Annotated in this window: 110 protein-coding genes and 5 tRNA genes (1 of these 115 cut by a window edge); 56 read left to right on the top strand and 59 right to left on the bottom strand. The window is 41.8% G+C overall.

Features of this window, described 5'->3' with window-relative positions; all coding sequences use genetic code 11:
* The 5 genes from B5X60_RS00770 to B5X60_RS00750 form a co-directional block, all read left to right on the top strand.
* Positions 1-309: the 3' portion of an RNA polymerase sigma factor gene (locus B5X60_RS00770; protein ID WP_079700664.1), read on the top strand. It extends 243 nt beyond the left edge of the window; the window shows 309 of its 552 coding nt (coding positions 244-552); its start codon lies off the left edge, out of view; its stop codon occupies positions 307-309.
* 30 nt (positions 310-339) lie between these two features.
* The gene (locus B5X60_RS00765) at positions 340-963 is read left to right on the top strand and encodes a hypothetical protein (RefSeq protein ID WP_079700663.1); all 624 of its coding nucleotides are present in this window, start codon (positions 340-342) and stop codon (positions 961-963) included.
* Complete coding sequence (locus tag B5X60_RS00760; protein ID WP_079700662.1) at positions 960-1,397, top strand: hypothetical protein; 438 nt, start codon at positions 960-962, stop codon at positions 1,395-1,397. Before B5X60_RS00765 ends, B5X60_RS00760 begins: the two co-directional genes overlap by 4 nt.
* A gap of 55 nt (positions 1,398-1,452) precedes the next feature.
* Positions 1,453-2,637: an aspartate aminotransferase family protein gene (locus tag B5X60_RS00755; protein ID WP_079700661.1), complete on the top strand. Its 1,185-nt coding sequence runs from the start codon at positions 1,453-1,455 to the stop codon at positions 2,635-2,637.
* A 130-nt stretch (positions 2,638-2,767) separates the two neighbouring features.
* Positions 2,768-4,033, top strand: a complete 1,266-nt coding sequence (locus B5X60_RS00750; protein WP_079700660.1) for a DEAD/DEAH box helicase — start codon at positions 2,768-2,770, stop codon at positions 4,031-4,033.
* Positions 4,034-4,080: 47 nt separating this feature from the next.
* On the opposite strand, the gene B5X60_RS00745 is transcribed toward B5X60_RS00750, so the two are convergent.
* Positions 4,081-4,743 carry an SGNH/GDSL hydrolase family protein gene (locus B5X60_RS00745; protein ID WP_079700659.1) on the bottom strand — a complete coding sequence of 221 codons (663 nt, stop codon included), beginning with the start codon at positions 4,741-4,743 and terminating at the stop codon, positions 4,081-4,083.
* 324 nt (positions 4,744-5,067) lie between these two features.
* Here B5X60_RS00745 and B5X60_RS00740 point away from each other — a divergent pair, with 324 nt between their 5' ends.
* Positions 5,068-7,353 carry a glycosyltransferase family 4 protein gene (locus tag B5X60_RS00740; protein ID WP_079700658.1) on the top strand — a complete coding sequence of 762 codons (2,286 nt, stop codon included), beginning with the start codon at positions 5,068-5,070 and terminating at the stop codon, positions 7,351-7,353.
* Entirely contained in the window at positions 7,353-8,363 is a 1,011-nt protein-coding gene (locus B5X60_RS00735) for a glycosyltransferase family 4 protein (RefSeq protein WP_079700657.1), read from the top strand. The genes B5X60_RS00740 and B5X60_RS00735 overlap by 1 nt, the downstream gene beginning before the upstream one ends.
* Here the strand turns inward: B5X60_RS00735 and B5X60_RS00730 are convergent.
* Both B5X60_RS00730 and B5X60_RS00725 read right to left on the bottom strand, forming a co-directional pair.
* Positions 8,334-9,821: a glycoside hydrolase family 130 protein gene (locus B5X60_RS00730; protein ID WP_079700656.1), complete on the bottom strand. Its 1,488-nt coding sequence runs from the start codon at positions 9,819-9,821 to the stop codon at positions 8,334-8,336. The two genes, B5X60_RS00735 and B5X60_RS00730, sit on opposite strands and share 30 nt — an antisense overlap.
* 40 nt (positions 9,822-9,861) lie before the next feature.
* On the bottom strand, positions 9,862-10,782 hold the full coding sequence (locus tag B5X60_RS00725; RefSeq protein ID WP_079700655.1) for a DUF58 domain-containing protein: 921 nt from the start codon (positions 10,780-10,782) through the stop codon (positions 9,862-9,864).
* A 205-nt stretch (positions 10,783-10,987) separates the two neighbouring features.
* Here B5X60_RS00725 and B5X60_RS00720 point away from each other — a divergent pair, with 205 nt between their 5' ends.
* A complete protein-coding gene (locus B5X60_RS00720) occupies positions 10,988-13,135 on the top strand; it encodes a S9 family peptidase (protein ID WP_245803434.1) in 2,148 nt (715 codons plus the stop codon).
* A 126-nt stretch (positions 13,136-13,261) separates the two neighbouring features.
* Here the strand turns inward: B5X60_RS00720 and trxA are convergent, their stop codons facing one another.
* Both trxA and dnaE read right to left on the bottom strand, forming a co-directional pair.
* The gene (gene trxA, locus B5X60_RS00715) at positions 13,262-13,582 is read right to left on the bottom strand and encodes a thioredoxin (RefSeq protein WP_079700654.1); all 321 of its coding nucleotides are present in this window, start codon (positions 13,580-13,582) and stop codon (positions 13,262-13,264) included.
* 76 nt (positions 13,583-13,658) lie between these two features.
* Complete coding sequence (dnaE, locus tag B5X60_RS00710) at positions 13,659-17,291, bottom strand: DNA polymerase III subunit alpha (protein WP_079700653.1); 3,633 nt, start codon at positions 17,289-17,291, stop codon at positions 13,659-13,661.
* Positions 17,292-17,537: 246 nt separating this feature from the next.
* Between dnaE and B5X60_RS00705 the strand changes: the two genes are divergently transcribed.
* From B5X60_RS00705 to B5X60_RS00685, 5 genes are all read left to right on the top strand, one after another.
* A complete protein-coding gene (locus B5X60_RS00705) occupies positions 17,538-18,224 on the top strand; it encodes a hypothetical protein (protein ID WP_245803433.1) in 687 nt (228 codons plus the stop codon).
* 301 nt (positions 18,225-18,525) lie between these two features.
* Positions 18,526-19,464, top strand: coding sequence for a malate dehydrogenase (gene mdh, locus B5X60_RS00700; RefSeq protein WP_079700651.1), 939 nt, complete (start codon positions 18,526-18,528; stop codon positions 19,462-19,464).
* Positions 19,465-19,523: 59 nt separating this feature from the next.
* The gene (locus B5X60_RS00695; RefSeq protein WP_079700650.1) at positions 19,524-19,961 is read left to right on the top strand and encodes a retropepsin-like aspartic protease; all 438 of its coding nucleotides are present in this window, start codon (positions 19,524-19,526) and stop codon (positions 19,959-19,961) included.
* 44 nt (positions 19,962-20,005) lie between these two features.
* Positions 20,006-20,905, top strand: coding sequence for a hypothetical protein (locus B5X60_RS00690; RefSeq protein WP_079700649.1), 900 nt, complete (start codon positions 20,006-20,008; stop codon positions 20,903-20,905).
* Between the two features lie 14 nt (positions 20,906-20,919).
* Positions 20,920-21,804 (top strand): hypothetical protein, encoded by an 885-nt coding sequence (locus B5X60_RS00685; RefSeq protein ID WP_079700648.1) that lies wholly within the window; start codon positions 20,920-20,922, stop codon positions 21,802-21,804.
* Between the two features lie 26 nt (positions 21,805-21,830).
* Here B5X60_RS00685 and gyrB read toward each other — a convergent pair whose 3' ends face one another.
* The gene (gene gyrB / locus B5X60_RS00680; RefSeq protein WP_079700647.1) at positions 21,831-23,789 is read right to left on the bottom strand and encodes a DNA topoisomerase (ATP-hydrolyzing) subunit B; all 1,959 of its coding nucleotides are present in this window, start codon (positions 23,787-23,789) and stop codon (positions 21,831-21,833) included.
* A 163-nt stretch (positions 23,790-23,952) separates the two neighbouring features.
* Between gyrB and B5X60_RS00675 the strand changes: the two genes are divergently transcribed.
* Both B5X60_RS00675 and B5X60_RS00670 read left to right on the top strand, forming a co-directional pair.
* Complete coding sequence (locus B5X60_RS00675) at positions 23,953-24,543, top strand: OmpH family outer membrane protein (RefSeq protein ID WP_079700646.1); 591 nt, start codon at positions 23,953-23,955, stop codon at positions 24,541-24,543.
* 84 nt (positions 24,544-24,627) lie between these two features.
* Positions 24,628-25,107, top strand: a complete 480-nt coding sequence (locus B5X60_RS00670; protein WP_079700645.1) for a nucleoside deaminase — start codon at positions 24,628-24,630, stop codon at positions 25,105-25,107.
* Between the two features lie 299 nt (positions 25,108-25,406).
* Here B5X60_RS00670 and B5X60_RS00665 read toward each other — a convergent pair whose 3' ends face one another.
* On the bottom strand, positions 25,407-25,799 hold the full coding sequence (locus tag B5X60_RS00665; protein ID WP_079700644.1) for an RNA-binding S4 domain-containing protein: 393 nt from the start codon (positions 25,797-25,799) through the stop codon (positions 25,407-25,409).
* A gap of 68 nt (positions 25,800-25,867) precedes the next feature.
* On the opposite strand from B5X60_RS00665, the gene B5X60_RS00660 reads away from it, so the two are divergent.
* The 6 genes from B5X60_RS00660 to miaA all read left to right on the top strand — a co-directional run bounded on the left by B5X60_RS00660 (position 25,868) and on the right by miaA (position 31,585).
* The gene (locus B5X60_RS00660; RefSeq protein ID WP_079700643.1) at positions 25,868-26,686 is read left to right on the top strand and encodes a 2,3,4,5-tetrahydropyridine-2,6-dicarboxylate N-succinyltransferase; all 819 of its coding nucleotides are present in this window, start codon (positions 25,868-25,870) and stop codon (positions 26,684-26,686) included.
* Positions 26,687-26,753: 67 nt separating this feature from the next.
* Positions 26,754-27,863, top strand: coding sequence for a glycosyltransferase family 4 protein (locus B5X60_RS00655; RefSeq protein ID WP_079700642.1), 1,110 nt, complete (start codon positions 26,754-26,756; stop codon positions 27,861-27,863).
* On the top strand, positions 27,856-28,422 hold the full coding sequence (locus B5X60_RS00650; protein ID WP_079700641.1) for an L-threonylcarbamoyladenylate synthase: 567 nt from the start codon (positions 27,856-27,858) through the stop codon (positions 28,420-28,422). Before B5X60_RS00655 ends, B5X60_RS00650 begins: the two co-directional genes overlap by 8 nt.
* 86 nt (positions 28,423-28,508) lie before the next feature.
* Complete coding sequence (locus B5X60_RS00645; RefSeq protein ID WP_079700640.1) at positions 28,509-29,921, top strand: CCA tRNA nucleotidyltransferase; 1,413 nt, start codon at positions 28,509-28,511, stop codon at positions 29,919-29,921.
* 66 nt (positions 29,922-29,987) lie between these two features.
* On the top strand, positions 29,988-30,635 hold the full coding sequence (locus B5X60_RS00640; protein WP_079700639.1) for an IS1096 element passenger TnpR family protein: 648 nt from the start codon (positions 29,988-29,990) through the stop codon (positions 30,633-30,635).
* Positions 30,636-30,652: 17 nt separating this feature from the next.
* Complete coding sequence (gene miaA / locus B5X60_RS00635; protein ID WP_079700638.1) at positions 30,653-31,585, top strand: tRNA (adenosine(37)-N6)-dimethylallyltransferase MiaA; 933 nt, start codon at positions 30,653-30,655, stop codon at positions 31,583-31,585.
* On the opposite strand, the gene B5X60_RS00630 is transcribed toward miaA, so the two are convergent.
* The 19 genes from B5X60_RS00630 to rpsU form a co-directional block, all read right to left on the bottom strand.
* Positions 31,530-32,228: an ion channel gene (locus B5X60_RS00630; protein ID WP_079700637.1), complete on the bottom strand. Its 699-nt coding sequence runs from the start codon at positions 32,226-32,228 to the stop codon at positions 31,530-31,532. The genes miaA and B5X60_RS00630 overlap by 56 nt on opposite strands.
* A gap of 1 nt (position 32,229) precedes the next feature.
* Complete coding sequence (locus B5X60_RS00625; RefSeq protein ID WP_079700636.1) at positions 32,230-32,544, bottom strand: DUF3467 domain-containing protein; 315 nt, start codon at positions 32,542-32,544, stop codon at positions 32,230-32,232.
* Between the two features lie 184 nt (positions 32,545-32,728).
* Entirely contained in the window at positions 32,729-37,018 is a 4,290-nt protein-coding gene (gene rpoC, locus B5X60_RS00620; protein ID WP_079700635.1) for a DNA-directed RNA polymerase subunit beta', read from the bottom strand.
* Between the two features lie 93 nt (positions 37,019-37,111).
* A complete protein-coding gene (gene rpoB / locus B5X60_RS00615; RefSeq protein ID WP_079700634.1) occupies positions 37,112-40,921 on the bottom strand; it encodes a DNA-directed RNA polymerase subunit beta in 3,810 nt (1,269 codons plus the stop codon).
* 147 nt (positions 40,922-41,068) lie between these two features.
* On the bottom strand, positions 41,069-41,449 hold the full coding sequence (rplL, locus tag B5X60_RS00610; protein ID WP_079700633.1) for a 50S ribosomal protein L7/L12: 381 nt from the start codon (positions 41,447-41,449) through the stop codon (positions 41,069-41,071).
* A 59-nt stretch (positions 41,450-41,508) separates the two neighbouring features.
* Entirely contained in the window at positions 41,509-42,027 is a 519-nt protein-coding gene (gene rplJ / locus B5X60_RS00605; RefSeq protein WP_079700632.1) for a 50S ribosomal protein L10, read from the bottom strand.
* Positions 42,028-42,029: 2 nt separating this feature from the next.
* Entirely contained in the window at positions 42,030-42,728 is a 699-nt protein-coding gene (gene rplA / locus B5X60_RS00600; protein WP_079700631.1) for a 50S ribosomal protein L1, read from the bottom strand.
* Positions 42,729-42,749: 21 nt separating this feature from the next.
* Positions 42,750-43,193, bottom strand: coding sequence for a 50S ribosomal protein L11 (gene rplK / locus B5X60_RS00595; RefSeq protein WP_079700630.1), 444 nt, complete (start codon positions 43,191-43,193; stop codon positions 42,750-42,752).
* Positions 43,194-43,310: 117 nt separating this feature from the next.
* A complete protein-coding gene (gene nusG / locus B5X60_RS00590) occupies positions 43,311-43,853 on the bottom strand; it encodes a transcription termination/antitermination protein NusG (RefSeq protein ID WP_079700629.1) in 543 nt (180 codons plus the stop codon).
* Positions 43,854-43,863: 10 nt separating this feature from the next.
* The gene (gene secE / locus B5X60_RS00585) at positions 43,864-44,058 is read right to left on the bottom strand and encodes a preprotein translocase subunit SecE (RefSeq protein WP_079700628.1); all 195 of its coding nucleotides are present in this window, start codon (positions 44,056-44,058) and stop codon (positions 43,864-43,866) included.
* Positions 44,059-44,075: 17 nt separating this feature from the next.
* Positions 44,076-44,146: transfer RNA gene (locus B5X60_RS00580), tRNA-Trp, on the bottom strand.
* 111 nt (positions 44,147-44,257) lie between these two features.
* On the bottom strand, positions 44,258-45,445 hold the full coding sequence (tuf, locus tag B5X60_RS00575) for an elongation factor Tu (protein WP_079700627.1): 1,188 nt from the start codon (positions 45,443-45,445) through the stop codon (positions 44,258-44,260).
* Between the two features lie 62 nt (positions 45,446-45,507).
* A tRNA-Thr gene (locus B5X60_RS00570) sits at positions 45,508-45,579 on the bottom strand.
* An 83-nt stretch (positions 45,580-45,662) separates the two neighbouring features.
* Positions 45,663-45,735, bottom strand: a tRNA-Gly gene (locus B5X60_RS00565).
* A gap of 79 nt (positions 45,736-45,814) precedes the next feature.
* Positions 45,815-45,895: transfer RNA gene (locus B5X60_RS00560), tRNA-Tyr, on the bottom strand.
* 10 nt (positions 45,896-45,905) lie between these two features.
* Positions 45,906-45,978: transfer RNA gene (locus tag B5X60_RS00555), tRNA-Thr, on the bottom strand.
* A 230-nt stretch (positions 45,979-46,208) separates the two neighbouring features.
* A complete protein-coding gene (gene hpf / locus B5X60_RS00550) occupies positions 46,209-46,550 on the bottom strand; it encodes a ribosome hibernation-promoting factor, HPF/YfiA family (protein WP_079700626.1) in 342 nt (113 codons plus the stop codon).
* 86 nt (positions 46,551-46,636) lie between these two features.
* A complete protein-coding gene (locus B5X60_RS00545; RefSeq protein ID WP_079700625.1) occupies positions 46,637-47,518 on the bottom strand; it encodes a tyrosine-type recombinase/integrase in 882 nt (293 codons plus the stop codon).
* Between the two features lie 71 nt (positions 47,519-47,589).
* On the bottom strand, positions 47,590-47,781 hold the full coding sequence (gene rpsU / locus B5X60_RS00540) for a 30S ribosomal protein S21 (RefSeq protein WP_079700624.1): 192 nt from the start codon (positions 47,779-47,781) through the stop codon (positions 47,590-47,592).
* Positions 47,782-47,914: 133 nt separating this feature from the next.
* On the opposite strand from rpsU, the gene B5X60_RS00535 reads away from it, so the two are divergent.
* Both B5X60_RS00535 and B5X60_RS00530 read left to right on the top strand, forming a co-directional pair.
* Positions 47,915-48,109 (top strand): hypothetical protein, encoded by a 195-nt coding sequence (locus tag B5X60_RS00535; protein ID WP_079700623.1) that lies wholly within the window; start codon positions 47,915-47,917, stop codon positions 48,107-48,109.
* Position 48,110: 1 nt separating this feature from the next.
* Positions 48,111-48,371 (top strand): hypothetical protein, encoded by a 261-nt coding sequence (locus tag B5X60_RS00530; protein ID WP_079700622.1) that lies wholly within the window; start codon positions 48,111-48,113, stop codon positions 48,369-48,371.
* Between the two features lie 4 nt (positions 48,372-48,375).
* On the opposite strand, the gene B5X60_RS00525 is transcribed toward B5X60_RS00530, so the two are convergent.
* The gene (locus B5X60_RS00525) at positions 48,376-50,205 is read right to left on the bottom strand and encodes an ATP-binding protein (protein WP_079700621.1); all 1,830 of its coding nucleotides are present in this window, start codon (positions 50,203-50,205) and stop codon (positions 48,376-48,378) included.
* Positions 50,206-50,249: 44 nt separating this feature from the next.
* Complete coding sequence (locus B5X60_RS00520) at positions 50,250-50,579, bottom strand: hypothetical protein (RefSeq protein WP_079700620.1); 330 nt, start codon at positions 50,577-50,579, stop codon at positions 50,250-50,252.
* 158 nt (positions 50,580-50,737) lie between these two features.
* On the opposite strand from B5X60_RS00520, the gene B5X60_RS00515 reads away from it, so the two are divergent.
* Positions 50,738-51,706, top strand: coding sequence for a formylglycine-generating enzyme family protein (locus B5X60_RS00515; RefSeq protein ID WP_079700619.1), 969 nt, complete (start codon positions 50,738-50,740; stop codon positions 51,704-51,706).
* Between the two features lie 11 nt (positions 51,707-51,717).
* A complete protein-coding gene (locus tag B5X60_RS00510; RefSeq protein ID WP_079700618.1) occupies positions 51,718-53,052 on the top strand; it encodes a Gfo/Idh/MocA family protein in 1,335 nt (444 codons plus the stop codon).
* Positions 53,053-53,115: 63 nt separating this feature from the next.
* On the opposite strand, the gene B5X60_RS00505 is transcribed toward B5X60_RS00510, so the two are convergent.
* The 6 genes from B5X60_RS00505 to B5X60_RS00480 all read right to left on the bottom strand — a co-directional run bounded on the left by B5X60_RS00505 (position 53,116) and on the right by B5X60_RS00480 (position 58,138).
* Entirely contained in the window at positions 53,116-53,838 is a 723-nt protein-coding gene (locus B5X60_RS00505) for a methyltransferase family protein (RefSeq protein WP_079700617.1), read from the bottom strand.
* 1 nt (position 53,839) lies between these two features.
* The gene (gene cmoA, locus B5X60_RS00500; RefSeq protein WP_079700616.1) at positions 53,840-54,580 is read right to left on the bottom strand and encodes a carboxy-S-adenosyl-L-methionine synthase CmoA; all 741 of its coding nucleotides are present in this window, start codon (positions 54,578-54,580) and stop codon (positions 53,840-53,842) included.
* Positions 54,581-54,717: 137 nt separating this feature from the next.
* Positions 54,718-55,314 (bottom strand): hypothetical protein, encoded by a 597-nt coding sequence (locus B5X60_RS00495; protein WP_221406178.1) that lies wholly within the window; start codon positions 55,312-55,314, stop codon positions 54,718-54,720.
* 59 nt (positions 55,315-55,373) lie between these two features.
* The gene (locus tag B5X60_RS00490) at positions 55,374-56,546 is read right to left on the bottom strand and encodes an acyl-CoA dehydrogenase (protein ID WP_317043724.1); all 1,173 of its coding nucleotides are present in this window, start codon (positions 56,544-56,546) and stop codon (positions 55,374-55,376) included.
* Between the two features lie 153 nt (positions 56,547-56,699).
* A complete protein-coding gene (locus B5X60_RS00485) occupies positions 56,700-57,227 on the bottom strand; it encodes an adenine phosphoribosyltransferase (RefSeq protein ID WP_079700615.1) in 528 nt (175 codons plus the stop codon).
* Positions 57,224-58,138: a ComEA family DNA-binding protein gene (locus B5X60_RS00480; RefSeq protein ID WP_079700614.1), complete on the bottom strand. Its 915-nt coding sequence runs from the start codon at positions 58,136-58,138 to the stop codon at positions 57,224-57,226. The genes B5X60_RS00485 and B5X60_RS00480 overlap by 4 nt, the downstream gene beginning before the upstream one ends.
* A gap of 150 nt (positions 58,139-58,288) precedes the next feature.
* Between B5X60_RS00480 and B5X60_RS00475 the strand changes: the two genes are divergently transcribed.
* The gene (locus B5X60_RS00475) at positions 58,289-60,040 is read left to right on the top strand and encodes a lysophospholipid acyltransferase family protein (protein WP_079700613.1); all 1,752 of its coding nucleotides are present in this window, start codon (positions 58,289-58,291) and stop codon (positions 60,038-60,040) included.
* A gap of 321 nt (positions 60,041-60,361) precedes the next feature.
* Complete coding sequence (locus B5X60_RS00470; RefSeq protein WP_245803432.1) at positions 60,362-61,567, top strand: hypothetical protein; 1,206 nt, start codon at positions 60,362-60,364, stop codon at positions 61,565-61,567.
* Between the two features lie 56 nt (positions 61,568-61,623).
* On the opposite strand, the gene B5X60_RS00465 is transcribed toward B5X60_RS00470, so the two are convergent.
* From B5X60_RS00465 to rpsT, 10 genes are all read right to left on the bottom strand, one after another.
* Positions 61,624-62,973, bottom strand: coding sequence for a hypothetical protein (locus B5X60_RS00465; RefSeq protein ID WP_079700612.1), 1,350 nt, complete (start codon positions 62,971-62,973; stop codon positions 61,624-61,626).
* A gap of 96 nt (positions 62,974-63,069) precedes the next feature.
* Positions 63,070-65,859: a TonB-dependent receptor gene (locus B5X60_RS00460; protein WP_170878350.1), complete on the bottom strand. Its 2,790-nt coding sequence runs from the start codon at positions 65,857-65,859 to the stop codon at positions 63,070-63,072.
* A gap of 167 nt (positions 65,860-66,026) precedes the next feature.
* Positions 66,027-66,533, bottom strand: coding sequence for an Mpo1 family 2-hydroxy fatty acid dioxygenase (locus B5X60_RS00455; protein WP_079700610.1), 507 nt, complete (start codon positions 66,531-66,533; stop codon positions 66,027-66,029).
* Between the two features lie 91 nt (positions 66,534-66,624).
* Positions 66,625-68,187, bottom strand: coding sequence for a ribonuclease Y (gene rny / locus B5X60_RS00450; RefSeq protein WP_079700609.1), 1,563 nt, complete (start codon positions 68,185-68,187; stop codon positions 66,625-66,627).
* 207 nt (positions 68,188-68,394) lie between these two features.
* Entirely contained in the window at positions 68,395-68,685 is a 291-nt protein-coding gene (locus B5X60_RS00445; protein WP_079700608.1) for a cell division protein ZapA, read from the bottom strand.
* 21 nt (positions 68,686-68,706) lie between these two features.
* Positions 68,707-69,015, bottom strand: coding sequence for a hypothetical protein (locus tag B5X60_RS00440; protein WP_079700607.1), 309 nt, complete (start codon positions 69,013-69,015; stop codon positions 68,707-68,709).
* Positions 69,016-69,131: 116 nt separating this feature from the next.
* Positions 69,132-71,531: a phenylalanine--tRNA ligase subunit beta gene (gene pheT, locus B5X60_RS00435; protein WP_079700606.1), complete on the bottom strand. Its 2,400-nt coding sequence runs from the start codon at positions 71,529-71,531 to the stop codon at positions 69,132-69,134.
* A 116-nt stretch (positions 71,532-71,647) separates the two neighbouring features.
* Complete coding sequence (locus B5X60_RS00430; protein ID WP_079700605.1) at positions 71,648-72,490, bottom strand: endonuclease/exonuclease/phosphatase family protein; 843 nt, start codon at positions 72,488-72,490, stop codon at positions 71,648-71,650.
* A gap of 7 nt (positions 72,491-72,497) precedes the next feature.
* Positions 72,498-73,199, bottom strand: coding sequence for a RadC family protein (gene radC / locus B5X60_RS00425; protein WP_079700604.1), 702 nt, complete (start codon positions 73,197-73,199; stop codon positions 72,498-72,500).
* Between the two features lie 87 nt (positions 73,200-73,286).
* Positions 73,287-73,541: a 30S ribosomal protein S20 gene (gene rpsT / locus B5X60_RS00420; protein WP_079700603.1), complete on the bottom strand. Its 255-nt coding sequence runs from the start codon at positions 73,539-73,541 to the stop codon at positions 73,287-73,289.
* 206 nt (positions 73,542-73,747) lie between these two features.
* Here rpsT and B5X60_RS00415 point away from each other — a divergent pair, with 206 nt between their 5' ends.
* Positions 73,748-74,710, top strand: a complete 963-nt coding sequence (locus B5X60_RS00415; RefSeq protein WP_079700602.1) for a zinc dependent phospholipase C family protein — start codon at positions 73,748-73,750, stop codon at positions 74,708-74,710.
* Here the strand turns inward: B5X60_RS00415 and B5X60_RS00410 are convergent.
* The 7 genes from B5X60_RS00410 to B5X60_RS00380 all read right to left on the bottom strand — a co-directional run bounded on the left by B5X60_RS00410 (position 74,707) and on the right by B5X60_RS00380 (position 81,372).
* Positions 74,707-75,363: a VTT domain-containing protein gene (locus B5X60_RS00410; protein WP_079700601.1), complete on the bottom strand. Its 657-nt coding sequence runs from the start codon at positions 75,361-75,363 to the stop codon at positions 74,707-74,709. The genes B5X60_RS00415 and B5X60_RS00410 overlap by 4 nt on opposite strands.
* 35 nt (positions 75,364-75,398) lie before the next feature.
* Positions 75,399-76,052 (bottom strand): DedA family protein, encoded by a 654-nt coding sequence (locus B5X60_RS00405; RefSeq protein WP_079700600.1) that lies wholly within the window; start codon positions 76,050-76,052, stop codon positions 75,399-75,401.
* Between the two features lie 82 nt (positions 76,053-76,134).
* Complete coding sequence (locus B5X60_RS00400) at positions 76,135-76,839, bottom strand: DUF4397 domain-containing protein (RefSeq protein WP_079700599.1); 705 nt, start codon at positions 76,837-76,839, stop codon at positions 76,135-76,137.
* A 124-nt stretch (positions 76,840-76,963) separates the two neighbouring features.
* Positions 76,964-78,088: a DNA polymerase III subunit beta gene (gene dnaN, locus B5X60_RS00395; RefSeq protein ID WP_079700598.1), complete on the bottom strand. Its 1,125-nt coding sequence runs from the start codon at positions 78,086-78,088 to the stop codon at positions 76,964-76,966.
* A 113-nt stretch (positions 78,089-78,201) separates the two neighbouring features.
* Complete coding sequence (gene gldG, locus B5X60_RS00390) at positions 78,202-79,887, bottom strand: gliding motility-associated ABC transporter substrate-binding protein GldG (RefSeq protein WP_079700597.1); 1,686 nt, start codon at positions 79,885-79,887, stop codon at positions 78,202-78,204.
* Positions 79,881-80,609, bottom strand: coding sequence for a gliding motility-associated ABC transporter permease subunit GldF (gene gldF / locus B5X60_RS00385; RefSeq protein WP_079700596.1), 729 nt, complete (start codon positions 80,607-80,609; stop codon positions 79,881-79,883). Before gldF ends, gldG begins: the two co-directional genes overlap by 7 nt.
* 13 nt (positions 80,610-80,622) lie before the next feature.
* Complete coding sequence (locus B5X60_RS00380) at positions 80,623-81,372, bottom strand: ATP-binding cassette domain-containing protein (protein ID WP_079700595.1); 750 nt, start codon at positions 81,370-81,372, stop codon at positions 80,623-80,625.
* 105 nt (positions 81,373-81,477) lie between these two features.
* Between B5X60_RS00380 and B5X60_RS00375 the strand changes: the two genes are divergently transcribed.
* The 6 genes from B5X60_RS00375 (at position 81,478) to B5X60_RS00350 (ending at position 88,574) form a co-directional block, all read left to right on the top strand.
* Complete coding sequence (locus tag B5X60_RS00375; RefSeq protein WP_079700594.1) at positions 81,478-82,938, top strand: glycine--tRNA ligase; 1,461 nt, start codon at positions 81,478-81,480, stop codon at positions 82,936-82,938.
* Between the two features lie 189 nt (positions 82,939-83,127).
* The gene (locus tag B5X60_RS00370; RefSeq protein ID WP_079700593.1) at positions 83,128-84,129 is read left to right on the top strand and encodes an NAD-dependent epimerase/dehydratase family protein; all 1,002 of its coding nucleotides are present in this window, start codon (positions 83,128-83,130) and stop codon (positions 84,127-84,129) included.
* 150 nt (positions 84,130-84,279) lie between these two features.
* Positions 84,280-85,095, top strand: coding sequence for a murein L,D-transpeptidase catalytic domain family protein (locus B5X60_RS00365; protein ID WP_079700592.1), 816 nt, complete (start codon positions 84,280-84,282; stop codon positions 85,093-85,095).
* Positions 85,096-85,175: 80 nt separating this feature from the next.
* Positions 85,176-86,771, top strand: coding sequence for an ArnT family glycosyltransferase (locus tag B5X60_RS00360; protein WP_079700591.1), 1,596 nt, complete (start codon positions 85,176-85,178; stop codon positions 86,769-86,771).
* The gene (locus B5X60_RS00355) at positions 86,768-87,724 is read left to right on the top strand and encodes a glycosyltransferase family 2 protein (protein WP_079700590.1); all 957 of its coding nucleotides are present in this window, start codon (positions 86,768-86,770) and stop codon (positions 87,722-87,724) included. Before B5X60_RS00360 ends, B5X60_RS00355 begins: the two co-directional genes overlap by 4 nt.
* On the top strand, positions 87,693-88,574 hold the full coding sequence (locus B5X60_RS00350) for a lysylphosphatidylglycerol synthase transmembrane domain-containing protein (protein ID WP_079700589.1): 882 nt from the start codon (positions 87,693-87,695) through the stop codon (positions 88,572-88,574). Before B5X60_RS00355 ends, B5X60_RS00350 begins: the two co-directional genes overlap by 32 nt.
* Positions 88,575-88,600: 26 nt before the next feature.
* Here B5X60_RS00350 and B5X60_RS00345 read toward each other — a convergent pair whose 3' ends face one another.
* Positions 88,601-89,554, bottom strand: coding sequence for an NAD-dependent epimerase/dehydratase family protein (locus B5X60_RS00345; protein ID WP_079700588.1), 954 nt, complete (start codon positions 89,552-89,554; stop codon positions 88,601-88,603).
* 123 nt (positions 89,555-89,677) lie between these two features.
* On the opposite strand from B5X60_RS00345, the gene B5X60_RS00340 reads away from it, so the two are divergent.
* The 3 genes from B5X60_RS00340 to B5X60_RS00330 are packed head-to-tail and all read left to right on the top strand — an operon-like array spanning position 89,678 to position 92,638.
* Complete coding sequence (locus tag B5X60_RS00340; RefSeq protein ID WP_079700587.1) at positions 89,678-91,453, top strand: aromatic amino acid hydroxylase; 1,776 nt, start codon at positions 89,678-89,680, stop codon at positions 91,451-91,453.
* Between the two features lie 3 nt (positions 91,454-91,456).
* Positions 91,457-92,161, top strand: a complete 705-nt coding sequence (locus B5X60_RS00335; protein WP_079700586.1) for an SDR family oxidoreductase — start codon at positions 91,457-91,459, stop codon at positions 92,159-92,161.
* 3 nt (positions 92,162-92,164) lie between these two features.
* Positions 92,165-92,638 (top strand): hypothetical protein, encoded by a 474-nt coding sequence (locus tag B5X60_RS00330; RefSeq protein ID WP_079700585.1) that lies wholly within the window; start codon positions 92,165-92,167, stop codon positions 92,636-92,638.
* A gap of 123 nt (positions 92,639-92,761) precedes the next feature.
* Here B5X60_RS00330 and B5X60_RS00325 read toward each other — a convergent pair whose 3' ends face one another.
* Positions 92,762-93,097 (bottom strand): single-stranded DNA-binding protein, encoded by a 336-nt coding sequence (locus tag B5X60_RS00325; RefSeq protein WP_079700584.1) that lies wholly within the window; start codon positions 93,095-93,097, stop codon positions 92,762-92,764.
* A gap of 770 nt (positions 93,098-93,867) precedes the next feature.
* On the opposite strand from B5X60_RS00325, the gene B5X60_RS00315 reads away from it, so the two are divergent.
* From B5X60_RS00315 to B5X60_RS00305, 3 genes are all read left to right on the top strand, one after another.
* Positions 93,868-94,311, top strand: coding sequence for a GNAT family N-acetyltransferase (locus B5X60_RS00315; protein ID WP_079700582.1), 444 nt, complete (start codon positions 93,868-93,870; stop codon positions 94,309-94,311).
* 65 nt (positions 94,312-94,376) lie between these two features.
* Entirely contained in the window at positions 94,377-94,865 is a 489-nt protein-coding gene (locus B5X60_RS00310) for a class I SAM-dependent methyltransferase (protein WP_221406177.1), read from the top strand.
* Positions 94,866-94,904: 39 nt separating this feature from the next.
* Positions 94,905-95,246 carry a zinc ribbon domain-containing protein YjdM gene (locus B5X60_RS00305; RefSeq protein WP_079700580.1) on the top strand — a complete coding sequence of 114 codons (342 nt, stop codon included), beginning with the start codon at positions 94,905-94,907 and terminating at the stop codon, positions 95,244-95,246.
* 178 nt (positions 95,247-95,424) lie between these two features.
* Here the strand turns inward: B5X60_RS00305 and katG are convergent, their stop codons facing one another.
* A complete protein-coding gene (katG, locus tag B5X60_RS00300) occupies positions 95,425-97,653 on the bottom strand; it encodes a catalase/peroxidase HPI (RefSeq protein ID WP_079700579.1) in 2,229 nt (742 codons plus the stop codon).
* Positions 97,654-97,842: 189 nt separating this feature from the next.
* Here katG and B5X60_RS00295 point away from each other — a divergent pair, with 189 nt between their 5' ends.
* The 5 genes from B5X60_RS00295 to B5X60_RS00275 all read left to right on the top strand — a co-directional run bounded on the left by B5X60_RS00295 (position 97,843) and on the right by B5X60_RS00275 (position 100,691).
* Positions 97,843-98,214 (top strand): VOC family protein, encoded by a 372-nt coding sequence (locus B5X60_RS00295; RefSeq protein WP_079700578.1) that lies wholly within the window; start codon positions 97,843-97,845, stop codon positions 98,212-98,214.
* Positions 98,211-98,507, top strand: coding sequence for an RNA polymerase alpha subunit C-terminal domain-containing protein (locus tag B5X60_RS00290; protein WP_079700577.1), 297 nt, complete (start codon positions 98,211-98,213; stop codon positions 98,505-98,507). Before B5X60_RS00295 ends, B5X60_RS00290 begins: the two co-directional genes overlap by 4 nt.
* Positions 98,508-98,612: 105 nt before the next feature.
* Positions 98,613-99,305, top strand: coding sequence for a hypothetical protein (locus B5X60_RS00285; RefSeq protein WP_221406176.1), 693 nt, complete (start codon positions 98,613-98,615; stop codon positions 99,303-99,305).
* A gap of 18 nt (positions 99,306-99,323) precedes the next feature.
* A complete protein-coding gene (locus B5X60_RS00280) occupies positions 99,324-100,139 on the top strand; it encodes a helix-turn-helix transcriptional regulator (protein ID WP_079700575.1) in 816 nt (271 codons plus the stop codon).
* Positions 100,140-100,214: 75 nt separating this feature from the next.
* Complete coding sequence (locus tag B5X60_RS00275; RefSeq protein ID WP_079700574.1) at positions 100,215-100,691, top strand: DUF6265 family protein; 477 nt, start codon at positions 100,215-100,217, stop codon at positions 100,689-100,691.
* A 42-nt stretch (positions 100,692-100,733) separates the two neighbouring features.
* Here the strand turns inward: B5X60_RS00275 and B5X60_RS00270 are convergent, their stop codons facing one another.
* Together B5X60_RS00270 and B5X60_RS00265 are read right to left on the bottom strand one after the other, a co-directional pair.
* Entirely contained in the window at positions 100,734-101,528 is a 795-nt protein-coding gene (locus tag B5X60_RS00270) for a hypothetical protein (protein ID WP_079700573.1), read from the bottom strand.
* Positions 101,529-101,722: 194 nt separating this feature from the next.
* A complete protein-coding gene (locus tag B5X60_RS00265) occupies positions 101,723-102,208 on the bottom strand; it encodes a CHRD domain-containing protein (protein ID WP_079700572.1) in 486 nt (161 codons plus the stop codon).
* A gap of 354 nt (positions 102,209-102,562) precedes the next feature.
* Here B5X60_RS00265 and B5X60_RS00260 point away from each other — a divergent pair, with 354 nt between their 5' ends.
* On the top strand, positions 102,563-103,648 hold the full coding sequence (locus B5X60_RS00260) for a PAS domain-containing sensor histidine kinase (protein ID WP_079700571.1): 1,086 nt from the start codon (positions 102,563-102,565) through the stop codon (positions 103,646-103,648).
* Between the two features lie 39 nt (positions 103,649-103,687).
* Here the strand turns inward: B5X60_RS00260 and B5X60_RS00255 are convergent, their stop codons facing one another.
* On the bottom strand, positions 103,688-104,146 hold the full coding sequence (locus tag B5X60_RS00255; protein WP_079700570.1) for a YciI family protein: 459 nt from the start codon (positions 104,144-104,146) through the stop codon (positions 103,688-103,690).
* 232 nt (positions 104,147-104,378) lie between these two features.
* Here B5X60_RS00255 and B5X60_RS00250 point away from each other — a divergent pair, with 232 nt between their 5' ends.
* Genes B5X60_RS00250 through B5X60_RS00210 form a run of 9 tightly spaced genes read left to right on the top strand, consistent with a single transcriptional unit; the run spans position 104,379 to position 111,291 of the window.
* Positions 104,379-105,494, top strand: a complete 1,116-nt coding sequence (locus B5X60_RS00250) for an XdhC family protein (RefSeq protein WP_079700569.1) — start codon at positions 104,379-104,381, stop codon at positions 105,492-105,494.
* Positions 105,495-105,497: 3 nt separating this feature from the next.
* On the top strand, positions 105,498-106,109 hold the full coding sequence (locus B5X60_RS00245; protein ID WP_079700568.1) for a nucleotidyltransferase family protein: 612 nt from the start codon (positions 105,498-105,500) through the stop codon (positions 106,107-106,109).
* 13 nt (positions 106,110-106,122) lie between these two features.
* Positions 106,123-107,103 carry a GTP 3',8-cyclase MoaA gene (gene moaA, locus B5X60_RS00240; RefSeq protein WP_079700567.1) on the top strand — a complete coding sequence of 327 codons (981 nt, stop codon included), beginning with the start codon at positions 106,123-106,125 and terminating at the stop codon, positions 107,101-107,103.
* An 8-nt stretch (positions 107,104-107,111) separates the two neighbouring features.
* A complete protein-coding gene (locus B5X60_RS00235; protein ID WP_079700566.1) occupies positions 107,112-108,317 on the top strand; it encodes a molybdopterin molybdotransferase MoeA in 1,206 nt (401 codons plus the stop codon).
* Entirely contained in the window at positions 108,310-109,041 is a 732-nt protein-coding gene (locus tag B5X60_RS00230; protein ID WP_079700565.1) for a sulfite exporter TauE/SafE family protein, read from the top strand. Before B5X60_RS00235 ends, B5X60_RS00230 begins: the two co-directional genes overlap by 8 nt.
* Positions 109,042-109,275, top strand: a complete 234-nt coding sequence (locus B5X60_RS00225; protein ID WP_079700564.1) for a MoaD/ThiS family protein — start codon at positions 109,042-109,044, stop codon at positions 109,273-109,275.
* Between the two features lie 2 nt (positions 109,276-109,277).
* Positions 109,278-110,381 carry a HesA/MoeB/ThiF family protein gene (moeB, locus tag B5X60_RS00220; RefSeq protein ID WP_079700563.1) on the top strand — a complete coding sequence of 368 codons (1,104 nt, stop codon included), beginning with the start codon at positions 109,278-109,280 and terminating at the stop codon, positions 110,379-110,381.
* A gap of 1 nt (position 110,382) precedes the next feature.
* Complete coding sequence (locus B5X60_RS00215; protein WP_079700562.1) at positions 110,383-110,826, top strand: molybdenum cofactor biosynthesis protein MoaE; 444 nt, start codon at positions 110,383-110,385, stop codon at positions 110,824-110,826.
* 6 nt (positions 110,827-110,832) lie between these two features.
* Positions 110,833-111,291, top strand: a complete 459-nt coding sequence (locus tag B5X60_RS00210) for a DUF1801 domain-containing protein (RefSeq protein WP_079700561.1) — start codon at positions 110,833-110,835, stop codon at positions 111,289-111,291.
* A gap of 317 nt (positions 111,292-111,608) precedes the next feature.
* Here the strand turns inward: B5X60_RS00210 and B5X60_RS00205 are convergent, their stop codons facing one another.
* Together B5X60_RS00205 and B5X60_RS00200 are read right to left on the bottom strand one after the other, a co-directional pair.
* The gene (locus B5X60_RS00205; protein WP_079700560.1) at positions 111,609-112,514 is read right to left on the bottom strand and encodes a Gfo/Idh/MocA family protein; all 906 of its coding nucleotides are present in this window, start codon (positions 112,512-112,514) and stop codon (positions 111,609-111,611) included.
* A gap of 41 nt (positions 112,515-112,555) precedes the next feature.
* The gene (locus B5X60_RS00200) at positions 112,556-113,611 is read right to left on the bottom strand and encodes a glycosyl hydrolase family 18 protein (protein WP_079700559.1); all 1,056 of its coding nucleotides are present in this window, start codon (positions 113,609-113,611) and stop codon (positions 112,556-112,558) included.
* A 431-nt stretch (positions 113,612-114,042) separates the two neighbouring features.
* On the opposite strand from B5X60_RS00200, the gene B5X60_RS00195 reads away from it, so the two are divergent.
* Positions 114,043-114,861 carry an N-acetylmuramoyl-L-alanine amidase family protein gene (locus tag B5X60_RS00195; protein ID WP_079700558.1) on the top strand — a complete coding sequence of 273 codons (819 nt, stop codon included), beginning with the start codon at positions 114,043-114,045 and terminating at the stop codon, positions 114,859-114,861.
* The last annotated feature ends 482 nt before the right edge of the window (positions 114,862-115,343 follow it).

Here is a 115,343-nt window from a genome sequence, read left to right as displayed (position 1 = left end):
GAAAGCATAACTTTCTTAAATCGTAAGAAACAGAAAAACAACATATCCCTGGATGAAACCGCCGGATATGAACTGGCGCAGGCGTTGGTTGATAGTCCATACTTCGATGGAGACAAGGCCCAACTGAAGCTTCAGAAGGCTCTGTTGACGTTGCCAGAGAAACAAAGACTGGTTTTCAATATGAAATATTACGACGATCTGAAGTATGAGGAAATTTCCGAAATATTGGGTACGACAGTTGGAGGCCTCAAAGCTTCTTTTCACATCGCTGTTAAGAAAATTGAAGATTATTTATTGAATACTGATTAAACCTTTTTATACACAGAGTATCAAAGGAATATGGAATTAAATGAAAGAGATATAGATTGGCAGAAAGATGCGCCAACTCTTGTTGCGATAGGAAAAGCGATTCCTTTCACTTTACCTGCCCAGTATTTTGAAGAACTTACTCATACTATTAATGCCAGGGTACTAATTGATTGCCAGAGCTTTAATCAAAATGGATTTAGAATACCACATAACTATTTCGAGGAGAGCAGAAGTCAAATTGAGGAACGTATTTCAGTTGGTAACATTAAAGCTCTTGCTCCCACCCATGGATTTACAATGCCTGAAGGATACTTTACTGAACTTTCCGACAGGATTAATGCACGGGTTCAAGAATCTTCAAAAAGAGATATCCCAATCCGCAAATTATATACATCGTGGTTCAGCTACGCTGCGGCTGCATGTGTAACCGTAATGATTGCGACTGGAATTTATTTCAGTTCTAATACCGAGAATTTCAACGAACAACTTTCCGAAGTTCCCGATCAGGAAATTATTAATTATTTACAAGCTCACAGTACAGCGGGTGATACACCGTTTATTATAGAGCATCTTAATCCGGAAGAACTTGATCAGGTTACTCCGGACGTTTCAGCTGACGATTTAGAGCTGTATATTGAAAGTACAACATTATGAAAAGATTAGTAAGGTATGGTTTGTGGGTTTTTGTAATGGGTTTTACATTTACGTTACCAACATTCGCACAAAAAAAGTGGGGGCGATCTGAACAGATTGAATCAATTAAGGTTGCTTTCATTACAAGTAAGCTCGACTTAACAACAGAAGAAGCTCAGAAATTTTGGCCGGTTTACAATAATTATACTACAGAATTTTTGGAGTTGCTTAAAAAACGAAGGGAAGCTAGATATAACAAAAATAGCGACCCGAATGAAACCATTAGTGCCGATATTCTTTATGAGAGTAAAATGCTTGAATTAAAGAAAAAATATAGAAAACTGTATGCAAAAGCGATTCCACCGCAAAAAATTCTTGCATTATACCGGGCTGAAAGTGAATTCCGCGAACACCTTTATAAACAGTTAAATAATAGAAGGAAAGCGGTGGACTAAGTTATAACCTCTTGTCGCCTATGCGTGCTTAGAGAAAGTTTCCCTAATTTCGCACATGCTTACCACTCGTCAGCTTTTCCTTCTAAATACAGCTCAAACATCATCGTTTCCGAGGTCACTCGAAGTTGTGCGCGCCGAGGGTATTTATCTCTATGACTGCTCTGGAAAGCAATATATAGACCTTGTTTCTGGTTTCGCTGTCAGTAACACAGGACATCGCCATCCAAAAGTCGTCGGCGCCATAAAAGATCAGGTTGATAAGTATATGCATTTGACAGTCTATGGAGAGTATATCCAATCTCCACAGGTTAGATTTGCCGAAAAACTAGCTTCTGTCCTTCCCCCTTCACTACAATCAGTTTATTTCGTTAATTCAGGCACCGAAGCCACTGAAGGTGCAATGAAGCTTGCCAAGCGTTATACAGGCAGGGCAAAAATAGTTGCCTGTAAAAACTCTTACCACGGAAGCAGCCAGGGTGCATTGAGTATCATGGGTAATGAGTACTATAAGCAAGCTTACCGTCCGCTTCTTCCCGCAATTGACTTCATTGAATTCAACAAACTCCCAGACCTTGATCTTATTACAGAACAAACAGCTGCCGTAGTAATCGAAACTATCCAGGGAGAGGCCGGCGTGAGAGTACCTAGCCCGGAGTACATGCTGCAGCTCAGGGAAAAATGTTTAAACACCGGTGCCTTATTGATATTGGACGAAATTCAGACTGGTTTTGGGCGAACCGGAACATTATTCGGTTTTCAACAATTCGGCATTGTTCCCGATATTTTACTCATTGCAAAAGGGATGGGTGGCGGGATGCCGATCGGCGCATTTGTTTCCTCTCATGAGATAATGGGGGTGTTAAAAGAAAATCCTATTCTTGGACATATTACAACATTTGGAGGCCATCCCGTTAGTTGTGCAGCCGGACTTGCGAATCTTCAGGTGATTATCGATGAAAATTTATTAGACGGCGTTCCTGCTAAAGAGAAATTGTTCCGAAAATTGCTGCGTCATCCTAGAATAACAGAAGTTCGTGGTAAAGGATTAATGCTCAGCGTTCAACTTGAAACTTTCGATCAGATTGAGACCATCAGCAAGCGCTGCCAGGAAAAAGGCGTTATCATTGATTGGTTTCTGCATTGCGATACGGCATTACGCATAGCTCCACCGCTAATAATTTCCGAAACTGAAATAATTGAAGCTTGCAGAGTGATTATCGAGGTGATTGAAACCCTTTAGGACGGTAAAGTCAACTTTGGGTTAAAATGGAGTGCTGGAAGGCTTGTCGCCAGACACATCTCACATTAAACGCGTACCTTTGCGCCAAAATAAAGTGCTGCCAATTTAAACAGCATATTAAACCCAATTCATGTCATTCGAAAATTTAAATTTAATAGAGCCAATATTAAGAGCTCTAAAAACTGAAGGTTATACAAATCCAACCCCTATACAGGAACAATCGATTCCCATTATATTAGACCGCAAAGACTTGCTTGGATGTGCACAAACAGGTACCGGTAAAACGGCAGCGTTTGCAATCCCAATACTTCAGATTCTTGAAGGAGGAAAAATCTACGACAAAAGTCCGAGAGCAATAAAATGCCTCATTCTGACTCCTACGCGTGAACTGGCTATTCAAATTGGTGAAAGCTTCACGGCATATGGCCGACATACCGGCATGAAACATACTGTTATTTTTGGGGGAGTTTCGCAGGGATCACAAGTCTCTGCTTTGAAATCAGGTGTTGATATACTCATAGCAACTCCTGGAAGATTGTTAGACCTAATTAATCAAAAGTTTGTTCATCTGCATTACCTTAAAATATTTGTATTGGATGAAGCTGACCGGATGCTAGACATGGGTTTTATAAATGATGTAAAAAAGATCATTACAAAGATCCCACAGAAGCGCCAAACGCTCTTCTTCTCAGCAACGATGCCACCTGAGATTCAGAAGCTTGCTAATACAATTCTTGTGTCCCCTGAAAAGGTAGAAGTTACGCCTGTATCAAGTACTGCGGATACCATTGATCAATCAATATATTTTGTTGAAAAAGGAGACAAGAAAAAGTTGCTAATTCACCTTCTCAATGATAAAACAATTAAATCAGCACTTATCTTCACAAGAACTAAGCATGGTGCTGATAAAATTGTAAAAGACCTTGTTAAGGCAGGGATTAAAACAGAAGCAATTCACGGAAACAAAAGTCAGAATGCCAGACAAAAGGCATTGTCAAACTTCAAAACGGGTCAATTAAAAGCATTAATTGCGACCGATATTGCTGCTCGAGGTATTGATATCGAAGAGCTTTCGCACGTGATTAACTATGAATTACCGAATGTTCCTGAAACCTATGTCCACCGCATAGGAAGGACAGGTCGTGCAGGATCCAGCGGTATCGCCCTTTCATTTTGCGACGACGAGGAAATGGAGTATCTCAAAGATATTGAAAAATTAATTGCTCGCTCTATTCCGGTAGTTGAAGAGCAACCTTATCACATGAAAGGGGCAGCTTACCTTTTATCGCAATCAACCAAGAAAAAAGGCAGTTCGAAAAATAAAAAACCTGAACGATCAGATAACACGTCCGGAGCAAAGGGAGCACCAAAACGGTATTTTGGGAAAAGACGATAATTCTAAATGCTGATCTGAGTGATTAATTGAACGCCGTTGGAATCACCTCACTTTTGGACAGAAGTTATGGCTTTCATCATCAGATCGGCAACTAATTTATTACCGCCAGGGTTTAAATGAACTCGATCAGTGGTTAAGATTCCAGATTCTTTGTTCATCGGGTTATTAGCGAGGTTGTAGGCCAAAAATTCCTTTCGAAGATCTACCAGCGGGCAATTATATTGTTTAGATAGATCTCTGATTATTTGACTGTAACGGTTCAAATCGCCATCCTGTGCATTACTAAAATCGGTCCGCTCTCCAATTACAGCCGGAGTGCATAATATAACTTTAATGCCTGCTGATTGCATTTTTTTAATCAAAGCAGAATAAAAACCAGTAAACTTATCCGGATCAGTACCTGTCTGGCTCGTCTGTTTGTGCCACACATCATTAACACCCACATAAATCACGGTCATATCAGGCTTTTTATCTAGCACATCGGATTCAAGCCGAAGGTAAAGATCATAAACTTTGTTCCCTCCTATCCCAGCGCCAATCAACTCGTATCCCTTCAATGCCTCCTGCATCATTGTGATGTAGCCGCCAGGTCGCACTCCAGCCTGAGTGATAGAATCACCAAAAAAAACCACCTTCATGGGTTTCTGAATTTTCATCCCCGTAAGGAGCAAGATTACGACAGTATAAACAACCAAGCGGAGAGACTTCATTTTTGTTTCAATTAGGTAGAAATACGCTTTTTATCACATTAAGTATTAAATCTAACACAAATACTCAACAAAATAATACAAAAGCTGTTGGAATAATTAAACAAAGTGACTCTTGGAAAAACGACGGGTTGCCTTATACAGTATTCTTCTAACTTTTAGTCAAAAGAATGCAAGGTTTAGTAACAAAAATGAGCTAAGGGCTTAATCTGGGTATAATGGAATGCCTTTTGCATACAATAAAATAAATTAATTAAAAAATGGCTTGTGCGAGTGGTAGTTTATTTGCTGCTCACCATAAGCAATTAAAATAAGGAATCAATATATATGAAAATCGCATATCTTTCTTCTTACACGCCAAGGGAATGTGGAATTGCAACATTTAATTACAATCTCATTCGAGCAATAAACGCCGATAATAAGGATGGATCACTCAATGGATTTGTGGTGGCAATGAATGACTCAGACGATCTGGAGGAATATGCTTATCCAGCCGAAGTTAAGTTTACGATACGCCAGGAGCATCAAAAAGACTATATAAAGGCTGCAGAATTTATCAATAACAGTGATGTCGATGCATGTGTGATCGAGCATGAATTTGGCATTTATGGCGGAGAAAGCGGCGTTTATCTCCTTCCGCTGATCAGTCGCTTGAATAAACCTTTGATAACTGTCTTGCACACAGTACTGAGAGAGCCGAGTTTCATGCAGCAAATCATCATTCGTGAGATTGCAAAGCAGTCATCGAAGATCGTAGTAATGAGCCATAAGGCGGTGGATTTCTTGAGAAATATTTACTACATTTCTGAAGACAAGATCCAGCGCATTGAGCATGGCGTGCCAGATCTAGAGCCAGTAGAGAATAACCCTGTTAAGAAACTACCTTCATTTAAAAATAAAAAGGTGCTGTTTACATTCGGTTTAATCAGCCGGAATAAGGGCCTTGAAACAGTTATAAAAGCACTCCCAGCAATAGTTGAGAAACATCCGGATGTGATGTATGTGGTTCTGGGAAATACTCATCCTGGAGTCAGAAAGAACTCCGGCGAAGAGTACCGGGATAGCTTAAAAAAACTTGCTAAAAGCCTAAATGTCGAAGAACATCTAACATTTATTAATCAGTTTGTTTCTGAGGAGGAGTTGCACCACTATCTCACCGCATGCGATATTTATGTTACGCCATATTTAAACGAAGCGCAGATAACTAGTGGAACATTATCTTATGCTGTCGGCGCCGGAGCTGCGGTTTTATCTACTCCATACTGGCATGCGCAGGAATTACTGCAAAACGGACGTGGACGGTTGTTTGATTTCAAGGACTTCGAGAACTTGTCTGAATCTGTTAACGATTTACTCGATCACCCGGAAAAGCTCGCAAAATTGAAAGAAACCGCATATAATTATGGGTTAAATCTGAGATGGCCGGCAATTGGGAGAGAGTATACGGCACTTTTAAAAGACTCATCAGCTTTAACTGTCCTAAAAACGAAAAGCAGACATATTATCGATTCGGAAATAATTCCAGAGTTTAATCTGACGCACGTAAAACGATTGACTGATGATACAGGCATCGTGCAACATGCTAAATATGGTATTCCCAATCTTAAGGAAGGTTATTGCCTTGATGATAATGCCAGAGCACTAATAATGGCGCTAATGGCCTACGAACAAAACAAAAGCAAAGAAGCCCTCGACCTGCTTCCTATCTATCTCAGTTATATTCAGTACATGCAGATGGATGATGGGAATTTCAGAAACTTCTTAAGTTTCCGCAGAGAATATTTGGATGAAGTTGGTTCGGAAGATTCCTTTGGTCGAACGATTTGGGCTTTGGGTTACCTTATAAATTCCGCGCCAAATAATTCGTATAGAGAATTCGCAGAAGAACTATTTCAGAGATCTATCCCGCATTTCAAGGATCTTCAACATTTGAGAGGATTGGCAAACACCATTATTGGACTTTCTTATTATCTACAGGCACATCCATACGATGAAGGTCTGATTCTTCAACTAAAAGAGTTAACCCAACCACTAGTTGACGTTTATGAAAACAACAAGGCGGATAACTGGCATTGGTTTGAAGACAAATTAAGTTATGACAATGCAATTTTACCTCTTGCACTGCTTCATTCGTCTCAAATAACCGGAAATGAGCGGGTAATGGAAATTGCCTATGAGTCGATCGAATTCCTGGATAGTCTCACCTTAAGCAAGGGCTACTTAAGTCCTGTTGGAAGTGATGGATGGTATTATCGGAATGGCAGTATGGCAATTTTCGATCAACAAGCCATCGAAAGCATGGCTATGGTGCTAATGTACTTCAAGGCTTATGATGTTAGCGGCGAAAAGCAATTTTTGAGCAAGATGTATTTATGCTATCAATGGTTCTTAGGAGAGAATACATTGCGCCTTCCTCTTTATGATCATGAAACGAAGGGATGTTGCGATGGACTTCAACCTGGGGGACTGAACAGAAACCAGGGGGCTGAAAGTACTCTCGCCTATTTCATTTCGCACTTACTTGTTTTAAAAGGGCTTGAATTAGAATCATTTCAAGGTGATGATCAGAAATTAAAAATCATTACAAAAGGAGCTGACTCCGAAGCGGCTTAATGAAAGTTGGGATATTGTCGCCCGTAGCCTGGCGCACTCCTCCCCGTCATTACGGGCCATGGGAGCAAATGGCTTCTAACGTTACAGAAGGCTTAGTAGCTTCCGGTGTTGACGTGACGTTGTTCGCCACGGGTGATTCGCTAACGGCCGGAAAACTTGATTCGGTAATTTCTTCAGGCTACGAAGAGGACAAAACCCTTGATGCAAAGGTGGTCGAGTGTTTGCATATCAGCAATCTTATGGAAAAAGCGTCGGAATTTGACGTCATACATAACCATTATGATTTTCTGCCCTTAAGCTATTCAAAACTTATCAGCACCCCGATTATCACAACCATACATGGTTTTTCTTCTCCTAAAATAATTCCTGTTTACAAAAAATACAATGATTCGTCTTCTTTCGTGTCAATAAGTAATTCGGATCGTTCCCCAGACCTGAAATATCTCGCAACCGTCTATAATGGAATACGGACCGCTGATTTCACGTTCAATGAAGTTGCTGACGACTATCTTATATTTTTTGGGCGGATACATCCAGACAAAGGAACCTTAGAGGCTATTCAGATAGCCAGAAAATCTAAGCAAAAACTCCTGATTGCTGGTATAGTGCAGGATGTAAACTATTTTAAGGAGAAAATAGAGCCTGAGCTTGACGAACAAATTCTTTTTATTGGCCATGCCGGACCAACAGAGCGGAATAAGTTATTAGGAAAGGCTAAAGCACTCCTTCACCCAATAAACTTTGATGAACCATTTGGCTTGAGTGTTGCTGAATCCATGTACTGCGGAACACCGGTAATTGCCTTTAACAGAGGATCCATGCCCGAACTTATCAATAACGGAAAAACCGGTTGCCTTGTCACCGATGTTGAAAGCGCATCAGAAGCCGTGGGCACTCTAAATTTAATTGACCGCAACCAGTGTCACCAATGGGCAAAGTCCAATTTCTCCAGCGAAAAAATGGTTTCCGACTACCTTGTTTTATATAAACAGATCATACAAGGACGATGATTTGCTTTTAAGCTTATCAAGTAAGGAATTTATATCGACGGTGGCGAATGAAGAGCAATAATCTGATAGTCCATAAGGGATGATTAGTTTATCATTATGAATTATTGAGCCACAGGAATAAAGCACATTGGGAACATACCCTTCCCGTTCATCTTTGTTGGGAACAATAAGTGGTTCCGTCAATCGTCCAATTTCCACCGAAGGATCATCCAGCTTCAATAAACTTGCACCCAGACAATAGCGCCGCATAGGACCTACACCATGGGTTATAATAAGCCAGCCATCTTCAGTTTCTATTGGTGACCCGCAATTACCGATCTGTATATATTCCCAGGATGCATGGGGTTGCTGAAGAAGTTCGGGCTTCTCCCAAACCTGGATTTTGTCAGAGTACATGATGTAGTTGTTCCAACCATCAATTCTGGACATCATAGCGTACTTTCCATTGATTTTACGAGGAAATAAGGCCAGATTTTTGTTTTGGGCGCCCGCACCATAAAGTGGGCAGATCTTAAAATCATAAAAATCAGTGGTCTGAAGTAATTTCGGCATGATCATCTGGCCGTCGTACGCGGTATACGTAGCGTAATAAATTATGGACCCGTCATCTTTGATAAACTTCACAAACCTGGCATCTTCAATTCCCTTTTTCTCAAATTCCGATATTGGAAAAATTACCCTGTCAGAAATGTCCGTATCCTTGGAAAAGCTGATATCATGATAGGAGTCGGACAGCCATAGAACTTTGTCGTAATCCAATTTTGCTTCTTCACTAGTTTGTTGATTTTTGAGGTCGAGGATTACGTTGCGAAGCTCCTGATATTCGAATTTATCACCTAGTTTCTCTTTAACATTCTCAAGTGCGACCTTATCAATATTATTATCAACGGCTTTCCCGAAAAACAACTTTTTAACGTATACTGCATTCCTGACAATTTCAGCTTCGTCGATATAATTTCCCGCCGGGAGGACGGTAAGATCGCCATTTTTTTCAACTAGAGCTCTCCGGAATACGATTGATGAAATATGCCCCTCCCCAACGGCCCGAAAGCTAATAATCATTCGTTTCTGACCTTCAACTAATTCGGTCTGATCCGGATCCTCTACAATTGAGGGATTGAAAAATGCCGCAGACTCGATCGAATACTCATGAGTAAAATACGATCCAATAAGCAATTTCCTGAATTGATCTAATTCCGCAAAATTCACTCCAACTTCACCTATCAGCCTCTTAACTTTATCACAATGCCTGTTTAGTATTTTAGTTATGTTGCGATGGCGCTTGGAATATTCCTGGAGGAGAGGCGATATTATTTTAAATACGTCCTGATCCGATAACGCCATAACCCTTGTAATCAATTCCTTTGCACGCTCGTCCTGACTGAAAAAAAATCTCGCTATAACGCGTTTGGGATCTGGATAAACTTTGATAGGACTGCGGTCAACTGATAATCTCATAATATAATTTCGGCTTAAATTTTCCTTATCTCATCAGATACTATGCCATCTTCGCGCGCTTGATAAGATAGGCGTGTAAAATCTGGTAAAACCCGGCGTGTATGTCTGCATCAATCAGATCAATCTTATACTGGGCACACTTGAGTTTCAGCTCTTTGTGGTGGGCACTTATTGCATCTAAATATGCTTCCTTAACATTCCCAGGATGAACTTTTAATTCTTCACCACTTTCGAGATCAATAAAATGGAAAGGACGATTTTCGAAATTGAAATCCAACTCCATCTTATGATCCAAAACATTAAAAATTACCACCTCATGTTTGTTGTGCTTGAGGTGCTGCAATGCAGAAAATATTTCGGCAAGATCACTGCTCTCGCCGCCTTCAAGCATGTCACTGAAAATTATCACCAGCGAACGCTTATGAATTTGCTCAGCAATTTCGTGAAGCGCGGGTGCTACTGCGGTTCCATCCCCTCGCCTATCTCGCTTCATTAATTTTTCAAGTTCCGCAAAAAGATATTTCTGATGAATCGTCGTCGACTTTGCCGGGGTTGAAAGTTCCAATGAATCAGAAAAGCAGCTTAACCCAAAAGCATCTCGCTGTTTCTTAAATAAATACATTAAAGATGCCGCGGAATAAACAGAGAACAATAGTTTGTTAAAATCCTTTTCAGGGTAATACATTGAAGAAGAAACGTCCAAAACAATCTGGCACCTCAAATTAGTTTCCTCTTCAAACCTTTTTACAAAAAGCTTATCTGTGCGACCATAAAGTTTCCAGTCTATATTTTTTATGGAATCTCCAGTATTGTATAAGCGGTGTTCGGCAAATTCTACGGAAAAACCATGAAAAGGGCTTTTATGAAGACCGGTTATAAAACCTTCAACAACCTGTTGAGATAGCAATTCAAGATTGCCAAAATCCTGCAAGTCTTTGTAATTGGTCAGATTGGGTTCCATTCTCTAAAATTAGGATATAATAATTTATGTTTAATGAGATGATTTCACCTATTTAATTATTTTTTAAGATTCTAATTGTTAACCAATATCCTATTCGCAAGGGAATAGTTTTTAAAAAAAGATTTATACCTTCGGGAATTATGGATCGTTATAACCAGACGACTAATCCATTAACTAATCGATTTATTTACGTCCAATCCATCATATGATGATTAACAGATCTACTGCTGCATTATTATCAGGTTTTCTTATCTTTTCACTAACTGCGAACGCGCAACAAAAGGTATTAAGCTTTCAGGAAGTTTTCACAAGTCCTGTTAAAGAAGTAATTGTTCCTTTGCCCACCTACACCGGCTGGGCTGATAATACACATTACATCGAGTACAGGCTTGAAGGGCAACAGAATAAACCTTACACAGTGGATGTGAAAACTGGCGAAGCAGTCCCTTCAGCGCCAGCACAAGTCAGTGCTGCTTCAGTTTACATCAAAAATAAAGATGTTTTCTTTAAGGATGCGGCAGGGTCGGAAAAACAGCTTACCAGGGACACTGCACTGGAGAAAAATCCGACCCTATCTCCTGATAACAAACAAGTGGCATTCACGAGAAATAACGACCTTTTTTCCATTGACGTTCTTTCCGGAACAGAGACAAGATATACAAATGACGGTTCGAATGTTATCTATAATGGCTGGGCATCATGGGTTTACTATGAAGAGATCCTGGGTCGTCCTACACGTTACAAAGCATTTTGGTGGAGCCCTGACAGCAAAAAACTAGCGTTCATGCGTTTTGACGACACCTATGTGCCAGTTTATCCAATTTATAATTCTGCTGGTCAGCATGGTTTTCTTGAAAATACCCGCTATCCAAAAGCCGGGGATAAAAATCCAGAGGTAAAAGTTGGTATTGTCAACACAGGTGCGAAAGGAATTGTGTGGGCGGATTTCAATCCAAAAAACGACCAATATTTCGGAACCCCTTTTTGGATGGCCGACAGTAAAACACTTTGGGTGCAATGGATGAACCGGGATCAAAATGATTTGATTGTTTATAGCGTAGACCCAAATGCAGGTTCGAAAAGTGTCATCTACCAGGAGAAACAAAACACTTGGATAGATTGGCTCGATGGGATGTATTTCCTAAAGAATGGGACGGGAGTTATTTTAAAAAGTGATAAAAGTGGCTGGGGCCATTATTACTATTATGATCTGAAGGGTAATCTCAAAAAACAATTGACTTCCGGCTCCTGGAGAGTTGGTGATTTATTACTAGTTGACGAAAAGAACCAGGAAATATTCTTTACAGCACGCCAGGAGAGTTCTACGCGCTACGATCTTTATTCCGTTGGTTTGAAAGGATCTGATGAGCCGAAAAGACTTACATTCGGAAATTATGATCATCAAATAAAATTATCACCCGACGGAAAATACTTCATCACAACCTATTCGAACCTTTCCAGTCCTGCTAAATCTGCTTTAGTAAACAATAAAGGTGAAATAGTTCGTGAACTAGCTAGTGCTCAAGGAGCAGCGTTTAGTACCTACAATCTTCCAAAAACGGAGTTAAGCTATTACAAAACACGCGATGGGCTCGAATTACCAATGACGGTTACGCTGCCCCTCAATTTTGATCCCTCAAAAAAATATCCTGTATGGATAAGTGTGTATGGGGGCCCGGATGCTGGGACGGTATACGACAGATGGAAGAACCCACTCGGACTAAACTACTGGTGGGCTAAAGAAGGTGTTATTCAGGTTGCAATTGATAACCGAAGTTCTGGGCATTTAGGGAAAGTTGGGATGGATTTCATCTACAAAAAGATGGGCAAATATGAGATAGAAGATTATATGGATGCTGCTCTAACCCTGAAAGCTAAACCTTATGTTGACGGTTCAAAAATAGGCATTACGGGTGGGAGCTTTGGTGGCTATATTACGGCTATGGCTCTGACTTATGGGGCAGACGTGTTCACACACGGGATAGCTAATTATTCGGTAACCGACTGGGCTTTGTACGACACCCACTACACTGAGCGATTTATGGGTACACCACAAAACAACAAAGAAGGTTATAAAATAACTTCACCGATAACCTATGCAGATAAACTAAAAGGCACATTAAGGATAGTGCACGGGACAATGGACGATAATGTTCACATGCAAAACAGTATTCAATTAGTAAATAAGTTGCAAGATTTAAATAAACACTTTGAATTCATGGTTTATCCAGGAGAAAGACACGGATGGGGTGGTTTAAAAGCAAGACACAGCAACCAGGAGACCGTAAGATTTTTGTACTCCCATTTATTACAAAAGCCTGTGCCTATTGAATTTTTGGAATACTGGAAATAGCTTCTTTAGCAATTACGGATCTGCATCTTTTGAACAAGTAAGTTACCTAGTAATTGATCAAAAAAAATTGATCAAAAAAAACTCCCTTTGTAATCACAAAGGGAGTTTTTTATTATATAAAAAAGCTTAAGCTAATTGCTTCATCAATTTTTCTGCGAGAACAGACTTCGGAACTGCTCCGATCTGCTTGTCCACAATTTCACCACCTTTAAAGTATAGTAATGCCGGGATGTTGCGAATTCCAAATTTCATAGAAATTTCTGGATTATTGTCAACGTTTACTTTACCGATAACTGCCTTACCTTCATATTCTTTCGCTAATTCCTCAACGACTGGACCGACCATACGACATGGACCACACCATTCAGCCCAAAAATCAATTAAAACTGGTTTGTCAGATTTAAGAACTAACTCGTCGAAGTTTGCATCTGTTATTTCTAATGCCATGATACTTTTTTTTACTGTTTATAATCAAATATACTATTCAATATTCCTGCCACAAATTCACTCTGTTAATGTGACACTAATTCAACTTATACCGTACCCCTACCAGTTTTGAAATTTCTTCAAGAAATTCATTACTCGGGCTAATTTTTAACGTTTTTGAAGGCATTTCCAGAGTAGTTTCCTCATCATAGTCCATGATCATGAATTTAAGCTGACAATTCCTGACCGGATTTTGCTCTGAGTTTACCTTTACAATCTCCTCTATCTTTTCCATAAAGCCCTGAGAAACTTCAGTCAAGGGCAATTGAATCGTCAGACATTTTGACATTTTATCTCTGAGCTCTGAAAGAAGCACAATACTATTAACCTTAAACTCCCAATTGTCTTTCTGTTTAAACCGTTCAGTAACCAAGCCCCTAACTTGTATAAAATAACCCTCATTTAAGTATTGCTTCATTTTCACATAGTCTTCGCCAAAAAGGACCACTTCGAAAGTATCCCCGTAGTCTTCTAGCATGAACGACCCAAACGGTTTACCTGTTTTGGTTGTGCGATGACTACTTGCAGAAACGAGTCCACCAATGATCAAATCACGATTGCTAATCTTCTTAAATTCCTCCTGATCTTCTGGTAACACCTCTGCCCCCTTCATCCGGTTAATCAGACTAAGATGCTTAACTTGATGCGAGCAGAAGTTATCAAGTTCAAATTTGTAATTGTCCAATGGATGACCCGTGAGATATATACCAATTGATTCCTTCTCGTATTTAAGCTTTTCAATCAACCCCCATTCGTCGCATTCAGGTAATACCGGCTCGGTTATCTGTGCATCTGAAGTTCCACCAAAAAGGGACGCCTGGGATGAATTCAGATTGTTCTGAAAATCATTTGTATATTTTACAAGCCTCTCAATTCCATTATATAAACTTGAATCCGGTTTATAAAAAAATTGTGAGCGTTTGAAACCAAAGCAATCAAATGCTCCACCATAAACAAGGTTTTCATAAACTTTTTTACTTACTGCCCGCGGATTGGTACGTCTGGAAAAATCATAAATGCTTTGATATAATCCATTAGCAATGCGTTCTTCAACAATGCTTTCTACTGCCTTTTCACCAACTCCTTTCATTCCCGACATCCCAAACCGCACTTCTCCTTTTTTGTTGACGGTAAATGTGAGTTCAGATTCATTAATGTCTGGCCCAAGAACCGGAATTCCCATTCGCCGGCATTCCTCCATAAAGAAGGATATTTTTTCAATGTTATTCTGATTGTTTAAAACAGCTGCCATGTATTCGGCAGGATAATTCGCTTTCAGGAAAGCGGTTTGGTAGGCTACAAACGCATAACAAGTTGAATGGGATTTATTAAATGCGTACTGCGCGAAAGCTTCCCAATCGGTCCAAACCTTCTCGGCGATTTTAGTATCATGGTTATTTGCTTTGCAACCATCCATGAACTGCGCCTTCATTTTATTCAGCACTTCTATTTGTTTTTTACCCATCGCCTTCCTTAACACGTCAGCGTCTCCCTTACTGAATCCAGCAAGCTTTTGAGATAAAAGCATTACCTGCTCCTGGTAAACTGTAATGCCGTATGTTTCTTCAAGATGCTCCTGCATGTCCTGCAGATCGTATGAAACATCTTCGCGGCCATGCTTACGGGATATAAATTTGGGGATATATTCCATCGGACCCGGCCTGTAAAGCGCATTCATCGCAATCAAATCTTCGAACTTATCAGGCTTCAGCTCCCGGAGATACATTTGCATTCCATCACTTTCAAATTGGAATGTACCATTTGTATCTCCGCGCTGGTAAAGCTCGAAAGTCTTGGCATCCTCAAGCGAAATATAATCGATGTCAATATCTACATTGTGGTTTTGCTTAATCAGACGGAGAGCATCTTTAATAATGGTCAACGTTTTTAATCCAAGAAAGTCCATCTTGATTACGCCTGCATCTTCAATAACACGTCCATCAAACTGTGTTACGAGGAGATCGGATTCCTTAGATGTAGCTACAGGAATGATATCAGTTAAATCGTACGGAGCTATAATTATTCCGGCGGCGTGTACACCAACATTCCTCACTGATCCTTCAAGTACTAAAGCCTCTTTTAACACCTTGGCTTGTGTTGTTTTCCCTTCTTCGAGAATGTTACGGAGGGTTTTTATGTTTTCGAAGTCCTCCGGATTCTGCTCTTTTTTGACTACATCGATCGGGGCCGTCATGACCTGCACCAAACTTGTCCCTGGTCGATCTGGTACAAGCTTTGCAAGCATGTTAGACTCAGCAAGCGGCAAATCAAGAACCCTGGCAACATCCTTAATACTGGATTTTGCCGCCATCGAACCGTATGTGATGATTTGAGCAACCTGATTTTTCCCGTATTTGTCCACAACATAATCGATAACCTTTTGCCGCCCGGCATCATCAAAATCCGTATCAATATCGGGCATTGATTTACGGTCAGGATTCAGGAAGCGCTCGAACAGTAAGTTATACTTAATCGGGTCAATGTTTGTGATCCCGATACAATAAGCGACGACAGATCCTGCTGCCGACCCTCTTCCCGGACCGATAAAGACTCCGAGGTCGCGGCCGGCTTTGATAAAATCTGCAACAATCAGGAAATATCCAGCAAAGCCCATAGTTCGTACCGTAAAAAGTTCGAAATTAAGCCTCTCTTCAACTTCCGGAGTAATGTCGCGGTAACGCTCCTTGGCCCCTGTAAATGTCATGTGCTTCAGGTATTCCCATTGATTCATATTCTCTGCCTCAGGACCTGTATGAATCTTAAACTCCTCCGGTATTGGAAAATTTGGAAGCATTATATCCCTCTTCAATTGAAGATGCTCCACCTTATCAACAATTTCGTTGGTATTGTCAAGTGATTCAGGGAGATCATGAAAAAGCCGGCCCATTTCTTCCTGGCTTTTGAAAAAAAACTGATCGTTAGGAAATCCAAATCGAAAACCTTTGCCTCCTTCCTCATCTGTAGCGATTGGAGTACTTTGCATGTCTCCCGTATTCACGCATAATAAGATATCATGAGCATTGGCATCTTGCTGATCCACGTAATGAGAATCATTAGAACATATAACTTTTACATTATATTTCTTCGCAAACCTTAACAGAACTTCATTTACGATCAGTTGTTCTGGAATATCATGACGTTGAAGTTCTATGTAATAATCTTCGCCAAAAAGATCAAGCCACCATTTGAATTCGGTTTCAGCTTCCTCCTCACCCTTTTTTAAAATCGTCTGCGGCACTGATGCACCAAGACAACAAGTTGTTGCAATTAAACCCTCATGATATTGAAGAATCAATTCCTTATCTATTCTTGGCCATTTGCTGTACAATCCCTCCATGTAACCAAGCGAACACAGCTTTACCAGATTTTTATAGCCCTGAGCATTTTTTGCCAGCAAAAGCTGATGAAAGCGCTGATCTTTCTTGTCCTTGGTAAACTGTTTTATATGCCTGTCATTAACCACATAAAATTCACATCCAACAATAGGCTTAATCCCATGTTTTCCTGCTTCGGCCACGAACTTAAAAACACCGAACATGTTTCCATGATCCGTAATAGCCATGGCCTTCATATCATCAGCTTTGGCTTTTTTGAAGAGACGGGAAATATCAGCAGCCCCGTCAAGAAGTGAGAACTGGGTATGAACGTGGAGGTGCGAAAAATCAGGCATCGTAGAAGGATATGGATAACAAATTTACAAATCTTTTAAACGAGCGGCAGTCTTGTGGAAAAGTAAAAGTTATTTTCTATCGGCTGCACAAGAACCAGTATGACGTTTATTTGTTCCTAGTAGAACACACAATATATTTATTAACTGACAGTTTAATTGCAGAACCTTTCGTATATTTTTATGAGCAGAGCCCCCATTTCTCTTTTTTTACTATGCATTATTTTATCCTCTTGTTCGTCAATTTATATGCCCAATGTCCCGAATACGCCGATGCTTACTTCAAGGGGAGAGTTGAATGCAGCAGGGCATGTCACTCTGAAGGGCAATATCTCCGTGAATTCTGCTTATGCAGCCTCTGATCATTTCGCATTGATGTTAAATGGCTCGATAATGAATAATCACAAACCGAAGAAGGATTTTCAGCATAATTTAATTGAAACGGGTGCCGGATATTTTACAACATTTGGACCGGAAAAGAACCGGATTCTTGAGGTTTACGCAGGTGTGGGAAAAGGTAACAGTGAACGAGTATACAAAGATAAAACTTCGAGCGGCATGATTACTGAAGACCGGCAGGAAATCAATTTTAACAAAACTTTTTTCCAGGTCAATTACAGTTCAAAACGAAAACAAGATTTAAAGCTTTTTGGTGCACGATTTCCCCTTAATTATGGAACAGCACTACGTGTTAGTCATTTGAAGATGACAGAATTCATGCGAAACAGTGTCGGGCAGGCAAAAGAAAATAATATATTCCTTGAACCAGTATTTTTTACGAGAATGGCAATCAGTAATGCAGTACAGATTCAATACACCAGCGGCAGTAATTTTGGATTGCGAAACCGCAAATTTCTTACCGCCGGCAATTCTGTGTTCAGCTTGGGATTAGTCATTGGCGTTGGTGGTAGAAATCTTGCTAATGACGATCAGTAAAATACCTATTGTTCTGGTGTAAAACGCGTTATTGGTGATTTACTACATAAGGAAAATATTACATAAATTTCAGCCTCGCATTTCCTTAAAAAGATACTATTTTCTATCTTCGGGCAAATATTTTCCAAATATCCGATCATTCTTAATCCAATATCCGATTGAATGTTAAAATTGTTCAATATTCTGCTTTGGAAAAGCAGCAAAAAAGAAACTCGTGATACATTATGGGCTTCGGTTTTATACGTCAGTGAAGTAAAGATCGTAGGAAGTTCAATACAATTAAAAAACAAAAACTAAAAAGATGAAAATTACAGTTGTAGGAGCTGGTGCTGTAGGAGCAACCTGTGCAGATAACATCGCAAGGAAAGAACTTGCTGAAGAACTTATTTTGTTAGACATCAGAGAAGGATTTGCTGAGGGAAAGGCTATAGATATGATGCAGACCTCAGCACTGCTTGGTTTTGATACAAAGATAAAAGGCGTTACAAATGACTATGCAAGTACAGCTGATTCTGAAGTTGTAGTTATCACTTCCGGTTTGCCCCGCAAACCGGGAATGACGAGAGAAGAATTGATCGGAACAAACGCAAATATCGTGAAGAGTGTTACTGAAAATATCCTCAAACACTCTCCAAACACTATTATTATCGTAGTATCGAATCCTATGGATACTATGAACTATCTAACGTTAAAAACTTCTGGTTTGCCTAAAGAGCGAATTCTTGGAATGGGTGGAGCATTAGACTCAGCGCGATTTAAATATTATTTAAGTGTTGAATTGGGTTGCTCACCAGCAGATTTAAATGCTGTTGTTATTGGCGGTCACGGTGATACTACCATGATTCCATTGATAAACCATGCAACTTGGAATAGTATTCCAGTAACCCAACTTCTTTCAAAAGAGCAGCAGGAAAGAGTTGTTTCTTCAACGATGGTTGGTGGTGCAACGTTAACTAAGCTTATCGGCACGTCAGCTTGGTACGCTCCTGGGGCCGGAACCGCGGCAATGGTTGAAAGTATCGTTAGAGACGAAAAGAGATTAATTTCATGTGGTGTGGCCTTGGATGGTGAATACGGACAGAAAGATATTTCCCTTGTAGTACCGGTTATTTTAGGCAAGAATGGCTGGGAAAAAATTCTTGATTTTAAACTTACTGACACCGAGCAGGCTGAATTTAGCAAAAGTGCTGATGCCGTAAGAAATATGAATCAAGTATTACGCGACACAAATGTTATTTAATTTTGGCGATAGTTAGAAATAATTAGATCGTTATGGTCTTTTAAAAGGGCCAGTAACAAATGAAAAAAATAACAGTTCCTTTAGAACTCATAAATCTACATGATGACGGCTTCCACCTCTTGGTGGAAGTTGTCATTTTCAACAGAAAATTTAATGCTGTTTTAGACACCGGCGCTTCAAAAACAGTACTTGACAAAACAATTATTGAGAGCTATATAAACGCTGAGGAGCTTCTGCAATCAGAAAAACTTTCTACAGGGCTTGGGACAAGCACAATGGAAAGCCATACCGTAATTCTTCCTTCTTTTAAAATAGGAAAGCTAATTCTAAAACACTTCGAAGCCGCAGTACTTGACCTTTCAACTATAAGTACCGCGTATGAAACCCTGAACCTTCCACCGGTGATTGGAGTTTTGGGAGGTGATATCCTATATTCACATAATGCAGTAATTAATTACGAAAAATTAGAATTAAAACTTTTACCGAATAGCCTATAAGAAAGCAACATAAAATCATTAACTTGATTTTAAATTTCTTTGCTATGAAATGGCTCTCGTTTTGTATTCTCTCCATACTTAGCCTACAAAGTTCGTTCTCTCAAAACATTCAGGGAAAATGGGTTGGTAAAGTAACCCAACAACCCGGAGGATATAGCCAACTATACGATTTAGAGCTGGATCTTTCACAGCGAAAAAATATTTGGGGTGAATCCTATGCTTTTGAGGGTGATTCTGTCCAGATAAGAATTGGATTATCAGGATACATTGAAAAGGACAGCATACGCCTTAATGAAAGTCTTGACTGGATCCGAGAAGATAAAGTTCCATATTCATGGATTGCCTGTGTGAAACAATTCGTTCTTTCTTATCGAAAAGAAGGAAAGCTGGAATATCTCGAGGGGACATGGACCGGTGTTGGAAAGAATGAGTCCGAATCCCCATGTGCTCCCGGACGCGTAATACTCTCCCGAACTATCGAAGGACTCAACAAGTTTCTGGAAGAACATAAAGATTCGGTTGTAGTCACGGAGCAAATTGTGACCGCGAGTATTACACCACCAGTTTTAGATTTTACTCCTAAGTTTCTTAATACTGAACCTAAAAAAATCACCGAGATTGTTGTTACAAATCCTGATCTACAGATACAGATTGTTGATTATATGAAGGTAGATAATGACACAGTAACAGTTTATTTGAATCGCAACCTACTCGCGAAGAATATTCGAATAGCCAAAAGGCCCGCCTTGATTAACTTTAAACTTGATTCTCGGCTGGAACTACATGAATTATTGCTGTATGCAGAAAATCTCGGGCAGGTACCGCCAAACACATCTGAAATGATTCTTGTTGATGGAGAAAAAAGGCATCGCGTAATGATTGTCTCTGACAAAGAGAAAACTGCAGCTGTATATCTACGATATAAGCCTAAAAAGAAAAGTTAGCTTAAAATATCAGAATGAAAAATCTATACCTACCTTTCTTATTATTGTTGTCCAGTTTGAACGTTTGTGCCCAAGACTATAAGGGTATTTGGACAGGGCACCTGCGTGCTGAGGTATATGATGCTACGGTTCTTAACATGCAATATATCCTACATGTGAAGGATCAAAATCAAAATATCATTAACGGCAAAGCTTACCTTTATCGTAATAACCCGCTTAAAGCTGAAGGAGCGCTCGACTTCATTGGCGTAATTAAAGGGTCGGAACTAAATTTAAAAGAACTCAAGATTTTATATTCCAGGATACCAGCAGATACCTCCCGATTCTTATGCATTAAAGACCTTGAGCTAACGCTTTCGCAAGACAAAGGTGTTGACAATCTTAACGGGACATTCACTGGCGCAGGTGAGAATACATTGCCTTGTTATCCTGGTAAGGCATATCTACAGCGTTTCAACAAAGACAATCAGGATGACATTCCTCCACAGTTATTAACAACGCTTTTGCTCGACGATCGTGATCCCAACGTATTCATGCAAACAAAGTTAGCCCGGCCAATCGTAATTGAGGTCACAAACAATGTTATAGAACTAGAAATTGGCGATTATCTGCGAGAGGATGGAGATATTATTTCTGTCTTCCATAACAGGAAACCGTTTATCAAAAATTTGCCGATTGTAAATAAGAAATCGATTCATACGCTTCGGCTGAACCGGGATACAGAGCTGCATGAACTTATTCTATATGCTGAGAACCTGGGTCGCATTCCACCAAACACATCAACGCTAAAAGTATTTGATGGAACTAAGGAACATCAGATCCAGATTTCCTCAAGCAAGGAAGTTAGCGCAGTAGTCTATTTACGATATAATCCTGCACAAAAAAACCCTTCACAATAAGTGAAGGGTGCTATTTCCTCAGTCGATCAAATATCTATCCTGGCGTATTTCGCATTCTTTTCGATGAAATCACGTCTTGGTCCAACTTCATCTCCCATAAGCATTGAGAAAATATGATCGCACTCAGCCGCGTTCTCGATGGTCACCTTCCTCAGGGTACGAGTTTCCGGATTTAGGGTGGTATCCCAAAGCTGTTCTGCATTCATCTCCCCTAAACCTTTGTACCTCTGAATACCAACACTCTCTTCTTTACCACTGCCCTTAAGTCGCTGAACTGCTGCATCCCGCTGATCATCATTCCAGGCATATTCAAATTCTTTACCCTTTTTAACCTGGTACAATGGCGGAGCAGCGATATAGATATATCCATATTCGATTAATTCTTTCATATACCTGAAAAAGAATGTAAGAATTAGCGTAGTAATGTGTGAGCCATCAACGTCAGCATCCGTCATAATTATGATTCTATGGTAACGAAGCTTTTCCATGTTGAGGGCTTTAGCGTCTTCCGCTGTTCCGATGCTCACTCCCATGGCTGTAAACATATTTTTGATCTCATCATTCTCATAGATCTTATGCTCCATCGCTTTTTCCACGTTCAAAATCTTACCTTTCAATGGAAGGATTGCCTGGAAATTACGATCGCGACCCTGCTTAGCAGTTCCACCCGCGGAGTCTCCCTCGACAAGATACAACTCACAAACTGCGGGATCGCTATTTGCACAATCCGCCAGTTTACCAGGAAGTCCCGAACCGCCCATTACAGTTTTACGCTGTACCATCTCCCGGGCTTTACGTGCTGCGGCCCTTGCGGTTGCTGCAAGAATCACCTTATTGACGATCATCTTCGCCTCACGTGGATTTTCCTCAAGGTAATTACCAAGGATCTCACCAACAGCAACGTCAACGGCACCCATTACCTCATTGTTACCTAATTTGGTTTTAGTTTGACCCTCAAATTGTGGTTCCTGCACTTTCACCGAAATTACTGCTGTTAACCCCTCACGGAAGTCGTCGCCGGTAATTTCAATTTTCATGTTTTTCAACATCCCCGATTTTTCGGCGTAAGCTTTTAACGTACGCGTCAAACCACGACGGAATCCAGCTACGTGCGTCCCACCTTCGTGAGTATTGATGTTGTTCACATATGAATGAACATTTTCGGTGTACGTATCATTATACTGCAACGCGAGCTCAACAGGAATCCCTTGCTTAATACCTTCTACATAAATCGGCTCTGGAATGATTGACGTACGCATGCCGTCAAGGTATTTTACAAATTCCTTCAATCCACCTTCCGAATAAAATTCTTCAGTAAGCAGAGAGCCATCTTCTAAAACTTCACGTTCATCAGTTAAGGACAGACGAATTCCTTTATTCAGATATGCAAGTTCCCGTAAACGTGCTGCAAGTGTGTCAAATTTATATTCAGTTGTTAGTGTGAAGATGTCTGGATCCGGATGAAATGTCACCATCGTCCCTGTTCTATCACTCTCACCTATCACTTTAACGTCAAATAGAGGCTTTCCACACTCATACTCTTGTGTAAATATTTTGCCTTCGCGATGAACGACAACTTTCAGTGGATTAGATAGCGCATTGACACAACTGACTCCAACCCCGTGCAAACCACCCGATACCTTATAGGTGTCCTTATCAAATTTACCACCGGCATGTAGAACTGTCATTACAACTTCAAGCGCCGACTTCTTTTCCTTGGTGTGCATTGCTGTGGGGATACCTCGGCCGTTGTCTTCAACGGTTATAGAATTACCCTTATGGATTATTACTTTTATGTCAGTACAATACCCGGCCAGAGCCTCGTCGATGGAATTATCAACGACCTCATAAACCAAATGATGTAATCCTTTAAAGCCTGTATCGCCGATGTACATCGACGGGCGTTTTCGAACTGCCTCCAGGCCTTCTAATACCTGTATATTATCCGCTGAATAATTAGATTTATCTACTGTTTCTTCGCTCATATTTTATAATAACAACAAGTATCAAAAATAACGATTTTAGCCGGAAAATCCTAGATTGTGGATAAAATTCAGCCTCAAATTTGCCGATAAAATCATCGTCAAATTAAATGGTTGGGATACTTAGTTTGAAAGATTATATTTGCGTAAATTTTTATAAAAAAACATGAGAAAAATATTGGCAAACTTGAGTAAAGCTGGAGCCGGATTGATGATTGCAGCAGTGATAATATCCTGTGGTAAAGAACAAACTAAAAATACTCCGGCAGCAGCTTCTACCAGTGATAAAGCAGAGCTTATTGTGTACGTAAATTCTGACTCGTTGTTAAACAACTATGAGTATTTTAAAGACGTTAAAAATGTTTTCCAGGAGAAGTCCAAAAAAGCACAGGCAGATCTTTCTGCAAAATCAACAGCTTTCCAGCGTGAAGTTGCTCAATATAACCAGAGTGCCGCAAGCTTAAGTGCTGACCAACGCCAGGGGACAGAGCAACGTCTTGCCAGAAAACAACAGGAGTTAGCCGCTTACAACCAAAATGCAGGAAATGCTCTTGCTAATGAAGAAGCTATTGAGAATGAGAAATTATATAATAAGGTTTCTGAATATCTCAAAGGCTTTGCGAAAACAAAAGGCTACAAAATGGTACTTACTTATTCTAAAGCAAATCCCACGGTACTTTTTGCCGATGAAAGCCTCGACGTCACCAAAGAAGTATTGGCTGGCTTGAACGATGCATATAAAAAGGAAAAGAAATAATTCACCCCATCAACTAATTAATTAAACCCTGGCATCGGCCGGGGTTTTTTAATTCGTAAACTTTTGATTTTAACCCAGGTATTTATGAAAAGGTCTGAACACGAACAGTTTATGCGTTTAGCTATAAAACTGTCGGAGAAGAATGTTAAAAATGCTTTAGGAGGTCCATTTGGCGCGGCAATAGTTAGAGATGGGAAAATTATTGCCAAAAGCGGCAACAAAGTTACAACTACTTTGGATCCTACTGCCCACGCAGAAGTTTCTGCAATACGCATTGCATGCAAAAAACTTAAAACTTTCGACCTCAGCGGATGTGTGATCTATACAAGTTGTGAACCATGCCCCATGTGTCTTAGTGCAATTTACTGGGCCCGTTTGGATAAGGTGTATTTTGCTAATACAAAACAAGATGCACAGCATATCGGGTTCGATGACCAATTTATCTACGACGAAATATCTCTTCCTATGAGTGATCGGAAGCTGAAAATCGAGCAGATGTTTAGGGATGAAGCTCAGGCCGTTTTTCGGTTATGGGAAGAATCGGATTTGAAAATTAATTACTAATTAATACAAAGTTCCCTCGTCGAACATTTATTATCGGAGGCCTTGGATAAATCGGCTCAGTTATCGCAATGGTTGGTACATAATCATAGTGGGCAATTTAATCTATTCGGTTAGGCGCCTCTCTTCCCTTCCGGAAGTGGAAAATATGTCATCGGTTGGTATATCAATGATAAACCCCACACGTACGTTTCCCGGGGAATTGGAATTCGGTAGCGGCCTTACGGCTGGGATCAAGTGCACAGGTAAAAACATTGTAGATGAAGGCGTAACAATATCCAGACGATACTCAGCCTAAATAATTATTCGAACCAACCCTCTTGCAAATCATCAATTTCCCTCCTGTCTTTCTTTGTTGGTCTCCCGGCACCTCTGTCACGACTTAAGTTCGGAGTATGAAACATTGACTTATAAGCAAGTGTATCTTCAACTGGCGTCAGATCTTGATAAAATCTAACTGCGGTTTTGGCGTCCACTCTCCTCTCTAATAATGCAGTGACTCTGATAATTTTTTTATCCGGTCCTTTCTGAACGGTATATTCTTCACCAATCTTTACGACATGAGACGGTTTAAGATTGTTGCCAGCCATTTTTATTCGCCCGGCTTTACAGGCTTCTGTTGAAATACTTCGGGTTTTAAACGCTCTTATCGCCCATAAATACTTGTCGATTCTTAATTTCTCAATCTCTGCCATAGTATCAAATTTACACAACAATCAAGCATTTGCGAGAAAAATCCCTTATTTTGGCTCAAAATTACAGTATGACCACCGAATTAAAAAAACTAATAGAGACAGCTTGGGAAGATCGCACACTGATCACATTTAAAGAATATAGAGACGCGATAGAACGCGTCATTTTACACCTCGACACTGGAGAATTACGAGTTGCTGAACAAGTGGGTACGCGCTGGCATGTTCATGATTGGATCAAGAAAGCCGTAATTCTTTATTTTCCAATAAGGGAAATGAAAGAAATTGAAGTTGGTCCGTTTGTATTTCATGATAAAATGAAACTGAAAACAGATTATAAAGCTACCGGTGTAAGGGTAGTACCTCATGGAATTGCAAGGTATGGGGCTTATCTAGCGAAAGGTGTTATCATGATGCCTTCATATGTAAATATTGGCGCTTACGTTGATGAAGGGACCATGGTAGATACCTGGGCTACAGTTGGGTCATGCGCGCAGATTGGAAAACACGTGCATTTGAGTGGTGGAGTTGGAATTGGAGGTGTATTAGAGCCTGTTCAAGCATCACCAGTAATCATAGAAGATAATTGCTTCATTGGCTCACGTGCCATCGTTGTTGAAGGGGTTCATGTGGAAAGAGAAGCGGTATTAGGAGCAAATGTTGTTTTAACTGCTTCAACAAAAATAATCGATGTTACTGGTGACGAGCCAATAGAATACAAAGGAATTGTTCCTGCACGTTCGGTTGTGATTCCAGGGTCTTATGCGAAGAAATTCCCATCAGGTGAGTATCAGGTCCCATGCGCATTGATCATCGGACAACGAAAAGAATCTACAGATAAGAAAACTTCTCTGAATGATGCTTTGAGAGAAAATAATGTCGCAGTTTAACTAATAAACAGTCATTGGAAATTCAGAAGGTAATTGGTTAAGCCTTCTGAATTTTATAAATCCCCGAATGAATATAGGTTTTGACGGCAAACGTACAACTCAGAATCTCACAGGTTTGGGAAACTATAGCCGGTACATAATCCGTTTGCTGGCTAAATTTTATCCTGAACACAAATACACTATTTACGCACTAAAACCTCCTTCGCAGAACTTGAAGCTCAGCGGAGTCGAATATCAATATCCTTCACAAAAAAGATTCAAACTGTATTGGCGGAGCCGCGGCATTATAAATGATCTTCTAAAGCACGAAATCAAACTTTTTCATGGGCTAAGCAATGAGATTCCATCCGGTTTAAAAAAAGCACAAATTCGTTCAGTCGTCACTATACACGACCTGATCTTTCTAAGATATCCACAGTACTATGCATTTTTCGACAGAATTATCTACAATCTTAAGTTTCGCCATGCTGCTCGAAATGCTGACAAGGTTATTGCGATTAGCCACCAAACTAAAAATGATCTGATTCAATTTTTTGGGATTGAAAAGGATCGCATCAGTGTAATTTATCAAAATTGTGACCCTATATTTCATCAAATTGCACCTCAAACATCCCGAAAAGAAATTGCGGGTAAACACCAGCTTCCGTCAAAATACATATTGAGTGTGGGTACGATCGAGGAACGAAAAAATTTAATGGTAATAGTAAAAGCATTAACAAAGCTTGAAAACGTCCATCTCGTGGTTGTTGGTAGAAAGACTGCATACAAAAAACAGGTTGAACACTTTATCGATGTAAATAAATTGTCTGGCCGGGTACATTTTTTGCAGAATGTTGCACACGATGAACTGCCAGCAATCTATCAGCAGGCCGAACTTTTTATTTATCCGTCAAGATTTGAAGGGTTTGGAATTCCTATTATTGAAGCTCTGTATTCGGGAATACCGGTCATTGCAGCTACGGGGTCGTGCCTCGAAGAAGCGGGAGGTCCCGGAAGCATCTATGTAAATCCAGATGATGATACCGATCTAGCTCAGCAAATTCTAACTGTATTAGAAAACGGTGAAAAAAGAAATAATATGGTTAGTGCGGGAAAGTTACATCTTGAAAAATTTGAAGACAAAAAGATCGCTGCTGACATAATGCAGCTTTACCAAAATGTTATAGACAATGCTTAGAGACGAAGTAAACAAGGCCTTTGAAGTATTAAAAGAGGGAGGGACTATCCTCTATCCTACTGATACCATATGGGGTTTAGGGTGTGATGCAACTAATCCGGACGCGGTTGAAAAGGTTTTTAAGCTCAAGGGCCGATCGGCTGAAAAAAGCCTTATAGTTTTATTGGATACAGGCAGCAAGCTTCAGAGTTACGTCGCTGACGTTCCTGAGATAGCGTACGATCTCATCGAATTTGCAGAGAATCCTTTAACCATAATTTATTCAGGTGCCAAAAATCTAGCATCGAATGCGATTGCTGCCGATGGGAGTATTGGGATACGGATTGTCCGCCAGGAATTTTGCATTCAGCTTTTGCAGCGTTTCCGAAAGCCAATTATATCCACGTCTGCGAACTTGAGTGGCGAACCTTCTCCCTTGGGATTTTTTGACATAAGTTCAGAAATAATAAATGGAGTCGATTATGTAGTCAATTGGGATCAAAATGTTGTTTCCAATGGTAAACCGTCTACGATAATGAAGCTAGAACCGGGGGGGAAATTTTCATTTATCAGGAAATAAGCCGTTAAAGCCTTAAAATTGACATCCTTTGTCGATATTTGTCTATTACAAAAACAAGCATCCTTCACCAAAAGGAATGCATTGACATGAAAGAATACCTGAATAACCCAATCTTCACACGTCTAAGTAAGCTCGCAGAGACCACGAACGACCAAATTTATGTAATTGGGGGTTTTGTTCGGGATATTTTTTTGCAGCGGCCGTCGAAAGACATTGATATCCTTGTAATTGGAAATGGAATTAAGTTTGCAGAAGCTGCCGGGAAAATGCTTCATACAAAAGTTTCTATTTTTAAAAATTTCGGCACAGCGATGCTGCGCGATGGAGAACTCGAAATTGAATTCGTAGGAGCGAGAAGAGAGTCCTACCGCGCCGAATCAAGAAAACCGATTGTTGAGGACGGAACCCTTGATGATGATCAAAAACGGCGTGATTTTACTATAAACGCGATGGCCTTTGGTCTTAATAAATCGAACTTTGGCGTGCTCCTCGACCCCTTCGGTGGGATTGATGATCTAGAAAACAAATTGATAAGGACCCCTCTTGATCCGCAAATAACTTTTTCCGATGATCCGCTGAGGATGCTCAGGGCAATACGATTCGCCTCGCAACTGGGATTTGAAATAGATAATGCCGCCATTTCCGCAATCGCGAGGAATTGTAGTCGTATCAAGATTGTATCTATGGAAAGGGTTACAGACGAATTGAATAAGATTATTCTATCGCCCAAACCTTCTGTAGGCTTCAAATACCTATTTGATACTGGCTTGCTGAAGGAAGTTTTTCCGCAGATGGTAGATCTTCATGGTGTCGACGTCATAGATGGAAAAGGCCACAAGGATAATTTCTATCATACTCTGCAGGTATTGGACAATATTTCTGAAAATACTCACGATCTGTGGTTAAGATGGGCTGCAATCCTGCACGATATTGCGAAACCGGCTACCAAGCGTTTCGAACCAGGGCATGGGTGGACGTTCCATGGTCACGAAGACCGCGGTGCTCGAATGGTACCAAAAATTTTTGCTCAGCTAAAGCTCCCGCTCAACGATAAAATGAAGATGGTTCAGAAACTTGTGCAGCTTCATTTACGTCCTATCGTTCTTGCGCAGGAAGTTGTAACCGACTCAGCCGTTCGGAGGCTGCTGTTTGAAGCAGGAGAAGAAATTGAAGGACTCATGCTATTATGCAATGCCGACGTTACGACGAAGAACGAATTTAAAATAAAAAAATATAGGCGTAATTTTGAATTGGTTACAAAACGACTTAAAGAAGTTGAAGAAAGTGATCAGATAAGGAACTGGCAACCGCCAGTAAGCGGAGAAGATATCATGCTGGCATTTAATTTGAGGGCTGGAAGGGAAGTTGGCATAATAAAAAATCAAATAAGAGAAGCAATCCTTGAAGGCGAAATTAAAAATTCGAGGGAAGAAGCAATACAATTTATGTTGGAAAAAGGGAAAGAGATTGGATTAATGCCGGCCAAATCAAATACATAAATATTTTTAACAAAATCCAGAATCCTTTTTTCAAATAGTATTTTTGCACTTAAATAATAGATAGTAATGGCGATATATAGATTCAGGGTGTCTTTCGAAGATTATGATGATGTAGAACGGGATATTGACATCAAATCAAACCAAACTTTTGAAGATCTTCACAAAGCCATCCATGTATCTACGGGGTATAAAGTGGAGGCGTCTTCTTCATTTTATGTAAGCAACGATCAATGGATAAAGAACGAAGAGATTGCATATTTACCAAACCAGCGCAAGATCAATAATGAAGTTGCATTAATGGAGAATTCTAAACTAAGCAGTTTCATTGATGATCCCCATCAAAAGTTCTATTACATCTATAATTTTGACCGGCCTTTTGATTTCCACGTCGAATTGATTAAGATCATGCTAAATGAGGAAGCTGGAAAAACCTATCCTCACGTTACACGCAGTCTTGGGGAGGCACCAAAAGTTGCCGGGACTGGCATTTTACCTCAAGGAGCTGCTACTGCCGTATCTGATGATTTTGATTTTCTGAATGAAGAAGATTTCCAGCCGGAGGACACCGAAGAATTAGAACAAATGAATGATATGGGTATCAGTACAGAAGAAAGTGCTGGTGATGGTGATGAAGATGAGAAAGATGAATTCATGGACGAATTTTCTGATAATGAAGGTTATGACGCGGACGACCTTCAGAAAGATGACTATTAATATCTGAAAAAAATATCTTGAAGGCCAAGACACTAGTCGTAATTGCAGGGCCAACCGCTATAGGAAAAACGGGTTTAGCGATTAAATTAGCCCAACATTATAACACAGAAATTATTTCCGCGGATTCCCGGCAATTCTACCGGGAAATGGAAATTGGTACTGCCAAACCCTCACCGGAAGAACTTAAAGCTGCTAAGCATCATTTTGTAAATTCCCTGTCCATTACCCAAAACTTTAATGTAGGCGACTTTGAAAGAGAAGCTCTGGCCAGAATTGACCTGCTTTTTAACAAAAATAATGTAGTAATTCTTGCAGGGGGCTCAGGACTTTTTATTGATGCTGTAATCAGGGGTTTCGACGAACTTCCCCAATCCTCTAAAGATATTCGGGATGATTTAAATAAACTTCTTGAATCCAAAGGAATCTCCACGCTACAAGAAATGCTTAAGGAGGTTGATCCTGTCTATTTTAATGAAGTCGATCTAAATAATCCTCAACGAATTATTAGGGCGCTTGAAGTATTTAAAGCAACTTCCAAGCCATTCTCGGCATTTAGAAGTAAAATAAAAAAAGTTCGCCCGTTCAATATCGTCCTGGTCGGGCTTAATTTACAAAGAGAAATCCTCTATAATAACATAAATAGACGAGTAGATCTTATGGTTAATGCCGGCCTTATTGAAGAAGTTGAAAGCCTTATTCCTTATCGTACCCTCAATCCACTAAATACTGTTGGCTACTCTGAATTGTTCCAATATTTTGATGGAAATCTGAGCTTGGAAGATGCCATAGAGAAGATCAAGCAGAACACAAGGAGATTTGCAAAAAGGCAATTAACCTGGTTTAGTAAATCCGGAGAATATCATTGGTTTCAACCCCATGAAATTGAAAAAATAATTAGATACCTCGACTCCGTGCTGGATGATCCTGAGCACGAGGTGCAAAAAAGTTAAAGAAAAGCAGTAGAAATGAAAGCGTGCTAACCAATTGGCTCATCACCAATAATTTTCCGTCATGGTTTATCGGAAAAACATCTCCATAACCTACAGTGGCACCTGTTATGAGACTAAAATATAATGCTTCAGTGATGGTCTTCACGGGTTGATTAAAATAAGTCCCTGCGGCATAGATTACCGCATAAGAACCGATGACTTCGGTGAAATTAAAAAATAATAATATCAGAGAACGATTGAAGTTTCTGTTGCTATTGTGTTCGGGTAGAAATATTTTGTGGAAAATATATACATAGGTTTCAATCAACAGGTAAATATTCAACGCAAATAGCCAGGGGATATTCCATAGCTTAAAATACAGCATAACAAATGGCATAGCTGTCTTAAAGATCACATACAATTCACCTGTTATCTTTCGCCGATGATATGAAGATTTACGGTGAACATAATCCAGGTAGACACCGGGGAAAAAAATTTTTGATGTTACAAGGAATAATCTGAAAATTCGCTCGATTCCAAAATCGTTATAATTAGAATTTTGCCACACATCACGGATTTTATTAAAATGCGGTATGTGTGGCTGTTCTTCAAGCTTATTTAGGGCCTGGTTTCCAAATAACAGTTTGTTGAAATGTCGTTTCATGTTAAGCCTGCGCTGGCGGTCCGCCAAAATTCATAGGCAAAGCTGGCGGATCCTCATTAATCTTGATACGGCCATTTATTGCTTCGAACTTCTCAAGATTGTCTTCAAGAGCTCTCATGAACCGTTTGGCATGTTCAGGAGTTAAAACAATCCTCGATTTAACCCTTGCCTTGGGAACACCGGGCATTACACGTACGAAGTCAAGGACAAATTCGGTATTTGAATGGGTAATAATGGCTAGGTTTGAATATATTCCTTCTGCAACCTCTTCAGAAAGTTCGATATTTAATTGATTTTCAGGATTTTGTTCTTCCATAATATAAAGATAAAAAGTCTATTCCGAAGATAAAGACTACATAACTGCTCTAAATTTCAGTGAAAGAGAATCTTTTAAAGTCCCCTTGTTTAATATGTGGCGTTTTCTACCAATCTACACATTATGCACCAATCAAAAAAGCCTCCGATAAATCGGAGGCTTAATAGTTAGTAAATGGCCAGAATTAAGCTTCTACTTCTTCCTGTTTTGATGCCAATAACTTGTCGTATTCTTCTTGAGAACCTACTATGATTCGCTCGTAATGACGCAGACCTGTTCCTGACGGAATCAAATGACCTACAATTACGTTTTCTTTCAATCCTAACAGGTTATCGCGCTTGCCACTGATAGCCGCTTCATTCAACACTTTAGTAGTTTCCTGGAAGGAAGCTGCAGATATGAACGATTTAGTTCCCAATGATGCACGAGTGATACCCTGAAGCATTTGGCTTGAAGTAGCCGCAATTGCATCGCGAGTTTCAACGAGTCTCATGTCCTTACGTTTCAGTACAGAATTTTCATCTCTCAGTTTACGCACAGAAATAATCTGCCCTGCTTTTAGGTTAGTAGATTCTCCCGGATCAGTAACGACACGTTTATCGTAGATCTCGTCATTTTCCAATTGGAAGTCCCAACGGTCCACAAGTTCCTTTTCAAGGAAGCGTGTATCTCCAGCGTCCTCAATCATCACCTTCTGCATCATTTGGTGAACGATGGTCTCAAAGTGTTTATCGTTGATCTTCACACCTTGTAAACGGTAAACTTCCTGAATACCATTAACCAGATATTCCTGAACTGCTGCAGGGCCTTTAATTGAAAGGATATCAGCCGGAGAAATAGACCCGTCAGACAAAGGCATACCCGCTTTCACGAAGTCATTATCCTGTACAAGTATGTGCTTAGACAATGGAACAAGGTATTTCTTGATCTGTCCGTCTTTGGATTCAATAGACATCTCACGATTACCACGTTTAACACCACCCAAGGTTACAACACCGTCAATTTCAGTTACAACGGCTGGATTTGAAGGGTTACGTGCTTCGAACAATTCTGTCACACGTGGAAGACCACCCGTAATATCTCTTGTTTTTCCTGTTGAACGAGGGATTTTAGCAATGATCTGCCCCATTTTCACAGCTTCGTGTTCTTCTACTGCAATGTGTGCTCCTACCGGAATGTTATATCCTTTTAGTCCATTACCTTTCTTATCCGCCACACGGATAACCGGGTTTTTAGTTTTATCACGGGTATCAATGATAACTTTCTCTCTGTGACCAGTTTGCTCATCCGACTCTTCACGGAAAGTCACACCTTCAATGATCGCTTCAAATTCAGCTTTTCCTTCGAACTCGGAGATAATAACCGCATTATATGGATCCCAGCTACAGATTTTATCGCCTTTGGAGATCTTCTCACCATCCTTAACATACAGATAAGCTCCGTAAGGGATGTTGTTGGCCATGATCATTTTGTTTGTGCCTGGCTCAACTATCCTGAATTCACCTGAACGTCCTAAAACAACTTCTAGTGGTCCTTCTTCAGTTTGGTGACTAACCGTTCTCACATTTTCGAACTCAATAACACCGTCGAACTTAGCAACGATCTGAGATTCTGCCGCGATGTTCGATGCCGTACCACCCACGTGGAATGTACGAAGTGTCAACTGTGTACCCGGCTCACCGATTGACTGTGCAGCAATTACTCCTACAGCTTCACCCATTTGAACGCGTTTACCAGTAGCAAGGTTACGTCCATAACAAAGAGCACAAACACCACGCTTGCTTTCACATGTCAAAACCGAACGGATCTCTATACCCTCAAGGGCAGAGTTTTCAATTTTAACTGCAACATCCTCTTCAATATCTTCACCTGCGGTTACAAGTAAGTCATTAGTCAGTGGATCATATACATCGTGAAGACTTGTTCTACCCAAAATACGGTCGTATAATGGTTCCACGATATCCTCATTATCTTTTAATGCAGTGGTGTAGATTCCTCTCAGTGTTCCGCAATCCGTTTCACCCACGATCATATCCTGAGCAACGTCATGTAAACGACGAGTTAAGTAACCAGCATCTGCCGTTTTCAATGCAGTATCTGCAAGACCTTTACGTGCACCGTGAGTAGAAATGAAGTATTCGAGTACCGATAATCCTTCTTTAAAGTTAGATAAGATCGGGTTTTCAATAATTTCACCACCAGAACCTGACTTCTGAGGCTTAGCCATCAAACCACGCATTCCACAAAGCTGACGAATCTGCTCTTTAGAACCACGTGCTCCAGAGTCAAGCATCATGTAAACCGAGTTAAATCCTTGATTATCGCTCGATAACTGGTTCATTACATTCGCTGTAAGACGATTGTTAATACGGGTCCAGATATCGATAATCTGATTGTAACGTTCGTTGTTAGTAATGAAACCCATATTATAGTTATTCATTACCTCTTCAACTTCCTTACTTGCCTGGCCGATAAGCTGTGCTTTTTCAGCAGGAATGTTAAGATCCTGAAGGTTAAATGAAAGACCACCCTGGAATGCCATTTGGAAACCTAATTCTTTGATATCATCAAGGAACTGTGCTGCACGAGCCATACCAGTAGTTTTCACTACCTCGCCAATAATATCACGAAGTGATTTCTTGGTTAATAATTCATTAATATATCCAACTTCAGCAGGAACTCTCTGGTTAAAGAGAACGCGACCTACAGTCGTTTCGATAAGCTTATTAACAATCTGTCCGCCATCCTTCTCTTTCACATTGGTTTTAACCTTGATAAAAGCGTGAAGATCAAGCTTACGTTCGTTATAAGCAATAATTACTTCTTCAGGAGAATAGAATGTTTGATCCTGACCTACAACAACACGAGTTTCATCAGTTCTGCGGCCTTTAGTAATATAATAAAGACCCAAAACCATATCCTGAGATGGAACAGTGATTGGCGTGCCGTTCGCTGGGTTAAGAATGTTGTGCGAAGCAAGCATCAGCATTTGGGCTTCCAGAATTGCAGCATTACCTAATGGTAAATGCACAGCCATCTGGTCACCGTCAAAATCCGCGTTGAATGCAGTACACACTAATGGGTGCAATTGAATTGCTTTTCCTTCAACAAGCTTAGGCTGAAAAGACTGAATACCTAAACGGTGAAGCGTTGGAGCACGGTTTAACAATACCGGGTGACCTTTCAATACGTTTTCAAGGATATCCCAAACGATTGGATCTTTGCGATCAACTATCTTTTTGGCCGATTTAACCGTCTTCACCACACCTCTTTCAATCATTTTACGAATGATGAATGGTTTAAACAACTCAGCAGCCATATCTTTAGGTAGACCGCACTCGTGAAGTTTGAGGTTTGGCCCTACAACAATTACGGAACGTGCCGAATAATCCACACGCTTACCTAATAAGTTTTGACGGAAACGACCTTGTTTACCTTTCAAGATGTCAGAAAGAGATTTCAAAGCACGGTTGCCTTCTGTTTTTACTGCGTTTACTTTACGTGAGTTGTCGAATAATGAATCGACAGACTCCTGAAGCATACGCTTCTCGTTACGTAAAATCACCTCTGGCGCCTTGATCTCGATCAAACGTTTCAAACGGTTGTTACGGATGATCACACGGCGGTAAAGGTCATTCAAATCTGAAGTAGCAAAACGGCCACCCTCAAGTGGAACGAGAGGCCTCAATTCTGGTGGAATAACCGGAACGATCTTAACGATCATCCACTCAGGGTTATTCTCAATACGGGTATTTGCACCACGGAAAGCTTCAACAACCTGAAGGCGTTTTAAGGCCTCAGTTTTACGTTGCTGTGAAGTTTCGGTAGCTGCCTGGTGACGAAGGTCGTAAGATTGCTGATCGAGATCCAAACGTCCGAGCAGGTCCTGAAGTGCTTCAGCACCCATCTTCGCGATGAATTTCTCCGGATCTTTATCGTCCAGGTATTGATTTTCTTTTGGTAATGTATCTAAGATGTCAAGGTATTCCTCTTCGGTAAGGAAATCCATTTTCTGGATACCATCAGCTTCTTTTAATCCAGCCTGAATAACAACGTAACGCTCATAATAAATAATGAGGTCAAGTTTCTTGGTAGGCAATCCCAAAAGGTAACCGATCTTGTTTGGTAGAGAACGGAAATACCATATGTGCGCAACAGGAACCACCAGGTTAATGTGTCCCATACGCTCACGACGTACTTTCTTCTCAGTTACTTCAACACCGCAACGATCGCAGACGATTCCCTTATAACGGATACGCTTGTATTTACCGCAATGACATTCATAATCCTTTACAGGACCGAATATCCGCTCGCAAAATAAGCCATCACGCTCAGGTTTGTAAGTCCGGTAGTTGATAGTTTCCGGCTTTAACACCTCACCACTTGAACGCTCCAGGATAGATTCGGGAGAAGCCAAACTGATGGTTATCGAGGTGAAATTACTTTTGATTTTATTATCCTTTTTGTAAGACATAGCTCTTTTTGTTTTTAGTACCAGGTATCAGGTATCAAGTATCAAGATTCGCAAAACGATGGTCTCGATACATGATACTTTCTACTTGCTACTTTAGTCTAATGTGATATCCAATCCTAATCCTCTTAACTCATGAACCAATACATTGAATGATTCCGGAACTGAAGGCGTAGGCAGGTTTTCACCTTTAACGATCGCTTCGTAGGTTTTTGCACGTCCTACAACGTCATCAGACTTAACTGTTAATATCTCCTGAAGTATGTTAGCAGCACCAAATGCCTCAAGTGCCCAAACTTCCATCTCACCAAAACGCTGACCACCAAACTGTGCTTTACCACCCAATGGTTGTTGTGTAATTAATGAGTATGGTCCGATTGAACGGGCGTGCATCTTATCGTCAACCATGTGACCGAGTTTCAGCATATAAATGATACCTACTGTAGTCTGTTGGTCAAAACGATCACCAGTTAACCCATTGTATAAATAAGTCCTTCCTGATGTTGGTACACCTGCTTTAGCAACCCACTCTTCAACCTCATCATGCGAAGCTCCGTCGAAAATTGGCGTTGCGAACTTCATTCCAAGTTCTTTTCCAGCCCATCCTAACACAGTTTCATAGATCTGTCCAAGGTTCATACGTGAAGGTACACCCAGCGGGTTCAACACTATATCAACCGGAGTTCCGTCTTCAAGGAATGGCATATCTTCATCACGAACGATACGGGCAACAATACCCTTATTACCGTGACGTCCAGCCATCTTATCACCAACTTTAAGCTTACGTTTTTTAGCCACATAAACTTTAGCCATCTGTACAATTCCTGATGGAAGTTCATCTCCTACACTGATCGCAAACTTATCACGTTTGTAAGCACCAAGCTCTTCGTTAAGCTTAATGTTATAATTGTGAAGAGTTTGTTTGATCAACTCGTTCTTATCTTCATCAGTTGTCCACTTAGTAGGGTTTACATTTGCAAACTCCATCTCTGTAAGGATCTTCTGTGTGAATTTCACACCCTTAGCTACTAAGAGTTCTTTGTATACGTTGTAAACACCCTGTGATGTTTTACCATTCACAATGGTGAACAATTTATCAATCAAGGTATCTTTCAATTCCTTGGTTGCTTTGTTATGCTTATTATCTAATTTCTCGATCATCACTTTCTCTTCCGGCTTAGTGGTTTTCTTAGCCCGTGAGAATAATTTTGTATCGATAACTACACCATGAATTGACGGCGGAGTTTTAAGTGAAGCATCTTTCACATCACCAGCTTTGTCACCAAAGATTGCACGTAAAAGTTTTTCTTCCGGTGATGGATCAGACTCTCCTTTTGGAGTGATTTTACCGATTAGAATATCACCTTCTTTAATTTCAGCTCCTACGCGGATAATTCCGTTCTCATCCAGGTCCTTAGTCGCTTCTTCAGAAACGTTAGGAATATCCGGTGTAAGCTCTTCCTCACCACGTTTTGTGTCACGAACTTCAAGTTCGAACTCTTCAATGTGAAGGGAAGTGAATATATCCTGTGAAACTACACGCTCAGAGATTACGATCGCATCCTCAAAGTTGAACCCTTGCCAAGGCATGAATGCCACTTTAAGGTTTCTACCAAGAGCAAGCTCACCGTCCTGAGTTGCATATCCTTCACAAAGAACCTGCCCTTTTTCAACTTTCTGGCCTTTTCTTACGATTGGCTTCAAGTTGATACAAGTACTCTGATTAGTTTTCTTGAATTTGATCAAACGATATGATTTAACCTCTCCTTCGAAAGACACAAGAACGTCATCCTCATTTCTTTCGTAACGGATACGGATCTCATTCGCATCAACATATTCTACAACACCTGTTCCTTCGGCGTTGATCAGTGTGCGTGAATCACGTGCAACACGTCCTTCAAGTCCTGTTCCAACAATCGGTGACTCAGGACGTAACAATGGCACGGCCTGACGTTGCATGTTTGACCCCATCAATGCACGGTTAGCATCATCATGCTCCAGGAATGGAATCAAGGATGCAGCAATTGATGTGATCTGGTTAGGTGCAATATCCATCAAATCAAGCTTAGTTGGCTCAATTACCGGGAAATCACCTTCGTAACGTGCTTTAACGTGTGGCGTTTCGAAATTACCTTTATCATCATACAATGCACTTGCCTGGCCGATAGTTTTTCCTTCCTCATCTTCCGCAGAAAGGTAAATAACCGGCTCTTCAACTACAACCCGTCCGGCATCAACCTTACGATATGGAGTTTCGATGAAACCTAAGTTATTGATCTTGGCATGCACACACAGTGACGATATCAAACCAATGTTTGGTCCTTCAGGAGTTTCGATGGTACACAAACGCCCGTAGTGCGTGTAGTGAACGTCACGAACCTCAAAACCTGCACGCTCACGTGAAAGACCACCTGGGCCTAAGGCTGACAGACGACGCTTGTGCGTAATCTCTGCCAGAGGATTGGTTTGGTCCATGAACTGTGATAGCTGATTCGTTCCAAAGAACGAGTTTATCACCGAAGATAGTGTACGTGCATTGATCAGGTCGGTTGGTGTGAATACCTCGTTGTCACGAATATTCATACGCTCACGGATAGTACGAGCCATACGTGCCAGACCTACACCAAACTGTGCGTATAATTGCTCGCCTACTGTACGAACACGACGGTTTGACAAGTGATCGATATCATCCACCTCAGCCTTAGAATTGATCAGTTTGATCAAATATTTAACGATAGCAATGATATCTTGTTTAGTAAGAACTTTAGTTTCTACCGGAGTAGTTAACTTAAGTTTACGATTGATACGGTAACGGCCCACATCACCCAGGTCATATCTCTTATCAGAGAAGAACAAACGGTCGATAATACCACGAGCAGTTTCTTCATCAGGTGGTTCAGCGTTACGTAATTGACGATAGATATGCTCCACAGCCTCTTTCTCAGAGTTTGAGGTATCTTTCTGTAATGTATTATATATAATAGTATAATCACCGCTGTTTACCGCGTCATCCTTTGTAAGGATGATGGTCTTAACTCCAGCTTCGATGATCATATCAATATGGTCGTCTTCTAAAACGGTTTCGCGTTCCATAATGATCTCATTACGATCAATAGAAACAACTTCACCAGTGTCTTCATCCACGAAATCTTCTACCCATTTCTTCAACACTCTCGCAGCAAGCTTACGTCCAACAGCTTTCTTCAAGCCAGACTTACTTACTTTAACTTCATCAGCTAGTTCAAATAGTTCAAGGATGTCCTTATCTGAATCATAACCGATAGCACGAAGTAATGTAGTTACAGGGAATTTCTTCTTACGGTCGATGTAAGCATACATGACGTTATTTACGTCTGTAGCGAACTCAATCCATGAACCCTTAAACGGAATTACACGCGCTGAATATAATTTTGTTCCGTTAGTGTGACGGCTTTGGCCGAAGAACACACCCGGAGAACGGTGGAGCTGCGAAACGATTACGCGTTCTGCACCATTGATAACAAACGTTCCTTTTGGAGTCATGTAAGGGATGGTTCCCAAATACACGTCCTGAACAATTGTTTCGAAATCTTCATGTTCCGCATCGTTACAAGACAAGCGAAGCTTAGCCTTTAACGGGACGCTATACGTTAAACCACGCTCGATACACTCATGTATATCATAACGCGGGGGATCAATGAAGTAATCAAGAAATTCTAAAACGAAGATATTTCGTGAGTCAGAGATCGGAAAATTTTCAGAGAAAACTTTAAACAAACCTTCTTGATGACGGTTATCTGAAGTAGTTTCTAATTGAAAAAATTCCCTGAAAGATTGCAATTGAACATCCAGAAAGTCAGGATAATCCATCACATGCTTACTGGTAGCAAAATTTACTCTTTCGGATTGCTTAATTTTGTTTGCCAAGGGACTGAGAATTTATTTAAGTAAATAAACTTCGACTTGTTTCCCGCCAGGTGCGGAGATGTAAGTCATACATCAATGGGTATTATACAAATGGCAATAGACCCCGATGAAAATCGGAGTCTAAGGCCATAATTTTATGAGTTAAGATTACTTAATCTCAACAGTAGCTCCAGCTTCTTCTAATGCTTTCTTTAATGATTCAGCTTCTGCTTTATCAACACCAGTTTTCACTTCTTTCGGTGCACCGTCAACTAGGTCTTTAGCTTCTTTCAAACCTAAGCCTGTAAGATCTTTAACCAATTTAACAACACCTAATTTAGAACCACCAGCTTCTTTCAAAATTACATCGAAAGAAGTTTGTTCTGCTGCTGCCGCTGGTGCATCACCACCTGCTGCCGGACCTGCAACTGCAACTGCTGCTGCAGCTGGCTCGATACCATACTCATCTTTTAATATTTGAGCTAATTCGTTAACTTCTTTTACTGTTAAGTTTACTAATTGCTCAGCAAACGATTTTAAATCTGCCATTTTATTTTATTTTAAAATTTCTGTACTTGAATAATTTAATTGAACTTTTAGGTAGTTCTTTAACCTCTTTCTTGTAATGTTTTAACAATTCCCGCTAATTTGTTTCCACCTGACTGTAAGCCAGAGATAACATTCTTAGCTGGAGACTGAAGCAATGCAATGATGTCTGCCACCAATTGTTCCTTAGATTTAAGGTTCACCAGGGCATCCAGTTGATTGTCGCCAATGAATACTGCGGAATCAATGTATGCTGCTTTGAGTACTGGTTTATCACCTGTTTTTCTCAATTGTTTAATCAGCTTTGCCGGAGCGTTTGCTGACTTTGAGAATAAAATAGATGACGATCCTTTTAATACGTCAAAGATCTCGCTGTAATCACCTTGAGAAGCTTCCATAGCTTTTCTGATCAGAGTGTTTTTAGCGACCTGCATTTTGATACCGTTATCGAAACATTTGCGGCGAATATCATTTACTTTTGCTACAGACAGGTTTGCTGTATCAGTAATATAAAAATTACCATACTCAGCAATCGTCTCTGTTAAAGCAAGAACAACGTCGTGTTTTTCTTCTTTTCTCATGATTAGATTCCCGCTACTGATTTAGTTTCAATTTCGATTCCCGGACTCATTGTCGAAGACATGTGTATGCTTTTGAAATAAGTTCCTTTAGCTGCAGAAGGTTTCAATTTTGAAATTACCTGAATTACTTCAAGTGCATTCTCATAAATTTTGTCTGCATCAAAAGATACCTTTCCAATAGAGGCATGGATAATTCCAGTTTTGTCAACCTTGAAATCGATCTTACCGCCTTTAACATCAGTTACCGCTTTACCCACATCTGTGGTAACAGTACCCGACTTAGGATTAGGCATAAGGTTACGAGGACCTAAAACACGTCCAAGTTTACCCACTTTAGCCATAACACTAGGCATTGTAATAATGATATCAACGTCAGTCCAACCGCCTTCTATTTTGGCAATATATTCATCTAAACCTACGTAATCTGCACCTGCTGCTTTAGCTTCTGCTTCCTTATCAGGAGTACAAAGAACTAAAACACGGACAGTTTTACCGGTTCCATGAGGTAGAGTTGCAATACCACGTACCATTTGGTTCGCTTTACGCGGATCTACGCCTAAGCGTACATCAAGGTCAACCGAAGCATCAAATTTGGTAGTTGTGATATCTTTAACCAGAGCCGCAGCTGCAGTTAATGAATATGCTTTCCCAGCCTCAATTTTTGAATGTGCCTGTTTTTGATTTTTTGTTAATCTAGCCACTTCTTAAACTGATTTGTATAATTAATTATTCCAGGGTGCATCACCGCTAACGGTAATTCCCATACTGCGTGCTGTACCAGCAACCATTTTCATGGCTGACTCGACAGTAAATGCGTTCAAGTCCGTCATTTTATCTTTGGCAATGCTTTCAACCTGCTCCCAGTTAACACTGGAAACCTTTTTACGGTTAGGTTCAGCAGAACCACTCTTCAAACCTGTTGCGTCCAGTAATTGGATAGCTACAGGAGGAGTTTTAATGATAAAATCGAATGACTTGTCGACATATACAGTAATTACAACCGGTAAAACTTTACCTGGCTTATCTTGGGTGCGCGCATTAAATTGCTTGCAAAACTCCATGATATTCACACCCTTCGCTCCCAACGCGGGACCTACTGGTGGAGATGGATTTGCAGCGCCGCCTTTGATCTGTAATTTTATTAAAGCACCGACTTCTTTTGCCATTTTTATTGATTTATTTGTAACTCAATGTTAGTAGTGGAAGCTATGTAACATTTAAGATTTTATGAGAATCGAGGTTCGAGAAACGAGCTTAGCTCGCGTCTCGCTTCTCGAATCCAACTATTCCTTTTCGACTTGCATATAATTTAACTCAAGAGGTGTTCTTCTTCCGAAGATCTTAACCATTACCTTAAGCTTCTTTTTCTCTTCATTTACTTCTTCGATAACGCCGGTAAATCCGTTAAACGGTCCGTCCATTACCTTAACATTCTCTCCAACATAGTAAGGAACATTCATGGATTCGCCTTGCTCAGCCATTTCATCTACCTTACCCAGGATACGGTTTACTTCTGCAGTACGCATAGGCACGGCGTTACCGCCTTTATCACCAAGAAAACCAATAACGCTATTGATTCCTTTAATAACGTGCTCAAGCTCGCCATCCAACGCAGCCTCTATCAGAACATACCCAGGGTAAAAATTACGCTCTTTGGCGATCTTCTTACCATCTTTCATCTGATAGAATTTCTCCATCGGTATTAACACCTGAGGTAATAAATGTGAAATACCTAAACGGTTAATTTCGGCTTCTAAGTACTGCTTAACTTTTTTCTCTTTTCCGCTAACAGCCCTAACCACATACCACTTCAATTGATCGCTCATAGTGCTTATATTATGCAAGAGAATTATAGAACATCTTTAACGCTCTGCCAACAGTTTCATCCATAGCCAAAATCACCAGTGATATGATTATAGATGCTATTAACACCAATACAGCTGAATTTTGTAATTCTCCCCAAGTCGGCCAGGTAACCTTCTGGGTCATTTCGGTATATGATTCTTTTATAAATTCTACTACGTTAGCCATCTTCTATTTAGCGTAAGCACGGGAACAAGGATTCGAACCCTGATCAAAGGTTTTGGAGACCTCTATTCTACCATTGAACTATTCCCGTCAATATAAACCGGTTTTCTAATATATTAAAACCCAGCCCGTGTATTATAAGAAAACATAAGTCCACAATAAAGGGACTTATGTTATCCAATTAACCTTTATATGAAATTGATTACTTTACAATTTCAGTTACCTGTCCGGCACCTACAGTTCTACCACCTTCACGGATAGCGAAACGTAGACCCTTCTCCATTGCGATCGCGTTAATCAATTTAACATTGATTGTAACGTTATCACCAGGCATAACCATTTCTACTCCTTCTTGAAGAGTGATCTCTCCAGTAACGTCTGTTGTACGGAAGTAAAACTGTGGACGGTATTTGTTAAAGAATGGAGTGTGACGTCCACCTTCTGCTTTAGATAATACGTAAATCTCAGCTTTGAAATCAGTGTGAGGAGTAACCGAACCTGGTTTACAGATAACCATACCACGACGGATATCAGTTTTCTCAATACCGCGCAGCAATAAACCTACGTTATCACCAGCTTCACCTCTATCTAATATCTTACGGAACATCTCAACACCTGTAACAACAGATTTCAAGTTTTCAGCTCCCATACCTAAGATATCAACTGCTTCACCTGAGTTAATAACACCTCTTTCAATACGACCTGTTGCAACGGTTCCACGACCAGTGATCGAGAATACGTCTTCAACTGGCATAAGGAATGGAAGCTCTGTCAAACGTGGAGGAATTGGAACGTAGTTATCTACAGCTTCCATCAACTCCATGATTTTACCAACCCACTTAGGATCGCCATTTAATCCGCCTAATGCAGAACCCTGAATAACAGGAATATCATCACCAGGGAATTCGTAGAAACTTAGTAGTTCACGGATTTCCATCTCCACTAGTTCTAGTAATTCCGGATCGTCAACCATATCCACTTTATTCATGAAAACTACTAGTGAAGGTACACCTACCTGACGAGCAAGAAGGATGTGTTCACGAGTTTGTGGCATAGGACCATCAGTAGCAGCAACTACAATGATAGCACCGTCCATCTGAGCAGCACCAGTAACCATGTTTTTCACATAATCCGCGTGACCTGGACAGTCAACGTGTGCATAGTGACGGTTAGCCGTTGAATACTCCACGTGTGCAGTATTGATGGTGATACCTCTTTCTTTTTCTTCTGGTGCAGAGTCAATTGAATCGAATGAACGTGCCTCAGAAAGACCTGCATCAGCCAATACCTTAGTGATAGCTGCTGTAAGTGTAGTTTTACCGTGGTCAACGTGACCTATAGTACCGATATTTAAATGCGGCTTACTGCGGTCAAATTTTTCTTTTGCCATTTTGTTTTATACTAATTATTAGGTTAATTTTATTATTGTTCTAATTCTAAAATACAATCTAGAGCCAACGATGGGACTTGAACCCATGACCTCTTCCTTACCAAGGAAGTGCTCTACCGCTGAGCTACGTCGGCTTTTAATTTGCTCTCCGGTTCATGTATTCATTCATCTTACTCCAATCTGATGAACCACCGTTCTGGCAAACAATGAACCTTTGAGCGGAAGACGAGGTTCGAACTCGCGACCTATAGCTTGGAAGGCTATCGCTCTACCAACTGAGCTACTTCCGCATATTCAATTACGAATTACGAATGATCAATTACGAATCCCGCGTACGTAATTCGTAATTTACAATCCATAATTGAATTGTGGGGGGGGAAGGATTCGAACCTTCGAAACCGAAGTAACGGATTTACAGTCCGTCCCATTTGACCGCTCTGGAACCCCCCCAACATTTCTGAGCCTCCTATCGGGATCGAACCAATGACCTACTGATTACAAGTCAGTTGCTCTACCAGCTGAGCTAAGGAGGCGTTTATAGGCTATCATTCACACATGAAACATATGATCTGATAGTTGAAATGTTTGCTTTAATTAATTAAAGAACCAACCTTTTCAGAGTTAATTACCTCTTGAAGATAACCCCCCTCTGAAAGGGACTGCAAATCTACGAAAATTTAGAGTTGGACAAAATTTTTTAGTAAAAAAAATCGGCAGTCGATACGACTGCCGAAAAAGTGCCTAATTATGAAGTAATTATAAATTAAATAATTTCCTCGTTGGCCAGGACTGTTTTGTGATTACTCATCCGAGCCCTGACTTTTTCCTTGTGTTTATCGATTTGGTGTTTCAATGACTCGATTGCCTTGTCGGTTGCTTCTTCAAACGTTTTGCACTGTTCTTTAGCGAACAAGTCGTTCCCCGGTATCAATAATTTAATTTCTGTTATTTTATTTGCCTCATCAGAAGTGTTTTCAAGTTTTAAATAAACTTCACCACTAATTATCTGATCAAAAAACTGATCCAATTTATCTGCTTTCTTCTGGATAAAATCCAATAATTTAACATCTGCTGAAAAATGGATCGATTGCACTCGGATTTTCATGTTTCCTCCTTTTATAAAATTTAGAAATTAATTAAACTCCGTTTATCGGAGATCTTACAATAGTAAGGGTAGAATCAAGCCATAGTTTATGCTTTAGGGTGAGCTTGTTTGTAAATTGACTTTAATTTTTCCACTGAATTGTGTGTGTAAACCTGTGTTGCTGCAAGGCTTGAATGCCCCAGAAGTTCCTTAATCGCATTCAAGTCAGCACCTTTATTTAAAAGAGCGGTCGCGAATGAGTGTCTTAGCACATGCGGGCTCTTTTTTTCTTGGGTGGTAATTTGAGACAGATTTAATTTCACAATACGATAAATAAATTGGGGATATGCATTATTCCCTTCATTTGTAACGATTAAAGAAGACGCTTTGTTGTTAAAATTTTGACTTAATTTTTCACGCTGGTATTCTTTGATCAGCTTGATCAGCGGAGCGGCCACAGGAATGATTCGTTCTTTATTCCGCTTTCCTAGTACTTTAATATATTGGTCATATAAATTCACGTCATGGTCTGTCAAATTGACGAGTTCGGACAAACGAATGCCTGTGCCATATAACAGTTCGAGAATTAAGCGGTCTCTCATCCCATTGAAACTGCTTTCAAAGCTGAGTTCCGCGTCCAACAAACTGTCCATTTTTTGCTCATCCAAAACAACTGGCAAGCGCTTCGGGACTTTAGGCGCCTTGATATGAATCATAGGATTAGTGTTGCTCAATTCTTCACGCTGCAGGAATTTATAAAAAGATCGCAACACGGATAATTTGCGGTTTACCGTTTTGGCTTCTGAACCTTGTTCCATCATCAAGAGCATCCAACTGCGAACATCTCGATGTGAAATAGTCAGTACGTCCAGATTATCAACCGCTAAAAATTCGTTAAATTGAGTAAGGTCTTGCCTGTAGGCAGTAACGGTATGGGGAGAGAACCGTTTTTCAAATTGAAGGTATCGTATGAATCTCTCTATAAACATCAAAAAACCATTTGCACATCAATAAATTGAATATACAAATAGTTTTAAGATTTTATATGCTTAAAGAAAAATTAAACAGATTCGATGTTTAATCCTTGCTTGTATATAGCTTTTTTAACTTCGGTACGGCGGGTAATAGATTTTTTCTCGTACGCCTGGCGGCTTCTAAGCTCTCTTAATACACCGGTTTTTTCGAATTTCTTTTTAAAGCGCTTTAACGCTTTGTCTAGTGATTCGCCGTCTTTTACATTAATAATGATCATAATATATAGATACCCCCTTTCAGAATTGGATTGCAAATGTACAAAAAATATTAAAAATCAAAAGTTTAGATAAATTAAAATGCAGAACATTTCTGGATCAACAGTGTTTATGTAAAAGAACTAGTAGAAATTTATGAAAGATACGAGAGAAAAGAAACGAAAAGGTTCTGACACAGATAAAGCTATTGCCAGACCAGGCTTGGAATCGACTAAGGAAAAACCGTCAAAAGAAACATTTTCACAAATTTCACCAGACACATTCTTAGCTGAAAAAGATGAGGTGAAAAATGCGGAAGAAAAACTAAGACAGAAGAATAAAGAAAACTAACATGGCAAAGTGTAATATATCAATAGATTTTAATGGGCAGCCTGATGAACTTATCAGGTCGGCAGAGCAAGCAATTTCAGGCGCTGGAGGATCTTTTGCCGGAAGTAATTCTGATGGTAAATTTTCAATCAGTTCTCCCCTTGGGAAAGTTTCAGGCACGTACACCGTCGTCGGTCAGTCATTCAACATCAGTATTGTTGACAAGCCGTTTTTAGTAAGTTGCAGTCGTATTGAAGAAGAGCTTAGAAAACAGATAAAATAAATTTCTATTTAGTCACATCTTCGGCATTACTGATCACCTTTAGGTTCGACAAGGCACTCAAGCGAGCTTTCAATTCCCGAGGGTTAAAAGGCTTAGAAATAAAATCATTTAATCCCGCTTCCGTAACCTTAACGTTGATGTCATTTGAAACAGATGCAGTCAGCGCAATAATCCATGGCTTTTTATTACGTGAGTTATATCCCTTTAGAATTTCCCTAGAGGCTTCGTATCCATCCATGATAGGCATATGAATGTCCATTAATATCACATCGTACGATTTAGTTTTGGCCATTTCAACTGCTTCACCGCCATTCACTACATAATCTGCGGATATTCCCCAACTCTGAAACAACTTCTTAATGAGCAGTATATTCATCGCATTGTCTTCTGCGACAAGAATACTAAGTTCAGACAAATCAATTGTACTTGCCGAAACAGAAGCACGTGTCGAAAGCTCGTCTACCTGACTTGCATTAGCCCGCTGATAAGTAATATTAAAGCTAAAAGTTGTACCTCTGCCAAAGACACTTTCAATCGACATCGTTGTGCCGTGAAGCTCCAATAGTTGTTTGGTTATTGCCAGTCCCAGTCCAGTGCCACCAAATTCCCGATTAATGTTACTTGACGCCTGAGAAAATGGCTCGAAGATAACATTCAAATGTTTGTCAGATATCCCTATTCCAGTGTCCCTAACAGAGAATTTTAATTCCAAAAGTTCTTCCCTTTCAGTAATCACCTCGACTGTCAGCACTACCTGGCCTTTGGATGTAAATTTAACGGCGTTTCCCACCAAATTGAAAAGAATTTGCAGCAATCGGGTTGAGTCTCCTATTAACGTTGTGCCACTTAACCTATCATCGAGATTCATAGTGAACTCCAAACCCTTCTCCTCAGCTTGAAGCTTCAAACCTGCGCAGATATCTGTGATTAACTCGTCCGGCTTAAACCCAATTTTCTCCAGTTCCAACTTCCCGTACTCAAGCTTATTGAAATCTAGAATGTCGTTTATAAGTGAAAGCAGGCTCCCTGCAGAAAAATGTAAAACTTTAAGATTTTCCTCTTGCTCCTTTCGAGGGTTATCGGCAAGCAGAACATAACTTAATCCGATAACGGAGTTCAGAGGAGTCCGCAACTCATGCGACATCGTTGAAAGAAAGTCAGACTTGGCTTTAGACGAAGCCTCTGCATCTTTAATAGCTACGACTAATCTCTCATTAAGGCTTTTTTCATGGGTCTGTGCCGTTCTTAGCTTATTTAAGGCATCATGAAATGCTTTAAGAAAGTGGTAATGAATGAATATGATTAAAGAAAAATTAAAAAGAAGGACAGATAGGAATACGGGGTTACTTGCCTGTTGTGGAGTTACAAATACCTGAATATTATTTGTCCCCTGCAGAATAAAGTGTATTACCACCGGTATCATCACGATAATGGAATAAACCATTCCGTGACGAGAGCTTAGCATGTAGAAGCTACAGGTAATGGTGAGTATGATGTACTGGATGGTGACAATATTCAATGCCTGTATCAGCAAAAAAATATTTGTCCAAACAAGCATATTTAACATCCATACAATGATATGAGCTGCTGGCTTGTAGTTATTTCTCACAACAAGAAAATACAAACTAGTAAATATAGCAGCCAAGACTATGCTTAGCCGCCAGAGCTGTAAGGGTGGTCCGTTGACAATATAGGCCACCAGAAGGATCAAAGTAATGGCAAGCGTTGCCACCATTGAGTAAAATAAAATATGGAACCTTGCTCTATTTATAGGGTCCTCATCTTTATTTAGTATACCATCGGTAAATTGGCGGATTCGATTGATGATCTTCATTCGAATTGAAGATGCAATTTTTTTCTTAAACGAAAGGCAACTACTTAAATACCAACTTTCGGCAGGCTCCCTTCAAGAAAATCTTCACGAGGGTCCGTTCTTAAAATCTCCATATCTGGCTTGCCGATGTGCGAGGCATACCAGGTGATTGCATCATTCATATAATCATATGATAATTCATCATCCAGGCTTACTTCAAAGGCGTAAAGGTCAGGTCTTGAATCTCCATATAACTCGATGCAGTTTTCTGCAACTTCGTAGTCCGTATCTGTCAGCGAATATACTTTCAACTCAAAATCAGTTCCCCACATTTTCACTACATCCAGGCAGTTGTATTTGATTTCTGTCGACAGATAAAAATCGTTCTCTTTCATTTAATTATAATAAGGAATAGATAATTGCTTCGCCACTCACTTATCCCTAACAAATCGTATTCCATAATGAATGGTTAAGAAAAAAATCTTTCAACCATATATTGCAGATATTCGGCATGAAAGTTTAAATTTATTTTTCCATCGGATACTACTACCTAATGATTAACACAAAAAACTACAGCTACGGTTTCGCATTTCTTCTATTATTGATTTCAAAAGTTACGATTGGTCAGCAAAAACATGCAGATTATACCCAGGAAATTCCTGCCGTTAGTGTTAAATTCCAAATGAAGGCTATTCCCGGCGGAAAATTCAAAATGGGGAGCGAGAAAAGTGAAAGCGGACATAAACCTGACGAAGGGCCCATTCATGAAGTGACGGTCAGTCCGTTTTGGATGAGCACGAAGGAAGTAACCTGGGATATGTATGAACTGTTTGTTTACCAGGATTTTGATCAAACAAAGAGCCTGGGTGTAGATGCAATTACGAGGCCTTCTAAACCGTATCTTGACATGACATTCGGTATGGGTAAAGAGGGGCATCCAGCTGTTGGAATGACGCAATATAATGCTCTGCAGTTCTGCAAATGGCTTTATACCAGAACCGGAATCTTCTATCGATTGCCTACGGAAGCTGAATGGGAATACGCGTGCCGGGCAGGAACCACCACAGCTTACTCTTTTGGAAGTGACACAAACCAAGTGAAAGACTACGCCTGGTTAAGATCGAACAGTATGGAAAAAACACACCCGGTAGGTGGAAAAAAGCCAAATCCATGGGGCCTGTTTGACATGCATGGAAACGTTGCCGAGTGGACACTAGACCAATATCTTCCGGATTATTCAAAATTGGAAAAATATAGCATCGATCCAATTGCGAAACCTGAGAAACTCTATCCTCACAGTGTTCGCGGTGGCTCTTTTGAAGACGAGGCATCGGGCCTTAGATCGGCTGCACGCCGCGGCTCAGATCCCAACTGGAAACGAATCGATCCGCAGATACCGAAAAGTAACTGGTGGTTTCCGGAAGCTCCTTTTGTGGGAATTCGGCTGGTCAGACCATTTATCGTTCCATCCAAACAAGAAATTGAAGAATTTTATAATCAGAAACCCATTGCAGACTATTAAATATTTAACAAATGAGCAATAACAAAAAATCTACAAGTCAGCCTCAGCGCCGATCCTTCCTGAAAACTTCGGCAATAATTGCAGGCGGAGCAGTGTTGAGTAACATCCCCTTTTCCGGTGTTTATGCTGAAGAAGGAGGAACAATAAAGATAGCATTGATAGGTTGTGGAGAACGAGGAACCGGTGCACTGTTTCAGGCCCTAAACACTAAATACAATTTAAAAGTAGTAGCCATGGCGGATGCTTTTCGTGACCGTCTCGACAAGAGCTATGATGCCGCATTTAAAAAGTTTGGCAAAGACAAAGTTGATGTTCCGGAGGACAAGAAATTTGTTGGGTTTGACGGTTATAAACAGGCAATTGCTGAAGCTGATGTGGTATTGCTTGTCACGCCTCCCGGATTCAGGCCCGTTCATTTTGCAGAAGCAATAAAGCAAAACAAACATGTCTTTATGGAGAAACCGGTTGCCACTGATTCGCCCGGCATTCGCAGTGTTTTGGCGACTGCCGAAGAGGCAAAGCGAAAGAAATTAAACGTGGTTGTTGGTTTACAGCGTAGGTACCAAAAGACTTACAGGGAGACCATAAAACGCATTGAAGACGGTGTCGCCGGCGATATAGTATCCGGACAGGTATATTGGAACAGCGGAGGTGTTTGGGTCAGGCCACGTGTGGCCGGACAAACTGAAATGGAGTACCAGATGCGTAACTGGTATTATTTCAACTGGCTTTGCGGCGATCACATCAATGAACAGCATGTTCACAATATCGATGTCGCCAATTGGGTAAAGAATGCTTATCCCATATCTGCACAAGGTACCGGGAGCCGCTTTCTCCGAACTGGAAAGGACCATGGAGAAATCTTCGACAATCACACTGTAGAGTTTATTTATGCCGATGGATCTGTAATCCAGAGCCAATGCCGTCACCATGAAGGAACTTTGAACCGTGTTGACGAAAGCTTCCAGGGAACCAAAGGTAGAGTGTATTTAAATGCAAATACAAACTCCGGCAAATTGTGGGATACAAAAGGGAACGTCTTATTCAATCATGCAGGCAAGGGTGATCCAAATCCTTATCAAAGTGAACATGATGAACTGTTTGAAGCAATCGACAAAGGGGAATATAAGTTCGCCGATGCCGAACGGGTAGCGAAAAGCACTCTTACTGCGTTACTAGGGCGATATGCTACTTATTCAGGGAAAGAAGTTAAATGGGATGATGCGCTAAATTCTCAAATCAACCTCATGCCCGACACACTGGCCTGGGATGCGCAGCCAAAAGTACTGCCAGATGCAAACGGATTTTATCCTTTTGCCATCCCTGGTAAATCCAAAGCGGTGTAGTTAAAAAAACCTCCCCATGTAAATTGGGGAGGTTTCTTTTTAAACTCACTTTACCTCAACAAATTATCCTTTCCATGTGCCGCTTTTCTTCAGATACCTGATGCTGAAATAGTAGATTCCAAGCACAATTAATGAAACTATAAATATCTTATCCCTTAGATCTGTATTATAATTCGTTAACTGTGGATAGTAGAACAGAAGGATTACCACGATTCCGGTCGCCCATACAGTCTGCGTATTGTATTCCTTTATCAGCCATCTCTTCCCGTTGAAATCCATCCCCGATATAGTTTTACCTATTCCATTGAGGTTAATCCACCATCGGCTAACCTTGCTGCAATAGGCATCAAATTGCCCTTTAAATTTATTTCGAAGAAACTGCTCTTCTGCAAGAACTATAGCCTGGTAGATAAATAAGAAAAGCGGGATAAAAACAGCTACAAACAACAGCGAGTTAATTAATATCCCCACACCGACCAGCATAAGAATATTTCCGACATAAAGTGGGTTCCTGCAATGATTAAAAATCCCCTCGGTAATCAGATCATCTGCATAAACTTCTTTATTCTTCCCTCCCCTAACAATATATTTCAAGGCAATTGTAACGCCCCGGATAAGCTGTCCTAGGATGGTTATGGACAAGCCCAGAATCAATGGATATAAATAATAGTCAGGACCCAGGTTTTCCTCACGGAATATCTCCGACGAAGGAATAAACAATGCGAGATACAGAAAGACGAAAAGCAGGTTCCTGTATCTGAAAAAAAAGTTTCCTATTGTCAGCATCCTAGTTCTTTATCGCTATAAACCCTGAAAAATTGTACCATTTAAAGAATGTCTCTATGTGCGAAAAACCTGCTTCCCTGAACATTTTAACGTTCTCACTCAATTTATAAGGAATTAACACATTTTCCAGTGCCTCCCTCTTCTGCGAGATTTCCATTTCACTGTAATTATTCCTTCTCTTATAATCGTAATAATACTTGATAAAGTTCCGGTTGAACAGGCTGTCCTCGGCAAGAATCTTCTCCGAAACGATGAGCACACCTCCTTTATTAAGTCCATCAAATATTCTTTTGATAAGTTTTTCTCTGTAGATGGGCCGAACAAATTGCAGTGTTAAGCATAAAATCACCACGGAGGCGTTTTCAATCTTCACATCTTCGTGAAGGTCTCCAAGGACGAGTTTATAAGGTCTTGTAAAGTTTGCTTCCTTTAGCTTCAGATCGCATTTCTTGAGCATATCTGCTGAATCATCAATGCCAATAAATTTAATTGATTCATCAACATATGGATTTAGTCCAATCATTGTAGTACCTGTCGAACAACCCAGATCAATCACATTCGTTCCCGGCTCTGCATGCTCAATCGCCTGCTCAATAATCATCCGCTGGATTTCATTATAATAAGGTACCGAGCGCTCAACCATGTCGTCGAAGGCGTTCGCCACTGTAGCGCCGAACTTAAAGTCGGATGGTTTTTTAATTTCCTCGCTAAAAACCTTGTCTGCTATCTTTGTATTCTTCATTCAGTGATGTTTGGCTATAAAGATGCAACAGCATGCTGCTAGCGCACCAGGGGTTAAAATTAATTTTAATGCCTGATATTTTACAGTCTTTATAAAATTATTTCCCCAGGTTAATATATTCTAACCCATAATATTTACTAATTCATGCGCGGTATTAATTGTGCATCATATTTCTCGCCTGCCGCAACCTGAACCATGGTGATCCTGACTTTAGTAGGAAAAAACCGTTCATGATCGTCCCTTTTGTGCGCATGACCGGCACCTCCACTGTCGTCTTTTATAACCAGATCCATTTGTTTGATGCCCTCAGACCATATAATGGAATCATTTTCCCAGAACGACGTCATAGGGACATCAAGCTCGTAAATTCCTTTTTCAAGATACACAGTCGTTCCAGTACACCCGTAACCATTTTTTTGTCCTTTGTTAGGAATGTAGCACAACGTCCAGGTGGTAGGTGCACTGCCCACAGGTTTTTCGATAACTTCAAGACGAATGTGAACAGTACCGTTACGGTAGTCAACCGGCGAAGTCCAATCCTGCGGCTGGGCAGTAAGCTTGTCGCCCTTCACATAATAATGGGATTTACTCGGCGTAGAATTATCCGCATCAGCTTTTGTATAAGTGTATTCGACATCAAACAGAACAAACTGTTTAGGAGCTGAAGTCGTTCCGCTTTGCGCGAAAAGAAATAAAGGATAAAAAAGGAAAATTATTAGCGAGAGCTTAATCATCAATACGGTTTTAGTTTCGATAACTAATTTAAGGAATATTAGTTATCGAAACTTTTAACTTACCGCATTATTTCCCTGGCTATCACGATCTTCTGAATCTCAGATGTTCCTTCACCTATCGTACATAGTTTAGAATCCCGGTAGAATTTCTCGACCGGAAAGTCTTTGGTATAACCGTATCCTCCAAAGATCTGCACTGCTTCAGTAGCCGTTCTAACACAAACCTCGGATGCGAAGTATTTAGCCATTGCCGATTGCTTCGTTACGCTCTTGCCCTGATTCTTTAGATCAGCAGCACTCATGATCAGAAGCTCTGCAGCTTCAATTTCTGTAGCCATATCAGCTATCTTAAAGGAAATACCCTGGAAATTGGAGATGGGTTGACCAAACTGAAACCTTTGCTTCGAATATTCAACCGATGCTTTCAAGGCGCCTTTAGCCATACCGAGTGACAAGGCCGCTATTGAAATTCTTCCTCCGTCAAGAATATACATTGCCTGCTTGAATCCTTCGCCCTCTTTACCAAGCAGGTTTTCTTTTGGAACACGGCAATTGTCAAAGATCAGCTCAGTTGTTTCTGACGCACGCATGCCAAGCTTATTTTCTTTCTTACCATGAGTGAATCCGGGAGTGCCTTTTTCAATAACGATCGCAGAAATACCTTTAGAATCGCCCTTATCGCCGGTGCGGACCATTACGACAGCTACATTACCCGACTTTCCGTGAGTGATCCAATTCTTAGAGCCATTTACAACGTAATGATCACCATCTAATACCGCTGTAGTATTCATTCCCATCGCGTCCGAACCGGTGTTAGCTTCAGTCAGCCCCCATGAGCCGATCCATTCCGCTGTAGCTAGTTTTGGAAGCCATCGTTTCTTTTGCTCGTCATTTGCAAAAGCCAGGATATGACCCGTACATAAAGAGTTATGAGCCGCAACGGAAAGTCCGATAGAACCGCAGACCTTAGATATCTCGGATATCACATGAACATATTCCTGGTATCCCAAGCCTGAACCTCCGTATTCTTCGGGAACCAGGACGCCCATCAAGCCCAGTTCTCCTAATTTCTTAAACGTTTCAACAGGAAAGGTTTGCTCCTCATCCCATTCCATTACATGCGGACGAATATGCTTCTCAGCAAAATTACGAACCATGTCTATCACCATTTGCTGATTTTCGGATAAATGGAAATTTATCCCTCCCTGTTCAGGAGTAAGTGTTGATTGCATATAGAATTATAATTGGTTGCACGCAATGTAGCAATTATAACACCAAATTGAGTTGTAAGTGGTAGGTTGTATGTTATAAGTGATAAGCTATAAGTATTTCTAGACTTGACGTATGCGCCCAAACGTACAACCTATAACCCACAACTTATAAACTCAATAAGAAGCCAGTGTAATGATATTTTCAGAATCACCTCTGAGCTTTTCTTTACCATTCAGAAAGTCGAGGCTTATCACAAAAGAATAACCTGCAACAACCCCGCCTATCTTCTGAACAAGCCGTGTTGCGGCAGAAACTGTTCCGCCTGTCGCCAGCAAGTCATCATGAATCATTACACGTTGACCTGCAATCAGGGCATCTTGGTGCAATTCAAGTATAGCTGACCCATACTCAAGCTCACAGGGCTCCTGAATTGTTTTAGCAGGAAGCTTACCCTGCTTTCTGATCGGCACAAAAGGAATCTGTAATCTGTTAGCCAGCATAAGACCGAACAAAAAACCTCTGCTTTCTATCCCGGCTATGACATCAATCTTATCTCCTTTCATTTCCAAAACAAATGCTTCGATCACTTCTGAGCATAGCCCCGCGTCCTTTAATATCGGCGTAATGTCTTTGAAGATTATTCCTGGTTTAGGGAAATCCGGAATGTCGCGAATAGCATTTTTCAATTTGGTACTGATCATGGATCAAAAGATAAGTATGGTTCAATTTTACGGATAATTTCTTCATTCAGGATAAGAACTTTCTTTAAATCCGCAGATGACGAATACTTCCCATGCTGTTTGCGATAATGGATGATAGCGTTGATTTGTTTAAAGTTCAAATAAGGATGGTTTCTCAAATCCTCGAAAGTGGCGGTGTTAATACTAACTTTTCTTAATGATGATGCATCTATTTTAATTTGATTCGAAATAAGTGCGTATCGCAGAGAATCCATCCCGTAAACCTCTTTGACTTGCTCTTTGTTGTGAAAGCCACCAAGCCGGTTTCTAAAACGGATTATTCTTGAGGCAAATGCAGGCCCTATACCGCGGAGCTGATCCAACATTACAGAATCGGCTGAATTGAGCTCTATGATAATAACTTCCTTCTTTGTTCTTTCAAGTGGGCTTGCCGGTAGTTTCCGTTCGCTAAACGGCTTATGTGCTGCAAACTTAATTTTTATGTACGGCTCCAGGCCATCGAATTGCTTCTCTGTAATGGAGTAAATCCTTTTCAGATCTTCTTTCTTGAAGAACTTCCCTCCCTTAGAGCGGTAATTGTTCAGGATCTTTATTTGCTTTGCTGATAGTCCTAATTTTTTCCAGTCTAAAACTGATGCAGTGTTTGGATCAAATTCGAAATACTCTGGCTCCATTTCCCTATCTTCTATCTTATCTTTCAGGAACGTATAGCCCTTCTTCCTTTCAACCGCTGAGGCACGAAACAATGCAATTTCCTTTTGAAAGCTTGTCAAATCGTAGGTTTCGGGCTCATCAAAATAACCGTAGAACGAGGAGAATGACAGGCTCATCATGATGACTCCCAGCAGGACGAGGATGCCGTTCAATTCTTTCTTGGAAAAGCTGAAATAGGATGTGACTTGTTTTTTCATGGCAAACTATTTAAAGCTCTGCCAGGCCCTATATCAGGAATGTAATCTGCATGTCCTAATACAGATGTTCAGGGAAATAGAAGTAGATGAGCGCTGAATATAACGGAATAATTTGAGAAATTTGATTCATACTTATTTGCCGTACCAGAAATGAAGATCATTACAAAAGAAGATTTCTCGAAAGCTGCCAACCTCGATAAGCTCCACCTGCCAGGACTCGCTTCCCTGCTAATGGAAGTAATGAAAATTAACGAAGTGAATGAAGTATTTCAAAAGGCTGAACATCTTCAAGGCCCTACGTTCGTCGATAAGATCTTGCAGATCATTGGAGTCTCGATTGATTTTGACGAAAACGACTTAAAGAACATCCCAAAGGAAGGAGCATTTATAGCCATCGCCAACCATCCATATGGCGGAATTGAAGGCTTAGTGTTATTAAAGCTCCTGTGCATGGTGCGTCCCGACGCTAAGCTGATGGCGAACTTCCTTCTTAAAAAGATCCCTAACCTGAGTGACTACTTTATCGCGGTAAACCCATTTGAGAATGTGGAGCATTCTTCAAGTATAAGTGGAATCAAAAACACCCTTGAACTATTGAATTCAGGAACACCTATTGGGATATTTCCTGCCGGCGAGGTATCTACCTTCAAATTCGAAACACAGCAAATAACGGATAAGCTTTGGCACCCCGTAGTTGGAAAAATCATCGCTAAAGCAAACGTACCCGTGGTGCCCGTTTATTTCCACGGCAACAATGGTTTGCTATTTAACCTGCTAAGCTTCATTCATCCAACTTTACGAACAGCCAAACTTCCGTCCGAGATTTTTAACAAACGCGGACATAAGATCAGGGTAAGGATTGGAAAGCCTATTCTTCCCTCTGATATATCGTTTGGTAACAATACCACCAAACTCCTCGATTTCCTTCGTGCCAAAACCTATGCTCTTGGCACGGGCCTGGAAAATGAGAAGAAGATCTTTAATCCGAGGAATATATTCAAGATCGGCAAAACCCCCAAACATATAGTGGATGCAATTCCGCCAGCTGTTATAGAAAAAGAAATAAGCGGCCTGCAGGATTTCAAAGTATGGACGGAAAAGAATTATGAAGTTTACATTTGCCCCACTTCCGACATTCCAAACATCATCAAAGAAATCGGACGCCTGCGGGAAATTACATTCAGGGAGGTAGGTGAAGGAACGAATAAGCAAACCGACCTGGATGAATACGACATCTATTACAATCACCTTTTTATCTGGGATACTGATACACAAATGATCGTCGGTGCCTACCGTATAGGCAACGGTGATGAGATCTTTTACAGCAGAGGTAAACGAGGATTCTATATCGCAGAACTGTTCAAAATCAGGGACCAGTTCTATCCTATCTTAAGGAAAAGCCTGGAGTTGGGGCGGTCATGGATCAGGAAAGAATACCAGCTTAAACCGCTTCCCCTTTTCCTTCTATGGAAAGGAATTCTGAAGTATCTTCTGGACAACCCTCACTACCGTTACCTCATTGGACCGGTTAGCATCAGCAACAGTTTTTCTAAATTTTCCAAATCCCTGATCGTTGATTATATCAGCAATCATCATTTCGATCATGAGCTGGCTCAATATGTCAGGCCGCGAAAGGAGTTCAAAGTCGACTTTTCCAAAATTGACAAAGATCTACTCATGGAACCGAGCGAAAGTCTGAAAGACCTGGATAGCCTTATTTCGGAAGTTGAAACGACCCATTTAAAGGTGCCGGTCCTGCTGCGTCAATATATCGCGCTTAACGCCAAGATCATTTGCTTTAATATCGATCCAAAGTTCTCCGACAGTTTGGATGGCTTCCTTGTTGTCGATCTAGAAAAGATCCCGGCGGAGATGCTGGAGAAGATTGGAAAGAACTTTTAAACCACTTATAAGGCTTGTTAAGCTCACAGTTAACTTTCAATCAAGTAATATATCCTCGCTGATCATATTGATATGCCTTCACTAAGCCGGCTCCATCCTACGTTTATCCTACGTTTATCTTACGTTTATCCTACGTTTATCCTACGTTTATCCTACGTTCGAAGATTAGCTATCCCTTAGTCAACCAAGCACCAATCATTGGCTTCAACATAGCATATCAGTACAGAACTAGAGGTTAGATCAGTAATTGAATGGCAAATTTGCACCGGAGGTTAATTTTTCGTATATTTAATGTTAACTTTTTGTTAACAAGTGTATTCAGTGATCAAATTCAGCTGTAAAATCTTTCTGATTGCTTTTCTAACATTAGCGGGAATTCCTGCCATTGCTCAGAATCGCAGCTTCGAATTTTATGATGGCACCTTTAACTTTGAGCTCAACCAGTCATCCAATGTCAAGTTTGAGGGGATTTTATCTAAAAAATCTGTTGCCGACTTCTACATCGCCATGGAATCAGGTGAACATGAGCCACTGGTGAACAAGTTATTAGACTACAAAGAAAAACACGAGTTGAACGACTGGATCTACTATCAACTGATCCGGAAAACGGCACAGCAGATCAGTCCGAAAGCGGAAAATTACAATAGATACACCTTATATAAATGGTTTCTGTTAGCCAAATCTGGCTACGATGCCCGGTTGGGGATTGCAAATGACCGGCTGATTTTTTACGTCCGCAATAACGAAAACATTAATGATATCCCTTTTTTCATAGAGGGCGGCAACAAGTACATGTGTCTGAATATCCACGACTACGGTTATCCTGATCTGAGCAACGAACCAATGATACCTATTGCGACAAATGTGCCCGGAGCTTCAAATTCTTTCTCATACAAAGTAACAAGGATGCCAGATTTTAAACCGGATACATATACTCAAAAGGAACTGAAATTTGATTATGACCAGAAGTCGTACCATTTCCAGCTGAAGCTCAATCCGGCGGTAGAGGGCATGTTTGCCAACTATCCGGGTGTCGACTTTGAAACTTACTTTAATATCCCTCTCAGCAAAGAAACACACGGGTCGCTGATACCGCTACTGACAAAGAATGTTGAGGGAATGAGCCAGAAAAAAGGGATCGACTACCTGATGCGCTTTACGCGATATGCCTTCCTCTACGAGAATGATGATGATAATTTTGGACGTGAAAAGCGGCTGTCCCCAGAACAAACGCTCCTCTCAAGTTACAGTGACTGTGATGATCGTGCTGCCTTGTTCTTTTATCTTGTCAGGGAGATCTACGATTTGCCTATGATTGCACTGCTTTATCCTACGCATATTACCATGGCGGTTCGCTTTGATAAACCTGTAGGAGCGTCTATAACTTACAAAGGACAGAAGTATTCCGTATGCGAAGCTACCCCACAGTCAGAGGATCTGCGTATCGGTCAGATCTCTTCAAATTTACGCAAAGCCCCTTACAGCGTAGTTTATCAGTACGATCCGTTAGTACAAAGAGCTAACTAATACGAAAAAAGCCCTTTGCTTTCGCAAAGAGCTTCTTCAATCTATGTACTAACCAATTAATATGTTGTGTTTTGCGGATCCCAGTTAGTCCATCCCGCAGCCCAATTCGTGGTGCCAAATGCTCCGCGGTAAGTAACTTGTGTTGCTCCCGGTGTTGTAGCCCAGGTACCTGCTAAAGCTGGCGATCCTATTGCCGGTAAGAAGTTTGGTGTAGTGAATGCGAAAGGACTGGTCAGCTTGGCATCAGCAGCAGTTGCCAAAGTAACACCACCATCAGCTTCAACTTTAGTCTTGATCGCTGCATTTGTACTTGCTCCCTGTGCAGGTGCATCATTTAAGAGGTATGGATTAGTTACTGCATGAACCAGGTTGTTCTTAAATTGAGAAGTTCCTGCAAGGTAGTCGTTTACAGTTTGCGCTGTTTCCATTGCAAAGCCGCCTTTCTTAAAGCCAATTAAGATCGAGTTGTTAAGGATAAACTGAGTAGCTTTTCTCCATCTGTTGGCAAAATTGTGCTGCTCTTTTTCTCCAGTCGCACCGTTAGTTCCAACAAGTGTAAAGTTAGACAATGAAGGCTTAGTTCTTGGAGATGACGGTCCGGCACCGGGGATGGTTGGCTCATTATCACACTCAATACCATTACCTGCATCACCCGCATCAACAAATTCCGGATGTCTTAAAACAAGCCCGAACTGGATGCTGCCAGTATAACCTAAGTCGAAATCGAAATCGTCATCAGCAGTAGCGTAGGCGATCATATTTTTACCATTAACGGTACCTCCAAAGAACTCATAAGCGTCGTCCTTTGCGTAAGCTACCATGATATTTTCGATCACAGTTCCGGAACCAACTGAATAGAAAGTCAGCGCATTCACTTCAGAACCCTGAGAAGCTGAGATCCCTGCGTATTCTAATCTCACATATTTCAGCACACCTGAATTATCTGATGCATTCTGGCCAAGGCCGTACTGGCGATTAATACCACCCTCGCAGTCAGCTAATGAAGGTCGATTCGTAGGCGCATCTCCGATTATTACAATACCACCCCAATCTCCAGGCTGCCTTTGCCCAGCTGGTTTGCCAGACGTGAATATAATTGGCCTGTCAGCTGTTCCGGTAGCATTTAGCTTAGAACCTTTGTCAATAATTAAAGCCCCTTTTTCAGTAACATCACTTTTAATAACAGTTCCCGCTTCAATGGTCAGCGTTGAATTACTGCTTACGTAAGTATATCCTTTAAGGATCCAAACTCGGTCGTTTGTTAACGTTTTGTTTGCTGTTATTTGAGAAGGGATTACTTCAGGCTGAAGTATGATCTCCTCATCATCATCATTATTATTTCGTTGACATGCAGTCAATACCAATAGTGCTGCGAGAAGTACATTTAGAAATTTCAATTTATTCATGGTTCTTGATTTTTTTTTTACACAAAACAAGCCTTTGTATATTACGGCACGATCAAGTCGTAATTAACTTATACAGGCATTTTTGTTAAGTTAATGTTACTTGCTGTGTAATTTCAGGTCGTATGAAAATCCCAGGGACAAATTGGTGCCAATGCGGTAGCCATAAAACTCGATATCCTTGCCAGAGTTGTAGACCTTATTGCCATCATAGTTCTGATAGAACACCTGCTTTTGATTCAGGATGTCTGAAATGTTAAGTTTAATTTCAGCACGATCTTTCATGATCCGCTTGGCGATCTGAAAGTCAACTACATCCCGGCCGTTCTCGTAGAAGTTTTCTACCCCAGCTAAAGGATTGCCCACCTTAGAAATACGAGCACCCACTTTGTTGTACAGGGTACTGAGCATAATTCCAGATTTCACTGCCTTATATTGTAGTCCTGCATTAATTAGGTATGGCGATTGTCCCTGCAGAGCACGTTTCTCCTGACCGGCCTGGTTAATATCCACTTCTGATTTGATGTAAGTAAAATTCGCAAAAGCGATCATGTTCTCCAGCCATGGCGACGAAGCAGAAAGAAAGCTAAGCTTTTTACGAAGCTCAAACTCGATTCCATATGAGTACGCGGTTGATGCATTGGCATATCCAAATTTGAGGTTATCTGGTGTTGAAGATGAACTAACAACTTGTTCAATCGGATTCTGGAAGTTCTTGTAAAACACAGCTGCAGATAACACTTCTCCGTTCGAAGGATAGGTTTCCCAACGCAAATCTGCGTTTGTATTCTGGCTCCTCAACAGGTCTGGGTTACCAGTAACCTGAGCGCTTTCCTCCTGATTGAAGAAAGCAAATGGTGCCAACTCGCGGAATTCAGGACGGGAAACCGTCCTTGATCCTGAAAGGCGCAAATTAGTTTTCGGATTAAGGGCATAAGTAAAGTTCGCAGATGGTAGAATATCGAGATAGGTTTCTTCGGCCTTTACTTTCTTATTGGCAAGATCTCTAGCATCAAGATATTGATAGTACGACTCGACCCTTGTTCCCCAAACTACACGTAAATTCCTTCCAATATTATTGTCTAGCATCAAGAATCCTGCATTCAGATCAGACTCTCCGAAATACTTATCGTTGTTGTTCGTAATCTCATTAAATGCAAATCCCGTTGTACTGATATTAGGTTCTGAGAATATCACATCTTTTGGTAGTGTGAGCTTTGAATCGTCGAATTGTACGGATGCAGGCTCGTACAAGAAGTTCCTCGCAGAAAAATCACGTTGTCTGAATTGCTTCATTCCACCTGCTTTCAGGCTATTGTTTCTGCCTATGGGAAGAGTCAGGGCAAAGTTTCCTCCATAATTGTTTTCTGTAAGTTGAGAAAAGAAGCGGCGACTGTAATCGTCTACCATTTCAAAAGGTCCTGTTGCATTAAACTGTCTCAAGTACATCACGCTTCTCAGGTCGGGCTGATCTCTTAACAGGAGTGCATAGTTCAGGTTCCAGTCAAGTTTAAGCTTAATTTTGCCTAGTAAATGCTCGCCTTCCAGCTGACTATTGAACAGGCTCTTCTGACTTAACTCAGAAGAACTGAACTCAATATCGCTGTTCTGATTCTGATTATAACCTGTACGGCTTATATAGCTGTCTTCAAAGGATTGATTAAAAAGGTTTTTGAGTGATAGCTTGTTGCTACCTTTCTTATAGGTAAAGTTGGCCACACCACCTAAGTTGGTTGAGTAGCGATAATTTTCGTCCTGGAACTGATATGCAAAGTTGGCCCCGTCATATGCTTCCCGGTTAGCATCGAGATAGTTTTGTGAATTACGATAGGTAACAGAAATAATGCTCCCAAACGACCCTCCTTTTTCGAAGTCCTTCAAATTACCCCAGTTCAGCTGATAGCTTTGTACAGGCAATGCTGTTGATGTCCGTTCACCAAATGAGTTAGGCAGAAGCTTAGTGAATCCTATCTTGCGATCTGTAGACGCTGCGTTATAGCGCTGTCTTGTGGATGGAAATCCCGAAGGCATCTGTCTGGTACCATCATCAAATCCCAGAAAGTCTGTACTATTCCTTCCATTCGATACAAAATTTTTAAAGGTGCTCTGTGTGTTGTATCCCCCCGTAATTGCAAAACTCAGGAAGTTCTGATCAGGAACATCTTTAGTAACGATCTGGGTAACACCACCTGCAAAATCTCCCGGAAGATCAGGACGAGCAGTCTTGTTGATGATTACCTTATCGATAAGGTTAGAAGGAATGATATCAAATGAAAACGCTCTTCTGTCTGGCTCACTGCTCGGCAATATCGCATTGTTAATAAGTGCGACATTGTATCTGTCTGCCAGTCCGCGAACTATGATAAACTTGTTATCCTGAACACTGGCGCCACTAACGCGCTTAAGCACTTCGGAAGTATTCTTATCTGGTGATCTCTTGATCTGATCAGCAGCAATACCACTTGAAATACTGACGCTGTTCTTTTGTTGTGCGTATAGAGCGCCGATACTTTCCTGCCTTGCGGTTACAGTAATTACTACCTCATCGAGGGCCATACCTGTATCTTCCTGCATTGCCACATCGAGCATGGTAACCTGCCCGGCCTTAACTTCTACATCAGTTATCGATTTTGCTTTGTAGCCTATATAGGTGAAAGTCAGCTGATACATCCCCGGTTGAAGATTGCCGAAATTGTAGCGGCCTTCCACATCAGTTGAAACCCCACCGGTAGTGCCTAATTTAATTGTTAAGCCGATAAGCGTTTCGCCGTTACTGCTATCAGTAACCTTTCCGGTAATCTTACCCGGCTGCTGACTGTAAACTAATTGTGAAATTAAAATAAAGAGAAGTAAGAAGCTTAGTTTCGGCGGAAATACGTTGTGTTTCACTTTGTTGAGTTTTAATTTCAACAAAAGTATTACCACAGTATTAACTCATTGTGCTATTAGGGTTAAGCAAGCTTTAAGGTTAGGTGAAATTAAGGTTAAGGAGGTTAAGGGAATGTTAACTTAGGCGTTGGGCATTAGGCATTAGGGTATGACCTAAGGCCTAAAGCCTAATACCTAATCCCTACCTTCTTAAACACAAAATGCAGCAACCATATCGGCCCGATCAACAAAAATTTGATATCGTCAAGGAATGATGGTTTCTTCCCCTCTATCTTATGGCCAATAAACTGCCCGATCCAGGACACTACGAAGATGATCAGGCAGACCTGCCACATCTCTGGCCAGCCGTTAAGGCGATGTAGTTTCTCCAGTCCAACAATGCCGGCACTGAAAAACATCATGATCAGCAGCATCACATAGGATAAGACAGGAGAAAGTTTGTAGTAGTAGTAAATCGCAAAGGCGATTAGAAATGATGCCCAATTAACGTAGCCATTGTACTTTCCCAAAAATTCTAAGTGAGGGAAAGGAATTGCCCAAATCAATCCAAACAAACTGAACACGATCAAGGGAACACAGATCCAATGAATTACCTCGTTCGTATGGTTTTGATGGCTTTCGGCGTATTTGTCGAAGTAGGCATCAATGGGGCGTTTCGTGGATTGACTTTTCATATAAGTGATACGTTTCACGTTATCCGTTATACGTCTGAACGGATAACACAGCGTTTAGGAAAACGTAGAACGTATAACGTACTACGTAAAACTATTTAGCATAAGACACCGACCTGGTCTCCCTAATCACAGTCACCTTGATCTGTCCCGGGTAGGTCATCTCAGTCTGAATTCTGTTAGAGATATCCGCTGCGAGTATTTCTGCAGCCGCATCAGTGATTCGCTCACTTTCTACAACCACACGTAATTCTCTTCCGGCCTGGATGGCGAAAGTCTTTTCTACACCCGGATAAGATAAAGCAAGTGCTTCTAGCTCTTTCAGTCTGCGGATGTAACTTTCAACCACTTCACGTCGTGCACCTGGCCTTGCTCCTGAAATCGCATCACAAGCCTGTATTATTGGAGATATCATGGACGTCATCTCCACTTCATCGTGGTGGGCGCCAATGGCATTACAAACTTCAGGGTGTTCCTTATACTTTTCAGCAAGCTGCATTCCAAGAATAGCGTGTGGTAATTCCGGATTATCATCAGGAACTTTGCCTATATCGTGGAGCAGGCCCGCACGTTTGGCCATCTTAACGTTCAGTCCTAGTTCTGCCGCCATGGTAGCACAAAAGTTTGCAACCTCACGCGAGTGCTGCAACAGGTTCTGGCCATAAGACGAACGGTAGCGCATTCTTCCTACCATTCGAATTAGCTCAGGATGTAGTCCGTGTATTCCTAAATCAATAACAGTACGCTCACCAATCTCCACTATCTCATCTTCGATCTGTTTCTTGGTTTTCGCCACCACTTCCTCAATTCGTGCCGGGTGAATCCGGCCGTCAGTCACAAGGCGGTGTAAAGCTAAACGAGCTATCTCACGCCTTACCGGATCAAAGCCAGAAAGAATGATTGCTTCTGGTGTATCATCAACAATGATCTCAATACCTGTAGCGGCTTCAAGAGCACGGATATTACGGCCTTCGCGACCAATAACCCGCCCCTTAATCTCATCATTCTCAATGTTGAAAATGGATACAGTATTCTCAATAGCGCTTTCGGTAGCAGTCCGCTGAATTGTTTGAATAACAACTTTCTTAGCCTCTTTACTTGCCGTTAGCTTCGCCTCGTCTACAATGTCCTTGATCTGGATCATGGCTTGAGTACGGGCTTCTTCACGCAGCGAATCAATCAATTGGTTCTTTGCATCTTCTGCAGAAAGGCCCGCAATAGTTTCCATTTGCTGGATATGCTGATTTTTTAATGCATCCACTTCTTCCTGCTTGGATTTCATCAGCTCGATCTGTTTTTCAAGATTTGCTTTTACGCCGTCCAGGTCCTGCTCTTTACGGCTCAGGTTATCCAGTTTTTGGTTGATAGATTGCTCTTTCTGCTTAACTGAATTCTCGCGTTGATTGATCGCATTATTTTTGTTGTTTATCTCCTGCTCGTGATCTGCTTTCATCTGAAGGAACTTTTCCTTAGCTTCCAGAAGCTTATCTTTTCTCAATATCTCCGCGCTCGTTTCGGCATCCTTAAGAATCTTTTTGGCTTTATTCTGTGCACCTACTTCCTGATTCTTGAGAAGCTTCCTGAGAAGAAATCTTCCAATGACAACGCCAGCGGCTAGTCCAAGTAAAACATAAAGTATTGTCTGTAGTATAGTCATATTTGTCTGTGTATAAAAAAACCGCAACTAAATTTAAGCATCATGTATTATAAGCTTCGTTCATTAATAGGGTACCGGTATTGATCAGGTGCCTAAGCAAATGATCGACCTTTAACCCTCCAATATTGAAGTGTTAAGCTTTAAATAGTGAAACTTAAAAATTTAACTGCGGTTAAATCTTTACTGCTCTATGTATAAAGAACGATACTACTTTGAAAAAAAATCAGTTAACAGCTGGTCTAATTCGTAAACTTTCTCCGCCACATCTGTATCAACATTCATTACCTTCTTCTCTGCTTTCAGAGTCGCCGTGGCATAATGTAACACACACATGGATAACAAATCCTGTTTATCCCGAACCGCATAATTGTCCTGGTATTCTTTTATGCGGTCATTTATTATTTTAGCTGCCCTTCGTATAACCTCTTCCTCTTCCATGTTTACCTTTAAGGGGTAAACTCGATCAGCAATATTTATTTTTATGGAGATTTCTCCCATTTGAGCTTGATTCACTATGTATTACTTTTTTAGCAATACAATACACTTATCTATTTCGCGTACAAATTCGGTAATTTTTTGCTTTATGTCAAGAGTTTTTTCACTCATCCCCAATTCATTTGACGGCATCCCCTCCAGCGACCTCGCAAGCGTCAGAACACGCAGTTTTTCTTCTAAATCTTTTATTCTGCTGTCGGAGCTCAATACAATCTTCTTCTGAGATTCGTTCTCACGCTTCAACAGATCATTCTCCTCCTGTAAAGCCACGCAAAGGTCTATAAGCCTCCCGGTTTTATCTACTACTTTACTAAGTTGATCAGCGACGCTCATATTGAGTTGTAAGTTATAAGTAATAAGTTGTAAGTAGGGTGTTGATTGCGAGCCTGTGGCTTTTCCTATTGACCGTCGACAAGAGCTTTAAAACTTATAACCTACAACCTATAACTTTATTTTCTAATCTCCGCTCCTGCCTGCTTCTCGAAATTAAGAATTAATTTCTGCATGATTGCTTCAATTTGCTTATCGGCAAGAGTTTTTTCTTCGTCCTGCAGCAAAAAGCTTAAAGCATAGGATTTCTTTCCGGCAGGAAGCTTATCCCCTACATAAACGTCAAATACATTCACTTCTTTCAAAAGTCCCTTTTCCGTTTTGAGTGCGATTTGCTTTAATTGGTCAAACGACACTTCCTTATTTAGCAACATCGATAGGTCACGCCGTACTGACGGGAACTTAGACACTTCCTTGTATGCTATCTTATTGTTTCTTACCGAACGGATAACCAGATCCCAGTCAAAGTCGGCGTAAAACACCTCGCCGGAAATATCAAGTTTCTTCAATGTTGCTTTAGAAACGGTACCAAATTCAACCAGGTTTTTCTCCCCTTTTCGGTAGACTATGCCCGCAGAGAAGTTAGTACTGATGGTTTCAGATGATGCCAACCCTTTAATGTTTAGTCTGGAAATAATTAAGTCAACTGCCGATTTCAAATTATAAAAGCCGGATTGTGTTGCTTTAGAGCCCCAGTTTTCGCTGTCGTTCGCGCCTGTAATAAACAAAGAAAGACGCTGATTTTCGTTGTAACCTTCAGCAGCCAGGCTGTACACTTTTCCAAATTCATAAAGCTTCAGGTCGGGATTTTTACGATTTTGATTGTATGATATAGCTTCAAGCCCTGAGAAAAGCAAGCTCTGTCGCATTACGTCTAAATCACTGCTGAGCGGGTTTAATATTTTCACGGCCAGCTCTGGCTGTGCCGAATAGCTTAATTTAGTAAGGGAGTTGCTCAGTATTTCCAGAAAACCATTTCCAGTCAGCATATCTGCTATCTGATTTTGCAGAACTTCTTTATCAGGTTTAGCCGTATAATTTAACGATGCTTTGATCTGCGTTGGGATCTCAATATTATCATATCCATGGATACGAAGGATTTCTTCAATGATATCAACCTCACGCGTGACATCAACCTTATATGCTGGAACTTGCAGAGACATTCCCTCTGCAGTCTCAGATACAATACTTATCCCCAGTCCGCTCAAAGTCGAACGAAGTTCATCAACAGAAATAGTTTTACCTATCAGTCGATCTACATTTTTGAAAGATATCTCAATTTCGAAAGGCTTAGCCGGAGAAGGGTAAAGATCAGATATTTCTGATGATATAAATCCGCCGCCAAGTTCAGCGATCAGCATTGCAGCCTTCTTCAGGGCAAGCACGGTCATTTCAGGATCAGTACCTCGCTCAAAGCGGAACGACGCATCTGTCTTAAGGCCGTGGCGTTTTGAAGTCTTCCTAACAGAAACCGCATTGAACCATGCACTTTCAAGGAATATTTTGCTTGTATTGAGATTAACACCTGATGAGATACCGCCAAACACTCCCGCTATACACATGGGATCTTCTGCATTGCAGATCATCAGGTCATCCGCCGATAGTTTGCGTTCGACTTCATCCAGTGTTTTAAAGACCGTATTCTCGGGACACGTTTTAACTGTCACTTTATTTCCCTTGATTGCATCGGCGTCAAAAGCATGCAATGGCTGACCAAGATCATGGAGTATATAATTGGTTGCGTCAACCACATTGTTTATGGGACGAACTCCTATTGCATTTAATTTCTCTTTCAACCACTCGGGCGACTGCTCTACCTTTATACCGCTGATGGACACGGAAGAATAGCGGGGACAAGCCTCCACATCCTCTACAGTAACCGGTATTGTTAGCGACTGCTCCTTCACCTTAAAGCCGGAAACATCAGGCATCAGTAGCGGAATTTGAAGGAAGCCAGCAAGATCACGAGCAACACCCAGATGGGAAGCGGCATCTGCCCTGTTTGGAGTCAGCCCGATCTCAAATACAAAATCATCCTGAAGATTGAAATAATCCTTGGCAGCTCGTCCCACCTTCGCGTCCGGATCAAGAACCATAATCCCGTCATGATCATGTCCGAGTCCAATTTCATCTTCAGCACAGATCATCCCCTCTGATACTTCGCCCCGGATTTTTGATTTATTGATCTTGAAGGGTTCTCCAGAAACTGGATGCACAGTGGTATTAACAGTTGCTACTACGACTTTCTGGCCAGCGGCGACATTATTAGCTCCGCACACTATTTGAAGATCTTCACTTCCACCTACATCAACTTTGGTCACCTTTAGGCGATCGGCGTTGGGGTGCTGTGCACATTCTTTCACAAATCCGATCACAAGGCCTTCCAAGCCTCCCGGGACACTTTGTACCTTTTCAAGGCTCTCCACTTCCAACCCTATATTGGTCAGGATCAGAGAAAGTTCCTCCGGAGTTTTATCGGTTTGTATGAATTGCTGCAGCCACTTGTAAGAGATCTTCATGTTCTAAAAATGATGAACGACAAAGATAGTAAGAGATGCGAGAATTGAGATGCGAGAAACGAGATTTCAGGCCACAATCTACCCCGGCCTCGTTTCTTGCTGCTCGCTTCTCGTCGCTACTCAATCCTCACCCTCGCCAACACCGGCAAATGGTCTGATGGATAGCGTTGATCTTTTGAATCGGAAAGTATGCCATATTTAAGCACTTTGAATTGCCTGCTGGTAAATATGTAGTCGATGCGCTCTTTAAGCGGCGCATTGAAATTAAATGCATTAAACGAGCCCTGAGGACCATAAGGCGGCTCCATTGACACCTCACGTGCATCGCTTAGGAATGTTTTAATCGTAGCTACAGATTCGGTTTCTGGAGTTACATTAAGATCTCCGGTCAGGATTACCGGGAGATCACCCGCAATGAGAGGAATCTGCTTCTGAATCAACTCTGAAGATCTGAGCCTCGCTACAGCCCCCATATGATCATAGTGTGTATTGAAAACGAAAAACTCCTGCTTGCGCTCTTTGTCATATAAACGAACCCAGGTACAAAGTCTTACTATTGCAGCATCCCAACCTTTCGAAGGCACCTCAGGCGTCTCGGAAAGCCAGAAGTGGCCAGAGACTCTTTTAACGAAACGATTTGGGTTGTAGTAAATAGCTGCAAATTCGCCTGCCCTCTTTCCATCATCGCGTCCCACACCTTCGACAGCGAAGCCTGTGGCCGTTTGCAGGAAGTCAACCTGATCGCTCAAACCCTCCTGTATACAAAGTATATCGGTGTCGTAAAATTTCACCAGCGACTTTACCCATTCCTTACGATTCGGCCAGGCATTTACGCTATCACGTGGATTGTTATACCGGATATTATAGCTCAACACGTTTAAAGATCCGTATTTATTTTGCTGAGCACGTATCTCAGCTGAAAAGTTTATCAGAATAAAAAGTAAGATGATTTTTTTCATGAATAATTTATGTTAGTATCCCTTCATCTGCAAAACTTAGAAAGCCTTGATCTGCAATGATCAGGTGATCTAACACTGGAAGGTCTAAAAACTGGCCTGCAGACCTGAGTTTTTTTGTTAAATCAAGATCAGATTGGCTGGGTTTCAAGTTCCCTGACGGATGATTGTGGGCTAAGATAATGGAAGCTGCATGATTTTCAAGTGCAATATTGAAAATGATCTTAGGATCGGCTATCGTTCCGGCCTGCCCACCCTTGCTTATCAAATGCTTTGAAGTTACCCTGTTTGCTCGATTCAATAGCAGAATCCAGAATTCTTCGTGATTCAGGTCCTTGAACTGCGACGCAATCACCTCGTAAACATCGATACTGGTGCTGATCTGTACAGGCTGGACTGGAACGATGTCCTTTCTGCGTCTGCCTAGCTCCAATGCAGCAATGATGGTGATCGCTTTTGCTTCCCCGATTCCCTTAAATCTGGAAAGCTCCTTTACACTCAGTTTAGCCAGCTGGTTTAAGTCAGTTTCGCAACCATGAAGAATACGTTTACTTAATTCCACGGCGCTTTCATTCCTGCTGCCAGAGCCGATGAGTATTGCCAGCAGTTCCGCATCACTGAGGCTGCGTCTTCCGAGCATGCTAAGTTTCTCGCGGGGACGATCTTCTTCCGCCCATAGCTTGATAGTTATTTTCTCCTTATACGTTTCCATAACTAAACTTAAATGGATTCGGACCAAAACAAAAAAAGGGTCCCGATATGCTCGGAACCCTTTATTTAAAGGTCTTTATTAAAGGTCTTATTTTAACCCGTTAACGAACTTTGTAAGTTTCGATTTATTGTTAGAAGCTTTATTCTTGTGTATGATGTTCTTTTTTGCCAAACGATCAAGCATAGAGATCACTTTACCCAAAAGCGGAGTTGCTTCTGATTTATCAGTTGTAGTACGTAATCTTTTGATAGCACTTCTGGTAGTTTTTGCCTGGTAACGATTACGTAAACGCTTAGCTGCGTTTGATCTTATTCTTTTTATCGATGATTTATGATTTGCCATTTCTTAAGCTTGTGTTTTTTGCGTCCCTCTTTTAAGGACTGCAAATATATGCCGATTTATTTAAAATACAAAGCTAAAATTAAAAAAATCATATTATCTAAATTCCTCTAATAAACCTCGCAAAGGGCTATTTTTCAAGATAACCGATAACTCATTCGTTTAAGCCTTCACTCAAAGATTCAAAATATGCTGAGTAATTTAAATTCATGAGAAGGAAGTATCTACTGTTCATTCTGATCACGCCTTTAATGCTGGGTTTTACCTGGGGATTCTTTGCGCATCAAAATATAAACCGCCTTGCAGTTTACACCTTACCATCAGGGATGATACGGTTCTACAAAAACAATATTCAATATATCACCGAACATGCGGTTGACCCTGATAAACGGAGATATGCTGATACAGCAGAGGCGGCCCGCCATTTCATCGACACGGACAGGTATGGCAATGCCCCTTTCGATAGCATTCCTCAGAAATGGAAAGATGCTGCTAATAAATATACCGAGCACACTCTCTTCGAAAATGGAATTGTTCCATGGCAAATTGAAAGAACTTACTATGCACTGGTCCGGGCATTCGTAATGCGTGATTCGATACGGATTCTTAGATTATCTGCTGATCTCGGTCATTATATTGGGGATGCACATGTCCCGTTACACACTACGGAAAATTATAATGGTCAACTCACCGGTCAGACTGGTATTCATGGCTTTTGGGAAAGTCGCCTTCCGGAATTGTTCCATAAAGAGTATGATTTTCTGGTTGGCCGCGCACAATATATTTCCGACCCCTTAAAAGATGCATGGGCTATCGTCAGGAAAGCTCAGTCTCATAAGGATTCAGTTTTACTAATTGAGGCGCGGTTGAATAACACGTTTCCTTCAAGTCAGAAATTCTCGTTTAGCGAGCGTAATGGACGGCTGGAGCGACAGTATTCCGAAGCCTATTCTAGGGCTTACCACGATGCAATGAATGGTATGGTTGAAGCACAGATGCGCTCATCTGTGTGGAAAACAGGCAGCTACTGGTTCTCTGCATGGGTTGATGCCGGGCAACCTGATCTCAAAGGACTAATCAAAATTGAAATTACAACTGAGGAAAAAGAGGCGCAGGAAAAAGAACGCCAGTCTTATGAAAAAGGTAAAATTATTGGGAGAGATGAAAATTAAATTTCTCCCTTATTCATGGTTCGCCTCGCTTTTACTGCTGCGAATACAGCCGGGAGAATGGTTAATACGATGATCACCAGCATGACATACGTGAAGTTGTCTTTAATGAAAGGAATGTTTCCAAAAATAAATCCGATACCCAGAAAACTCACTATCCAAAGAACACCACCAACAATATTATAATAAGTAAACTGGCCAAAATTCATCTTCCCAACACCTGCAACAAAGGGGGCCACCGTCCTGAAAATTGGCATAAAGCGGCTTATTATTAACATACTGCCACCTTTTTTATCAAAATAGTCCTGTGTTTTATTGTAATAGTCAACCTTGAGGATCCGGTTTTCCGGTTTAAAGACTTTTGGACCAAAGTAATTGCCAAGAAAATAATTAACAGTATTCCCCATTATCGCCCCCGCAATCAACAGAAGACCCATCAAATAAATATCAAGGCCGGTATCTCCTTTTGCTATCAGTGCTCCAACCGCAAAGAGCAGCGAATCGCCGGGAAGAAACGGAGTGACGACAAAACCGGTCTCTGCAAAAATCACTAGAAATATAATCAGGTAAGTCCAGGTACGGTAGTCGCTTACAATTTTAACTAGGTATTTATCTATATGAAGAATAATATCAAAAATTTCGGTTATAAATTCCAATGTGTATGTGTGAAGGTGTAATAGTTAAAGAAAAATCAAAGCTCCGAAGACCTTTTACGCTTCTCTCGGATCAATTCAATAATGGGTGGCAGTATGGAGAGAATAATAATGCCAAAGATGACATAGGTGAAATTATCCTTTATGACGGGCAGTCCGCCGAAGAAGTATCCAAGGAACAAAAACGAAACCACCCATAAAACCCCACCTACAACATTATAGGAAGCAAACTTAGAATAACTCATCGTTCCAATGCCAGCCACAAATGGTGCAAAGGTTCTAACAATCGGAATGAAGCGGGCATAGATTATGGTTTTACCCCCGTGCTTATTATAAAACTGTTGGGTCTTTTCAAGATATTCAGTCTTAAGCCATTTATACTTTCCGCTGAAAGCCTTTGGGCCGATATAATTTCCAATATGGTAATTCACCAGGTCACCCAGCACAGCTGCTACAATAAGGAGCAAGCACATCAGGAATATATTAAGACCGCTTTCCGGTTTAGCAATTATTGCTCCGGCTGCAAATAAAAGAGAATCACCAGGAAGAAAAGGAGTAACAACAAAACCCGTCTCAGCAAAAATAATAAGGAAAAGGATCAGATAGGTCCAGGTCTGATAGTCCTGAACAATTTCAATTAAATGCTTGTCGATATGAAGGATGAAATCGAGAAGCTGCTGAATTAGTTCCAAATTGCGCTTTTAAAATTTCCACAAAAATAGAAAACTCAGGCTAAAAGACCCGAGTTTTCTATTTTATTGCAAATGAATTATATTAATTATGTGTGATTAATCCAGCCGAAACCGTTGCTGTCAAAGAACCGCTTGTATAAATGGTGTAAATCTTTCCAGCCTGCAAAGTAAAGCTTCCTAAATTGGCCGAGGCTGTTCCACCCGTTGCAAGTGACGTTTGTAATAAAATAGTTCCGGGATCAACATCATTGTATGTTGAAGCTGCAGCAAAAGCAACATTTGAAGCCAGGGTAGTTCCGCCAGTGATCAAAAAATTAGCGGAGTTGAATCCTGAGGCCAGGTTTACAAAACGAACTCTTGCCCTAGTAGTAGATGAGGTTGTCGTTTCATCCTGAAATACAGCACTGCTGTTTCCAGAACCATCCGCCTTTGTCGTGTAGAAAAATGTGTAGCTTTTGTTTGGAAGGACGTCTACATAGCCGGTGAAATTGGCCGTTGTCGAACCAGAATTTTTGAATTCCCCTTTCCGGCTATACCCCGCCGGAGTAGCAATATACGCAGTACTTTGGGAGTATGCAACCGCCTGAGCGTTAACCTTTGTGTTGTCAAGATAAAAATCCTGAGCGGCTGATCCGGACGCTGAATTTACGATCATCACTTTCGCTTCACCGCTAAGTATGTCATCATTATCATCTTTACTACATGCAGAGAAAAAAACCGTCACCGCAACCAGAGTCACCAATGATTTTACGAGCCTGATCTTTCCTAATTGATTTAATGCTTTCATAATTTATTTAAATAGATATATATGAATACGCTTTGAAATGGTAAAATATTACAACGCGTACAACAAAAAACCCGGTTTACGAACCGGGCTTTTACAAAATCTTTTTAAGTTTCTATGAAATTAATCAGGCGTAGGTATTAAGCATCACCGGCATAACGAGCATCAAAACGTCTTCCTGATCGTCGTGTGTTTGAGGCATTAATAAGCCGGCACGATTCGGGCTGCTCATTTCCAGAAGAACTTCTTCGCCGCCAAGATTATTAAGCATTTCAATCAGGAATTTAGCATTAAAGCCGATCTCCATGTCTTCACCTTCATACTGACAGCTTAATCGCTCATGTGCTTCATTAGCAAAATCAATGTCTTCGGAAGAAATATTCAGTTCGCTTCCACTTATTTTCAAGCGTACCTGGTGTGTTGTTTTATTAGCAAAGATTACAACCCTGCGCAGGCAGTTCAGGAAAAGTGCTCTATCGATAACTAGCTTATTGGGATTATCTTTTGGGATAACTGCTTCATAATCCGGATACCTTTCATCGATAAGGCGACAAATAAGGTTAATATTCCCGAACCTAAAGAAAGCACTAGTGTTGTTGTATTCGATCGCAACATGGACATCGTCGGATGGCAATGATGATTTAAGAAGGGTTAAAGCCTTCTTTGGAAGAATGAATGTGGTAGCCGATTCCGACTTAGTGTCTAGCCTCCTGTACCTAACCAATTTATGGGCATCTGTAGCTACGAAGGTTATGTGTTCCGGGCTTAACTGGCAATAAACGCCGGTCATTGCCGGGCGAAGCTCATCGCTGCTTACCGCAAATAGTGTTTTATTGATCGCCTCGCCCAAAACTGATGCTGGCATAGCTACTGATGAAGCGTTCTCAACCACAGGAATCTTTGGAAAATCCTCTCCGTTCTCACCGCTTAATTTATATTTTCCATCACCCGCGCTTATTTCAATAGAGAAAGTCTTATCATCTACAGAAAATGAGATTGGCTGATCTGGCAGAGTCTTCAAAGTTTCAAGCAAAATTTTCGAAGGTATGGCAACCTTGCCATCTTCTTTCGACTCAACAGCCAAAGAAGTGGTCATACTGGTTTGAAGATCCGTAGCTGAAACGGTTAGCGTTCCATCTTTAATTTCAAATAGAAAATTCTCAAGTATTGGCAAAACGGTACTGCTGCTCGATGCGCCATTCACAGCAAGCAGTTGTTTTAATAATGTAGATGTAGAAACTATAAATCTCATATTCAAAAATATCTGAAAAACAATAATAGTAAAGCTTTTTGGTAGTTCCTAATCAGCTATTAAACGATAATAATCAGGTAAATTATTAATAATTTCCTGTAAAAATATACAATTTAACGAGCATACTTCCTGATACGGAAGTAATGTTGAAAAATACCACAGGCTATCAACATTATAAGGGGCAAACCGAGATTTACTACCTGCCAAAAGGTCTTTTCTGCCCTGATCTTTGTGCGGTCTAACAGGCGTAATTTAATTTCCTTATTGCGTAATCCGATAATGCCCGAATCATCCATCAGGTAATCAGCAGCATTAAGCAGGAAGTTCTTGTTTGCGTATTGCTCCTGCGTGTATCGATCGAAACCCAAAGGATAGTGGGAGCCATCAGATGCGTTAATCTGATTCTTCAGAATATCACCATCAGCGATAACAAGCATCTTGCCTGGCTTACTTACCGGTGGAATAACAGCAGCACCGCTTACTCCCACAGGCCTCGCACGGTTTCGAAAAACTGAAGGAAATTCGCCTTCAAGAAGAACTCCGGCGGCTTTCGGAGCTCCTTGAAACAACTTTGGATCAGGCTCCTGTTCCACCATTTGAAGCGACAACATCGTTGGTACGTCAATTTTTCGATTGTATGGCGATGACGCTAATACTACCTCTCCCCTAATACCTTTAACATCTATAAGATCGATAGTGGAAGGAAACTCGGAACGGATACCATCCAGATTTTTTACCAGCGGATGGGTTGAAACAGGCATAAAAATAGGGTAGAACATCCACGGCAAAAGCTGGATTTGAGGTTGTCCGGCCACCGCACCTACATTCAATGGAATTTGCGCGCTATTTAAATCGGCTATCAGATCGTAATTAATTCTGGCCCCATATCTGAAAAGCATATCGTCAAGATTGAGCTTCTTGCCGAAGGCTAACTGTTCTCCGGCACCACGCAGGCTATCCAGTTCAGCACTCACCTGATCAATGGCCCATAAGACTCTTCCACCCCGCATCACAAAATAATCAATCTTGTATTTTTCCGCTTCTGTAAATTGCCTATCGGGCTTTGCAATGATCAGAAGTCGTAATTTATCAAGGCCCTCAAAACTAATTGTACCAAGGTCCACCCGGCCAACTTCCGACCAATCAGCAAGCGAATTCATTGCATCACTCAGTTGTAAATCAGTCAGCTCACCATGGCCCTCTGTCAAACCAATACGTTGGCGCCCGCCGCTGCTTGCCTTTTTGATCGTGCTGGCAAATGCATACTCGAGATTCTGAATAGAATTGTTTAAAACTTCCTGCGGGTCTACTCCCTTCTGTGTCTGTAATAATTTAACGGGGATCTGCACACCTTTATAGGTCACTAAAGCGGCAGGAAAAATGATTTTCTGAGAGTTCCCACTTTCGGTTGTTACGTTCAAATTCGTGGGTTCGATACCTGTCTCCATCAGCTTTTGGTAGTTTTCCTGCTGAGCTCGCTGATCACCTGCCATTGGATTTACGAAATCAATACTTAGCTTATTACCTGAATATGCTTTAAAATCCGCGAGAACGTCGAAAGTAGAACTCCTCAGGCGCCTGAAAGCAGGAGGGAATTCATCTCCCTCAAGGTAAACTGTTATCTGAATGTTGTCATCGAGGTTTTTCAGAATATCCTTCGTGATCGGCGAAAGGGTATATCTCTTTTCAGCAGTAAAATCTATTCGGGTAAAAAAATGCGAGGCAAGAATATTGATTATAATAATTGCTATTAAGGAAAACAGCAGTGTGATCAGATCTTTTCTACGATGTTCTACCATTTCCTACCTCCCAAAATAGTTTTAGTGAATAATAGGAAGACTGCTGAAAAGCTAAGGAAATAAACCAGGTCTCTGGTATCTAACACACCCCGGCTTATCGACTGATAGTGCTGATTAATTCCGATAGCCATCAGATAACTGCTAACACTTTGGAAGGAAAGGATCTGGCTGATAGAATCAAACCCGCTAAAAAAGAAGAAACAAAGAAAAACAGCTATTGTAAATGCAATTACCTGATTTTTTCCCAGCGACGACGCAAAAAGTCCTAAGCTAACAAATGCAGAACCCAATAAAAGCAAGCCAATATATGATCCGATAACCGCGCCGGTATCGACATTTCCTTTTATTACGCCCAACTGATACACCGAAAAATAATATATGAGCGTTGGAATCAGCGTGAGTAGTACTATCGCTACCGATGCCAGGAATTTCCCAATGACGATATCCCATTCAGTGATCGGCCGGGTTGCCAGCAGTTCAAACGTTCCGTCTTTCCTTTCCTCGGCCAGCGACCGCATCGTAATTGCCGGGATGAGAAACATAAAAATATATGGGGCGATATTGAAAAAGCTATCTAAGCCGGCATATCCATAATCGAGGATACTTGATTCAGGGAAAACAAACAAGAAAAGGCCGGTTACAATAAGAAAGGCCGCAATTGTAATGTAGGCCACAAGTGAACTGAAAAAGCCTGATATTTCTTTATATAATATAGCTAACACGTTTTTTTTACTTTCAATTTAAGCCAGCTTCCCGACCCGATATTCCATCCTGATTCGAATTTGTCAATGTAATAAAAATCTTCTCAAGGCTCTTGTCTGGATATTTACTCCTTAAATCATTCAGGTCGCTATTCGCCACTATCTCGCCTTTGTTAATAATGATAACATGGTCACATACTGCTTCAACTTCCTGCATGATATGCGTGGAGAGAATCACAGTTTTAGTTTTCCCTAACTTCCGAATCAGGCTCCTGATCCCTACCACCTGATTGGGATCAAGCCCCGACGTTGGCTCGTCAAGGATCAGCACCTGCGGATCGGGTAATATAGCCTGAGCTAAGCCGACACGCTGGCGATAGCCTTTAGATAATGCTCCTATCTTTTTAAACTGTTCGTTGTCAAGGCCGGTCAGTTCAATAACTTCCTTAATTCGCTCCTGTTTATTTGCAATCTTATGGATATCACATATGAAACCAAGGGCTTCCTTTACATACATCTCCAGGTAAAGCGGGTTATGTTCAGGCAAATAGCCTATAACTCTTCTTACATCAAGAGGAGCCTCCACCACATCAAAACCACAAACACTGGCTTTACCGGACGTTTGCGGTATAAAACAGGTCAAAATCTTCATCGTAGTTGATTTCCCAGCACCATTTGGCCCCAAAAAACCGAGCACTTTCCCTGCCGATGCTTCGAAAGAGATCCCGTTTAATGCAGTATGCTTTCCATAATCCTTGGTCAGGTTCGATACAGAGATGCTCATGGTTCAAAGTTACGTATAGAAGCGAGAAAGGTGATACGCGACGCGAGATATTTTAGACTGTGTCGCTTCTCGTTTCTCACATCTCGTTACTATCTTTGTCGCGTTATGAGCAAAAACAACGACGAACTTTTTAAAAATGTTATATCCCACACAAAAGAATATGGTTTTGTGTTCCCTTCAAGCGAAATTTACGATGGTTTAAGTGCTGTATATGACTATGGACAACTTGGGGCCGAGTTGAAAAATAACATCAAAACTTATTGGTGGAAAAGCATGGTTCAGCTAAATGAAAATATTGTCGGCCTCGACTCTGCTATTTTCATGCATCCCAAAATCTGGAAAGCAAGCGGCCACGTTGATGGTTTTGCCGATCCGATGATCGATAACAAAGATTCAAAAAAGAGATACCGCGCCGACAATCTGATTGAGGATAAAATAGCGCGTTATGCAAAAGACGGCAAAACCGACAAGGCAAATAAACTCCAAAGTGATATGGATGCTGCCCTGGGGGCGGATAACCTACCGGCACTAAAGGCTCTGATCGAGGAGCATGAAATAGTTTGCCCGGTTTCAGGTACCCGTAACTGGACAGATGTAAGGCAGTTCAATTTGATGTTCTCAACTCAAATGGGTGCCATGGCTGAGGATTCAGATCAGGTTTATCTGAGACCAGAAACTGCACAAGGTATCTTCGTCAATTTTCTGAATGTTCAGAAGTCTGGGCGGATGCGAATTCCTTTCGGTATAGCACAGATTGGGAAAGCCTTCAGGAATGAAGTAATTGCACGCCAGTTCATTATGCGAATGCGTGAGTTTGAGCAAATGGAAATGCAATTCTTTGTTAAACCGGGTACGGAAATGGAGTGGTATCAGCATTGGAAAGAAGCGCGATTAAAATGGCATCTCGCAGTGGGAACAACTCCGGATAAATACAGATTTCATGATCATGTCAAGCTAGCACATTATGCCAATGCAGCAGTAGACATCGAGTTCGAGTTCCCATTTGGTTTTAAGGAAGTAGAGGGAATTCATAGCCGTACAGATTTTGATCTAAGTCAGCATGAAAAATTCTCGGGTAAAAAACTTCAGTATTTTGACACAGTAGAGAATAAAAACTATGTTCCTTATGTTATTGAAACCTCGATTGGATTAGATAGGATGTTCCTGCTGACTCTTTGCAATGCCTATGAAGAACAGGATCTGAGTACCGACGACAAACAGGACTCAAGAACCGTCCTTCGACTCCACCCATGCCTCGCTCCTGTAAAGGCCGCAATTTTACCGCTTACAAAAAAAGACGGTTTGCCGGAAAAAGGCCGGGAAATCATGGATGCCCTGAAATTGGATTTTAACCTCCAATACGACGAAAAGGATTCAATTGGAAAACGCTATCGCAGGCAAGACGCTATTGGTACACCATTCTGTATAACAATTGACCACCAAACTCTAGAAGATAATACGGTAACAATCAGACACCGTGACAGCATGGAACAAGAACGTGTTAGTTCTGATAAACTGGAAAGTATTATCGGAAATTTGGTTAGCTGGAAAAACCTATTAAAATAATTGCTACAGCAAAATACAAAACGCCATTCTTCTGAGTGGCGTTTTTTTTGACCCTGCCTTTATCATCCAGGCCCATAATTTAAAACATTCTTAATCTTTGTATGTATTGTAATTACTGAAACTTCGGTACTCCTGGTCAAAACCGCAGTCTAAATTCCGGCCTGACCATTTATAAAATTAATCGCAATAATGAAGATAGCTATCACGGGTGCGAATGGGTTTGTAGGTGCAGCACTTTGCCGTTATTTCTATAAAAAAGGTCACGAAATCCAGGCCATAGGCAACCGTGAAAGGCCTAATCAAAATCTTCTAAATATTGCGAAATATATACAGGCAGACATTACTGAGCTGATGGAGCCAATTAATGCCGATGTTTGTATACATGCAGCAGCCCTTTCTTCTGATACAGATACCTACAAAAATTTAATTTTAAGCAATGTTGAAGGCACTTTAAATGTTGTCGAAGCAGCAAAGAATTGCGGATTCTTTATCCATATATCCTCATCGTCTGTATATCAGTTTAAAAACCATCCGATTAAAGAAGAGGAGGCCAGCATCAATGCAGATCTAAGTAATTATGGCGAAACAAAGCTTTTGGCTGAAGATATAGTTGAACTGGAAATTCCTGATCATCAAAAAAGGCTTATCCTGCGGCCAAGGGCTATCTATGGTATCGGCGACAGGATTCTATTACCTCGATTACTTCGACTAATAAAAGGTAAATATTTGCTATGTCCTTTCAAGAAAGGAACCCAAAGTTCGCTTACACACGTCGACAATCTTGGATACGCCATAGAACTCTATTTGGATCAAAAGGAAAAAACCCCCTTCCAAATATTCAACATTACTGATGAACAGCCCTACTTTTTAAGAGAACTGGCTCTAGAGTTTTCTTCTGCGGTAGAGAAAAGACAATTATTGCCCATTTCACTGCCCTCATCCTTGATGAAAATTCTGCTCCTTCTGAATTCCAAGAACAATCAGGCAAGCTATATCAGCAAGCCTGTTCTAAGATCCATGTCCAACAACTCTGTGCTTGACATCTCAAAAATTAAAAGAGAACTTAAATACAGCCCGTCCAAAAATTTCCATAATTCTTGTGCGGATATTGTCCATTGGGTAGACAATTTTGGTAGTGCTAAAAGTTATATGCGGCAGCTATCCGACGCCCCCTGGAGCATAACCTCCTGACTCTTACTACTTTTCTCTGACAATCAATCTATTGAAAAATTGTATATTTGTATATACAGTTCAAGCCGATACCCTACCGTGCCAAAAATCGTACTCGAAACAATAATTTAATAAACTGCAACGTTTACTAATCATTAACTGAGGAAATTTATGAAGAAACACACCATTTGGGCGATTGGTATGCTCCTACTTGTGACAACCCTACCTGCTATCAGTTGGGTATCAGTGCGAAAATCACAACTACAGTTTTTTGATACGCCTGCAGATTCTGCATCTGTTAAGGTAACGACTAATATGTCAAGCACTCAAATTTTTGATGAATATATTGATTCTGCCTACGAAAAAGCCAATCTTGCAGCCAGCGGATTAGATTCTGCGGTATTCAGAAAAGCACTGGTGGGATATTATAATCTTAAAAAAACAAATCTTGTTTCTCCGGCACGCCAGATCATAACAATAATTGATTTCACGCGTCGCAGCTCGCAAAAACGTCTTTGGATCGTTGATCTTGCGAGTAACAAATTGCTTTACAACACCCTTGTTGCACATGGACAGGGTAGCGGTGGCGATATGGCGACCAGCTTTTCAAATCTTGAGAATTCTCACCAAAGCAGTCTAGGTTTTTATATTACCAGCGAAACCTATTTTGGTAAACATGGTCTTTCAATGAAACTGGAAGGAATGGACAAAGGCTTCAATACGAATGCTCGTGATCGTGCAGTAGTTGTTCATGGAGCTGATTATGTAAGCCAATCATTCATAAATAAAACCGGCCGCCTGGGCAGAAGTCACGGATGCCCTGCTTTGCCAGTAGAATTGACTAAGACAATCATTAACACGATCAAAGGTCAGACTTGCATGTTCATTAACGGACCAGCGACTGATTACACATCAAACTATCTTGATCCGGATATTGCCGCCTCTAACTTTATTTCCACTGGAAATACTGTACAGGCAAGCATCTGATATCCTTCAGCACAAAGAATTAAAAAGAGAGATCTGTCTATTCAGATCTCTCTTTTGCTTTTTATATCTTTGTCTTTCGCATGCAGAAACTTGAAAAATTCCTGAACCAGTATCCTGAAAAGGCCTTTTTCCTTCTGCTTTTATTAGCCCTGCCTGTATTCTTTATTAATCTTGGCCTGCTGCCGCTCTTTGCCGATGAGCCGACGCGAGCGAACGTAGCGCTGGAGATGATCCTGTCAGGTAATTATTCAGTGCCGACGATCGGCGGCGAATATTATTACAACAAGCCCCCGTTTTACAATTGGATTCTTGCAGGCTTATATCAGTTGACTGGCAGTTACTCTGAATTTGTCACCCGACTTCCGGCGATCATCCCTATGTTTCTCTTCGCCATAACGATTTTCTATGCTGTAAGGTATTTCATTCAGGACAAGCGTGTAGCTGTCCTTAGCGGATTGCTTTTTCTTGTCAATGGCCGAATGCTTATTTATGATTCAATGCTTGGCCACATCGATATTTTTTACTCCTGGCTTACGTTCGGCTCATTTATGCTCATATTCTACTTTTTCGAACGTAAGCAGTGGTTCTGGCTGTTGTTTATATCTTATCTGATCACTGCGATCACTTTTTTATGCAAGGGCCTGCCATCCGTTGTCTTCCAGGGTTTCACCTTGCTCGCACTGCTGGCTTATACCCGGAATTTGAAAAAATTGTTTAGTTGGCAGCATATTATCAGCGGGATATTCTGTTTGAGTTTAATTGGCATCTACTTCCTGAATTATTACCAATACAATCCAAATCTGGAAGGATATCTAGGTACAATTTGGGATCAGAGCAGCAAAAGGACTGCTACAGAATTTGGGATAGCAGCCACTGCACTGCATGTGATCTCCTTTCCATTTGAGCATACAGTCCACCTGTTGCCAGCAAGTTTACTTTTACTTTTTTGCTTTCATAGTGGTTTTATTCAGGGAATCAAAACCCATCCATTTCTAAAATACATTGCAATTATCTTTCTTGCAAACATCTGGGTTTACTGGCTTTCACCTCAAACAAGACCACGATATCTGATGATGTTGTATCCCCTCCTATTCATTATCTGGAGCCATGCATATTACTCCTATAGAGAAGCACTTCCGAAAACGAACATCGTATTTGAAAGAACTATTCTCGCTTTAGCTATTCTCGTCAGCCTTGCTGTGCCGGCAGCATTGTTTTTCGATCTTTCGCCATATGTTACCTTTGTTGAGCTGAAAGTCATTCTTATTTTCATCATGTGCTGCCTGTTTGCATGGATGATCTATCGGTTTAAAAGTCATAAACTTCTGGGCTTTGTCGGTTTGTTGTTAACTGTTAGGTTAGCCTTCAGCCTTTTCGTTTTGCCACATCGTGCACACCATAAAATCGAGAATTACTACAAACAAGCTGCAATTGAGATGGGTAATATCAGTAAAGGGAAGTCCTTCTTCTTTTACCAATACCATCCCGGAGAGCTCGCAATCCCGTTTCATGATCGTTTGATATTTTATATTGAGCGAACGCGCATGGCACAAGTGAAATTCACCGAGAATACGGCGAAGCCAGGTTATTATTTTACATTTGACCGGGAATTAAAGTATCCTAACGCCAGGTTAGTAAAAACTTATCACGACCTAAAATTCTACGAGGTAAAATGAGAGAACTCTCTGTTGTGATCACCGTTTTAAATGAACGGGATAATATTGAGCCGCTTTTGTCGGAGATTCGTAATGCTTTAACCGGCATTGACTATGAAGTGATATTTGTAGATGACGGCTCTTCAGATGGCACTCAAAAGAAGATCAGAGAGCATGCTGATATCAGGAATAACCTGGTCGAGCTCCGTAAAAATTATGGTCAGAGTACCGCAATGACCGCTGGTATTGACCATGCAACTGGTAAATACATTGCATTGATCGATGGCGATCTCCAGAACGACCCCTCCGACATACCATTTATGCTTCAGAAGTTGAAAGATGAAGATTGGGATGTTGTAGCCGGTAACCGTGCAAACCGTCAGGACGGAATGTTCCTCAGAAAGATCCCGTCGAAAATAGCGAATGCTATCATCAGGCGTATGACCGGTGTATACATCAAAGACTACGGTTGTACTTTAAAAATTTTTAAAAGGGAGATAGCAGAAGATCTGGGTATTTATGGTGAGCTGCACCGCTTCATTCCGGTTTTGGCCAAACTCCAGGGGGCGAGCATCACCCAGGTAGACGTAAAACATCACGCCCGTATTCATGGAACCTCAAAGTACGGCTTGGGACGGACGTTCAAAGTAATGGCCGATTTGATAACCATGGTATTTTTTAGGAAATATATTCAGAAGCCAATGCACCTCTTTGGCACAATGGGCTTTATCTCTTTCGGTATCGGACTCCTGATCAATGTCTATCTGCTTATACTGAAAATCATGGGGCAGGATATCTGGGGCAAGCCGATATTAATCCTCGGACTAATACTTTTACTTGCCGGCATCCAGCTTATTACATTCGGAATATTAGCTGAAATAAACGTGCGGACCTATTTCGAAGGAACTAACAGAAAAACTTACCAGGTTAGACGGATTTTTAATGGACAAAACGAAAAGCTGGAAATTCTTTAAACTTCTGTTAAAATTATCGATCTCAGGTTTATCGCTATACCTGGTATCAAGGAAGGTAGAGGTAAAGGACCTGAAAGATGCCTTTAGTGAATCAAATCCACTATTTCTCTTCTTTGCCTTCGTTGCCTTTGTAATCTCTCAGATAATATCCGCTTCAAGACTGAATAGCTTCTTTAGGGGTATTGGCTTGAATATTTCCGCTTTATACAATTTCAAGATTTATTTGCTCGGAATGTTCTACAACCTGTTTCTTCCTGGAGGAATCGGAGGCGATGGCTATAAAATATTTTTATTAAGGAAACGCTTCTCTATCAAGGGCAGAAGGCTGTTTCAGGCAATTTTCTTTGATCGGCTAAGCGGGCTATGGGCACTTGGGCTAATTACGTCTATTCTGATTATCTTCATTCCATACCTGGGAATACCTAATTGGGTACCCATAAGTGTTGTTCTCACCGGAAGTGTTGTATACTATTTTGTTATGCGTCGGTACTTCCTTGACTACAGCTACAACTTTTTTATAACTCACGGCAAAGCATTACTCGTTCAGTCCATGCAGGTGGTGTCTGTGATAATTCTTTTATACGCGTTAAATCATGAGGGTAAATTTGCACCCTACCTTTTCATGTTCCTATTGTCATCGCTTGTAGCGATATTTCCCTTTACAGTTGGTGGATTGGGTGCCAGAGAACTTGTATTCGTATATGGAGCGCAGTATTTCCAGATGGATCAGCACCTTGCGGTTATAATTAGCCTTCTGTTTTATTGCATCTCTGCAATTTTATCATTCAGCGGAATCTATTTCGTTTTTTATCCAAAGCAACTTGGAGAAAAGAAAATCAATCTTGCCTGAATTTTGAAATCAATAACGACATCGTATCAGATGTCCTGATTTTTGAGAAACCAGGAATAGAAATTATCCAGCCCCTTCTTCAGATTTGTCGATGGATGGTAGCTTAATAACCTTTTGGCTTTAGTGATATCCGCATAGGTCTGAGGCACGTCACCCGCCTGTTCAGGTTGGCGATCAATAATAGCTTTTTTACCGCAACAATCTTCAATTGCTATAATCAAATTATGCAAAGTCACCGTACGATGGTTACCTAAATTCATTATTTCGAAATCCGAAGATTCATAGTTAATTGCAGCTTCAATCCCCTTTACAGTGTCTTCCACATAGGTATAGTCGCGGCTGGTCGAGCCATCACCGAAAACAGGAATTGGCTTTCCATTGATAATCGACTTGAAAAATTTATGGATTGCGAGGTCAGGACGCTGTCCGGGACCATACACCGTGAAAAAACGCAGAGCTAGAAATCGAATCCCATATAAATGACTATACACATGGCCCAACATTTCACAGGAAAGTTTTGTAGATGCATAAGGGCTTATAGGCATCAGCTTATCTTCCTCTGACCAGGGCAGATGTTCGTTGATCCCATAAACACTACTTGATGATGCAAACACAAATTGCTTGATGTTTCTTCTACGGGCAAACTCAAGGAGATTCTGGGTCCCCCCTACGTTTACTTCCTGATACAAAATCGGATCCTTGATACTCGGTCTTACTCCGGCCTTAGCTGCCAAATGGACTATGACATCAATGTCATCAAGGGCATCCAAATCAGTTCTATTGCGAATATCACCTTCGTAAAAACGGAAGTTTTTATCGTCGGTAAAGGGACTAATGTTTTTTTCCTTCTCAGCTCGCGGATAAAAGCTGTCAAAATTATCAAGTCCTATTACGCAATAGCGTCCCTCACGTAATAAACTGCTGATCAGGTTACTCCCGATAAAGCCTGCAGCGCCAGTAATAAGGATTCGCTTTTTCATAGTGTTGACAGTGTCAAAAGTACAAAATTATCTATCTTATCACTGCAAAAAAGGCGTGTTGGAAAAACAAGAGGCAGGAAAAATCATTAACTTTACAAACATCTATCTCTACTAACCAATACAATGGCAGGCTTTAATGATTTTAACAATCCGCAGGTAAAACAACTACCTAATCACCTTAGGCAGTTTATCGTTGAACAACATTATGAGCACTATACACCGGTTGATCATGCCGTGTGGAGGTATGTAATGCGCCAAAACTATAGTTATCTGAAAGACATTGCGTATTATCCGTATATCCCGGGATTGGAGGCTGCAGGACTGACAATTGAAAAGGTTCCTGATTTACAGGAAATGAACAATGCGCTGGCTAAAATCGGATGGGGAGCTGTTACTGTGGATGGCTTTATACCTCCGTCTGCTTTCATGGAGTATCAATCTTATCGGGTTTTAGTTATTGCAGCCGATATTCGCCAGCTTCATCATATTGAATATACCCCCGCCCCCGATATTATACATGAAAGTGCCGGTCATGCGCCAATTATTGCCGACAAAGATTATCACGAATATTTGAGCTATTTCGGATCTATCGGGGCAAAAGCCATGTTTTCCTCGAAGGATTTTGAACTTTACGAAGCTATTCGCGAATTATCGATTCTTAAAGAAATGCATGATGCCGATCCCGGCTTGCTCAGGAAAGCAGAAAAGAGGGTAGATTTTTGTCAGAAGAACCTCGGAGAGCCCTCTGAAATGGCACTGCTTAGCAGACTTCATTGGTGGACTGTGGAATATGGGCTGATCGGAACTTTGGATGATCCAAAGATCTATGGTGCCGGACTGCTTTCCTCGATTGGTGAAAGCACCAGTTGCATGACTCCGGAGGTCAAAAAACACTGGTACACTTTAGATGCAATCAACTATCCATTCGACATTACCAAACCTCAACCCCAACTATTTGTAACACCCGATTTCCAAAACCTCATAAATGTTTTGGAGCAGTTCGCAGATACGATGGCCTTCAGGCGCGGTGGTTCTGAGGGTATTCTCAAAGCAATTGAATGCAAAAATGTTTGTACTGCAACATATAGTTCCGGCATACAGGTAAGCGGCATATTCACTGATATGGGGATGAACTCAAGCGATGAGTTGCAGTTCATAAAAACTACCGGACCATCGGCTTTATCTTTTGAGAACAAACAGCTCGATGGACACGACAAAAAATACCATTCCCATGGCTTCTCATCTCCTGTGGGGCGCCTCAAAAATTTAAATTTGGGTCTTGAAGATGCGTCAGAAGAAAACCTGCAAAGCTTGGGTATAATGATCAACGAAACGGCAACTCTTCAATTTACAAGTGGATTGACAGTGAGTGGCTTAGTTCAATCCATAAATAGAAAAAAAGGAAAAATAATCCTCATAACATTCTCTGACTGCACCGTAAAAGATGAACAGGGTAATATTTTCTTCGAGCCGTCATGGGGTGTCTATGACATGGCAGTTGGAGAGAAAATTGTTTCTGCCTATTGCGGTGCTGCCGACAAAGATTCTTTTGAGGAAGCAGCGCCGGTTTCTAAAACTGCTACCCATCATTCAGAATACGACATTGAGACCATTAAATATCACGAACTATTTCGCAAGGTCCGGAACTGCCGTGAACATCACTCCAACTACGAGGATTTACTTTTTGTATGGAAAGAAATTCAGGATAATTACAGAGAAGATTGGCTCTGTTCAATGGAAATTCTCGAAATACTCGAGCACGAAAATATTCATAAAGCAACCGCTCGCGAAATCAGAATTTACCTGGAGATGAAAGCATCGAATGAGCATACTTTAACCAAGCTCATCCACGATGGTTTTCACCTGATCAAAAACCCGGTGACCCAACTAACGAATTGAGAAATGAATATTGTAATTACAGGAGCAAGCAGTGGTGTCGGATTTGAATCCGTTTTGGAACTTACTGGAGTCGGCTCTCACAAAGTCGTTGCCCTTGCCAGATCCGAAGATAAATTAAGTAAATTACAGGAAATCGCACTAGCACTAAATCCTGACTGTTTTCTGTACAGCGCGAAATTTGACATTGTGCACGATGATTATGAAACAGGACTTATTCCTTTTATTAAGGACCGTATGGGCACTGTGGATGTACTAATTAACAATGCCGGATCTTTAATTAACAAACCTTTCATGGAGATTTCTCAGCTCGATTTTGCAGAAATGCTTCAGAACAATCTTCTTGGTCACGTTAAAATGATCCAGAACATTGCCCCGCTAATGCCTCCAAAAAGCCACATCGTAAATATTGGAAGCATGGGTGGATTTCAGGGAAGTGAGAAATTTCCCGGACTATCAGCATACTCAGCAAGCAAAGCTGCTTTGCATATCCTCACTGAATGCCTTGCACTTGAATTGGCTGACCGCGAAATAAGCATTAATTGCCTTGCACTCGGCTCTGCACAAACGGAAATGTTGGAAAAAGCTTTCCCGGATTACCAATCACCGGTAATGGCTTTCGAAATGGGTAAGTATATTGCTGATTTTGCCCTCACTGGACACAAATTTTTTAATGGAAAAATTATTCCAGTAGCACATAGCACCCCATAAGCAATGAAACTATTTAAGTATCTCTTCCTCGCCACCTTTTCCTTTGCTGCCTGTCAAAGCGAACCATCTAAGAATGTCACCGCACCAGAAAAGGAGGAGACTATGGATAGCGAGAAAACCCTCGTGGTCCCATGGAATGTACAGATCGGTGATAGCACCAATGCGCTGGAGATCCGAAGAGATCCAGCTGCTGATATGACTAATTTAGAACCTTCTGACATTGTCGATGCATTAAACTTAAAATACCCCGAGATTAAATTACAATGGGTAAAACTAGACGGTGAAAAGGCGCTTGTGAGCATTGCTGATGCCACATATTTAACCCAGCAAACAGGAAGTGAAGGAGCGCAGGCTTATCTGGCGGAAGCCACCTATTCCCTTACTGAACTTAAAGGCATTACAGCAGTAGAATTTGATTTTGAAGAGGGCGATCATGCCCGTCCGGGAGTATATAAGAGAACGGATTTTAAATTCTGAATTCCCCCATTCTCATACCTCGGATCTCCTCCACCATGCCTCATTCCTCCTGCCTTTTGCCTCATCCATCGAGCTTAATAAGGACAGGAGCATCAGCCCCTGCCCTCTCATCTAAATCTACCCCTACTTTTTGCCAAGCATGAGTAACTCATTCACCACGATCTCGGTGAAATACTTTTTAACACCTTCCTTATCAGTATAAGAGCGGCTGGTTAGTTTACCCTCAACACTTACTTCAGAACCTTTGTGAAGGTATTTCTCGGCAATCGAGGCTAATCCGTCCCACATCACCAGGTTGTGCCACTGAGTTTCTTCGACCTTTTCGCCCTTATCATTCTTATAGGCATCATTAGTGGCAATTGCCATTTTCGCAAGCTTCTTTTTCTCTCCGATAATTTTTACCTCAGGTTCGGTGCCTAAAAATCCCATCAGGCGTACACTGTTTCTTAAATTACTCATAGTGTTAAAATTTAAATATTCATTAACGAACACTGACCGGCCCTCGGTCAGCGACAAAACAAAATTGTGCTACAGAATAAAATTTAACCGGAGAATAAACGGATATACACGTTTATATCCGGATAAAAAGGACATGAACTAACTTTCACCTAAATATCGTTCAGACATGGTACGTGAATGTTTAGATTGCGGCTCAACTATTCATGGGAGAGCCGATAAGAAATTCTGCGATGATCAGTGTCGCAGCAGCTACAACAACCAAATAAAAGCCGGCATTGCGACAGCACTTCGGCCGGTGAATGCTATCCTCCGCAAAAACCATTCGATTTTAACTAAGCTTTGCACCAGTAACAAGGTCAAACTAAAGAAAGAAGTTCTAATTCGATCTGGTTTCGACCTGACCTATCATACTCATCTGCACTGTACACAGAATGGCAACACTTACTTCTTTTGTTATAACTACGGCTATATGCGGCTCGAAGAGGAAATTTTCTTACTGGTCCGAAAAGTTTAAAAAGTACCTAATCTGAACTGCTATCATTTGAATAGACTTGTGCTGCCGTTTATTAGTGTTGTTCGAAAGAAGACTAAATTACGTTGATGTAGAAAGACTACGCCCCAAGAGAAATTCAATAACACTGTCGCTAATATTTGAAACTGCTGACTTTCTTTTTATTTTGGTACTGAGAGTATTGAATGATCCGGATTTTGGTACAAATAAAATTTCATACCCTTTCAGCATACCGAGTGAAAACACCCAATAATATATTATGCTTGTTGAAAAGACAATAGGAGATTACTTCTACACGACGGACAAGTCTAAAATGGACATCAATGCTATCCATGATTTCCTGGCAAACCACTCCGATTGGAGCAAAAACATCCCGTTTGAAAAGGTAAAAATATCAATTGACAACTCTCTCAATTTTGGGGTGTTCCATCACAATAAACAAATCGGTTTTGCAAGAATAATATCCGACTTTTCAACGATAGCTTATCTTGGAGATGTTTATCTTCTAGAGGAGTATCGTGGACAAGGAATTTCCAAAGAACTCATTAGTATCATAATGGATCACCCTAATTTGCAGGGCTTAAGGCGCTGGATTTTGCTAACCTCTACAGCCGACTGGCTTTACCAAAAATACGGCTTTGAAAAAATTCCTCACCCTGAAATATACATGGAACTCCACAATCCCCTTATTTACGCAAAATGAATGCAATGAGACCCAATAATGAACCCATTTGTTCGTAAAGATTAGTCACATTTATCAACGACGGTTTGTTCAGCTTTGCTTTCTTGCAAAAACCAATTACGCAAAAAATAGAAATGAAATTATCTAAGCGATTACAGGATATTGTACTTGCCCTGCCGTTAAAAGAAGGAACAAGGGTATTGGAAATTGGCTGCGGGCCGGGTGCGATGGCCAGAGAGATTTCAAGACACATTGTCAAGGGACATATTTTGGCAATTGACCGCTCAGCAAAAGCGATTCAACAAGCAGTTACTGGTTCTCAAAGTGAAATATCTCGGGGCAATCTTTCATATAGGCATGTTGCGATAGAAAAATTCGAACTCAAGCCAGAAGAACAATTGTTTGACCTTGCAGTAGCCGTACGAGTGGGATCTTTGGACGGCAGGCACCCGGAAATAGAAAGCCAATCACTAAGAAATATTGCAAAAGCCCTTAAAAAGGACGGAAAACTATATTTAGATGGCGGAAACCCATTAAAAGAAATAAAGCTTACTAAATATCGCAAAAACGGATAAGTTTAGTTTTTCTACTTTTGGCTCATCAACGTAGAAAGAATGAGCGAAAATACCCACTGCCCGGAATGCAATTCAGAATTTACTTACCCCGAAGGAGAAAAATTGATTTGCTCACAATGCTTCCATGAATGGAAACCGTCAGATGGGGAAAGCACTGACGAAAGCAACTTGAAAATTCTCGACTCAAACGGCAATGAATTGAAGAACGGCGATTCTGTGATCGTGATCAAAGATCTTCCTGTCAAGGGCGCCCCAAAACCTATTAAAGCCGGGACTAAGGTGAAAAACATCCGCCTGAGCGAAGGCGACCATAACATTTCCTGTAAGATTGACGGATTTGGCTCAATGGCCCTGAAGTCTGAGTTTGTACGCAAAGCGTAGGAGAAAGTAATCAGTAAAAAAAAGTAATCAGTAATCAGTTACCCATCGATTACTGATTACCGATTACTGATTACTGATTACTGTATACTGATTACTGATCACCGATTACTGATCACCGATTACTGATTACCGATTACTGGTTAATGATAACCGATCACCGATAACCAATTCCCGTCTATCAATAACGTCCCAATTCCATTACCTTACTCCAGGCTGCTACAAAATCTCTCACAAACTTATCCTTTCCATCTTCACAGCCATAAACTTCAGCAATAGCACGTAGCTCAGAGTTAGAACCGAAGATAAGATCAGCACGGGTACCCGTCCATTTCACCTGACCCGTCTTACGGTCACGACCTTCAAACACCTTTTGGTTATCTGATGTCGCTCTCCAGGTTGTACCGAAATCTAACAAATTCACAAAGAAATCATTTGATAATGTGCCCGGGCGATCGGTGAAAACTCCATGAGCAGACTGATCAAAGTTGGTGCTTAAAACACGCATACCGCCAACCAGGGCAGTCATTTCCGGAGCAGTTAATTTCAGCAATTGCGCCTTATCAACCAGCATTTCTTCCGCCGACGGATTATGACGGCCGCTCTGATAGTTACGGAAGCCATCAGCTTTTGGCTCAAGTGCTGCAAATGAAGCTACATCAGTTTGCTGTTGTGATGCATCTGCCCTTCCTGCTTTAAATGGCACAGTAAGGTCATAACCTGCCTTCTTAGCAGCTTGTTCAACGCCAACGCAACCTCCAAGAACGATAAGGTCGGCCATCGAAACAGTTTTAACAGTACTGAAGTCCTTTTGTATCCACTCTAGTTTTTGAAGCACGGCAGCTAACTGTGTAGGATTGTTAACTTCCCAGCTGCGCTGTGGTTGCAACCGAACCCGCGCACCATTAGTTCCGCCTCTTTTGTCCGAATCGCGGTACGTTGACGCTGATGCCCACGCTGCTGAAACAAGCTGTGACACGGTTAACCCAGAAGCAGCAATTTTGCCCTTTAGGTCAGCAATATCATGGTCGTTTATCAGCTCGTGTGTAACTGCAGGAATTGGATCCTGCCATAATAGTTCCTCGCTCGGCACTTCAGGGCCCAGGTAACGCTCTTTCGGTCCCATATCACGATGAGTCAGTTTAAACCATGCTTTCGCGAAGGCATCTGCAAACTGTTCCGGATGCTCATGGAAACGCTTAGAAATTGGAGCGTAATTAGCATCCATCATCAAAGCAAGGTCTGTAGTCAGCATAAAGGGTGCATGTTTTTTCGCCGGATCATGTGCATCAGGCACAGTACCTGCCCCTGCGTCGCCCTTTGGCTTCCATTGGCTAGCTCCTGCGGGGCTTTTGGTGAGCTCCCACTCAAAACCAAAGAGATTGTCAAAAAAGTTATTGCTCCATTTGGTTGGGGTAGTAGTCCACGCACCTTCCAAACCGCTCGTGATCGTATCACCCGCATTCCCGGTACCATAGCTATTTCTCCAGCCAAGGCCCTGCTCTTCAATCCCAGCACCTGCAGGCTCCTTCTCAATATATTTGCTTGGATCGGCAGCGCCATGAGTTTTACCGAATGTATGACCGCCCGCAATCAATGCAACAGTTTCTTCATCATTCATCGCCATACGACCGAAAGTTTCGCGGATGTCACGAGCGGCAGCAATCGGATCCGGGTTACCATGGGGACCTTCCGGATTTACATAGATCAATCCCATTTGAACAGCAGCAAGCGGATTCTCAAGCTCGCGCTCACCAACATGACGTTTATCGCCCAACCACTCATTCTCAACTCCCCAGTAAGTATCCTGCTCAGGTTCCCAAATATCCTCACGACCGCCACCAAAACCGAACGTCGCAAAACCCATCGACTCCAGTGCGCAGTTACCAGCAAGGATCATTAGATCTGCCCATGATATCTGCTTACCGTATTTCTGCTTGATCGGCCACAATAACAAACGGGCCTTATCAAGATTTGCATTATCCGGCCAGCTGTTTAATGGCGCAAAGCGTTGAGAACCTGAACCGCTTCCTCCGCGTCCGTCACTGATCCGATAAGTACCGGCACTATGCCATGCCATCCTGATAAAGAAGGGACCATAATGACCATAATCAGCCGGCCACCAATCCTGAGAATCTGTCATCAGGTCAAACAAGTCTTGCTTAACTGCACTTAGATCAAGTTTCTTGAACTCCTCAGCATAGTTAAAATCCTTGTCCATCGGGTTAGACAACGACGAATGTTGACGCAGGATGTTCAAGTTTAACTGATTTGGCCACCAGTCACGGTTGGTCATGCCACCGCCGGCACTATGCTTTAGTGCTCCGCTTGAAAAAGGACATTTCGCTGCGCTCTCGGTGTTCATGTCGCCAACTTTGGCGTCGTGATGTGGGTGTGAATGATCTTCCATATGTAATAAATTTTAAAGTCTTTTGCCAAATCTACAATAAACTTCCTCTTGTAATTATTCTTAAAATTTATGGCGTTATAGAGAAAATCTATATAGTTTAAACAATGATAGATCGTTATGGTTAAGCTTGAAACTATGAGATTTGGATTTATCCGGTAACTTTGCTGAGTAAACCAGGTAAGCAATGCAATGAATCATCAGGCAATTTCCATCCGGCCGTTTATCGGAGCAAGAAACTTTGAAATATCATGTTCCTTCTACCGGGATCTTGGATTCCAGCAAACCGTTCTAACTGCAAATATGTCTCTCTTTACAAGCGGACAGTTTGGATTTTATTTACAGGACGCCTATGTAAAGGATTGGGTTGACAACACCATGGTTTTCATGGAAGTCAAAGATGTGAGCCATTTTTGGAAAGAACTTGTTGATCTGGATTTGGAAAGTAAATATGAGAATATCAAACTTACCCCAATTCGAATACTCGAATGGGGCAGGGAATGCTTCGTTCACGATCCATCAGGAATACTTTGGCATTTTGGAGAATTTACAAAAGCAGAATGACTAGCGATAAACAGACATTAAGGACCTGCCCTAATGGTCACTCATATTACAAAAGCAGCGACTGCCCTACTTGCCCGGTTTGTGAAAGTCAACGCAAGCCTGAAAGCGGATTTTTGTCTGGATTAAGTGCTCCAGCCAGGAGGGCTCTGGAAAATAACGGCATTACTACTCTTGAAGCACTTGCCCGCTTGAGCCGGAAAGAACTTTTAAGTTTTCACGGGATGGGCAAGGCGAGTCTGCCCATACTGGAAGAAGCTTTGAAGCAGTACGGGTTCAAGTTCAGGGAACTATAAACGAAGAAAGGGATTGAACTGAGCGCGGAAACAAATCATACAAATAAGTTCTTCATACCGTTAACTTCCTTAACGCCCGAACTCGAGGTGCCGGAAACCTTTACATTGGACAAAACTCCCCACCCATTAGCAAAAATTGCCGCAAAACATCTTCAACGTTATCTGCAAACGCAAACCGATTGGGAACACAACTTTGGGTTATCGCAAGGTCAGCAGGGTGCGATTATAGGTAAGATGTTTGGTGTGCTCGTAGTAAAGGACAAAAATAACGAGGTTGGCTACCTCGCAGCATTTTCCGGCAAACTTGCCGGAGGCAATAATCATACAAAATTTGTCCCTCCTGTATTTGATAGCCTGACAGACCAGAGTTTTGTAACCGAAGGCATGCAGGCCCTCACCCGCATCAATTTATTTATCAAAGCTCTAGAAGAGTCGAAACCAGCGGACTACGAAGAACAGGTAAAATTATTGAAATCCAAGCGCCGCATGCATTCGAATTCCCTGCAGCATCAGATATTCGACCATTACTTCTTCCTGAATCAGGCTGGCGAGCAAAAAAGCCTGGCACAGATATTTAAGAAAGCCAATTACAAAAATCCGCCAAGTGGTGCCGGGGAATGCGCCGGACCGAAACTCCTGCATTATGCTTTCCAGCATCAGCTGCAACCACTTGCAATGACAGAATTCTGGTGGGGCCTTTCTCCCAAATCTGATCAGTGGAAGCACGGACATTATTATCCCTGCTGTAAAGAAAAATGCAAGCCAATTTTCGACCACATGCTCAATGGATTAGTCTAAATAACCTGATATTGCAGCATGGATTACAAAACCTTTCCCCCAGGTATCGTTTTAGCCTCCATTATTAAATGTTACTGGACTCTCCGGGGCCCGAGAAAACTCCTGCCTCAAAAGCAGCGCATCGTACCTGACGGATGTATGGAAATGATTTTTCATCTCGGCGACAGTTATGTCCAATATCTAAAGGACGGGAGTAAAATGATCCAACCGAAAGCTTTTGTATTCGGACAAATAACTTCTCCGTTGGACATCGAGCCAACAGGTGCCACAAACATTTTTGCTGTAAGATTCCACCCGGATGGTTTTACTCCATTGGCTGGTATCTCAATAAAGAATATGGACAACAGAGCGGTACCACTCACAGAGCTGTTTGAAAATGATGGCCGGGAGGTGGGGCAGGCAATTTCTACTGCAGAAACAATCCCAGAAAAGATAGGCATCATCGAAGCCTTTTTTTTAAGCAGGCTATCTATCCCTGAAACGATCGATCGAACAGTAAAGAACACTGTGCAGGAAATAATTAATTTAAAGGGCCAGGGATCAGTCGAGGATCTTTCCGTAAAAATGAGTGTGAACAGAAGGCAGTTAGAGCGAAAGTTTGCTGTCGTTGTGGGCCTGAGCCCTAAACAACTACTAAAGATCATCAGACTACAGACCGCGCTGAAGTTACTTCAACGCAGCGACTCAAACAGCCTCACTGTCATCGCCCATGAGAGTGAATACTATGATCAGGCCCATTTTATAAAGGACTTTAAAGAATTCACCGGGCTCAGCCCCAAACAATTCTATTCTGATAACCTGAAGTTGACTGCATTTTTTTCTGGAATAGATTAAGGTCGCATCTTTACAATTTTGGGTAGTTCACCAGAGCTATGTTTGCATTCATATTTAAACAGTAAACCCAGTAATATGAAAATCAAATTCTTTCTAAGTACTTGCATTGCCTTCAGCCTCGCCAGCAGCATGGGAACCCGCGGCAATTTTCAAACTCATGAGGCCGAATGGCTGATTGGAACCTGGGAAAATAAAACCTCTCGCGGCAGTATGTATGAATCCTGGAAGAAAGTGAGCAATAGCGAGCTGGCCGGAAAAAGCTATATGATCCGAGAACGAGACACAGTAGTTTTTGAGAACATCCAGCTTGTCAGAAAAAGCAATCTTCTTATCTACATCCCCACAGTAAACGGACAGAACAATAATCAGCCTGTTAGTTTTCCCATGATCAGTAACTCCGACAACAAAGTCGTCTTTGAAAACAAGAACCACGACTTCCCTCAGCTTATTTCTTATACAAGAATATCAAAAGATTCGCTGATCGCTGAGATTTCAGGGATCAGCAAAGGTGTAGTAAAGCGTCAGGCTTTCCCCATGAAACGAATAAGGTAACCTGGATGCGCATCTGTTGTGGAAATGCAGGGTCCGCTGTACTTACAATACATTGAAAAGGTTGTATTCAACCCGTACCTGGTATAAATTTTTAAATCTTCGCTGCATATTCCCCCAAAGCTGCTGGCGCTTTGATAGGTCCAGCCTCACTTTACTGTGAAAGATGAATTGAATTGCCGGCGATATATCCATAAAATTCCTGCCCGAGCCGGTATGTGAGTCACCGAGAAATTCCACATAAAGATTGGTGTTTATCTGCTTGTAGTTGGTATACTCCTTTGGAAACACCAGATAGCCGGTTGAGAAAGTATACCCTATGCTGTTATGGGCATCATCATGCAGCATCTCATGCCCCGGAGTAAACTTATCCAGTGATTTGGTATATGAAACGGATCCCGACAAGGCCAGTTTATGAAGCAGCTGTGTGAAAACCAGTCCACCCTGCAGTCCATTATTTTCGCCCGCCAGATTTATCTCGTCATGTATTATTGGAAATTTAACAGTGGAATAGTGAGCAAATGCAGCCCCGCGGAAGTGTTTCTGAGCGTTGTCAATATTCAGGAAGCGGTATTTTGTATAAAATGAGTACCCACCAATCCGCTGCTTTCGCTGATAAAAATCTGCCATGTAAGCATTCGCATTGATCATCAGGTTCTTGTTCAGTCCGTACATTAAACCTAAACTTGTCCTGCTCTTCAGGTCGGTTTCTGCTACACCTTCATTCGAAAGCCTAACCCTGACAGAGTTCCGGGGCTGGTTGCTTGCTGGCTCTGTTGCGACAAATAATTCCTGCGCTTCTGCCGGGATTAGTGACAAAAACGCGAAAGATAACTGCACAAAAATCCTTATTGACTTGTTCAATCGGAAGACAAAGTTACGTGCAGGTCTAATTTTCTTGGTCAGACCCTAACTAGGTCAGACCCTCAAGCCTAAAACCTGATCCCTAATTCCCAATTCACACTAAACACATAAAATGAGGTGACAGGAACATGAAATCTGCCACCTCATTGAAATTCAAAAAGCCAGAGGCTTTAGAATTTGATATTTCCTCTTAATTCCCCTCCTGGCACGGTCGAGCTATGAATATTCAGATACCATTTTCCTGCCAAAAGTTGCGCAACCTGAGCATCTGTCAATGCCACAGTTGTACCGGAAATCGTTCCCGTATTGGCCGTTGTAAATCCGGTGATGCCGATAGCTACACCCGAACTCTTTAGATCAGAACCATCCTCAGCACCATGAAAGTGCATATTAGTGGTGGTTGCGGTTGATGAACCCAATGTCCAGGTCATATTGTAGTTAATAGTTTTCAGAGCCGGATCAAAAACTAATTTTGCCGTTCCTGTACCGGTACTTTGAACAGCAGGAGTTTCCTGAGCCCCGCTCAGAGTCACTGTTACCCTTTTCATATTGTCAACCTCCGGATCATCATCCTTTTTACAACCTGAAACAGTACCCATCAATATTGCACACACCGCAATTATTGTCATCAATTGGCTTTTAAAAATAGCTTTCATAAAATTATTTAGTTATAGTTGGTTATTGGGAGTACGGCGCCAATCAAAAAAGGGTTGCTTTCGTTTTACTAATTACGGCCTAAACCAAATTGCCCACTAATTTTAAAATTCGTACTGGCCTTCCTTGTGAGTTACGGTATTGCAATTGTTGCGCAGTTATTCTTTATTGAAGTGTTTCCTGTAAATTAATTGCAGTTTTAATTTTTACGATTTCCCTTAACTGCTGATAATTAGACTAATAGTTAATTTTCACACGTATACTTTAATTTTCTGTGTGTTACAGGCGTAACGATATGCAGAAATTACTTAGAAATCATGTAAATTCATCTACTTTTAGATCATTTCAGATTGCCTATGAATGACTCAGACCAGCCATCCGACCCATTATATAAATTCGAACACTTTTTCGAGTTGTCGCCAGATTTGTTGTGTATTGCCGGTTTCGATGGATATTTCAGACGAATCAACCCGGCCGTTTCGAAAGTTCTCGGGTATACCAATGAAGAACTCTTGTCACAACCAATCAGCAATTTTGTGTACGATGAAGACAAAATAATAACCAAAGCGTCACGCGAAGTCGTATTGAACAGTGTTCCGCTTTTAAATTTTGAGAATCGTTATCAGACAAAAGATGGCGAGATAGTTTGGCTATCCTGGACTTCCATGCCCTCGCCAAAAGATGAATTAGTGTATGCTATTGCGAAGAACGTTACAGCAAAGAAAAAGCTTGAGGAAGAAAGAAACCAGCATGTTGAGTATCTGACAGGGATCAACAGGGAATTAAAACACCTGAGTTATACAACATCGCACGACCTCAGATCCCCGGTCAATAATTTGATTTCCCTGTTCAGCCTATTGGATGTCGATAAGATTAGCGATCCGGAAATTCGGGAATATATCGAAGTGTTAAAGACTACTACCGATAGCCTGAGCGAAGTTTTGAATAATTCAGTGGACGTCCTGATTAAGAAAGATCGGCTGCCAGTTGACACCGAGGAGGTCTGCATTTCTCACAGCCTCAAGTCCGTGCTCATTTCAATTCATTCTCTTATGGATGTGTCGCGGGTAAACTTAACGACCAACTTCGCCGCATTTGATCAAGTTAAATTTAACCGCGCTTATCTCGACAGCATATTCCTGAACCTGATAACAAACTCGGTCAAATATGCCCGACCGGGAGTAACCCCAGTAATTACCATCGAAACAGCGATCAACTCCGGTATCAAACAACTCATCTTTACTGACAACGGGATGGGATTTGATATGGATAAAGTAAAAGATAAGATCTTCGGGCTAAACCAGAAATTCCACGATCATAACGACAGCAAGGGAATAGGCCTGTACCTGGTGTATAATCACGTCACCAATCTAAAAGGCACCATCGACGTCACAAGCAAAATCAACGAAGGCACGAGGTTCGTTATCACTTTTAAAGACTGATCCCCTAATACGGCGCTTATTGCTGTTTTTTTATCCGAATCACATCTTCTTCTTTTCCACCCTCTCATGATACTGCAAATATTCCCCTAATGCTGCCGACCCATACCACGGCAGGAAATCCGCATCCAGCATCATACTCCTTACCGCCGGATCAGTATCAACCAGCACCCTCGCCTCTTCCACTTTCCGGACATTTAAAATAAAAAGCCCCCTATAATTCTTATCATTCTTTCCCATCGGACCCGCAACAACTAGCTTTCCCTCCGCCGTCAGCCGCTCCATATTATTAAAGTGGCCCTTAAATAAACTGTCGATAACCTTCTTGTCCGTGATCCCGGCAGTCCCCGTCTTCAGCAGCACCAGCACATACATTTTCATCCCATAGTCATCCGCACCAACCTTGGTCGCCAAAGCCTGGTCAAATTTAGGATTGTCCGATTGAGCCTGCGCACCCGCAAAGCACACGAGCAAAGCAACGGTCATGAATATTTTTCGCATAGTTCTTTTTATTTAAGCATAACGAATGTACTAAATGCCGATCGATTCTTAATGTGTCAAACTAGCATTATCGATTAGTTATAATATTTAGAGTATTTACTAAAATCCGAGAGGAGGTTCCAGCTGTCGCTCGCATCCGATAGCTATCGGATGACATCCTTCCAATAATCCTATGAATCCTATCATCCTATGAATCCTATTCCTATTTTTTCTCCTATTTTTATCCTAATCAATGAAAGAAATAAAAGCCATAATCAAAGCCTACAACACAATCCCATCCGGCACCCACGCAGCCCTCGCCACCGTCGTCCGTGTAGAAGGCTCATCCTACCGCCGCACCGGCGCCCGCATGCTCGTATTTGATGACGGCACATGGATCGGCGGTATAAGTGGCGGCTGTCTTGAGGGCGATGCCTTAAAGCGTGCCCGACTGGCAATCAATAATTCCCGCGCTACCCTAATCACCTACGATACCACGGAAGATGACCCGCACCAGATTGGAGTGGGCCTCGGCTGTAATGGGGTGATCGACGTACTTTTTACACCCTTGGATCTGAATGATAAAAACAACCCTGTAGAAATACTCAAATCCTGCCTTGAAGCAAGCCGCGATACCCACGTTCTTCTAACCATTACCGCACTTGAAGGGAATTGGGACAAAGTGGCGACTGGTGATGTGATCAGATATAAAGGCCGCGACAGCCTCTCGACATTAAAAAACCCGCGCATTGAAACGGCCATTTTCGATAACGTCTTGCAGCAGATCGCTGAAAACAAATCTGCACCAGCCCAATTCTCTGCTGATAGAAGTTCCATTGAAATATTCATCGAAATCCTGCCGCCGGAGATCAGCGTGGTATTAATGGGTCATCAATACGATGTTTATCCCATGAGCAGGTTGTTAAAAGAACTCGACTGGCGCGTAAGCGTTTGCGGAGATGTGCTTAAGATCAATCCCCAGATCCGAAACTATGCCAATACGATCATCCCAGCATCAGAATTCAGTAGTTTAACCATCGATGAACATACAGCTATCGTCCTGATGTCCCATGATTATAAAACAGATAAGAAGAACTTATTAAGAGCACTTCAAACCCGCGCATCATTTATAGGGATGCTCGGACCGAGGGTTCGCTCCGAAAGGATTTGGAAAGAACTGGCAGAGGAAGGCAACCCAGTAACCAAAGCGGAAATGGACCGCATCCATGCCCCTGTTGGTCTCGACATCGGCGCTGTTACACCTGAGGAGATAGCCCTGTCCCTAGCAGCAGGTATCAAAGCTGCCTTTGCTAATCGTAATGGAAATTTTCTTAAATTCAGGGAGACTCCAATCCACCCAAGAACTTGACATATGAAAGCCCAGGGAGATTACACTATAAAAAGCTACGCAGTAATCATCCTGGCCGCCGGCAGCTCGTCCAGGCTCGGCAGGCCGAAACAGTTACTGGCGTATAGGGGCAAGACACTTTTACAGCATGCCATCGACAGCGCAAAGGCTACGAAAGCGAAGCAGACCCTCGTTGTGCTTGGGGCCGTAAAGGAACTCATTAACAATCAAATTGATGATAAAGGGATAGTTAGGGTAGACAATCCAAACTGGCAAAGCGGGCTCGCCTCATCGATTAAAGCAGGGATCAATGCACTGAACAGTAATTCACCTAATCTCGATGCCGCTATCCTGATGGTCTGTGATCAGCCGTTTGCAGATGCTACCATCCTCATTTCCCTCCTAGCAAAGCAGGCTGAAACAGGCGATGCGATTGTCGGATGCAGCTATGACGATACCAAAGGCATTCCAGCCCTCTTCCACTCCAGCCTTTTCACCGATCTTTTATCCCTCGAAGGTGATGCCGGTGCCAAAAAGCTCTTTGACAAATACAAAGAAGTCAGTTCCTTCGTTTCCTTTAAGCAAGGTGGTATCGACATCGATACATCTGAGGATTATAAGAACTTGGCTAAATAACTTACCTTTAAAAATGCTTATTGATTCATTCGACAGGGCTCATAATTATTTGCGAATCTCGCTTACCGACAATTGCAACCTTCGCTGCTTCTATTGCATGCCTGAGGAGGATTATGAATTTACGCCTGCTTCAAGGCTTATGCAGCCGCATGAAATCGAAGCAATCGCCAGAACTTTTGTTGAAAATGGTGTAGATAAGATCCGGCTAACCGGTGGTGAACCGCTCGTCCGCAAGGATGCTGCCGACATCATCACCCGCCTGTCGAAATTACCCGTGGATCTTAGCCTTACTACCAACGCAACCAGGCTGCACGATTTTGTCGATGTGCTGGAAAAAGCTCAGGTGAAATCCTTAAACATCAGTCTGGATACGCTCGATGCCGATAAGTTCAACATTATCACCCGTCGCGATGGCTTCCAGAAAGTAATGGACAATATCCATCTGATGCTCAACCGCGGTTTTAAGGTAAAGGTGAACGTAGTTGTGATGAAAGGACTCAATGACAGTGAAATCCTTGACTTCATAGCCTGGACCAAAGACTTGCCCGTGCAGGTTCGTTTCATAGAATTTATGCCTTTTGATGGCAATCGCTGGACCAGTAACCAGGTCTTTACCTGGAAGGATATGCTCGACAAGATCGAAGAAAGATATTCTCCTCTGCGGCTTCATGATGGTGTTAATGACACCGATAAGAAGTATCGCATCGAAGGGCACCAGGGCAGTTTTTCAGTGATAAGCACCATGAGTGCCCCATTCTGCAGTGGCTGCAACCGGATGCGACTCACCGCCGACGGGAAAATGAAAAACTGCCTGTTCTCAACTAAGGAAACCAACCTGCTCGGCGCCCTTAGAAATAACGAAGATATTCTGCCTCTCATCCTGGAAAGTATAGGCTCCAAAGCGAAGGAACTCGGGGGACAGTTCACCAAAGATTTTGAAAAGATCCACACCGAAGACCTGCACAACAGGAGCATGATCAGTATTGGAGGATAATTTTAATTATGCCGTCAGAATTTATTTCAGTACAAGAAGCACGGGATCTGATAGAGGCTCATATTCAACTTCTCAGCCCGGTAAACGTGTCGCTCATGGATGCAGGCGGACTCGTTATTGCAGAAGATGTCTTCGCCAAAACCGATGTCCCTCCCTTCAATCAATCGTCGATGGACGGCTATGCAATCAACTATAATGGCTGGCAGGCAACTGGAGAATTGACGATCTACGGTGAAGTCGCTGCCGGATCGACCAGTGGCACATACCTGCAAGCCCATACTGCCGCCAGGATCTTTACCGGAGCTGCTGTTCCTGACGGTGCGGATACGGTAGTGATGCAGGAAAAGGTTAGGGTTGATGGTAATAAGCTTTTGATTGAAGATGAAAGTCTTGTACAAGGACTGAACTTCCGGGCCAAGGGCAGCGAAATCAAGTCGGGCGCCATCGCCCTCGAAAAAGGCAGTTTAATGACACCCGCTTCCATTGGTTATCTTGCTGGTGTAGGCATTGAAAATATTTCTGCTTATCCCCGGCCTTCCGTAGCCGTTATCCTGACTGGCGATGAGCTGCAGGCTCCGGGCAAATCGCTCGTGCACGGACAGGTTTATGAATCAAATTCATTTGCGCTCAATGCCGCATTGAAGCAAGCTGGGGTCTCGCAAATCAAATTCTATTCATCAGCAGATACTCTTGCAGCCCTCACCGGAGTTATCAGGGAGGCTCTTGACCAGGCAGATGTCGTATTACTAACCGGCGGCGTAAGCGTTGGCGATTACGACTTCGTGATCCGTGCCGCATCGGCAAATGATGTGGAACAGATCTTCCATAAGATCCGACAGAAACCGGGTAAACCTTTGTTCTTTGGGAAGAAAGGACAAAAGGTCGTATTTGGCTTGCCGGGTAACCCTGCTTCGGTACTAAGCTGCTATTACGAATATGTCCTTCCGGCCCTCGGGCAAATGAGCTCGCGTAAAACAGCACTGGAAAGTCGGACAGCACCACTTAAAACTTCATTAAAAAAGCCAGCCGGGCTGACTCAGTTCTTGAAAGGCTACTACGATGGAATCTCGGCCAGTGATCTCAAAGCACAGGAATCTTTCCGCCTGAGCTCATTCGCCAAAGCAAATTGCCTGATCAGATTAGAAGAAGGCCGGGCAGAATACAGCGAGAACGAGCTGGTAGAAATTCACCTTTTACCTGAGTATTATGGATAGCATCTACCTGTTCTATATCCTCCTTTTCGTCGTAGCGATGTTATATTCATCGGTCGGACATGGCGGTGCCAGCGGCTACCTGGCACTCATGGCTATTTACGCTTTCACACCTGAGGTGATGAAACCAACCGCATTAATTCTTAACCTCTTCGTTTCGCTCACATCATTCATCCAATTCTACCGGGGGGAGCATTTCAAATGGAAGATCTTTCTCCCCTTAGCCCTGGCATCTATACCTCTGGCTTTTGTTGGCGGACTGATCTCTATGGACGCCAATATCTATAAGAGGATCCTGGGCTCACTCTTGTTCATCCCGGTCATCCGGTTCCTTTTCTTTGCGAATATCCCCGACGCCGAATTAAAGAAATCAAACATCGCCTTGTCGGTACTGATCGGCTCACTAATCGGCTTCCTTTCCGGACTAATCGGCATAGGCGGTGGAATAATTCTATCTCCTATCCTCTTACTGCTGAAATGGACCAACCAGAAACAGACAGCCGCTATCAGTGCCCTGTTTATCTTTGTTAACTCCTTATCGGGATTAGCGGGCCAGCTGACCAAAGGCATCAGTTTCAGTCCTGACATGCTGAGCTATGTAGCCGTGGCTTTCGCCGGAGGATTGTGCGGCGCCTATCTTGGTGCCCTCAAGTTTAATCAGAATATCTTAAAAAATACCCTGGCCCTTGTTCTCATGATGGCCGGCTGGAAGCTTATCTTTACATAAATGCAGGTTAAGGTTTTAATATTCGGGCAGCTGACAGATATAACCGGTGTATCTGAACTGCAATTGAACGATGTATCGGATCGCGATGAGCTGATTACTGCATTAAACCGGCAGTACCCCGGACTTGCAGATTCCAAATATGCGATCGCTGTGAACAAGCAGGTAATCAATGAAAACATTGGTTTAACCGACAATAGTACCGTTGCATTGTTGCCACCATTTTCAGGAGGATAGTGATGGAGAACCCAAGATATCAGCGGCAAACCTCTCTTAAGGAATTTGGCGAAGCCGGACAGATCAGGCTGAATAATGCCAAAGTATTGGTCATAGGCGCTGGCGGACTAGGCTGTCCTGCTCTTCAGTACCTCGCAGGCGCTGGAGTAGGTACCATCGGCATAGTGGATAACGACAGGGTTGCCTTGAGTAACCTCCACCGTCAGGTCCTGTATTCTACCGACGATATCGGCCTGTCAAAAGCATTACGAGCCGCTGATATTTTATCTGCCCTGAACCCCGAGATAGACATCATCCCATTTAACGAATCGCTCAGCACCACAAATGCACAGCATATCATTTCGCAGTTCGATATTATTCTGGACGGCACCGATAACTTCGCCAGCCGCTATCTGATCAACGACGCATGCGTTCTGGCCGGCAAACCTCTTGTCTATGGCGCCATTTCAAGATTCGAAGGCCAGGTAGCTGTTTTTAATTGGGCAACAAATAACGGCCGAAGCAGTAACTACCGCGATGTTTTTCCAAACCCGCCCGCCGAAGACGAGATCTTAAACTGTGAAGAAGCCGGTGTGATCGGTACCCTTCCGGGGATGATCGGCACAATGATGGCCAATGAAGCTATCAAACTCATAGCTCAGATAGGCGTACCGCTGATCAATCGCTTGATGACCTATAATTCTCTCAACAATCAGATGTATGATCTGGAGGTTCAACCGCAGGCAGGTAGCCACTCCCTAATACCGGCTAACTTTGCTGCCTTTGAGGCGAAAGATTACGAACTGATGTGCTCCAGTCAATCGGCAACCCAGATTGATCCCGATCGATTTGAAGAGATGCTGCAGGACCCATCGTTTTCCGTTATCGATGTACGGGAACTGAATGAAACGCCGGTGATCAATGAATTTAATTATCTCAGCCTGCCATTAAGCAGCTTTGAAAAATCAGTCAATCAGATAAAAGAGAACAAGATCGTCATCTTCTGCAAGTCGGGGAAACGCAGCCTGAATGCTGCCCGGATACTTGCAAGCCATTACGGTAATTCAAAAAAAATCTATAGCTTGAAGGGTGGAATCCTCGCCTGGAAGGATCACAAGGAAGTTTAACATGTCAGACAGAAAACCAAAGAACATATTCATTACCGGACCGATATCCCCATCGTTCATCGCCGAAAGTATTCAGAAGCACAGCACCCAGAAAGCCATTGGGGGGCACAGTATCTTCCTCGGTCAGGTACGTGCCGACGAAACCGAGGGCGGCGTAGTATCAGCCATTGAATACACCGCTTTTGAAGAACTGGCGATGGACAACATGCACGTCATCCGCGAGGATATCTTTGCCAAATATCCCCTGACCTGCATGCATGTGTATCACAGTTTAGGTTCCATAGCCGCCGGCGAGATCTGCTTATTCGTATTCACGTCCTCTGCCCACCGTAAAGCCGCTATGGATGCTTGCGAGGAGACGGTGGAGCGCTTAAAAGCCGAACTCCCTGTCTGGGGCAAAGAGATTATTGCCGGTGCAACTCACCAGTGGAAAGTAAATAAATAGCACGCTATGCAATCAGACATAAAGACAGTCGACCAATATTTTGACTCCCTGCCTGAGGACAGAAAACCCGCGATGACCAGGCTGCGGCAGGTGATAAAGGATAACCTCCCGGAAGGGTTCACCGAAGAAATGAGCTACGGCTTGCCCGGCTATGTCGTTCCCCATGCCTTGTATCCAGCCGGTTACCACTGCGATCCTAAGCTGCCCCTCCCTTTCGTTAGCATCGCCTCACAAAAAAACTTCATTGCCGTTTACCACATGGGCGTGTATGCTGACCCCAAGATCCTGGATTGGTTCGCCTCCGAATTCCCGAAACACTCAAAAGCCAAGCTCGACATGGGCAAAAGCTGTATCCGCTTTAAAAAGCCGGAAAATATTCCATTTGAGCTGATTGGGGAGTTGATGAAAAAGATGAGTGTTAAGGATTGGATTGGAACGTATGAAATGGCGTTTAGAAGGAAATAACTGAGGAGGGCATACTGCGTATCGGAATAATTATAAAGTGTATAATTAAACCACGGAGAGCACGGAGTAACACACGGAGAGCACAGAGATAAATTCTGCTAGACCTCCTATGCCATCCGTGAAAAACTTTTCGCTCTATGTTAATATTAACATTTTTTCTTTGTGTTCTCCGTGGAAATCTCTGTGCTCTCCGCGGTAAATCTTTAGCGCTACCCATATTCACGCTGTGCGACTTTGCCCTCCTTAATGTCCTTCGTGCCTGCCTGCCGGCCGGCAGGTAAACCTCTGCGCCCTCTGCATTAAAACCGCACCCCGTTCTACTTATTAAGTCGAAGAACCACCTCCTCACAAATTTCGTGGGTCCTCAGCCAATCCCCAATCGCAAACTGCGGTTTCCCTCCAGCCCTAACCGCCTGTAGAAAATCCCCAATAATCTGCTCAAAGCCCCTCTTATACAACATCGAATCCCAATCACCCATCGCTTTATTCGTCTCATCCCTGTGGACATGCACACTTAAAGAAGACAAATTCACCACACTTCTCTTCTCCCCGGATGAAAACACTTCCACCCGCTCTTCTACCAACCCCGCATCCCGGTTCATAATGCCCATAGCAATCGCACCATTGTCGGCAATCATCTGTACAACCACATGATAAAGCAAATTGCCTTTCTTCTGGCCTTTCACCGTAAGCTCCTTGACAGGATAAGGAAACAAATAGCACAGCGTGTCAATCACATGGATAAAATCATCAAAGATGAACGTGCGGACATCACCCGGCAAGGAAACCCGGTTCTTTTGCATGATGATCATATTCGGATTCACAACCTGTTTTAATTCCCGGTACGCAGGCGCATATCTTCTGTTAAAACCCACCATCAGGAGCAGGTTCTTGCTTTCCGCTAACTCCAATAAGCGCTTCGTTGATGCATAATCATACGTAACGGGCTTATCCACGTACACATGAATGTTATGCATCAGCAGCATCTGGACTATTTCCACATGACTGCCAGTCGAAGTATGGACAAATGCCGCCTGTATTCCGCTGTTCAGGATAGACTCAAAGCTCTGATGGAGATTCTGAAAGCGATATTCCCTTCCAATGCGGAAGAGCTTCTCCAAATCGCGGGTATACAAATGGAGTTCCAGTTCCCTGTTGCACAATACCGGCAGATATGCTTTCTGGGCGATATCGCCTAACCCAATGACACCTATTTTCAGCACGCCTTAATAAAATTTGATTGTTTGAAATGCCCTGATCACTCTCACTTTCGTACCGTTTCTTTTTTCAGCACGGTAAACCATTCAGGATCTTCGCCGCCCAGCACCCATACCGAAATACCTCTCAGCTTATATTTCTTCAGCAGGTCGAGCTTGGGCTTAAGCGATTGTGCATCTTCAATAAACAGGTATTCATACACGCCCTCATTATCCCAGGTTGCCCAGTTCACCTGGCCTTTCTCGTGCCACATTTTCTTCGCATTATTCTGTCCCAGCAGTTGCTGCACCATCGGGTATTTCGCACTGCGGCCGTTAGCAAAGCCACCCCGTTCTGCAGTAAAGTCAGTAAACCAGTGCACCGAATAGTTCGGGATGCCCATGGAAAGCTTTTCAGGCTTTACGCCCTGGGCTAGTAAATGCTTGATCACCTTTTCCATCCATTCCGGACTAGCAACAGGTCCCGGCGGCGTGCGGCGCGTGTGTTGATCGTAGGTCATGATCGAGATAAAATCCCCGATCTCCGCTAATGCTTTAAAGTCATAGCCCGCCCGCCAGTTCTCATACAGGAACAAATGGTATGCACTCGAGCCGCCCACATTCTCCGTAGCATGTACCAACGCAGCAGATAATTGCAGCTTGTTTTTATGCAGCGCTTCCGCTGTCTCTTTGAAGTACAGCGTAAAATCAGCCATATCACGTATACTCAAACCTTCCAGGTCGAATTGCCAGCCGTCCAGATCATACTTTTTAGCATATTCCAGCATCATCTCAATCGACCGCTTGCGAGCCACCGGGTTGGTCACGATATCATGGAGCAACTTCTGATCAAAACCGCTGTTAACAATCAACGGCATCACCTTTACATTATTCGCCTTCGCCAGCGCCAGCACCCGCTGATCAACCGTACCCGAAAGCGTGCCCTCCTTACTCACCAAAAACGTCTGCGGACAAACGATCGAGATCTGGCTCACGTTCGCCCGGAAGCTCTCAAAGGATTCGGGGGTATTGACCATGTAGAACAGGTTTTCGGAGCGGGTTTGGGAATTAGCCCCGGCATAGGTTATGAGTAGGACGATTAGTAGAGTGAATCTTTTTAGCATGGTGTGTCGTGTTTAAGTGTAAATGTAGTAAATGAGGATTGGGTTGGCAACGGTTGAATGGGTTATAGGCTTTAGGCATTAGGGATAAGGACTGAGCCGGGGTGAAGATATTATCCCTCCTTCATACTGTACGGTCAGTGGACCCTAACGCCTAAAGCCTAACGTCCGAGTAGGTATTAGGCTTTAGGTATTAGGTCTGAGCCGGTGAAAATATCATCCCACCTTCGTCCTATACGTCCGGTGGACCCTAACCCCTAAAGCCTAACCCCTAATCCCCCACAATAAATCTCCCAATTTTCAGTTTCATACCATAACAACCCCGTGAAAGGTTTAGAATCACGGGAAATTATCCAGAATTACCTAATATTTAGCTAGTTAATTCAATGATGATTATTAAATTTGTTTAACTGTTAAAATATACGCTCAAACTGATGAAAAAGAACCCATTGATCGGATACATTTCCGCATTAATACCACTTGCATTTTTATTAGTATTTACATCTTTCAAAGCTTCTGCCGACGACAAGCCCTACCGCATCAAGACCATCGTAATTGATGCCGGTCATGGCGGAAAGTACACCGGTGCAACAGGCCGATACTCGAAGGAAAAAGACGTCACCCTGCAGGTGGCCATGAAATTAGGCAAGGCCATCGAAGAGAACATGAAGGATGTAACTGTGATGTATACCCGTACCAGGGATATGCATTTCGAAGAATCGAACTCAAAAGATCTTAAGAAGCGTATTGATATGGCTAACGAAGCCAAGGCCGATCTGTGGATCTCCGTTCACTGTAATTCCATGGGCTCAAATACAAAGAACAGAACGTCGGTACGGGGTGTAGAAACCTTTGTTGCCGGCTTTGCCCGCTTAAATGAGCAGGATGCCGCCATCAAAGAATACATGGCCATGGAGGAGGAATATAAATTAGACGAAAAGGACGCAGCTGCAATAGACCCAGCCACTGAAATTTTCGTTTCCCTGGTAAAAAACACCCTGCGTGAGCAAAGCATAAAACTAGCCACGTTCATCCAGAACGAATACATCGCTTCAGGCCGCGTAAATCGTGGTGTTCAGGAACTAAGTCTTGCAGTATTAAGGACGGCAACCATGCCAGCTGTCCTGACCGAGATCGGTTTCATCTCCAACCCAACGGAAGAAGATTATATCAACTCTCCGGAAGGCCAGGCTGAGATCGTAAGCAATATCGTTAACGCCATAAAGACGTATAAGAGACAAGTGGAGCTGTAGGGAGTTGTACGTTATACGTTTTACGTCTGGGCGGATAAACAGTGGTGCTAAAGAGCAGGCACAATCTCGGAGCATAAATTAACTGTCAACGGTTGCCAACCGTCAACTGTCAGCTCGTTCCGAGTTTATATTAACTGTCATTCCCCACTGCCGCCTAAAATCAGTCAAATTCAGCCGTATCCAGAGAGATTGCTTCGCTGCGCCTGCCTACCGGCAGGCAGGCTCGCAATGACAGGCTCATTACGATAAGGGGTCGGGCGGGAAAAAAGCGCTGCGTTGCTTTTTTCCCGCCCGACTATCCTACACGAAGAGCCTGTCATTGCGAGGAGGCACGACGAAGCAATCTCGAATCCACTCTCAATTGACTCGGCGTCTAGTAATTCTCCACTCTCAATTCTCACTTCTCCATTAACACATGACGATCACCTTTCAGTAAAAAAGGCGCGATGACTCGCAGCTTCGACTGCTCCTCATCGCGCCTT

Origin of the sequence: Daejeonella lutea (assembly GCF_900168015.1) — a bacterium.
GTDB lineage: Bacteria > Bacteroidota > Bacteroidia > Sphingobacteriales > Sphingobacteriaceae > Daejeonella > Daejeonella lutea.
The sequence above is the reverse complement of the archived record's forward strand: the minus strand, read 5'-3'. Positions and strand labels throughout refer to the sequence as shown.

What these genes read in the sequence shown, in the direction of transcription:
- B5X60_RS00765 (WP_079700663.1), top strand. Translation starts at nt 340, where the DNA reads ATGGAATTAAATGAAAGAGATATAGATTGGCAGAAAGATGCGCCAACT.
- B5X60_RS00760 (WP_079700662.1), top strand. Translation starts at nt 960, where the DNA reads ATGAAAAGATTAGTAAGGTATGGTTTGTGGGTTTTTGTAATGGGTTTT.
- B5X60_RS00755 (WP_079700661.1), top strand. Translation starts at nt 1,453, where the DNA reads ATGCTTACCACTCGTCAGCTTTTCCTTCTAAATACAGCTCAAACATCA.
- B5X60_RS00750 (WP_079700660.1), top strand. Translation starts at nt 2,768, where the DNA reads ATGTCATTCGAAAATTTAAATTTAATAGAGCCAATATTAAGAGCTCTA.
- B5X60_RS00745 (WP_079700659.1), bottom strand. Translation starts at nt 4,743, where the DNA reads ATGAAGTCTCTCCGCTTGGTTGTTTATACTGTCGTAATCTTGCTCCTT.
- B5X60_RS00740 (WP_079700658.1), top strand. Translation starts at nt 5,068, where the DNA reads ATGAAAATCGCATATCTTTCTTCTTACACGCCAAGGGAATGTGGAATT.
- B5X60_RS00735 (WP_079700657.1), top strand. Translation starts at nt 7,353, where the DNA reads ATGAAAGTTGGGATATTGTCGCCCGTAGCCTGGCGCACTCCTCCCCGT.
- B5X60_RS00730 (WP_079700656.1), bottom strand. Translation starts at nt 9,821, where the DNA reads ATGAGATTATCAGTTGACCGCAGTCCTATCAAAGTTTATCCAGATCCC.
- B5X60_RS00725 (WP_079700655.1), bottom strand. Translation starts at nt 10,782, where the DNA reads ATGGAACCCAATCTGACCAATTACAAAGACTTGCAGGATTTTGGCAAT.
- B5X60_RS00720 (WP_245803434.1), top strand. Translation starts at nt 10,988, where the DNA reads ATGATGATTAACAGATCTACTGCTGCATTATTATCAGGTTTTCTTATC.
- trxA (WP_079700654.1), bottom strand. Translation starts at nt 13,582, where the DNA reads ATGGCATTAGAAATAACAGATGCAAACTTCGACGAGTTAGTTCTTAAA.
- dnaE (WP_079700653.1), bottom strand. Translation starts at nt 17,291, where the DNA reads ATGCCTGATTTTTCGCACCTCCACGTTCATACCCAGTTCTCACTTCTT.
- B5X60_RS00705 (WP_245803433.1), top strand. Translation starts at nt 17,538, where the DNA reads ATGCCCAATGTCCCGAATACGCCGATGCTTACTTCAAGGGGAGAGTTG.
- mdh (WP_079700651.1), top strand. Translation starts at nt 18,526, where the DNA reads ATGAAAATTACAGTTGTAGGAGCTGGTGCTGTAGGAGCAACCTGTGCA.
- B5X60_RS00695 (WP_079700650.1), top strand. Translation starts at nt 19,524, where the DNA reads ATGAAAAAAATAACAGTTCCTTTAGAACTCATAAATCTACATGATGAC.
- B5X60_RS00690 (WP_079700649.1), top strand. Translation starts at nt 20,006, where the DNA reads ATGAAATGGCTCTCGTTTTGTATTCTCTCCATACTTAGCCTACAAAGT.
- B5X60_RS00685 (WP_079700648.1), top strand. Translation starts at nt 20,920, where the DNA reads ATGAAAAATCTATACCTACCTTTCTTATTATTGTTGTCCAGTTTGAAC.
- gyrB (WP_079700647.1), bottom strand. Translation starts at nt 23,789, where the DNA reads ATGAGCGAAGAAACAGTAGATAAATCTAATTATTCAGCGGATAATATA.
- B5X60_RS00675 (WP_079700646.1), top strand. Translation starts at nt 23,953, where the DNA reads ATGAGAAAAATATTGGCAAACTTGAGTAAAGCTGGAGCCGGATTGATG.
- B5X60_RS00670 (WP_079700645.1), top strand. Translation starts at nt 24,628, where the DNA reads ATGAAAAGGTCTGAACACGAACAGTTTATGCGTTTAGCTATAAAACTG.
- B5X60_RS00665 (WP_079700644.1), bottom strand. Translation starts at nt 25,799, where the DNA reads ATGGCAGAGATTGAGAAATTAAGAATCGACAAGTATTTATGGGCGATA.
- B5X60_RS00660 (WP_079700643.1), top strand. Translation starts at nt 25,868, where the DNA reads ATGACCACCGAATTAAAAAAACTAATAGAGACAGCTTGGGAAGATCGC.
- B5X60_RS00655 (WP_079700642.1), top strand. Translation starts at nt 26,754, where the DNA reads ATGAATATAGGTTTTGACGGCAAACGTACAACTCAGAATCTCACAGGT.
- B5X60_RS00650 (WP_079700641.1), top strand. Translation starts at nt 27,856, where the DNA reads ATGCTTAGAGACGAAGTAAACAAGGCCTTTGAAGTATTAAAAGAGGGA.
- B5X60_RS00645 (WP_079700640.1), top strand. Translation starts at nt 28,509, where the DNA reads ATGAAAGAATACCTGAATAACCCAATCTTCACACGTCTAAGTAAGCTC.
- B5X60_RS00640 (WP_079700639.1), top strand. Translation starts at nt 29,988, where the DNA reads ATGGCGATATATAGATTCAGGGTGTCTTTCGAAGATTATGATGATGTA.
- B5X60_RS00630 (WP_079700637.1), bottom strand. Translation starts at nt 32,228, where the DNA reads ATGAAACGACATTTCAACAAACTGTTATTTGGAAACCAGGCCCTAAAT.
- B5X60_RS00625 (WP_079700636.1), bottom strand. Translation starts at nt 32,544, where the DNA reads ATGGAAGAACAAAATCCTGAAAATCAATTAAATATCGAACTTTCTGAA.
- rpoC (WP_079700635.1), bottom strand. Translation starts at nt 37,018, where the DNA reads ATGTCTTACAAAAAGGATAATAAAATCAAAAGTAATTTCACCTCGATA.
- rplL (WP_079700633.1), bottom strand. Translation starts at nt 41,449, where the DNA reads ATGGCAGATTTAAAATCGTTTGCTGAGCAATTAGTAAACTTAACAGTA.
- rplJ (WP_079700632.1), bottom strand. Translation starts at nt 42,027, where the DNA reads ATGAGAAAAGAAGAAAAACACGACGTTGTTCTTGCTTTAACAGAGACG.
- rplK (WP_079700630.1), bottom strand. Translation starts at nt 43,193, where the DNA reads ATGGCAAAAGAAGTCGGTGCTTTAATAAAATTACAGATCAAAGGCGGC.
- nusG (WP_079700629.1), bottom strand. Translation starts at nt 43,853, where the DNA reads ATGAGCGATCAATTGAAGTGGTATGTGGTTAGGGCTGTTAGCGGAAAA.
- secE (WP_079700628.1), bottom strand. Translation starts at nt 44,058, where the DNA reads ATGGCTAACGTAGTAGAATTTATAAAAGAATCATATACCGAAATGACC.
- tuf (WP_079700627.1), bottom strand. Translation starts at nt 45,445, where the DNA reads ATGGCAAAAGAAAAATTTGACCGCAGTAAGCCGCATTTAAATATCGGT.
- hpf (WP_079700626.1), bottom strand. Translation starts at nt 46,550, where the DNA reads ATGAAAATCCGAGTGCAATCGATCCATTTTTCAGCAGATGTTAAATTA.
- B5X60_RS00545 (WP_079700625.1), bottom strand. Translation starts at nt 47,518, where the DNA reads ATGTTTATAGAGAGATTCATACGATACCTTCAATTTGAAAAACGGTTC.
- rpsU (WP_079700624.1), bottom strand. Translation starts at nt 47,781, where the DNA reads ATGATCATTATTAATGTAAAAGACGGCGAATCACTAGACAAAGCGTTA.
- B5X60_RS00535 (WP_079700623.1), top strand. Translation starts at nt 47,915, where the DNA reads ATGAAAGATACGAGAGAAAAGAAACGAAAAGGTTCTGACACAGATAAA.
- B5X60_RS00530 (WP_079700622.1), top strand. Translation starts at nt 48,111, where the DNA reads ATGGCAAAGTGTAATATATCAATAGATTTTAATGGGCAGCCTGATGAA.
- B5X60_RS00525 (WP_079700621.1), bottom strand. Translation starts at nt 50,205, where the DNA reads ATGAAGATCATCAATCGAATCCGCCAATTTACCGATGGTATACTAAAT.
- B5X60_RS00520 (WP_079700620.1), bottom strand. Translation starts at nt 50,579, where the DNA reads ATGAAAGAGAACGATTTTTATCTGTCGACAGAAATCAAATACAACTGC.
- B5X60_RS00515 (WP_079700619.1), top strand. Translation starts at nt 50,738, where the DNA reads ATGATTAACACAAAAAACTACAGCTACGGTTTCGCATTTCTTCTATTA.
- B5X60_RS00510 (WP_079700618.1), top strand. Translation starts at nt 51,718, where the DNA reads ATGAGCAATAACAAAAAATCTACAAGTCAGCCTCAGCGCCGATCCTTC.
- B5X60_RS00505 (WP_079700617.1), bottom strand. Translation starts at nt 53,838, where the DNA reads ATGCTGACAATAGGAAACTTTTTTTTCAGATACAGGAACCTGCTTTTC.
- cmoA (WP_079700616.1), bottom strand. Translation starts at nt 54,580, where the DNA reads ATGAAGAATACAAAGATAGCAGACAAGGTTTTTAGCGAGGAAATTAAA.
- B5X60_RS00495 (WP_221406178.1), bottom strand. Translation starts at nt 55,314, where the DNA reads ATGATTAAGCTCTCGCTAATAATTTTCCTTTTTTATCCTTTATTTCTT.
- B5X60_RS00490 (WP_317043724.1), bottom strand. Translation starts at nt 56,546, where the DNA reads ATGCAATCAACACTTACTCCTGAACAGGGAGGGATAAATTTCCATTTA.
- B5X60_RS00485 (WP_079700615.1), bottom strand. Translation starts at nt 57,227, where the DNA reads ATGATCAGTACCAAATTGAAAAATGCTATTCGCGACATTCCGGATTTC.
- B5X60_RS00480 (WP_079700614.1), bottom strand. Translation starts at nt 58,138, where the DNA reads ATGAAAAAACAAGTCACATCCTATTTCAGCTTTTCCAAGAAAGAATTG.
- B5X60_RS00475 (WP_079700613.1), top strand. Translation starts at nt 58,289, where the DNA reads ATGAAGATCATTACAAAAGAAGATTTCTCGAAAGCTGCCAACCTCGAT.
- B5X60_RS00465 (WP_079700612.1), bottom strand. Translation starts at nt 62,973, where the DNA reads ATGAATAAATTGAAATTTCTAAATGTACTTCTCGCAGCACTATTGGTA.
- B5X60_RS00455 (WP_079700610.1), bottom strand. Translation starts at nt 66,533, where the DNA reads ATGAAAAGTCAATCCACGAAACGCCCCATTGATGCCTACTTCGACAAA.
- rny (WP_079700609.1), bottom strand. Translation starts at nt 68,187, where the DNA reads ATGACTATACTACAGACAATACTTTATGTTTTACTTGGACTAGCCGCT.
- B5X60_RS00445 (WP_079700608.1), bottom strand. Translation starts at nt 68,685, where the DNA reads ATGGGAGAAATCTCCATAAAAATAAATATTGCTGATCGAGTTTACCCC.
- B5X60_RS00440 (WP_079700607.1), bottom strand. Translation starts at nt 69,015, where the DNA reads ATGAGCGTCGCTGATCAACTTAGTAAAGTAGTAGATAAAACCGGGAGG.
- pheT (WP_079700606.1), bottom strand. Translation starts at nt 71,531, where the DNA reads ATGAAGATCTCTTACAAGTGGCTGCAGCAATTCATACAAACCGATAAA.
- B5X60_RS00430 (WP_079700605.1), bottom strand. Translation starts at nt 72,490, where the DNA reads ATGAAAAAAATCATCTTACTTTTTATTCTGATAAACTTTTCAGCTGAG.
- radC (WP_079700604.1), bottom strand. Translation starts at nt 73,199, where the DNA reads ATGGAAACGTATAAGGAGAAAATAACTATCAAGCTATGGGCGGAAGAA.
- rpsT (WP_079700603.1), bottom strand. Translation starts at nt 73,541, where the DNA reads ATGGCAAATCATAAATCATCGATAAAAAGAATAAGATCAAACGCAGCT.
- B5X60_RS00415 (WP_079700602.1), top strand. Translation starts at nt 73,748, where the DNA reads ATGAGAAGGAAGTATCTACTGTTCATTCTGATCACGCCTTTAATGCTG.
- B5X60_RS00400 (WP_079700599.1), bottom strand. Translation starts at nt 76,839, where the DNA reads ATGAAAGCATTAAATCAATTAGGAAAGATCAGGCTCGTAAAATCATTG.
- dnaN (WP_079700598.1), bottom strand. Translation starts at nt 78,088, where the DNA reads ATGAGATTTATAGTTTCTACATCTACATTATTAAAACAACTGCTTGCT.
- gldG (WP_079700597.1), bottom strand. Translation starts at nt 79,887, where the DNA reads ATGGTAGAACATCGTAGAAAAGATCTGATCACACTGCTGTTTTCCTTA.
- B5X60_RS00380 (WP_079700595.1), bottom strand. Translation starts at nt 81,372, where the DNA reads ATGAGCATCTCTGTATCGAACCTGACCAAGGATTATGGAAAGCATACT.
- B5X60_RS00375 (WP_079700594.1), top strand. Translation starts at nt 81,478, where the DNA reads ATGAGCAAAAACAACGACGAACTTTTTAAAAATGTTATATCCCACACA.
- B5X60_RS00370 (WP_079700593.1), top strand. Translation starts at nt 83,128, where the DNA reads ATGAAGATAGCTATCACGGGTGCGAATGGGTTTGTAGGTGCAGCACTT.
- B5X60_RS00365 (WP_079700592.1), top strand. Translation starts at nt 84,280, where the DNA reads ATGAAGAAACACACCATTTGGGCGATTGGTATGCTCCTACTTGTGACA.
- B5X60_RS00360 (WP_079700591.1), top strand. Translation starts at nt 85,176, where the DNA reads ATGCAGAAACTTGAAAAATTCCTGAACCAGTATCCTGAAAAGGCCTTT.
- B5X60_RS00355 (WP_079700590.1), top strand. Translation starts at nt 86,768, where the DNA reads ATGAGAGAACTCTCTGTTGTGATCACCGTTTTAAATGAACGGGATAAT.
- B5X60_RS00350 (WP_079700589.1), top strand. Translation starts at nt 87,693, where the DNA reads ATGGACAAAACGAAAAGCTGGAAATTCTTTAAACTTCTGTTAAAATTA.
- B5X60_RS00345 (WP_079700588.1), bottom strand. Translation starts at nt 89,554, where the DNA reads ATGAAAAAGCGAATCCTTATTACTGGCGCTGCAGGCTTTATCGGGAGT.
- B5X60_RS00340 (WP_079700587.1), top strand. Translation starts at nt 89,678, where the DNA reads ATGGCAGGCTTTAATGATTTTAACAATCCGCAGGTAAAACAACTACCT.
- B5X60_RS00335 (WP_079700586.1), top strand. Translation starts at nt 91,457, where the DNA reads ATGAATATTGTAATTACAGGAGCAAGCAGTGGTGTCGGATTTGAATCC.
- B5X60_RS00330 (WP_079700585.1), top strand. Translation starts at nt 92,165, where the DNA reads ATGAAACTATTTAAGTATCTCTTCCTCGCCACCTTTTCCTTTGCTGCC.
- B5X60_RS00325 (WP_079700584.1), bottom strand. Translation starts at nt 93,097, where the DNA reads ATGAGTAATTTAAGAAACAGTGTACGCCTGATGGGATTTTTAGGCACC.
- B5X60_RS00315 (WP_079700582.1), top strand. Translation starts at nt 93,868, where the DNA reads ATGCTTGTTGAAAAGACAATAGGAGATTACTTCTACACGACGGACAAG.
- B5X60_RS00305 (WP_079700580.1), top strand. Translation starts at nt 94,905, where the DNA reads ATGAGCGAAAATACCCACTGCCCGGAATGCAATTCAGAATTTACTTAC.
- katG (WP_079700579.1), bottom strand. Translation starts at nt 97,653, where the DNA reads ATGGAAGATCATTCACACCCACATCACGACGCCAAAGTTGGCGACATG.
- B5X60_RS00295 (WP_079700578.1), top strand. Translation starts at nt 97,843, where the DNA reads ATGAATCATCAGGCAATTTCCATCCGGCCGTTTATCGGAGCAAGAAAC.
- B5X60_RS00290 (WP_079700577.1), top strand. Translation starts at nt 98,211, where the DNA reads ATGACTAGCGATAAACAGACATTAAGGACCTGCCCTAATGGTCACTCA.
- B5X60_RS00280 (WP_079700575.1), top strand. Translation starts at nt 99,324, where the DNA reads ATGGATTACAAAACCTTTCCCCCAGGTATCGTTTTAGCCTCCATTATT.
- B5X60_RS00275 (WP_079700574.1), top strand. Translation starts at nt 100,215, where the DNA reads ATGAAAATCAAATTCTTTCTAAGTACTTGCATTGCCTTCAGCCTCGCC.
- B5X60_RS00265 (WP_079700572.1), bottom strand. Translation starts at nt 102,208, where the DNA reads ATGAAAGCTATTTTTAAAAGCCAATTGATGACAATAATTGCGGTGTGT.
- B5X60_RS00260 (WP_079700571.1), top strand. Translation starts at nt 102,563, where the DNA reads ATGAATGACTCAGACCAGCCATCCGACCCATTATATAAATTCGAACAC.
- B5X60_RS00255 (WP_079700570.1), bottom strand. Translation starts at nt 104,146, where the DNA reads ATGCGAAAAATATTCATGACCGTTGCTTTGCTCGTGTGCTTTGCGGGT.
- B5X60_RS00250 (WP_079700569.1), top strand. Translation starts at nt 104,379, where the DNA reads ATGAAAGAAATAAAAGCCATAATCAAAGCCTACAACACAATCCCATCC.
- B5X60_RS00245 (WP_079700568.1), top strand. Translation starts at nt 105,498, where the DNA reads ATGAAAGCCCAGGGAGATTACACTATAAAAAGCTACGCAGTAATCATC.
- moaA (WP_079700567.1), top strand. Translation starts at nt 106,123, where the DNA reads ATGCTTATTGATTCATTCGACAGGGCTCATAATTATTTGCGAATCTCG.
- B5X60_RS00235 (WP_079700566.1), top strand. Translation starts at nt 107,112, where the DNA reads ATGCCGTCAGAATTTATTTCAGTACAAGAAGCACGGGATCTGATAGAG.
- B5X60_RS00230 (WP_079700565.1), top strand. Translation starts at nt 108,310, where the DNA reads ATGGATAGCATCTACCTGTTCTATATCCTCCTTTTCGTCGTAGCGATG.
- B5X60_RS00225 (WP_079700564.1), top strand. Translation starts at nt 109,042, where the DNA reads ATGCAGGTTAAGGTTTTAATATTCGGGCAGCTGACAGATATAACCGGT.
- moeB (WP_079700563.1), top strand. Translation starts at nt 109,278, where the DNA reads ATGGAGAACCCAAGATATCAGCGGCAAACCTCTCTTAAGGAATTTGGC.
- B5X60_RS00215 (WP_079700562.1), top strand. Translation starts at nt 110,383, where the DNA reads ATGTCAGACAGAAAACCAAAGAACATATTCATTACCGGACCGATATCC.
- B5X60_RS00210 (WP_079700561.1), top strand. Translation starts at nt 110,833, where the DNA reads ATGCAATCAGACATAAAGACAGTCGACCAATATTTTGACTCCCTGCCT.
- B5X60_RS00200 (WP_079700559.1), bottom strand. Translation starts at nt 113,611, where the DNA reads ATGCTAAAAAGATTCACTCTACTAATCGTCCTACTCATAACCTATGCC.
- B5X60_RS00195 (WP_079700558.1), top strand. Translation starts at nt 114,043, where the DNA reads ATGAAAAAGAACCCATTGATCGGATACATTTCCGCATTAATACCACTT.